Here is a 115,343-nt window from a genome sequence, read left to right as displayed (position 1 = left end):
AATTTCAAGCGAAAGTAGCTCATTTGGTAGAGCACGACCTTGCCAAGGTCGGGGTGGCCGGTTCGAGCCCGGTCTTTCGCTCTGATTATTCCCTACACTCCCTGGTGGTGGAATTGGTAGACACGCGGGACTTAAAATCCCGTTCGCAGCAATGCGAGTGACGGTTCAACTCCGTTCCGGGGAACAAGAAAAGGCATCGATGAAAATCGGTGCCTTTTTTGTTTGTAATAGAATCACTATATTCAATTCATTAAATATCTGACTTTATTTAACCATTCTTTGCATCACGGCTGTTTTGGAGGAATTTCATCTTCGTTGCCTCTAAATATTCTTTTAAGATATAGTGCATTAAAAACACCCTTCATTATAGTCAACATTACCTCTTCATTATGGTGACGCTGCCGATCCTATGCCTAGGACCCGCTATGTACCTATAGTAGCCCTGCAGCAAAGGTGGACTTGAGGTGGACTTGATGCGGGGATGACTTCCGGATTTAAAAAGATAGACGGTGACCCAAACCGGCCATAGCAGGGCTTCTTCAATACCAGGCGCTAGCTGCGACTATTCAAAGGCTCTTTTTACAGTGAAGCACGGTTGCAGTAACCCTATATATCCTGGAATAGCATAAGGAATTACTAATTTCTCCCCCTAATTAAATGAATATCTCCCCCTCCTCCCAATCAGATTCACACGATATTCACAGCGTAAACCCAAATGATATCTACGCGTAGTATCCTATTATTCACGTTAAAAATTCCGTTTTATGAAAACTAGTATGAAAATCTTATTCGCCCTGGCCAGCCCCATCCTCCTATCCTGCCAGAAACAAGCGGCTCCAGGTCAACTCAATGCCGCCAAAAAGGAGGCATTGGTAAAAACACAATCGGCCGCTATAGCAGCAGAGACATGGGAAACGGTGCTGGACAACAGTTCTTTTGACAGTTACACCGCATTTGAAAGCGCCTGGAATTACCTGTATCCCTGGGGCTCAGACCATAACGGCACCGCACGTATGTATGGTAGTACTTCCGATCATAATCACATTTACCTGAATAGCGGCACGCTTACGATCAAAGCAGCCCGTATCAACTGGAATGAAGGCAACAGCTCCAGCGATCCTTATCTTCCTATTCGTTATCACAGCGGTGCGGTGCATGCTAAAGCACAGGTACTGATAAATGATCAGTTTCCTAACTGGGAAGTAAAAGGTGATTTCCAGGCGCCCTCGGTAGGTGGCTCCTGGCCAGCATTCTGGCTAACTGCGGTAAACAGCTGGCCTCCCGAAAGTGATATCCTTGAGTTCAAAGGCAATGCTACCAACTGGCAGAATACCTTCAGAACCCCTCAAGATGTTTCCAGCATCTTAACGAATGTTTCCTCCCCCGGCAACTGGCACAACTATCGCGTCTGGATTACGAAAGTAAGTGCTACCGATGTGAACATTCACTATTACATCGATGGTAACTGGACAGGTATGCACGTTGCGAACTTTGTTGGTAAACCCATGTATATCATCATTAACCTGCAGATGGAAGGCTCCAGTGGCGGTAATGGTCCTGCCGGAGATACCTATTACAGCGCTAAAAATATTTATGTAGGCCGTACGAGGGCCTGGTAAAAAAGGCACAAACAGAAGAGGCATCGTTTTCAAACGATACCTCTTCTGTTTCTCAGCGGCTAATTATTTCGATCTCCCTCTGCGCATCGGCTTTTCACCCGCATTCATCTCTTTCTTCTCCTCCTCATTATCGGAGCGTACTTTTCCAAACTTCCAGCCGATGGATACGGAGAAAGAACGGTTATAATACCATGATGCGGTATTGCTGCTGAAGGAAGGTGCGATAGCAGTACTACGCTGTATAAATGTATGCTGGAAAGGATTATTGATACTTAATGCGATGCTTACTTTCTTATTATAACATTCTTTAAGGGCTGAAAAGTGATAAGTATAATTTGCTGAAGTGCTGCCCTGCAGCGTTACATATCCATTACTGTAATCACCGGAAAATTGAATGGTAAAATCTTTTGGCAACTCATAGGAACTGTTTATGCTTACTGCATAAAGATTGGCTTCATTTCCCATATTAAGTACTTTGCTTTTATACCACACGTGGTAAAATTCAGCATCACCAGACAGCGTCCAAGCACTATTTATCTGGAAGCTGGAATAGATGTTGCCTCCTAAGCGCTTATTAGAAGCTATGTTTTGCGGAGCCGTTCGTGATACGCCCAGGCTGTCCACCGTTCTCAGCGACTCAATAGCATTGCTGTTGGTCTGGAAATAGATACTTGAATTCACACTTAAGCCTGATGGCGCATTATAATTATGTGCCAGTTCAAACATCCGGTTCACTTCAGGTTTTAACTCCGGGTTACCGGCGCTCAGGTTGCGGGGATCACTCGCATTGATGTAGGGATTTAGGTCCCAGATAAACGGTCTTCGGATTCGTTCGGTAAAGCTCAGCTTCCAGTCGTGGATCTCGTTGATTTTTTTGTTGATCATGATGCTGGAAACAACGTTATTAAACTCGCTTCTGAAAGAGGGTTGTGTACTTCTGAAATCGCCACCCTGCCGGGTATTTTCGTAACGTGTACCTAATCTGAATGCCCAGTTTTTCGTGGTTTTAATACTGAGGTTCAGATAAGCGGCGGCGATATCCTGAAAATAAGACATCGCATTGGCGCGATCTGGGTCTTCCTCCAGCTGTTCACTTCCCGGCGTATGCCGGTTGTTAAAAACAGTGAAGCTACTGCTGGAACTATTTTTACTATAGCGCCCCCCCATCTCCAGCAGGTTCCTGCCAGCATGATCCAGTGGCTGCGCATAATCTGCCTGGAGACTAAAATCCCTGCTGTGCCCCGTATTGGGACTTTGTTCCCGAAAATAAGTCTTGCCGGCAAGACTGGACTGATCTGTCAGATAATTTGAATACTCACCAGATAGGCTATACTGGCTTATCAACTGAAGTTCCTGCCCGGGATGTTTAAATTTTTTCTGATAATTCAATGAAAATTCGGTGAAGTTGATTTTCGTGTCCTGACGGCTGATCTGGTTATACTCACTGACGCCCTGCTTGTCCCTGTATGAATTATACCCCTCACTTGCCATAGGCCATTTAGCTTTCCAATGGGATATACTGACGCCCATTTTCTGCGAGGAATCCAAACGGTATTCTATTGCCAGTTCTCCAAAGCCGCCCCTGTCTTTTTGTGTTTCATCATTTCTCTGGAACAGGCTTCCAATGGGCACACCACCCGACAATCCGGCTCTATTCAACTCAGCAACAGTACGTGATTTTTCCAGGCTCCCCTCCAGGTTAAGGTTAATACTAAATTTACCCCTGTTCATATTCCCGTTACCGTTAACAGAATGCGCCAGGTTTCCGGCACTTAAGTCGATGCTTCCACCAGTGCCTTTCATTTTCTTCTTAGTGGTAATATTAATCACACCAGCGGCTCCTTCGGCTTCATATTTTGCGGAAGGTGAAGTGATCACTTCCACAGATTCAATGGAGCTGGCAGGTATCATCTTTAGTGCCTCCTTCAGGTTCCTTGCAAGTATCCCCGATGGAACACCATTTAACAATACTTTGATGTTTCCATTCCCTCTCAGCTTTACCTCACCATCAGCGCTGATAGTGATCATGGGCGCTTTACGCAGTACATCAGCAGCGGAGCCGGATTTGTTGCTGATATCCAATGCAGCATTATAAATCAGCTTATCTCCCCTGCTCTGTATCAGTGGCTTCTTTCCGTTTACGATTACCTCATTGAGTACGCCTGTTTTCGCCACTAAACCAATAAGCCCGAAATTTACAGGACCAGCAGCCGGAGAAATTTTTGAAGACCAGGCATGATACCCCATATAAGAAATGTGCAACATCAGGTCGGTGCTTTCGGGTACTTTCAATAAGAAACTACCGTTCGTACCAGTTAAAACAGATTGTACGGCCCTGTTATCCGTTTTTGTTACCACCACCGTGGCGAGTTCTATGGGAGCTTTTGTAGACGAGTCTACCAATATCCCCCTGATGATGATTGTTTTCAAATCAGTCTGCCCATAGGTGTTCTTTATAATGAGCAGCAGTATAGGTAAGCATATGATCCGGAAGATTTTAAATATTGACATCTCAGCTAATAAATTGGATGAATAAACGATCCGCAAATAAAGGCCGGCAGGGCGTCGTATTAAAATTTAAATGAGCATCTGCTATGATTAAATGACCAAATACGTTGGTCATCGGATTTATTCAAAATGAGCAAATCTGCTGATGAACATCGTTCGTCATTAATTCTTGCCCACCGCACAGAAAAGTTGTTTCTTTAACGGTCTTAAATGAAATAGTGATGAACGTTGTTGAAAAAGATAGGTGGTACCATAAGAATACCTTCATCGAAATGGTATTTTTCCTATCCATGTATGTATTAACCATGTTGCATGAAATGATGCGGATAGATAGCTTGCTTGCCTTTAGCCAGGGGCTGGTCTTCTTCCTGATCCTCTATGCCCAGGCACAATTTCACCGCTTTTTTATATTCCCGTTGTTCCTGGAAAAGAAGTATCTACGGTATGCGCTGTTAAGTATGCTTTCCACACTATTGGGCGCCGTCATCCTGTTTTTGCCCGATTATTACTGGATAGACCCTGAATACTATCAGAATGGTGATAATGTTCTGGCGATCGTTGACAATTTTGCGTTGTGTATTATCAGCACTATGACTATCATGTCTTTTTTCCTGATCCGTCAGTATTCTATGGAATTGAAAAAGAGAAATGATGCCCAGTTGTTGCTTAGTGAGGTGAATATTAAGTTCCTTCATGCACAGATGAATCCTCACTTTTTTTTCAACACCTTCAATAATTTGTATGGGGTGAGTCTTACTGAACCCCAACGCGTTCCGGAGCTGATTCTTAAGTTATCTAACCTGATGCGTTACCAGCTGGAAAACGGAAAGAAAACCAACGTCAGCATATGTGAGGAAATCAATTTTATTGACAACTACATCATCATGGAAAAAGAGCGGATTGGCAAACGATGCGAGATATCTTTCGAAGTCCCTACCCTACCTGAATCTATGTGTCAGTGCCAGATTGCGCCAATGATTCTTATCACGTTAGTTGAAAACGCTTTTAAGCATAGTCTTACGATCGTAAACAAATGGTTTGTGCGTATTAATATAGAAGTGGTTAACACTACTTTAAAGATGCGTATTGTAAATTCCATTGCGGATGAATCGCTCAAAAGCTACTCATCAGGTATTGGCTTGCAGAATATCATTGAGCGAATGGAATTGCTATATAAAGGACGATATCATTTTGAAACTGCTTCCACTCCACAGGAATATCAAACCACCCTCACGCTGAAATTAAATACTTACTGAGATGACCAAACCACTAAACTGTATCGTCATAGACGATGAAGAGGGCGCACACCTGGTATTGGGGCATTACCTGAAATCCTTTAGCAGTCTACATCTCAGTGCATCTTTCTATAATGCTATTGAGGCGATGGAATATATCCATGAAAAACCCGTTGACCTGGTGTTCCTTGATATCAATATGCCCGGCGTATCAGGAATGGACATGCTGGAAGCGATGTCTGATCCACCACTGGTAGTACTTACCACAGCTTACAGCGAATATGCCCTGCAGAGTTACAAATACCAGGTGGTAGATTACCTGGTTAAACCCTTTGATCTGCCACAGTTCACGGCGGCTATCCACAAGGTATTTAAGCGCTACAGACCAGCTTCTCCTGTGCGGCAGGAAACATCTGCGGAAATCCTTCCGGCTCCGTTTCTAATGTTGAAAGTTGATGGTGAGGTGATCAAAGTGCAGATGAGCAGCATTACACATGTACAAAGCTGGGGCAATTATGTAAAAGTTCATACCCCTGAACAGGTTTATTTAAGCCCGGTTACTACTACTGAAATTGAACAGAAGCTGGAAAAGATGGGATTTAAACGTATTCATAAGTCATATATCATTGCCTTGAACCACATTCAAAAGGTTACCTATGGGGAACTTCACCTGGACAACGGCATCATCTTACCGATTGGTAATACTTACCGCAGGGATTTGATGGAATATTTCCGGTAGCTGATCAGTTAAAACTATTTCTGAATTCCAAAGGCGAAAGGCTGGTCTTCATTTTAAATAGTTTGCTGAACGACTGTGAATGTTCAAAGCCTAACTCATAAGCGATTTCACTTACAGACAAGTCCGTAGTCGATAACTTCTCTTTAGCTTTTTCAATCAGCTTTTCATGTATATGTTGCTGGGTACTCTGACCTGTTAAGGTTTTAAGCAATCCGCTTAAATAACCGGGAGATACGTTTAATGTTTCGGCCACATAGGTTACCGTAGGCAATCCTTTTTTTATTAAATCATCGCTGTTAAACCAGGCTGTCAGTATATCTTCCAGCCTATCCAGGATTTTATGGTTACTTATTTTCCTGGTCAAAAACTGGCGATGGTAAAATCGTTCTGCATAAGTAAGCAATACTTCCAGTTGTGCAATAATAAGATCCTGGCTAAATTTGTCGATGTTAGCCCGGTACTCCTGTTCGATATTTTGCAGGATGCCCACCAGCGTTGCTTCTTCTTTTTCGGAAAGAAACAAGGCTTCATGCACGGAGTAATCAAAGTATTCGTATTCCTTTATTTTCTTTGCCAGCGGGGTATTCCAGAGGAAGTCGGGATGGATGTATAGTATCCATCCCGAATGTTTCAATTCTTCTTCTACTTTGTTGATTTCAATGCTAAAAACCTGGCCTGGTGCAACAAAGGTCATAATGCCTTCATCAAAATCATATGCCTGCTGTCCGTATTTCATTTTTCCATTGAAATTTCTTTTCAATGCAATGCAATAAAAATCCAATAGCAGATTGAATGGTTCATTGTGGTTCAACTGTTTGATTGATTCGACGTTGATCACACTGATCAGCGGATGTTCCGGCTTGGGGAGATCCCTGAAGTCGTGAAATTCGCTGATTGTCTTAAACCGGTGTGGTGCAGTGCTGGCCATATCGCAAATTTATCACTTTTGATTAAAGGCTACCGCAAATTCCTTTGCAAAATCCGTCATCTTTACCTTCCCCATCACCGCTGGTTTGTTGCGGTCATAATCTTCTGCCAACAAGCCGCTATGAAGACTTCCGTACATTTCAACCAAACCCGCCACAATACGTGGTTGCATGCCTATCGCTTCCAGGCCGTTTTTCGTTTCTTCATCGGAAATCACTACCCATTTTAAATCCGGCTTCCCGATGGCTGCGCCTAAGATGCCGGCTACTTCGTTTCCTGTAAGGTCTTCACTGGCCACATAGCGCACCTTTCTACCGGTAAATGGTGTTTCGAGTTCCTCTGCTACGGCAGCCGCAATATCGATAGGAGAAACCCATGGCACTTTGTTGTCTCCGCCATAATTCGCCGAGATAACGCCTGTGTTTTTTATCATATCTACATAGCCATACAGATTATAGTAGAAAGATGTAGGGCGCATATGCGTAATGGCAACATCTAGCGATAATCCGTTAAGGAGATGCTCTACATCATGAGCACCGATCAATATCCCTGATTTCTTCTCTAAATGGGCGCCAATGGTGCTAAGATTAACGATTCTTTTTACACCTGATGTTTCAATAGCCCTGGCATAGTTATGACCAAGTCCCCGGTAATACGACAGCAGGTCAAAACTATGATCGAAGTAACTGACTGGCGGAACCATACTATACACCGCATCGGCCCCTGTAAAAGTGGTGGTAAGGAAATCAACATCTTCCAGTGAACCAATGGCGGCGGTTGCTCCTAATGATTCAATTTCTTTTTGCTTTTCGGACTTGCTGCTGATAACCGTAATTGCATGTCCTTTTTGTACTAACGCTACAGTGAGCGGTTTGCTGATATGTCCTAATGAACCTGTTACTATAATTTTCATTTTCGTGTTTGTTTATGTTGCAAAGTTCTGCCGCAAAAAACAAACACGTGTAGCCGGATCTGCGCTTGTTGTAGTCGAATATGAGGTATCTATCCCAAAACCGATGCACCACATCAGCAACTATACAAAATGCGTCTCTAAAAACTACTAGCGGCTTCTAAAAAATGGTTCAAACATGCTATCTATCTGAAACCAGGTTAACCCTGCGTCCTTCAGGCGTGTGGCCTGCTCCGCAGCCAGCTTCCTACCATCCGCCTTGTCAAACGCCCAGGCATTGACAACGCCTATAGCTAAAATGTTATTATCTTTTGCCCATGCAGCATCAGCGGCTGAGATATCTCCTGAAAACAAGTAATAGTTAGTGGCAGCGTAACCTGGTTGCTTCATATTTGCCTCCAACTGTTGCCGGGTGCAACTCAACTTGATTTTCCCGGTAAAAAAAGAAGTGGATTCATCTGTTCCGATCATCAGTGCATGATCGTAGAGATCATACTTTTTAAGCAAAAATATCATCTTATCAAAAGCATCAGGATTATATCCCGGAATTTTGAGATCAATCATGATCTGCAAATGCCCCTGGGCCTGTTTCAACACTTCCTCCAACGGCATGATGCGATACCCGTTTTTATTCTTTAAAGCAAATAACTCTCTCCAGGTAAGTGCCGACAAGGGTTTATCTATGCCAAAAGTTCGTTTAAGATTGGCATCATGATGGGTCACCAGGATACCATCGCTGGTCAGTCGTACGTCAATCTCTATCATATCATACCCACGCCTGATAGCCTCCTGCAGCGCCTCCATGCTGTTTTCTCCACGCAGACTATCTACCACACCACCACGATGTGCGATCAGTTTATATCCCTGACTGTAGCCTGAAAAGCTCAGCAAGAGCATTGTAAACAAAAATATAGCTCCTTTAAAATTCATCATAATGTTTGTAATTTACCTGGTGGATAACCAGATAAAAATAAGATCTTTAAAGTTTAAGGTTCATTATCAATTTGTAATTTTTTGTTATAAAAAGTGACTCTTCTTCTCCTTCATTAAAAAATAAAACATATGCCTCATTTTGTAATAGAATTATCAAAAAACATTTTAGAACAGCAGCCGGCGGATGTAATCATGGATACTGTTTACGATGCGGCCGTATCTACCGGATTGTTTGCAGAGAATGATGTCAAGGTGCGGATTAACTGTTATGAACATTATAAATTAGGAGAAGGCAAGCATAGTTTCCTGCACATTTTCGCGAGCATTATGGGAGGCCGGACCACTGAGCAAAAAGCAGCTCTTTCCAAAGTAGTCATACAAAAATTAGCGCCGCTATTCACAGATATTTCCTTCCTGTCGATGAACGTCAGTGACTTTGACCCTGCTACCTATTGTAACAAGTCGTTGATCCATCCACTCAATACGGATGGGAACCGGCACTTCTAAAAAGATTTTACGGTAAAAAAATATAGCCCGCAAGGTTAATACACCTGCGGGCTATATGATAGTATGGCTGTTTGTACGGCTGGCTAGAATATGAAACGCAAGCCCAACTGTGTTTGCCAGCGGCTTAACAAGTCCGGACTGGCAATAAAGGTTTCTTTCTGAGAAGGATCGAACTGGTAAGTGGGCACTCCGTTGGTAACGTTTGTCACAGAAATCGGCTGAAAATATCCTGAGTTGGAGGCATATTTCCGTACGCCCCATTTACTGTTGATCAGGTTACCGAGGTTAACTACATCCAGGCTGATTTGCACCGTCCGGATTTTTTCTCCGCTTTTAAAATAGAAGTCCTGTAGTACCCGCATATCCACCTGGCTGAACCAGGGACTTACCCCTGCATATTTTTCTGTGTACATTCCTCTCCTGCCCCGGAGGTAGTGGTCTTGTTCGATGAATGATTTGTATGCTGCTTTCTGGGCTGCTGCATTCTGCACCACACCATTTACGTCTGTAAGGGGCGCAAACTGCATCTTGTCGATCTCGCTGTTTTTAGGTACATACAACAGGTCGTTGCTGCTGGTACCGTCATTGTTCATATCTCCTCCATATACATAGGCAAAGCGATTACCACTGCTCCAGTTACCGAAAAGGGATATGGTGGTTCCATACTTGCCTTTTCCATAATTGAATTTCTTGCTGGCGGCCACTACGAAGCGATGGGTATTTCCGTAGAGGGAAGGTGTATTTCTTGCTTCGTTGGCATTGTTGAGAATGGGATTTCTGTCAAATGCATCACCACTGATCTCTGCAGAAATGGAGCTTGCATCGCGCGATACCAGGTAATTATAGGCGCCGTATAAAAACAGGTTATTTGTAAATGTCTTTTGCACGGTGAAGCTGGTATTGAACTGGTCTCCTGTTTTCGTATTGGTGAAAACATATGCGTTGACAGCGCCTTTGTCGGTGTCTTTGTAAACACTCCGGGTATCACCGATACCGCTGTTCAGCGATCCGGTAGGTGTACCCAGTTTGTAGTTTCTTACCATCATGGCGTTCACATCTTTCGAGTAGGCTACATCAACGCTGAAAATGGTTCCCCGTCCGGCCCTGATATCGGCGCCGATATTGGTACGCCAGATCTGCGGCCATTTGAAATCGCGGTCAGTAGCACAATAAAATCCGGAAGTAGGATTACCGATCTGGTTACCTATCCATACAAATGGGAAACGACCGGTAAAGAGTCCGGAACCACCTCTGAGCTGTAAACTTTTATCTGCCTTGACGTCCCAGTTGAAACCTATCCTCGGAGAGAATAAAGGTTTGGAAGAAGGCAGCCGGGTATTATCCAGTTGTTTGCCTTGCCCGTTTTTAACCGGTTCGCCGTGTTCATCGAAGAGCACCAGGTCATCATTATTGGGGATGGTGGGAGAAGTCTTTTTTCCATCAGGTGACTGGAAGGAGGAATTCATATACAGCGGAATATCCATCCGGAGGCCGAAGGTCACGCGAAGGTTATCAGTGGCTTTCCATTCATCCTGCAGGTAGGTAGATAGCTGTGCCACAGTGATATAATACCAGTTCCATTTATCAGCCGCTCCTGCCGCTCTGGCACCTGTCACATCAACATCCAGCGGGTATGCACCAAAAACATATTTGCCGCTCACCGGCACGCTGTCTTTGAATACCTGGATATCTGCATCACTGAAGAGGGTGGCACCGTAGCCGGTCAGGTTAAACGAGTTCCCGAATTTGAAAGACTCATAAGATCCTCCCACAGTAATAGTATGTTTGGGAAGGATGATGTTGAAGTTGTCCGTTACCTGGAAGGCGTCCTGATTCAGCCGGTTGTTGATAGAAAATGGCTCATGCCCTGCCACAATGTACATGGTACCATACTTGGTGATATTCAGTACCGGAAAAGGCTCCGAGAAGGGTGTTCTTTTATCCTTGAAAGTAGTGTACACGGCTCTTAGCTTATTGGCATAACGGTTGCCGAAGCTGGATTTCAATTCCGCGCCGAAAGACTGCAGCTTATTTTCAATCTCATAGCCCGAATTCCTGAACTGCAAGGTTTGGTAATCGGGGCCACGGTCGCGGATGGCATTGGGATGGGCAGGCTTTTCTTTCGTTGCCTGCAAGCCATTGTAGGTAAATGACAGGCTGTGATTTTCATTGATCACCCAGTCAAGTTTTGCCAGCCACTTGTAATTCTTTTGCTTCAGATTAAAACCCTGGTAAGGACCGGTTTCATAGCCGAACTTAGTCCGCAGAATATTGCTTACATCTTCCAGGTCTGATTGCAATACGCGGGAAGTGTTATTGTTGTCGCCGTTAGTGGCAGTACGCGCCACATAACTGCTGGCCGCATCTTCCCTTTGTTCCGTTTCAAAATTGGCGAAATAGAAAAGTTTGTTTTTGACGATAGCGCCTCCCACTGCAAAACCTGCCTGCAACTGGGTCAGATCAGGAACGGCGATTTTATTACCATCTACTTTTTTTCCGGTCATGCCCTGGTTGCGATAAAAACCGTAAACGGTACCACCGAAAGTATTGGTACCTGACTTGGTAACGGTATTAACACCGGCGCCGGTAAATCCCGCCTGGGTAACATCATAAGGCGCCAGGTTCACCTGTATCTGGTCGATGGCATCCAGGGAAATAGGCTGTGCACCCGTTTGTCCGCCAGGTGTAGGCGCATCCAATCCGAATGGATTATTGAATACGGCACCATCGAGTGAATAGTTGTTGTATTGCCCGTTACGTCCGGCGAAGGAAGTTCCGTTGATGGTGGACGAAGCGGAGGGCGTCAGTCGCGTGAAATCATCCGCGGAGCGGGAAATAGTCGGCAACTGCCGTAATTGGCGTGAACTGATATTGGAAGAAGCACCTGTGCGCTGGTTGTCGAAAATTTTCGACTGCCCGGTAACGGTGATCCCCGACAAACTACCTGTGCTGACGTCCAGTTGTATGTCTACCGCCCGGTTCTGTCCCAGCTCAAGGAAAATATTATCCTCTGACTTTTCCGCATACCCCACGAAAGTCACCGACACCTTGTAAGGCCCCCCAACGCGAAGATTGGGTACCTGGAACGAACCATTGTTTTGGGTAATAATAATTTTAGTGATGCCGGCTTCCCGAAATTCGATTTTTACGGTGGCGCCGGCGAGTGGCTTGCCTTCCCTGCTTTGGATAGTACCGCTCAGCGTGGCAGTGGTAACCTGGGCGTTAGCAAATACACTTGTGAGCAAACAGAATAAGGTCAGGCATCCAATAAGGACTGGATTTCTCATAGCAGCAGTTGATTTTGGTTGGCTATGAATATATCATTTTTTTTGTTGGTTTTGGGGAGAAATTTTGGGCAAGAGTAGTTGTGGGGAGGATGGAGGGGTTATTTTGCAGATTGTTCTTTGTCCTGATCATTTTGGGTAATGAGAAACGGGGCTAAATCTTTCGATTCAACCCCGTTTATTATTACAAATGCTTCTCTGTTTTCCAATTATTTTTTTGCAGCATTTAAGCTCGCGATAATTGCTCTAAAACTCTCCAGACCAGCTTCCAGGTTCTCAATGATATCTTCCGCTAATTCATCTGGATCTGGTAAATTGTCCAAGTCCGCCAGGGACTTATCTTTTAGCCATGTGATATCCAGGCTGGTTTTATCTCTGGCTATAATTTCTTCATAAGAAAACTTACGCCACCTACCCTCTGGATTGGATTCACTAAAGGTTTCCTTTCTCTTATGCCGGTTTTGAGGATTGTAGCAGGTGATAAAATCCCTCAGATCCTCTAGCTTGAGCGGATTCTTTTTTAACGTATGGTGGACATTGGTTCTGTAATCATACACCCATACTTCTTTTGTGTGTGCTTCCCTGCTGGCGGCTTTACCATCAAAGAACAATACATTGGCCTTTACACCATTGGCATAAAAAATACCTGTTGGCAAGCGTAGTATAGTATGCAGCTCAGTCGTTTCCAATAATCTCTTCCTGATGGTCTCGCCTGCACCACCTTCGAACAACACATTATCCGGCAATACGACAGCAGCGAGGCCTGTTGTTTTCAGCATGGATTTAATATGCTGTACAAAGTTCAACTGCTTATTGCTGGTAGTTACCCAGAAGTCCTGACGATTATAAGTAAGATCTTCTTTTTCCTGTTCGCCGTCCTCATTGGTAAATGTCATACTGCTTTTCTTCCCAAAAGGAGGATTAGCAAGAATATAATCATAGCGGGTTTCCGATGCGGCAATCAATGAATCATTTGGAGAAATCATTATTTGTTCGCTATCAATGTCGCCTATGTTGTGCAGGAACAGGTTCATTAATGCTAACCGCCTGGTGCTTGCCACAATTTCGTTTCCGAAGAAGGTATTATATTTCAGGAATTGTTTCTGTCCTTTATCCAATGATAAGTTATCCGTCATCCAGTCATAAGCTGCCAGGAAAAACCCTCCTGTTCCGCAAGCCGGATCCGCGATGGTTTTCATTGGTTCCGGGCGAAGACATTCTACCATGGCTTTAATCAACGGCCTCGGGGTGAAATATTGTCCCGCGCCACTCTTTGTATCTTCTGCGTTCTTTTCCAGCAGGCCTTCATAAATATCTCCTTTATCCTTCACTCCCATCAATACCCATTGCTCTGCATTTATCAGCGCAATAAGCTTGTAGAGTTTTGCAGGATCAGTTATTTTATTCTGGCTTTTGGTAAAGATTTGCCCAAGGATACCTTTTTCTTTTGCCAGTTCACGCAATAGATGATTATAGTGAACTTCCAGGTCATCACCGGTTTTGTTGGTTAATGTTTTCCAATTGTACTTGGCCGGGATAGGCATTACCCTGTTATGCGGAGGCTGGGTGTACTCATCTGCCATTTTCAGGAATAGCAGGTAGGTTAGTTGCTCCAGGTAGTCGCCATAGCCTACGCCATCATCACGAAGGGTATTGCAGAAGGCCCATACTTTACTTACTATGCTGGAAGTATTGACGGACTTGTTCTCTATTACTACATTATTTTCTTGTATTGTTGCTGATTTTTTTGCCATGAATTTCTCGTTAAACTAATTTTCCTTCGAATGCTTTTTTGAGAATGGATTGTTTAAGTGACTCTGCCTGTTGCAGGCTATTAGAGATGGTTTCTTCAAGCTTATCGGCTACACTGAGGCGGGATTCGATCGCCTGGACAATAAGATGTTGATGATCTGGGCTCGGCACATCAATTCTTAGTTCTCGCATTTTCTGAATTCCGAATGCAGGCTGGGAAGTTGCTTTCATTCCCGAGGTAAAGGCCTTTTGAATCAAGCTTGATTGAAAGAAATAATATAAATATGTAGCATTAACTTGCCTTGGTTGTATCAAAACAATATTAGCTGACAAAGTATAATCTTGTGGCAAAACGATCCTGACAGGGTTACCTATTGTTCCAATTTTCCCAATAACAAAATCACCCGCTTCTAAAGTATATCTCTCCAAGTGTTCTAATAACACATTCTTTGAAACTCTCCTTGCATTAGTAAAATCAATTTTATCCAACGCTGAATCAAAATCCTTGATACTTACAAAAGGAATCCCATCCAGAGATACTGGAGGAGTTCTATGACTTGGTTGGGGATCTATTGCATTTGCGATATCTCCTAGCCTTACGTTTATCCAATTACCTTTCTTTTTTGTCAACTGTCCCTTAAATGCCCATTTCAAAACACTTTGTCGATAAACTTTTAATTGTTGCTGAGCGATACGTAGGCTTTCAACACCTTTATCCAACTCACTGAAGAGTTCTTCAATTTTGGAGACAATGGCTTGTTGAATGGGTTTAGGAGGAAGTAACAAATCATAGTTCCAAAGAATATTCGGATCAACATGTGGAATACCAACACCTTTTGCTCTTGTATTTAAATCAAGAAATTTTGATTGAAGAAAATAGAATGCATAATTATTCTCTATATCTTTAAAACTCAATTTTACCAATGTACTACCTACTGCACCTTTAACTCCCTTCCCGACATAACCGGATCGAGAGCCATCCCAAACCATAAGAAAATCTTTATCATCGCACAAAATACACCCCATACCATCTGTATATTCCTCAATAATATTTTTCTCAAATGCCTTTATGTTTACGTATGGTATTGAGTTCTGACTCGTCTTTTCACTGGAAAGAGATTTAGGTTTCTTTCCTTTCACAGAAGTTACATATTCTCCAACTTTAACCGATATCCAACCTTCGGGGAATTCTCCAGTATTTTCACCCTTATACATTCTCAATTTCATAAATACTATTTAATCAATAGTGCATTACACAAAAGTCTATCTATTGCATCAAAATTTCGCTACGCCGCCAACACCTCATTCAACTCCCCAATAATCTCATCCGTCTTTTCCCCAAACAACTGCCACATCTTGCCCAGTCCACCATTCCTATTAAATGGATCCAGTTCAAAATCCTCTTTATCCAGGTGAAAGCTGGCCGCCACATAATCCTTTATCATACGTAACCACTTCATTTGTTCTTCAGTAAACTTGGTAGTGGTACCCGCCTGTTTCTGAAACACCCAGGTCTGGAAGTTTTTATCTACCACTTTATCGTATCCGATAAGGGAAGTATCAATACCACTTACTTTGCGGATCAGACTCACCAGCGCCATTAACTCATTTTTAGGCTCTCCGTTGGTTTGCTTTAATTGTTCGAACGCGCGCCATACGTGGAGGGGAGCTAATAAGGGCTGCTCGGTGGTCAGTTTCTCGCTAAGATCTTTAATCATCTGATAGGTCAGTTCCCTGCGGCGATAAGGCTGATCATAAAAAATTTCCAAAGCTGTAATCTCCTCCTTATGTGCCTCTATCCAGGAGGTAAAATTACTAATCGTTAATTCTGCCGCCTTATCCTGGTCTTTTACCCAACCTATTTGCGTGACCTCATCCTGGTTAATATGATCGATCACCTGATCATATTTTTTACGAACATCCACAATATAATTCCGAAGATCAGGATTATTAAAGATGGCCACCGCTTCTTCAATAGCCTGCTGTTTGGCTTCTTCAATGGCGGCATCAATCTTTGCAGGAGCGGCACCCAACAGCTTTTCGTTTGTACGTTCCTCAATACCGTAGATCATATCCGGATCATAAGCATTCAGCAACTTCCTTACCACCTGGTTAATCGTCTGGCCATTTGCCTGGGCCGCGAAGGTAGCTTTTTCTTTATCATTAATCTGCTTTTCCAACCTGAGCAGGCGGTTAGCAAGCGTTGTCAGCATATCCTCACTGGTGTTACCCATCGCAATATTTTGCAACACGTCTTTCAAACTCACACCTGGGTTCTTTTCCAGGGGGCGGCTATCCGTTTTCTGTGAGAGCTCCACACCAATGGCATCAATGATCACAAAATGATCTTTGGTATATCTGGCAGAGGGAGTGCCTGTGGCTTTCAATTGCTCCAAAGAACAGGTGCGCGTACCACGGCCTTTCATTTGCTCGTAATAACTCCGGCTTTTAACATCCCTCATAAATACCAATACTTCCAACGGACGGATATCAGTACCGGTGGCAATCATATCTACAGTAACCGCAATACGTGGATCGTAGCCATTGCGGAACTGAGCAAGCACATCTTTCGGATCCTCCTCGCTGCGATAAGTTATTTTCTTACAGAATTTATTCCCTTCTGCAAATTCTTCCCGCACAATTTCAATGATATCTTCTGCGTGAGAGTCTGACTTAGCGAAGATCAACGTCTTCGGCACTTCAAATTTACTCTCTTTATCGTATCTGTCTGGAAATATGGTAGGCAGGCGCTCTTTCATTGCACGGACAATAGTTCGGATAGTGCTGGGGTTCACAATATCCCGATCCAATTGCTTGCCACTATATTCAATATCTTCATCCACTGCTTCCCAGAATTTCTTCCGGGTTAATCGTTCCCGTTTATCTACACTTTCACCTATCTCGATCTTGCTGCCTTGTTTCGTGATTTTTGTCTGTATGGTAAATACATTATAAGGTACCAACACACCATCTATTACCGCCCTTTCATACCCATAATCGCTCACCAGGTTTTGTTTGAAGTAGCCGAATGTCCTGTTATCCGGCGTGGCTGTTAACCCTACCTGGAACACATCAAAGTAATCAAGTACCTGTTTCCAAAGATTATAAATACTGCGATGGCACTCGTCAATAACAATGAAGTCAAAAAATTCGGGGGGTATTTTCTCACTGTAAACAACTGGTAATGGCTCTTTGGGCTGAAACCTTTCATTGGGATTCTGTTCTTCCGCATTTTCATCCAGTTCTGTACCTTTCAGAATGGAGTACATCCGTTGAATGGTACTAATATACACCTGGTTATCCGAAGGGATAAAGCTACTTCTCAACCTGGTTAACCCATATAGCTCCGTAAACTTCCGGTTATCATCATTGGGTACATAGGACATAAATTCCTGCTCTGCCTGTTCACCAAGGTTTTTTGTATCAACAAGGAACAAGATACGTTTAGCCTTCGCATACTTCAACAAGCGGTAAACGAAGGTGATCGCGGTGAACGTCTTCCCTGAGCCGGTAGCCATTTGTATCAGGGCTTTGGGACGGGCGTCTTTGAAAGATTTTTCCAGGTTATTGATAGCTGTGATCTGACAATCCCGCAACCCATCGGTCAATAGTACAGGTAGATCGTGCAAGCGGGTTCTTAAGGATTTATCCATCCTGAGCCATTCTGCAAAAGTTTCCGGTCGATGAAAACTAAACACAGATCTTGAGCGTGGCTTTAGGTCACGGTGGTCGGTAAACTTGGTTACCTCGCCGGTGCTTTCGTATACAAAGGGAAGAGGATCGTTTTGACAGTACTTTAATTTCGCTTTGGCGTAGCCCTCACTCTGATCTTCATGTATTGACATGTGCACGCCTTCTTCGGCCCGTTTGGCTTCAATGATACCAACCGGCTTCTTGTTCACGAAAAGTACATAGTCCGCAGGACCAACATCAGTTTGATATTCACGAACGGCAATGCCTATGCCTTCACTCAGATTGATGCGTGATTTATTTTGAATGATCCATCCACTTCTAACCAGTTCAGAATCAATCCGTTCTCGGGCTAATTGTTCAGGGTTCAGGTTCAATTTGGGAAAAGTTAATCTACAAAATAAAGAAAATTCTCCAAATGAAAATACAAGAGCCAATAAACTGGTCTACTTGTAAAGGGAAAACAGGTATAACGAACAACGTAAAAAAGACCTAATTATCCTTTTCACTAAGATTATCTTCCATTATCTTTTCAATAGGTATATTCTGCTCTTTACAATACTTTTCAGTATCCGTTTCACTTGTAAAAAAGCCATCGCAAAAGCTTACCAATTCTTTTTCTAGTGCCTCAACGTACCGTTCACTCGCAGTAAGTAACTTCTCTGTTTGCTCTATAAATCGCTCAAAATCCGGATTAATCCGGCAAAGCTTATCAATGGTAATAAAGTCCAGGTCTTTATATCTTGCGGGAAACAGTACTTCACTTTCAAAGGGGTTAGCTTTTAAAAGAATAATGCCGATTCCAAAAGACTGGTTCAGTCTTTTAATTTCATCCAGGAGAATATCGTTAATCTGAAATGCAACCAGGTATCCAAAGTTGGCCCAGCTTGAATTAGATACGGCCTGAAAAAAACATTTCTTCAGCTCATAGTCCGATTTTATCTCTTTTTTCAACTCGTAGGCTGTTAACTCAAAAGTTCCTAAACGATTAATGGCCTTAAAAAAAGCCTGGCTGGTCTTTGTATGCAAATTCAAAAAACGAATGCCAACCATATCAGGGTGGATCCATTTCTGGTGGCTGTCTTTTGAATTTGATTGCTCGTGAAAAATAGTTTTTGACTTTATACCAATCCCATTAAGATAGCTACTTAGCAGCTTGTGCAGGCTTCTCTCCTCAAAGCGTCTATAATAAGTTGCCTGGTCTTCGGCGATCATCTTATGTTTACCACCTTTATCATCTTCAGCATTTTCTATTGCCTCCAGGGCATCTATGCTAATTTCTGATTCATGTTTAGTTAGAAAATAACTAAAAGAACCTCCTTTTAGCGGTATTCTCTTTACCCTTGAGTCACGATTCCGGATAAAATTACCTAGTAACGCAGATACTGTTTGAGGAGGTGTTTTGGCATCTTTAAAATCATAATACTTTGCAGCAACTATATGATTATAGATCTGTAAGTATTTGGCAGGTACTTTGATTTCATCAAGGCTTTGTATGATCGCATCATTCAATGTCATAATGGTTATTTATAGGAAATAGTAATAGTACTTTACTCAATATATGATTTTCTTATTTTATCTCTTTAGGAGTTTTCATTTAACTTTATTATCAAAAAACTAATTTACAAAAAGTATCCATTCCCTACTCCAATTCGCAACATTCATAGCCGTGATACATTATCAGCTCGATAATTTGATGGCATTTCAGCTTATACGAAACAATCCTCAGCACACAGTCTACATCATCCAGGTCTACGTTCCAACGCTCAATGCACTTGTTGGCATCCAGTATTGGCTGTAGCTTCCTTTTATCTGATGCATGCCTTATGTTGGTTTTAAAAATTAGTATGTGATCAATATTCTCCATGGTCTATTTAATTCTGTAGGTGATCATCGCTTTTCCGTAAGCCATATTATCGATGGAAAAATTCCGGATGGTATCGTGGTTAGCGTTAAATAGTTTGTAGCTATTAAACAGTCCTACGCCACCCTGTAGCTGTACCCAGAAATTCTTATATATACGTTGGTTAAATTGCAGGCCGGCATGGATGGATGAAAACTGTGCGTAATCAATTTGCTTGCCCTGGTAGTCAGTATAGTCCTTTAAATTGTATTTGGTCCAGTCTATGGAACCGGCGATACCCACCTGTGTGTTTTTTGAAACATTATACACCACATTTAATCTCGGCCAATAAAACTGGCCTACCCATTTGCCGTTATTGCTTTTATAGTCTATGGATACACCTGGTGTAATTAAGAATTGCTGAAAGGAATACATGGCATGTATGCCAAGACCGATTTCCAGATTCTGGTGTTTTCCAAACTTTTTGGATACTCCGTAAATCCCGTCCAGGATTAAGTCCTGCGATGAAAGGCCACTTTTGAAATCAGTTGCCACCGTTGGGATGATGATGCCTAAAAGCGACCATCTTGCAGCGATAGGGTGTTTGACAATGACCACCGCTTTGATTTCATGAATTTTATCCAGCTGATAAATATTTTGCGAAGCTTCTTTATCAACAGTAAAATCCATTAGGCGGTAATTAATATTAGAGAGGATCAATGTCTTACCAAAATGCAGGGGTGGTATCGGCAGCCAGGCGTCATAGGTATTGTATTTAAACTTATTCGTCCTGAAGCCACTTTCTGTGGGCAGGTCGTTAAATTTTGTTTCGGCATGCGTGGTCACTGCAATACCTGCAACGTCCTTCATCAACTGCGAATAAGCATTGTTTGAAAATAAGATGCTCAATATAAAAAGACGTGTTAGCTGTTTCATGTTTTCCTTTTGAATTGTATTTGATATCACAAAGGTGGCATGAAAGCAGGCCTTCTTTCTAGAACAGAATCTACTTTTCCCCGGACGAATTTTGCATGAGTGAAGCTCTGTATTCAGAAGGTGTTAACCTGGTTACTTTTTTAAAAAGACGGCCAAAATAGCTGGGATCATCGTAGTTCAATTCAAATGCTACGGAGGAAATACACCTGGTAAAGTCTTGCAACAACAGCTGGCTCTGGGAGATACTGACTTTATTGATCCATTCTTTAGGCGCAGTACCCATTGTTTGCTGGATACAGCGATTTAAGTAATTGACAGACACCGACAGTTTATCTACATAAAAGGAAACGGATTTATGTTCAATATGATATTTATACACTAATTCCTTAAAAGTAAATGCTACTTCACTGCTCCGGTTGATGGTTTGATGATGCGTTTTATTTGCAGCAATAATTTTTATTAACGCCGCCTGAAACAAGGAGTAACTAATGTCGAGGTCTGGCTTTTCGCTATACATTTCATTTGACAGTAGTCCGAAGAGTGGTGTCAGCCATTGACTGGTGGCGGCTGATAATCTGATTACAGCATCTGCCGAAAAAAGGTGGATGGATTTCTCCTTCGATAAAAGATGGTGGAGGATACTATCTTCAAATATGATAATATGGCCTGCGGCATCTTCACTTACCTCTTTTAGAGCCGTCATGTTCCCCTGCTTTACCAACAGGATGTCGTGCTTACTGATAGACTTTATTGCTGCATCTACCTGCTGCTTTGCATGCCCGTTAGTCAGGTGAACAATAAAGTTATAGTCTGGTCGGTGAAGAGGCGTCGGTATTTGAATAAAACGAGCCGTTTCCTGTATATCATAAATTTGAATAGGGATTCGGGATGATTTAAACGCAGGCGGTACTGCCGACATATATTGACGTTCAAAATCAATAGCCTTAACGATGTTGATTTTCTTGCTCCCGTTACTCATAGATGGCATTGTGCTTTGATGTATAGGATAAGACACCCTATCCTGTCTTTACCCCTACGTCTGACAGATACCGAAAAACATTTGCGTAACTCAAAAGTTACTTATATATTTGAGTAACCTTAAAGTTACATATCAAACCGACTTCCGAAAAAAGGAAATGAAAAAAACAAAGTTATGAACATAGGCATTATCGGCGCAGGCGCTATAGGCAGCTGTCTGGCATCAAAACTGGTGAAACTGGGACATACCGTTTCGATCGCTAACTCCCGGGGGCCGGCATCCTTAAAACAGCTGGCGGAGGAGCTTGGAGCAGAAGCCGTCACAGTAGAAGAAGCAACTAAAAACAAGCAGGTAATCATTGTGACCATTCCGCAAAAAGCTGTAGCGGATCTGCCTCCCAACCTGTTTAAACAGCTTGCAGATGATGTAGTGGTCATTGACACAGGGAATTACTACCCAAGTCTCCGCGATGGTGCTATACCTGCACTTGAGCAGCATGGTATAGATAGCTTATGGGTGCAGGAGCTATTAGGCATTCCGGTGGTAAAAGTATTTAACTCCATTGTGGTGGAAAGCCTGACAGATCTGGCCAAACCCAAAGGTGACAAGCACCGCATCGCCTTAGCGGTTTCAGGTGATAGTACTACCGCAAAGGAAGTAGTATTTGCCCTGGTAGATGCATTGGGTTTTGATCCTTTTGACGTGGGTGATATTGCGCAATCATGGAAGCAGCAGCCTGGCTCCTCTATTTATTGCAGGGACTTACCGCTGGAAGAATTAAAAAGAAGGCTGGATGCGATGGAAACATCATCATCCGATATGCTGCATATGATCCTCGCAAAACGGACTACCGATGAAGTACTCATGAGGACAGACTATCCGGCTTACCTGAAAAGTCTGCAGCAATAAATTCGCCGCTAAAATCATTTCATTCACCGACAAATCCCCCTCTACTCACCTTCCTCCTGTTGTTGTAGCACATGGGTACTGATAGCTTTGCATCATAAACTCCTTGCTATGATCAACAATACCAAATCGCTGCATGTACTTATTATTGGTGGCGGTGTAGCCGGCCTTGCGCTGGCATTATTTCTGAAAAAGGCAGGCATTACCTGCACCATCTACGAAGCATACGCTTACAAAGGGGAGGCTGGTAGTGGATTAAACATTGCCCCTAACGGCATGAATGTACTGGCGGCACTGGGCCTGGCAGACGAACTGGCTGCCCGTGGAGCTATCACACTGGAGCATTGCTTCAGAAGTGAAAACGGGAAAGTGCTGGCACGCATTCCTTATGGAGATATCAACAAATATGGTCAGCCTGGCGTGAGCATGTCACGCGCTACTTTATATGAGGTGTTGACCAATGAAATCAACAAATCAGGTATTGAGATAAAATACAATAAGCGTCTACTCTCCATCAATGAATATAGCATCGGCGTAAAGGCTAACTTCGAAGACGGTGACAGCGATAGCGGGGATATCCTGATTGGTGCAGATGGCATTCGTTCTATAACACGCAGGCATATTTTGCCACAGGGCCCGGAACCGTCCTTTGTGGGCGTAGTGGGTGTAGGTGGTTTCGTAAAACTGGAAAAGGTGCCTGAACTCACACAACAGGACCTGAGCAGTCTGAACTATACCTTCGGCGCCAAAGGCTTTTTCGGTTATTGTGCAGTAGATCAGGGCCATGCCATGTGGTGGTCTAATCTGCATGCGAACCAACCCATGAGTGAGGCCGCACTGAGAGATACTTCCATGGATAAACTGCAACAGGAAATGCTCGCCATCTACAAAGATTTCCATGGCCCTGCCGCCGCATTGATTACGCATACTGAGCGTCCATTAAGACAAAACATCAGCGATATACAATCCCTGCCTACCTGGCACAAAGGCCGCGTATTACTCATCGGCGATGCTGCGCATGCCGTTAGTCCCAACGCGGGGCAAGGTGCATCCATGGCGTTGGAAGACGCCATGTACCTCGCTAAACTACTCCGGGATGGAAAGGACGATTATGTTAAAGTATTTACTCAATTTGAAGGCGATCGCAAAGGCCGTGTTGAAAAAATTGTGGCAGAAGGAAGGAAACGCGGTGTTGGCAAGCAGGAAGTGAGTCCGTTCCAGGCGAGGATACGGAATACGATGATGAGTATTTTTCTTAAGCTGTTTGGGATTAAAGGGATTGACTGGGTGTATAGATATAAGATTGATTGGGAGTAATGAAATGTCGTTCTACAATACCTCCAACAGGCCGGATTTAATTAAGAGTAAAAGCATAACAATTAACGCTAGATATGAAAGAAAACATTCTTTATAATATTTCCCTTTTATTAGTAAAAATAATAGCACTAAAAAAGCAGCTACAGTTAAGGCAATATAGTATCTTAACTGTAAGGTGATCATCAGATAGGAAATATCAGACATCTCTATGCTTCCTTTATAACCAGTACTTGTTACTTTCAGATAGACATCTTGTATATAAGGTTGTAGAAAAAACAAGATTAGTTGGTTTACTACGAATACTCCAACGGCGCATATCAGTAATATAGTGTAGAATGCCCTAAGGTGGATGCTCATTAGTGAAGTGGCTTTTGACGGCCGGGAATAGGTATCTGACATGAAAGTAAAAATATTGATTGAAATAATACCAGGGATAAAAAACTGATCACAATATTAGGTTTTTTCCTGCATCCCTCAACAACACAAAGGGCCTACCTTCCGGTAAGCCCTTTCATTTTATACATTAATGACACATCATGTCTATTCCTTCTTTCACGTAACCAATAGCTGCCCCCTCAGGCATTCCTGCAGCATTCAACGGTAATTGCGCCACGGAAACCCCAGCAGACCGCGATATTCATCGATATTCAGGTAGTTGCCGGGTACATAACGTTGATATAACCCATACTTAATTCCAGTCCTGACCACCTTGCCGTTGGTGCGGAATACCTGCCAGTGATAAGAAGCGGCTACACTATTGGGCACACCTGGTGTGACCGACCGTACACTATTTAATCTTCTTTGCGTGTTCACTACTATATAACGAATACAGTCGATGGTAGCCGCTCCGCTTCCATTGAACAGCAGTATGTTTTTATTCTGCGAGTCGCTCACTTCTATCCAGTGAAGAGGTCCCTTCACACTATCCATGGGTAGCAGGTACAAATAATAAAAAGTGGACGGCCCTTCATCCGGAGCAGAGGTACCACCTGCCGTATATTCTTCTCTGCCCGTCACATAATATTGCTTCGTCTCAGGACGGGAAAAATCAAATGCAAAGTTAATACCCGCCAGGAAGGGAAGTATATAAAAGGCCATCGTGAGCATTAACGACTGCTCATTATTGATGGTATTGCCTCCTTTGATGATTTCACTGATCAGCAGGAACGCCAGCGCAACCGGTAGTACAAGGGCCAGTAAAAAGGCCGGGAAGGAGGAAGTATACACAGAAAATATGTGGGGTACTGTAAAAATGTACACGATAAACATCGCTCCGCAGAGTATTACCCGCGCCGTATTTCCTTTCGGGAAACTACCAGATAAGGCATTTTCCATAGTAGTACCGGTGGCTTTATGCAGTACATACCTCAATAAAGGGATACAAAATATAACGATGAGCAGGTAGCGGAATGTAACTGACACAGGATCGGTAAAAAGCAGCCACACGCCCAGCAGCAGGCGGGTAATCACAGAAAATATAATCTGGCTGAATACAGTAAKAATGGTTTGCATCGGGTTTTTCAACAGCGTTGGGTTATATGGCTGAAAATATACGAATATTTAGGTGCAACCGCAACTCCAGGCTATTGAAGCCGGGCTACATATGCGGATTTTATGGGACTGTCAGATAACCCAAACAAATATATGTTTATATTTTTGCTGAAATTAACTCAAATTGCAAGCTTATCCAGCGCATTAAACATTGAAAGCAACTATCGAAAAAACGGAAGAACAAAAGCTGAAGAGAGGCTTACAAAACAGGCATATCCAGCTGATAGCCCTTGGCGGGGCCATAGGCACCGGCTTATTCCTGGGAATAGGTCCGGCGGCAGTATTGGCCGGTCCATCTGTTATTTTAGGCTATGCATTTGCAGGCGTCATCGCTTTTTTTATTATGCGGCAGCTGGGCGAAATGGTGGTAGAAGAGCCGGTATCCGGCAGTTTTAGTCATTTTGCCTATAAATACTGGGGCACCTTCGCCGGCTTTGCCTCCGGGTGGAATTACTGGGTATTGTATATCCTGGTGGCCATGTCTGAGCTGACAGCGATTGGCATGTATGTTCATTTCTGGTGGCCGGAGATTCCTTTGTGGTGTTCCAGTCTGTTCTTCTTCATTGCTATTAATGCACTCAATCTCAGTTCTGTTAAAGTGTATGGAGAAGCAGAATTCTGGTTTTCTATAGTAAAAGTCGTTGCCATTATTGCGATGATTGTTTTTGGTACTTATTTGCTGGTCAGCGGCAGTGCCGGCACACAAGCCAGTATACAAAACCTCTGGAACGATGGCGGATTTTTCCCCAAAGGCTTGCTGAACAGCGATGGGAAAGGCGGCTTCCAGGGTTTATTTGCGGCCATTGCCATGATCATGTTTTCTTTCGGAGGACTGGAGCTCATTGGGATTACGGCCGCAGAGGCAGACCAGCCGGAGAAAACCATACCGAAAGCCACCAACCAGGTAATATACCGGATCCTGATTTTTTATGTAGGGGCCCTCATCATACTATTTGCGTTATCTCCCTGGAGAAGTATTACCACTGCAACCAGTCCTTTTGTAATGGTTTTTGAAAGCTTAAAGGGATTTCAGTTCACACTTTTGGGCAAAACAATTTATTTCACCAGCCTGATTGCGAATGTATTGAACCTGATTGTGCTGACAGCTGCGCTTTCTGTTTACAACAGTTGTGTATATAGTAACAGCAGGATGCTGTATGGTTTGGCCGACCAGGGAAATGCGCCGGCATTCTTATCAAAGCTGAACAAAAACCATGTGCCGGTAAAAGCGATTCTGGTATCCGGATTGTTTGCGGCAATTTGTATTGTGGTAAATAAACTGATACCGGAGAAAGCGCTGGAGATATTGATGTCGCTGGTGGTATCGTGTTTGATTATCAACTGGCTGATGATAACAGTCGTGCATTTTAAATTCAAAAACAGTAAAAAGGCGGCACAGATAAAAACGAAATTTCCTTCTTTTTTATACCCGGTGTCAAATTACATATGTCTGGTATTCCTGGTGGGGATACTCGTACTGATGTGGATTACAGGCATGATAGTGCCAGTGGCGCTGATCCCGGTGTGGGTAGTATTTTTGTACTTGTGTTTTTTGCTGGTAAAAAGAAAGAAGGCACAATAAGATTAATGGGTAGCCCACACTTCGCTGTGGACTACCCGCTATCAAACTATTGCGGCCAATCTTTATACGGTGTAATCGTTAAATTGGCATTATAATATTTCTTCTCTCCAGTCACTTCCTCCCCTACCCATTCAGGTATTTCAAATGCCTCTTCTTCACTTTCCAATTCAATTTCCGCTACTATCAATCCGGCATTATCTTCCAGGAATTCATCCACTTCCCATATTTTATCCTTGTATGTTATCTTATACCTGATCTTCGATAATACTGCGGCGGCGAAATTATCTAATAATTCACCGGCTTCGGACAATGGGATTTCATACTCATACTCTGATCTTGTGGCGCCTACGGTAATACCTTTTATGGTGATAAAACCCTTGGTAGGTGTAACCCTTACACGAATGGTTTTTTGAGGATCAGTGAGCAGATATCCCTGCCGGTAAAGCTCTCCGGCCGGCTTCTCTACCTGCTGCCATTTTTCATGATCCAGCAGATATTTTCTTTCTATTTCTTTTCCCATGATATAAAGATATAAACAAATCTCTTCCTGTTTTCACAGGTCTTACCTGATCATGTAAGAGAGAAAGCCTTTCAACATATCCCGGTATATTGAAAGGCTTTCTCCGTTTTATAATTCAGTTAATTTACTCCGCCTTCAGGCTCTCTACCGGGTTCACCAGCGCGGCCTTTATAGATTGAAAACTTACTGTCACCAATGCAATCAACATCGCCATCATCCCTGCCAGCACAAATATCCACCAGGAAATGGGGGCGCTGTAAGCAAATCCCTGCAACCATTTATGCATGCAATACCAGGCAATAGGGGATGCCAGCACGGCAGCGATGAAAACATACCGGAGAAAATCTTTGCTCAGTAAAGCGGCTATATTGCTTACGCTGGCGCCCATTACTTTCCGGATGCCGATTTCTTTGGTACGCTGACGGGCAGTAAATGCAGCCAGTCCGAATAAACCCAGACAGGAAATAATAATGGCAATGGCCATAGCAGTATTCATCAGCCCTTCCATCTGCCTTTCTTTTTCATAAAATTTGCTGATCGTATCATCGAAGAAACGATAGTCAAATTTCTCGTTGGGATATACGCTGGCAAATGCTTTTTCAATACCAGACAATGTTTGTTTCAGCTGATCCGGCGTGGTACCTGCCAGGGACAATTTTATATTTAAAGATCGGCAGATCTGCGTGGACGAAACAAGGAAGGTAGGTTTGATCGGATCATGCAACGACAGCACGTGAAAATCCGCTAATACGCCTACAATTGGTATAATCTTATCATAGGGTTTATCACTGATGCCGGATTTCACCAATTTACCGATGGCATCTTCCGGACGCTGAAATCCCAATGCCCTGGCACAGGTTTCATTGATGAGTACTTCCCGGATAGTATCCGAAGTATACAAATTTCTGCCCGCCAGCAATTTCAACTGGTAAAGCGGTACAAATTTATCGTCTGCCAGTTCCAACTGACAATCCACCTCTGCATTGTCTTTACTCATCGATTTAAGATTGGTACCCCAATGCCCCTGAGCTACAGGTGTTCCCTCACTTAAGCTAACCATAGTCACCTGCGGCAGCGCACTTATTTTTTCCGCCAGCACACCGGGCTGTGTCTTGGGATAACTATCGTTTGTAGGGATGGTAATAATCTCGTCTTTCTTAAAGCCCAGATCTTTGTTTAACATATAGCGCATCTGGTTATTCATCACCAGTGACCCGATAATAAATACCAGGGAAACGGTAAACTGAAATACCACCAGACCTACGCGCAGCGATCCCTTTTGGTTGCCTTTCTGTCCGGCGGCACCTTTCAGGCTTAATGCTGGATGGAAAGATGACAACACCTTTGCAGGATACAAACCAGATAGCAAGGTGGTAACCAGGGTAATCAGCAATAAGAATACGATGGTGGGCCAGCTGAACAAATGCAGCGCAACCCCGTTGGGCATGAAAGCACTGAATAATGTCAGCAAGGGTTTCACGGCAAACAACGAGAAAATCACCGCGATGGCCGTCAGGATAAATGTTTCTGTCAGGAAATAGAATACCAGGCTACGACGATTACTCCCCAGCACTTTCCGGATACCTACTTCTTTGGATCTTGCCACAGATTGCGCGGTAGCAAGATTAATAAAATTGATGGCTGCTATGATCAATATAAAGGCCGCTATGCCCATCAAACCATACAAGGTAGGCAAATGCACCTGCCTGGTAAAATCATCTTTATAATCAGTATTAAAATGAATATCGGATAAGGGTTGTAAGCGGAGCAACTTACTTCCTCCGGGCCCGGTTTGTATATGTTCCTTCCCAAAGGTCGCCAGCTGCTTGTTTACCTGCGCAGTGTCAGTACCCGCATTCAATTTCACAAATAGCTGTGTACCGCCAAACATGCCCCATTGGTCGAAACCGAACATATTTTTTAACGGCGTATTTTTAGCAGTAGCGTAAGAAATGAAATCTGAAAATATCAGGTCACTGTTCTGCGGCAAATCCGCCACAATACCACTCACCGTGAGCGGTATAGAATCATTATAGTTCACCGTTCTCCCGATATACTGATCGGGGGACAACTCGCCAAAGTATTTAGCAGCTTTACCGGCAGTCAATACTACGGTAGATGGCTCCCGGAATGCCGTGGCTGGTTTGCCGGCCAGCCAGGTATATGGAAATATCCGGAAGTATTCTGGATAAGTAATCACTACATCGGGCTTTCCTTCGCCACGCTGAGGTGCTTCAAACTTTTTGATTTCTCCATTCTCACCTTTAACAGCCGCTTTAACCCGGATAGGATGTATGCCTGCCAGCGACTCAACACCGGAAAACTGACCGGCTAATGCGTCAGGAGCAGGATCCGGCACTGAAGCCATTTTATGAAACCCTTTTTCCATAGATCCCAGCTCTGCTACCACCCGATAGATATTTTCTTTACCCGGATGAAAGTTATCATAGCCTAACTCAAAGTGTACGCTGAGAAATATCACCAGACAGGCACTAATCCCCAGTGCAAGACCTGCAATATTAATAATGGCATATACGCGGTTCCGGAGCAAATTTCTCCAGGCGATTTTGATATAGTTTCTGAACATAACAGCAAGGTGAGGTTAGCTGCTAAAGATCAAAAATATGCCAATCACAAGAGCGCTGATAATGTTGGAGTTAGAATTTTATTTTCCAGGAAAAATGTCCGGTTATGACAGGGGCGTGTTCATAAACGGACACGGGTGGCGGGAGCACCACCCGTGTCTATTCACTTATTGGGCTTTAAAAGTTTCCATGATCGGATAGTGATCGGACAAGGTATCTGTTACCGCATCTTTAATGATGCGTGCACTCTTAAAACTGGCTTTCATTTTAGCCGATAATAATACCTGGTCAATTTTAATCTGATCACTGACAGTAGTTCCCGGAAAGACTTTAGTAGGATAGCTCGCATCAAAAGGCTGATGCAATAAAGAAAAGCTATCATAAAAACCATGATGCAGAAACGAACGAACCACGGCATAGTCTATTTCATGCTGTACATTTAAATTCCGCAACACACTGTTTTTGGTTTCTGCAGCGTACATGCTGTCGCGCACACCGGAAGTGGTGTAGAATAAACTATCAACAGGAGAAAAAGCATTGAAATCGCCGAGCACAATCACCTTTTCGGATAACTTATTTTTAGTCTGCAAAGTCTGTAAAATCCCCTTGGCTTCTTCCAGTCTTTTAGCACTGCTGAAAGGAGAAAAATGCACCACAAAAAAACTGATCCCTTTTATCTCCGCATACAGACATCCATGATGCATGCCTTCTATTTGTTTATATACATTGGTAATAGGATAGCGGGAAGAAATACCCACCGGGTATCCACTCTCCTTCACAATCACCGCGTAGGGATGTCCCCAGCTTTTAGCCAGTTCCGCAAAGGAAGTCTGAGTAAAATTATTCAACTCCTGGAAGGCGATCACATCTGCCTGCTGCTGTTTAGCCCAGGCAACAAAACTATTTCTCCGCGGTGTTTCACTTTCAAATCCGTTCCACACATTATAGGTGATCACGGTAAAACGTGCTGGCTTCGCAGGTTTAAAAGAAGTGTGCAAAAAGAATAATGTACTAAACGTCAGTAAGCGTGCGATGTATTTCAATGGTCAAAAATTAAGTACTGAAATTATGATTTTCCTAATTTCCGGTCAGAAATAAAAGGAACGATGGGATAAATGTATTCATCCATATTTACCCCCAGCTTTTCGGGAGACGATCCTACAAAAACTGTTTTCCTGCCCTGAATGGTAATTGTTCCTTTGGTGTATATTTCAATCATGGCCCAGATAGGATCTTTATAAGGCACCGTATATTTTATGTTGGGATGCGCTTTATCTACCTCTGCGGAGTAACGCATTTCCTGGTGATCATCACCTAACCATTGATAGGAAGCACTGTTAATCTGTACGTAGTGAATATCATTGATACAATTGTAATAATCCTGGTGATGATGTCCGCTCAACACAAGGATTACTTTTTGTTTGCCGGCCTTTTTGTTAGCTGTTTCCAGCGTATAACGCAATAGCGTGCCGTTTTCAAGTCCGCCGGCATCATTGTCCAATCCCTGGTGGCAACATACGATTGTTGGCAGACTGGTATTATCCAGGTCTTTTTTCAGCCATGCTAACTGCACCGGGGAAATAAATCGTGCATAGCCGGGAGGACGGGACTTACTTTCGTTATGCTCGTTACCATCCAGTACAATAAAATGGAAACCGTTGGCATCAAAAGAATAATATTTCGCGGGTGCTTTCCAGAATTCCACGACCTGTTCACGGGTGAATCCGCCATCGGTGTCGTGATTACCTATTACGTGATAACGGGGACCTTTAAAGCGGTTCCAGATATCCATCAGCGGGGCATTTTCTTTTTTAGGAACACAAAGGTCTCCCATCTGAATAATGAAATCAGGTGCTTTGGTATTCATCTCTTCAATAAAAGCAGATAAACGCTGGGGAGCATCATGCATAATATCATGATGCAGGTCAGCAATCACCCCAAACCGGATCTTTGCCTTGTTGGCTGATACTTCCGGGAAACGCGCAAATACAAAAGTGCCGCTTGCGAGACTGGCTTTTGCCAGAAATTCTTTTCTGTCCATCATTATTTAATTTTAAGCCTGGTTATTTTTCATCTTTCGTATAGTCAAAAACTGTCATCACGGCCGCATGATCTGATGGGAACATAACCGGATGATAATCGATAACACGGGATATGATTGGTTGCAGGCTGCCTCCTTTATAGTAAATAAAATCAATCCGGTCTCTCATGCCGTACTTCGTGGAAGAAGTGGCGGCCCTTGGTGACCAGGTTAATCCCGGATCAAGCAGCGGATCAATGTGGAGTTGCCGGTAGCTGTCTGTGAATCCCGCATTCATCATGGCTTTACTTTCCGGCCATTCAACCGCGAGGTTATAATGAATAGCGCTGGTAGCCGGCGTCCAGTCCAGGTGCGATCCGATATTAAAATCGCCGGACATGACAACAGGCACCTGTGCAGTATTTTTAAGCAGCGGTTGAATCAGCGCAAGAATGCTGGTCATCTCTGCCTGCCTGGTAGCTGATTCATCTTCGATTAAAGCCGCAGCAGCCTTATGCTTGTTTACCACACTATCTCCATAATCAGGGAGGTAGTGCAGCCAGGTATCAAAAAATAAGAGTTCCCTATCCGGGCTTATTTTCAACTTTACACCACCAAAGTTGGATGGCTTGTCTGCAATAATAGTAGTAGTAATCGGAAACCTGCTCATGATAGAGAGATTGGAACTGATGAGATAGAAATAATATCCCAGCGAATCTGCAATCACTTCTCCTGATCCATATGTTTCTATTAACCCTACCATATCTGCATTGGTAGATTTGATCGTTTCTATGAGCCGCTGCAGTCCTACATACTGCCCGTATCGATGGCCGCCATGCCATATATTCCAGGATAACACTTTTAGTTGTTTGGGCTCCAATGGTTTATTGCCAGCGGGTTCCGGGAAATAATTTACATACAACTGGTGTACCGCTTCCGGCGTGATGACCTGATTCCATATTTTTACGTCATCAATAAATCCATTAAAAGCATCCCACTGGGCGTTGGAACCATATTCCCATTTTTCATCTGATCCACCTACAACAGTGGCCTGTTCACTTTCAAAACTGCCGGCACCCGGCGTATTATAAATCGCCACATTTTCGCCATCCAGGTACATCCATACCTCCCGCTTTGTGCGGTTTACGGTAAAGGCAATCTGGTGCCACTTCCCATCATTAATTTTTTGTCGTTGGGCAGTAGGTTTATAATCATAGCGGTTTTTACCATCCTGTAAGATGAATGCCCAGGCACCGTTTTCCTGTGAATAGATCTGCCAGCCGGCGGTATTAAAGTCGCCCGACTTTTTATTTCCCATGAGTGGAGTCCCCATTAATGCACCGGGCAATGTTTTTACCCAGATCTGAACAGAGAAGGAACTTTTTTCATTAAAGGAAGGCAGTGCTGCTTTATCCAATTTTACAGGTCGTCTTAAAATGGCATTCGCAGAAAGATCCAGCGCATATCCACTTAATCCGGCTGAAAACTGCGGCTGCTGCATATCAACGGTATATACCGCTTCTGCTGCCGGTGTGATCACTTCTTTAAAATTGTTCTTGTCAAAATCCAGGGCATATACCGGCGACTGTGCTACAACAGTATTCCTACATATCGCGGCCATTATCAGTAATAACCACACTTTTCTATTTTTCATACAATATGCTTTTAACGCCCGATGACACCTGGTATTACTTCTCCTACCGGGTGTTGCTGACTGGTAAAATTAAAGCCCAGCAAGTCCGCCAATGTTTTCGCAAACTGATCCTGGTAAATTTGTTGTGCTGCTTTTACTTCGCCGAGTACTGGTGTATCCGGTCCCATCACCAGCAACCAGGTATCATTTGCATGTGGAATAGAGGAGCCATGGCTGGTCCATTGATGGTCGTCTCCACGGCCATGATCCGGTACGATAATGAAAGTCGTATTATTTTTGTAGAAGCCATCCTGTTGTAACCGCTCCCAGAGATGTCCGATCATCGCATCAATGTTGTGAATAGCTTCCAGGTAAGCGTCGTACTTTCCTTCGTGTCCATATTCATCCGTATCTGCCAGATCCAGGTATACTACTCTGGGGTGATGTGCTAAAATATATGCTTGTGCTAACGCGTAGGTATTGGCATCCAGGCGCTCTCCGTCTCCCCATATTTTAGGGGCATAGTGTTGTGTTTCAGTGGCCAGTTGCTCGGCCTCAGACAGGTTACTTCCCTGCAGATTATCAAAGGGAATATTCACCAGCATACCATTCCTGTTTCTATTCACAATCCTGCCCACTGCATCCCAGGAAGCGAAAGTGACTACCTTGCCATTGAATCCTTTTTGTTTGTTAATAAACTCCAACACATTTTCATTGGGATTATCAGGATGGTCATTGGTGGTAATCGCCGGATCTGCGTACCCGGTAATGCTTTCAGACCGGCCCGGGTAAGAAATCCATGCTTTGTTACGTACGTTCACATTGTTGCCAAGATCCCGGTTGCCGTATAACTGGCCATGCTGCTCCATATAGTTCCATACAAAAGGCATCAGCATTCTTCTTCTTTCTTTGACGTCTTCTACCCAGTAACGTTTGAGATTATCTGCAGCGCTCGCGGAATTATATTTTTTATTGGTAAGCAGTGCCTGCTCGGCGCCTCTGAAAAGTTCTTTCCAGCGGTAACCATCTACCGAAATATAAATGATGTTTTTAGTACGGGTCTTTTGCTGGGCCACAGTTGTGATCCCGATCAGCAGCGCTAACAGGGATAGTAATGATTTCATTTTCATTGTTCAGTATTTAAATAAATATATCTATCAGGATCTGTCTTTATCTCAACCGCTTTTCTTCAGCGATCTTGCCATAGCGCATCTTTCCAGCCACTCCGGACTAAAAGGATCTACGGCACCAAAACGGTTTATATCAAAGCTGCTGAAATCATATGGATTGGGATGCCCTGCAGCCATTTCAGCAAATGCCCGTCCTACGCCGCCGGAAACGGCGATGCCGGCGCCTACGCATCCGGTGGCCAGTAATAGATTATCCACATTTTCTGGTTTCCCCATGCTCAGGTTATTATCCGGCGTATACCCGGAAAACCCTGCTACATAATGTTGGAGTCCTGTTTCATAAATGCCGGGGAAAAACCTGGCCAGTCTTTCTATCACTTCCATCAGGTCGTGCATTCCTTTGTCCGGGCTGAAAGGGAAACCGTGAATGTCGGCAGGTATTTCTTCCGGTGAAACACTAAATGATTTCTTCTCCCTGATACCAAACAACAGGGACTCTCCTTCCGGCCGTGCATACGCCTGTGCATCGGGCAGCAACACAATGGGTGATCCTGGCGGAAAAATCGGTTTCTTTTCTGTAATCCAGTACTGACTTCTCACCGGCGCCATTGGCAAACCTATGCCTGCCTGCGCAGCAAACACCGGCGCCCAGGCACCTGCAGCCACCACCACCATATCTGCCGTGATGATGCCTTCATTGGTGCGCACACCTGCAGCTACCTTTCCTTCCATCAACAACGTATCTACCGTTATGCCCTGCCTGAATATGGCGCCCTGTATTTTTGCACAGCGGGCATAAAAAGTACCCAACAGGTAAGGATCGCAATAAGCTTCTCCGGGGATATACCCAATCTTTGCCGCCTCGGCAGTGTTCACCCATGGCGCCCGCTTCCGCGCGTCTTCCTGCGAAATATACATGGCAGGCTCATTAAATTCAGTTGCAACAGCCATCAAGGCAGCCAGGTCATTTACACTGCTCTCTTCCGCCGCAACATGCAGCACACCCACCGTTTTTACATCCATACTTTCCTGTAGCTGCTTTTCCATAGCGGCTACTGCATCGTACGTTTCCAGGGACAGTGGTATAAATGCTTTCCGGGGGCGGATCCTTGTCATTAAGGCAGCAGCACGACTGGTAGCGGCATTACACAATTCGTTACGTTCCAGCACTATGATTTTTTTCCCGGGATTATTACGGGTGTAATAATAAGCGATGGCGCAACCAAATATGCCGCCGCCTATTACCACTACATCTGCCTTTTCAGCTTTCATCTTAATACTTTTACGGTTGGAAGATTAGTATATATTACAGGCAAAGCGTCAGCAGCAGCAGCGTTTTTTTTATAAAACACTACTGCTGCTGACTCATAAATAATTTTTCAAAACGTATATGAATGTCGACAGATAAATTCATTGTTCACTGTACTTCTGCTGAGTAATATTAAAATAAAAAATTCAGATTTTGTTTATTTATACTAAACTTTTTAAAAAAATTCAGGAGAAGATAACAGCAGAGGGCAAAAGACACCCGGAATAGCTATGCTGCCGTACACATCACCTCATATTATAGATGCAGGTTATTTAAATAAAACAATGTTCATCTTTTCATGATTATGATGCTAAAAAACAAGTTAACATCTACTAAACTATTTATTTCTGATCATCGCGCCTACTTTTCTTAATGTGGTTACATCAATTGCCCGTAATCTTCCATTTCTGTCGGGTCCTACATCCAGCGCGAAATAGTTGCCATATTGCAATGCCCCTTTATAATCTTCATAGATCTTATCTGCGGTGAGACAAATACTATCATTGTCCGGGTTAGTATAAAACCATCGCTGTGCTTTTCCAAAAATAGGGTAAGTAAATTCTGCTTTTTTAAATCCTTTATGCACCACTTTGTTATTAGGTCCTCCACCTGCAGGATTATCTAATGGTCCAGGCTTTCCCATTTCGCCTAACCTGATATCTCCGGCTACTTCCCCATTATTAAATCCTACCAGGCAATTGGGCTGGAACTTCTTTATCCATGCAGCAGTGGCCTCGTGACTCAATCCCCCGTCCGACTGTGCATGGTCTAACCAGAAATAAGCAATGGGGCCATATTCTGTGCATAGTTCCTTTAACTGTGCTTTTTTCATTTCACTATTTTTGCCCATATCCCAGTATTTCTCCGGGGATACAAAATCAGTTGGTTTGATATCCTTTGGAATCCAGGTCCAGTCAGCTTCAGAAAAATAAAGGGCCAGTTTAAGGTTATACTTTTTACAGGATTGCTTCAAAGCAGCCAGCACATCTTGTTTCAGCGGACTTTTTGTTACCTTCCAGTCCGTCGTTTTAGTATCCCACAAACAAAATCCGTCATGGTGTTTGGTAAGAAATAAGATATAGTCCATCCCGGCATCCCTGGCTACCTGGCACCATTGGTCCGTATCCGCACTGGTAGGATGAAAAAATGCCACATTGTCAATTCCGCGTGTCCATTCCTCATCGGAAAAAGTACTGAGTGACCAGCAGATAAACATGCCAAAGTGAAGGTTAGCCGGTTTGGCCGGACGTTGCTGTGCGTTGCTGTTTAGCATCGTCAGTAATAGGAATGCGCATAAAATACGCTGAAAGAAATTTCTCAACATCTGCTTTTATTTTATTGGTAAACGTCTGTTTCTGCTTTATACTGGCAAACATGCAGGTCCCAGTGGCGTAAAGGTTTTGTAGGTTAGCATAAATTCCTGGTGACCTAACCATTCGGAACAGGTAGGTGTACCGGCAGCTACCTGCCTGATACGATCAAATATTTCAGCGCCCACCGTATCTATGGAGGCTTCGCCTAACAGAATAGCGCCGGCGTTAATATCCATGTCTTCAGTCATCCGTTGATAGGTTTCAGGATTGGCGCATATTTTTATGACAGGAGCAATCGCAGATCCTACTACAGATCCCCGTCCTGTTGTAAACAGGATCATATGGCATCCGGAGGCAATCATCTCCACTATTTCTACGGTATCGTTGATATTGGGAAAACCAAATTTCGGTTCACCGTCAGGCACCACATCCATCAGGTACAGGCCGGGCTTCGAAGGTCTGTCACCGGGTTTAATCAAGCCACTGATTAGTGCATCACCGCTTTTACAATAGGCCCCCATCGATTTTTCCTCAATGGTCGTCAATCCTCCATCTGCATTACCAGGAGCAAAGCTGCCATGGCCCATTAACGAATAATAGCGTGCTGCCTTTTCCACGGCTACCCGTAATTCCTTTGCTAATGCTGGTGTAGCAGCCCGGCTGCTCATGATATCTTCAAGTCCTAGCATCTCTCCTGTTTCCTCAAATATGGCTGTTCCCTGCTGCGCCAGTAACAGGTCGAATGCCCTGCCTACTGCGGGGTTAGCGGTAATACCACTGGTGGCATCGCTACCACCACATACGGTACCTACCATCAGCTCCTGCACAGACATAGGTGTGCGGGGAACCTGCGCGATCAATTCCAGGGCGGTATTGACCCACGCCACACCGTTTTCGATGGTCCGTCTTGTACCACCTTCTTCCTGGATAATCATCAGGGAAACAGGTCTGCCGGATGCGGCTATATTTTCTTCCAGCTTAGTACGATTAAAACTTTCGCATCCCAGTGACACCAGCAAAACGCCTCCTACATTGGGATGTGTACACAGGGCGTTCATGATACGATCGGCATAGGCATTCGGATAACAGCCTGCAAAGCCGATGAGCTGCACTGGCTTTTCTTTCAGCCGCAGGGTAATTTCCCGTGCCACATGGTGTGCACATTCTACCAGGTACACTACCAGGATATGATTGCGTATTCCCTTTCTGCCATCTTCTCTCAAATACCCCTGCCATTGCATAGCTGTATTTTTTTAATATGAATGATTGTGTACACTGTTTGTTATAAAGTATAAGTAGGGAGGTAATCACTTTTCAGGTTATGAAGATGTACATGTTCTCCCTTTGCTATCGCTGCGGTAGCGGTACCTATCGGCACACCATACTTAATGATTTTTTCCATGGCTGCAATAGCCCGTGCTGCTATTTTATGTCCGATCGCAATGTGCTGGCTAAAAAAAATTTCCTCGCCATTAAATGATACGACTTCGCCCGCACAGATACTGGCTGTCACAATCATTACATTATCTGCCGGATGAATTTTAATCAGTTTTTGCATCACTCAAAATTTTCTAAATTGCAAATATGCATCTACAGGATCTGTTCCGGAGAGGATGGCTTTTCTTACCAGGTTCTCCGTTTGCATCATCGTTTCTGTTTCCATGATAACGGGCATTACTATTTGCTGAGGAATAAGAATAATGCCATCTCTGTCTGCCAGTATATAATCACCGGTTTGCACCGTCACATTGCCCATCATAATGGGTCCTCCCAATTCTGTGGTGCACCAGGCGGCTGCCACGTCTCTGGGTGTAAAATAACGGCAATATACCGGGAACCCAATACTTTCAATAAAAGCGCTGTCCCGACACCCACCATCTACAATATATCCCCGTACTCCCTTTCGCAACAGTGTTTCGGCGGACAATTCCCCCATATGAGCCATGGTACTGTCATTCGGCTGACACACCAGTACATGTCCTGCCGGAGATTGCGATAACATTTCGCACCATTTTAACAGGGAAGTGTGGTGATCAAGGTCCGGATCTGCTCTGCCCGCGATGGTAAAAACACGTCCGGCAATGCGGTGCTGCAGGTTCATAGGACGGATGCCACCGGGGAGTAGCTGATCCGGCCATCCCATGTTACGCAGTACGTCATAAACAGCTCCGGTATAACATTGTTCCAGTCTTTGTGCATAGTTGTCCACAACAAGCATTATATTTTTTTGTAAAAATAGGCTTCTCCTTCAGTGGCTACCATGCAAAAGATAGTTACTTTCATGTATTATCTTACTATATTGTTAAACATCATGAATACCGTTAATTACTGGCAGGGACTGGGCAGAAAGCTCATACGGGTACCCGCAGAAGTGCGCCGGTCAAGAATTTCCAACAATCAACTACTCAATCAGCTTTATATTACTGACCTTGGATTTTACCCAACGGCACAATCACATTATACATTACGCCCTAAAGGTTGCCCGGAAAGTATCATCATTATCTGCGCCAAAGGAAAAGGAAGTTATGAAACACAAGATGGTCATTATCAGGTACAACCCGGTCAGTTTTTTCTGTTGCCACCAGGACAACGACATCAATATGCCGCTGATGTGGACGAACCGTGGAGTATATACTGGATAAGATTTACCGGTAAAAACAGTCTTGCTTTCAATGCGCAAAATGCTGTTAAAAAATGTTATAAGCCCATGTACCTGAAAGACCTGCCGGGTATAGAAGACTTATTCACCAAGATTTACGGCGCACTGGAAAATGGATATAGTCAACACTTGCTCTCTTATGCGAATATGGTATTTCAACACCTGCTGGGAGAGCTTATTTACAGGGTACAGGATAATAAAAAAACCACCAATAACATGGTGGATGACGTGATTCTTTTCATGAGAAATCACATTACACAACAGTTATCCCTGGAGGAACTGGCTGTACAGTTTAAATATTCTCCTTCCCGGTTTTCCAATATTTTCAAAACCGCTACGGGGTATTCTCCGATGGCATATTTTATTCAGCTAAAAATTCAGCAGAGTTGTCAATTGCTGGAATTAACCAATCTGAAAATTTATGCTATCGCACAGCAATGCGGGTACGAGGATCCTTTTCACTTTTCAAAACTGTTCAAAAAAATCATGCACCTGTCACCGGAACAGTACCGGTCTGTACAAAAAGGATAATGCAGGATGGTCTAACTGTAAGGAATTCGGCCAAAGCCTGCTATTGGCGTAAGGGTAAGAAGTTCGGAAAAACGGGTATCTTGTACACACGAATAATGCTATGGGAAAAATCGTTCTAACAGATCGCACAAAGGGTTTAATCAGTATTGTTGTGGTGATGCTCATATGGGGCAGTTCTTTTTCCATCACCAAAACGGTGGTGATGGAGGTACGTCCTTTTGTATTTGCAACGCTACGTCACCTGATGGCCTGTGCGGTGTTATTACCATTTTATCTTCGTCAGCGGAGAAAAGTAAAACAGCGGCTGCCTTATAAAAAGCTGGTCTTAATGGGGCTGGCGGGCATTACCATCTACTACGGTTTCTTTAATTCTGCCATGGTATATATTCCTGCTTCTATGGGGGCGCTGGTAGAGGGTTTGATCCCGGTAGCCATTGCCATACCGGCTGCCATTATTTTAAAAGAGCATCTCGCACCGAAAAGTATTGCCGGTATTATACTCTGTGTAACCGGGGTAATACTGGTGGGCTTTGTGGGCGCGCCGAAAGGCGCTCCCCATGCGTTGCTGGGCAGTGCACTGATGTTGCTGGCAGTTTGTTGCTGGAGCGGATATACGCTTTTATCCAGGAGTATTAAGGAGACAGATACTTTATTGGCCACCTCCGTGAGTACGTTCATCGGCACTGCTTTACTATTGCCGGTGGCTGCGGTGGATATATATTACCATGGCATGCCGGAGATATCCGGCAGGGCCTGGGCGGGCATGGCGTATCTGGCGATATTTGCCTCTGCGCTGGCTTACTTCCTGTATAACCGGGCACTGGAAAGTTTACCTGCTGCGCAGGTAGGCAACTTCCTGAATTTAAATCCGGTGATCGGCGCGGTGATTGCCATGATATTTTTGAAGGACACATTTACCGGCTGGCAAATAGCTGGTGGTGTGCTGGTACTGGCGGGCATCTGGCTCAGCTCTAAACGGGTCAGCAATAAACAATGACACCACGGTGCCAACCCGTATCTTTTTTGTTTAAATTTATGCAGCGGCCACCTATAATATGCTGTAGCATCATGAACGATATTGATAATGATACCAAACGACTTTCCCGTTTAACGGCCATCCTGACCCAGCTGCAAACCAAGCGGCTGATTACGTCCACAGAACTGGCTGCAAAGTTTGGTGTCAGCGTACGTACCATTTACAGAGATATCAAAGCACTGGAGAAATCAGGCGTGCCTGTTTTAACGGAAGAAGGAAAAGGATACACGATCATGGAAGGCTACCACCTGCCACCAGTGATGTTTTCCGAAAGCGAAGCCAACGCACTGATCACCGCCGAACAACTGGTACTGACTAATAAAGACGCCTCCCTGGTAAAAGAATACAGGAATGCTATCAACAAGATAAGATCTGTATTGCGACACAGCACCAAAGACAAAGCAGACCTACTGTCCAACCGGGTGTTGTTCAGCCAGAATTCTGATGACATCAGAACCAGCAATAACTTATCTATATTACAGTTAGCCCTCACCAATTTTAATCTCATCACCATAGAATATCTTTCCGGAGACACGCAACAGGTAACGAAAAGAATGGTAGAGCCCTTCGCGTTACTAAGTACCCAGGGCAACTGGTTGCTGGTAGCCTGGTGTCGTTTGCGAAAAGATTACCGGAATTTCCGTTTAGACAGGATGTTGCAGGTACATACCCACGCGGAGCACTTCGAGCCGCATAAATTAACCCTGATGGAGTATTTTGCCCTTTCTCAAAAAAAAGTTTCACACCCCTGACATAGGGTTGTCACGAGGTCGGAATACTTTTGTATCAACAAATAAATATTAACCTTAAAACAAAACAGCAACATGGCACATCCACACACTTTACACGGCATTGCAACAATTAGTCTTTTCGCTGCTGATCACGAAGCAGCAAAAAAGTGGTACAGCGAATTGCTGGGCATCGCTCCTTATTTTGAAGTGCCCGGATATGCAGAATTCCGTATCGGTGATTATGAACATGAGCTGGGCCTGATTGACAGCAGCTATGCGCCTAAAGGAGCTACCCTCGGTGGTCCTGGCGGTGCCATTGTATACTGGCATGTGGAAGATGTAGCTGGTACCCTGGCTAAACTGTTGTCTATGGGCGCCACCGAACTGGAAGGTATTACTGAACGCGGCCATGATTTTGTAACCGCCTCTGTAGTGGATCCATTTGGCAATATACTGGGTGTGATGTTTAACCCACACTACCTGGATATCCTGGCCGCACGTACTAAAGCGCAAGCGGAGAAATAGCTACTCCACCGTTTGCTCATAGGGAAGTATTACTTTAAAGGCCGCGCCTTCATCCAGCACCGCAATGGCATCAATACTGCCATGATGATTCATCACAATTTTCTTACACAGTGCCAGACCAATACCGGTACCCGAGTAATCATCCTTGCTATGCAGACGCTGAAATATTTTAAAGATTTTTTCCGCATGCTCCTGTCTGAATCCGATACCGTTGTCTTTAAAAGTAATCAGGCAGTATCGTTTCCCGGCCACCAGTTCGGGGTATGCGGAAATTTCCGTTTCGTTTGCCTGCGTGGCGTTGACAGTAATATGCGGCGGCACTCCTGCCCTGCTAAACTTCAGTGAGTTACTCACCAGGTTGGAAAACAACTGATTCAGCTGCACTGAAATCCCTTCTATGACCGGCAGTGGATCATGGGTAATCATAGCAGCTTTTTCTTCTATCAGCAATTCAAAATCAGTGCGGATATTATCAAATACTTTTTCCAGGTCTACCGCTTCGAAAAGTTCCCTGGAAGCGGAGAGTTTGGAGAAATTCAGCACATCGTGAATCAGCCGCGCCATGCGTGCCGCAGACACTTCTATCTTATCGATCAATCTTTTTGAATGTTGATCAGGATCGGAAATCATGCCTGCGAAAGTGCGCACTTTACGTAACGGCTCCTGCAAATCATGTGAGGCGATATAAGCAAATTGTTCCAGTTCCTGGTTAGTCTGACGCAGCTGATGATTGGCCGTTGCCAGCTCATGTGTACGCGCTGCCACCTGTCGTTCCAGCTGCTGCGAAAACTCCATCATGGTTTTTTCTGCATCGCGGAATCCCTGGATGTTTACGGCGGTACCAATAAAGCCCAGGAATACCTGCTTTTCTATTTTGGGCACGCCCTTGAACAAAAACCAATTGTATTTCCCGGTAGCCCCTTCGCGGATTCTGCATTCCACACTGAACGGTTCGGGATGCTTTTTCTGTTGCTCATAAATCGCAGCCACAGTAGGGATGTCGTCCGGATGCGTCACTTCGTTCCAGATATTTGATAAGCGCAGTTGTTGAATATCGGCACCTACATATTTCAGCAATTCCTTATTGGCATATTGCATATAGGCGTCCGTGTTAGTGATCCACACGAACATAGGTGCTTCTTCTGTCAGCTGACGAAACAGGACTTCACTTTCCCGGATGGTTTCCTGTGCCTGTTTCATGGCGTGGATATCTGTGGCGGTGCCAAACCACTGCACCACGTCTCCGTTAATATTTCTTTCTGCAATCGCCCTGCTGAGGTGCCAGCGGTAGTCTCCGTTCTTCATCAGTACCCGATGCTCCATAGAATACGGAGCAACTCCTTCTACCGCCTTACGCCAGGCAACGGCGGTTGCTTCCTGGTCGTCCGGATGTAGCAACATTTCCCATTGATAGCCATTTTCCGTAGCAGAGATCAGTTTGTATTCCTTCAATCTTGAATTGTAATAAAACACCTTCCCCTCCGTATCGGCTATCCATACCAGTTGTGGCATGGCATCTGCCAGCAGTTTAAAGCGTTTGTTACTTTCTTCCAGGGCATCTACACGTTGCTTCTGATCCGTGATATCGAGTGCAGCACCGAGCAGGCGTACCGGTTTCCCATCTTCGAAATATACCCTGCCTTTTACCCGTACCCAGTGAATACGTTTATCCTGATGGATCACCCTCACTTCGTACAACAACTCACCGGATTTCATAGCCGCTTCATAGGCGGCCATCCTGATGGGCAGATCTTCCCAATACACCGAATAAATGTAATCATTGTGTGTGGGATCTTCCACCACGCCAAATATTTCATTCATCCGCGGAGAACCAATAATGGTATTGGTTTTCAGGTTCACATCATAGCTACCCAGCTCAGATACCTCCATCGCCAGGCGGGAGCGTTCTTCTGCATCTTCTATTTTAAGGCGTGGTTCGGTCAGATTACTCACATCATGCGCCACAGCAATAATGCCAGTGACACTGCCATCTGCACCACGCAGCGGTTCCCATACGAAGTTGAGATAGAACCGTTGTAAGCCGCCATCCCGCGGTAAATACACAACCCGTTCGGTAGCGATATAATGTTCTCCGCTCTCAAATACATTTTGCAGCAGCCCTTCCAGTCCCTGGTTACGAATTTCCGGCAATCCGTCAAATATGGATTTTCCCAGTACTTCTTCCGGCGTTTTACCCCAGAGTTCCATCATGTGCCTGTTCGCAATTTCCACGATGAAGGTGGGGCCTTTAAAGACGCACATGGCCACTGGCGCATTTAGTACCAGCGTACGGAAATTGCTTTCACTTTCCTTCAATGCCTGCTGTGCAATCACTTCTTTGGTAATATCCTGTAGCGTGCCATTAAAACGAAACACTTCTCCGTTGTCATGAAAAAAAGCTTTCCCCATAGCCCGCACGATTCTGGGCTTTTGCGTCTGCGGATGTATGATATGATAGGTGATATCGTAATCTCCGCCGGAAGCGGGATCCAAAGCATGTTGTATGGCAGCTGTAACGTTGGGCCGGTCTGCCTCCGCTATCACCGACATGGCCAGTTCCAGCGGAATTTCTGCATGGTCCGGTAGTCCAAACCATTCCTTCAGGCGGCTGTTACCACGAAATTTATTGGTGACAGGGTCCAGGTCCCAGGCACCCAGTCCTGCCGCATCCATGGCAAACTGTAACTGGTTTTTTGTTTCTTCAAGAGTGATCAGCTGATTTACCTTTTCGGTGGTTTCATTACAGATCACCAGCACGCCGGCGATCTCTCCGTATTCATCGCAGACCGGGCTGTAACTGTACGTCCAGTAAACATCTTCCAGCTGCCCGTTCCTGTAAATTGGAATGAGCCGGTCTTCATTCCAGGTAGAACCACCGCCAGACAACACCTGCTGAATCTGCGGTTCTATCACCTCCCATATCTCTGCCCATATCTCCTGAGCCGGTTGCCCCAGCGCTCCGGGATGTTTGCCATTATTTCCCAAACTGGGCCGGTACGCGTCATTATAAAAACAGGTGAGTTCAGTTCCCCACCATAAGAACATGGGGAAACGCGAATTTAATATAATACTAAGTGTGGTACGTAAACTTTGTGGCCATGTCTCCGGATGACCAAGACAGGTATTTTCCCAGGGGTAGGTTCGGGTTAAAGCGCCCATTTCTCCTCCACCTGCCAGAAATTGCAATCCCGATTTATTTACAGTATCCATATTCCAGTTAAATGTAAATAAAAACGCTGATTTATAAACCGGCGCTACCGTAAAAGCTTTATCTGCCGCATCTCGGCGGGGCATTACACAATAGGTTCCGGATCAATATGTACGCGGATAATATCTGTTATTTCCAGTTTTAATGCCCGTTCCAGATCATACATGATAGTATGGGTATGGGCCAGTGAAGTATGACCCGGTAAGAAGATGATCAGTGTTACCACTAATCCTTCATTCGTTAGTAACACCTCATCTATTTTCACGTGAGGCCAGGTATCTAAATTAGCTAATGCCTGTCTTACTTTCTCAAAGGCGTCCGCCTGACGGATAGCCTCTCTTGGCATTTCGTTTCTTGGTTCAATATGCACCGTTACTTTTACCGGTAATAGAAACTCCTGTATCAGTGCTGTTTCCAGCAACTCCGATTTGGTATGTGCTTCCTGTAAGGTGAGGTCATCTGCTACTTCGAGGTCCAGCTCTATCCTCATTTCATCACCCACCTGGTAAAGATTCAGGTTATGGATACGGAGGTCCAGCCGTGCAGCTACCGACCTTACAGTAATACTGTATGGCTCATCGTTGGTATGAATAGGTTCCGCATGTACAATCACTACTGCGGTACCGTTTAGCTCTTCTTTGATGGCATGTTCAATGGTTTCTGTGAGCTCATGCGCTTTTTCAAAAGTCAGACTTCTCAATGTACCTACCACCGCTTCCACGTATGGTTTGTTACCCACAAAGCGGGTCCTGATGGTTACTGCACCGGGCACCACGCCGGGTATTTTTTCTACCAGCTCCTGTAACCGGGGCATCAGGTCTTCCGGCACATCATCCATCAGTGAACGGATGGCTTCCGAACCGATGCTCCACACCGATTTAAACGCAATAGCCACTACACCCAGTGCCGCAAATGCATCGGCACGTTCCACCAGCCACACGGGCAGTGGCAGGTATTTAGCCAAAAAGATGAATAATAAGCCTACCAGTACTGATACCGATCCCAGCATATCATTTCCAAAATGCTCGGCATCAGATGCGAGCGCCTGGCTTTGATAGTGACGGGCAGCTTTTTTCAACGTTCTAACCCGCATAAAATCCACCACAATACTGATGATGATAATGACGAATGACCAGATACTTACTTCCGGCGCACCGGGCTCCCAAAAAATTTTCACCACCGCATGATAGCCGATAATCAGCGCGGTAGCGCCTAATAATGTCATCCCTGCCAATGCGCCCAATGACTCAGCCCTCTCATGTCCGTAGGGATGGTTGGCATCCGGAGGAAGAGCCGCGACACGTACGGCCAAAAAGGTGACCAACGTAGATAAAAGATCCAACAGAGAGTGTATACCTTCTGCGATCAGGCCAAGACTGCCCGTTAATATGCCGACTATAAATTTAACCACCGCGAGACCTCCGCTGGCAATAATTGAGATAGTAGTAATCTTACTTTTGCTTTGTACGTTACCTGCTTCCGGTACTACTATATTTGCCATAGTGCTGATTAAAAAAACGAATGTTTGTATCAATAGCCTGGCATACCAAACAGATACGCCAGGCGGATTATCTTCTTCTTATCCTTCCTCTCCTCCGTTCTTCATCTTCATCAACAACATATATGCATTCCTGGTAACCACTTCTTTATTACCAATATTACTTTTTATTTCTGTAAAGCCCCCGTTACTGGTGCCTGTTTCTACCGGCGTCATTATAAATTTATCATTTCCTGCTGATACAAAAATATAATGTTTATTCTCCCATTTCACTACGGCATCATCTGGTACCGCCGTCACGTTGGCATTTTGCAACTCAATTTCGGCATTCATGAACATACCGGGCAATAAACGCCTGTCATATTTTTCAAAGTGGCAATGCACTTCACCAGAGCGGTTTTCATCCACATTCCTCGTGATGAGATGAATGGTGGCGGTATACTGTTCTCCTGCTTTGCTGTTGGTGTAACACTTTACCCGCTGACCAGGCGCCAGACTTGCTAAATCTTTTTCAAAAACTGTCAGGCTCAGGTGCAGATCTGCCGGGTTGATCAACTCAAACAATACGTCTGTTGGATTTACATATTTGCCTGTGTTGACATTTACTTTGGTCACATATCCGCTGATAGGAGCATAGATGGCAACGCTCCTGGTGATAGCATCTTCCGTTAATTTATCTGTGTTGATATTAATCAATTGCAACTTTTGTTTCAACGCACTTACCATAATTTTCTGGCTTTCAAATTCACTTCTTACCTGCTGAAAAACTTTATCGCTATTTGCTTTCGATTCATTCAGTTCTTTCTGCCGGTTAAAATCTGCTTCCAGGTAGCGCAGTTTACTTTTTGCCATCAGGTAATCCTGTTGCAACTGTATGTATTGTGGATCTTCCAGCACTGCCAGCACCTGCCCTTTGGCCACCTGCATACCTGGCAACAGCTGCATGCTTTTTAAATAGCCACCCAACGGCATACTTACGGACACAATATTCTGGGGTGGTACATCTACCACGCCATTTACCCGCATAATGGTATGCATGTCTCTGTTGGTGGCTGGCTTTATTTCTATGCCCGCTGTTTTTATCTGCTCCGGGGTCAGTTGTACCTCATTACTCACGGGGGGTGTTACTTCTTTGCCTGGTGTGGCTTTCTGCTCCGGCTTATTTTCTTTGCAGGCCAATAAAAAAACGCCCAGGCTATATATGATGAAGGTGATCTTTTTCATGCTATTGAATTTAATATTTTAATGAAGCGCACTTAATTTTTCCATAGTGAAGACGGCATTATTCAGTTCTTCAACCACCGTAAAATAGTTGCCCCGTATTTCCAGGGCCTGGTTGATGAGCATCACCCATTCCAGGTAACCTATTTCACCGGCAACCATTCGTTTATTGGCGCCAGCAATAATCAGGGAGGCATTATTTAATAAAATAGTATGGGTGCCGAAAAGTTGCAAGCGGTTAGCATACACATATTCCGCATTCGTCAGTTCCGACTGCAGTTGTTGCCGGGTAGCATCCAGTTCCTGTTGCTGTTGCTGTATAAAAATGCCGGAAGCGCGGATGCGCGAACGTTGTGCACTACCAAACAACGGAATACCAACACCTGCACTCACTGATGAAAAACGATCACCACCACCAAAATACTTTTCTTCACTTCCGATGCGCTGATAGCCGATGATGCTGGTATTATTATATCCCAGGTTCAGCGTAGGCAGCAGGCGGCTTTTCTCCAGTTTATTTTCCTGCATACTCCGTTCCAGTAATTGCTGCTTCATGGCAATAGCCGGCGTACGGTCAACAGCACCTGAATCCGGCATTTCGTCCATATGGAAACGGTAAACAGGATCAGACTCCGCAGGTATAATTACTTCGGAAGTATTCAATAACACCTTTAACTGGTTATGCAATATGGCTTCATCTGTTTGTAATACACTTAGCTGGTTAGAGATCTGTAAACGCTGATTTTCCGTGGTGGATTTCTCCAGCGCATCTACATCTCCTGCTTTAAATCTTAAATTAACTTTCTCCAGGAATGTGCGGTAGATGCTATCGGCTTCCAGGAGTAACTGCTTCTTTTGCTGCAGTACCAATAAAGCATAGAATGCTTGTCGCACCGATGCTTTCAGCTCGTATTCCTGCTGACGGGTATTGATTTTACTCAACGCAATATTCGTATTATTGATACTCCGCTGATGTTTGTATACCGTGGGAAATTGTATTCCCTGGGAGATGGTAAACCGGTTATCGTTGGCCACACTGTTCAGCTTACCGTATTCTATCCCTACATTGGTTTTATCCATGTCCAGGTTGCTTTTTTTCAACGACTGGTAAAATTGTTCGCCCAGTTTGGCAGACTGTATATGGAGGTTATTTTTCAATGCCAGGTCCACGGCTTCCTGTACAGTTAATCGTTGTTGTGCATGAGTAGTGGCAGGCATTGCAAAGATCAGCAACGCTATTCCGGCCACTACCGCTTTACCGGGTCTAAAATATTTAAACCCTTTTTCAAAAAGGATATAAAATACCGGCAGTACAAATAATGTAAGCATGGTTGAAATAATTAAGCCTCCAATCACTACGGTTGCCAATGGTTTTTGTACTTCTGCACCTGCACCGTTACTTACGGCCATAGGAATAAAGCCCAGCGAGGGTACGAGTGCCGTCATCAGTACTGCGCGCAATTTTGATTTGGTACCGTGAATCACCACTCTTTTCACATCGTGCCAGCCTTCTTTTTTCAGGCGGTTAAATTCTGATACCAGCAGGATACCATTCAGCACTGCTACTCCAAACAGCGCGATGAACCCAACACCGGCGGAAATGCTGAATGGCATGTCTCTGATCCACAGTGCCAGGATGCCTCCAATAGCGGACAATGGGATGGCGGTATAAATCAGCAGTCCTTGTTTAACGGAATTGAAAGCAAAGTATAACAACATAAAAATCATCAGCAGGGCAATAGGCACCACCAGTGATAATCGCTCTTTGGCAGCGGTGAGGTTTTCAAACGCACCTCCGTATACGATGTAATAGGCAGGAGGTAATTTCAGGTGTGCGGCTACCTTCTGCTGTAGTTCAGTTACAATTGTCTGCACATCTCTGCCGGTCACGTTGAAGCCAACAATAATCCTTCTGCGGGTATCTTCGCGTTGTACCTGGTTGGGGCCCTCTATTTCTTCTACAGTAGCTACCTGGTCCAGCGGCACCTGTATGCCCTGACGGGTAGGTATCAACAGGTGTTGTACATCGGCTAAATCCCGGCGGGATTCATCTGCCAGTCGCACCACCATATCGAAACGTTTTTCACCCTCGTATACCAGCCCGGCTGTTTGCCCGGCGAATGCAGTATTTACCACACGGTTAATATCACTCACATTCAGACCGTATTTGGCCATGGCGTCGCGGTTATAGTTGATCACCACCTGTGGCATACCGGTAACGGTTTCCACATAGAGATTGATGGCGCCGTCCACTGTTTTAATGATCTCTCCCAGCTTATTGGCATATAGTGCCAGTGAGTCAAGATCTTCTCCGAATATTTTACACACCACATCCTGACGGGCGCCGGTCATGAGTTCATTGAAGCGCATTTGCACGGGAAACTGAAAGCCTGCACTTACACCTGGCACTACGGCCAGTTCCTTGCTCATCTTTTCCGATAGCTCATCAAAGCTGTGTGCAGAAGTCCATTCTTTTTTATCTTTCAAAATCACCATCATATCACTGGCTTCCAGCGGCATCGGATCAGTGGGAATTTCCGCACTACCTATTTTGGTAACCACTTTTTCTACTTCAGGGAATTTCTTCAACAAAATGGCGGCAGTTTGCTGGGTAGCGTGGATAGTGGTATTCAGGTTGCTTCCGGTAAGCAAACGGGTTTCTACTGCAAAATCGCCTTCTTCCAGTTCAGGAATAAACTCGCCTCCCATCCGACCCAGTATAACTATGGAGATAGCAAACAATACCAATGTACCGGCGATAATGGCTTTCGGGAATTTCATCATCCTTGTTAACGCAGGCTGATAGCGCCTTTCCAGCCATTCCATCATACGGTCTGCCAGCGAAGGTTTATGACTGATCTTTTTGCTCAGGAAGAGTGCACTCATCATAGGCACATAGGTAACAGACAGCAGGAAAGCACCCAGGATGGCAAAGGCCACGGTAAAGGCCATGGGCTTAAACATTTTTCCTTCAATGCCCTGCAATGATAAAATCGGGATGTATACAATCAGTATAATGATCTGGCTGAATACGGCGGATTTAATCATAGTACCGGTAGATGCATTTACTTCCGCATCCATGGTGGCCTGATCTACTACCCCCAGCTTTCTGAATTGTTTGGAGTGGGTAAATCGGTGTAGGATGGCCTCTACCACAATCACGGTGCCATCTACAATCAGTCCGAAGTCGATAGCTCCCAGACTCATCAGGTTACCTCCAATGCCAAATTTGTTCATCAGGATAATGGCGAACAACATCGACAGCGGGATGACGGAAGAAACAATTAACCCGGCACGCAGATTACCCAGAAAAAACACCAGTACAAACACTACTATCAATGCACCTTCTACCAGGTTTGTTTCTACTGTTTTAATGGCGTTGTTCACCATTTTTGTGCGGTCCAGGAAAGGTTCAATGACCACGCCTTCCGGCAGGGATTTTTGAATAATCGCTACTTTTTCCTTCACTCTTTTTATCACTGCTGAAGAGTTTTCTCCTTTCAGCATCATCACTACTGCGCCGGCTACTTCTCCTTTGTCGTTGAAACACATAGCGCCATAGCGGGTGGCCGCGCCCAATTGTACGGTGGCTACATCACGTATGAGCACCGGCATACCATTGTCCAGTGTTTTCACCACTATTTTTTCGATATCATCTATACCTTTGGTGAGGCCTTCACTGCGGATATATAAAACAGTAGGGCCTTTTTCGATATAGGCGCCACCTGTGTTCTGGTTATTTTTTTCCAGGGCATCAAATACATCTGCAATAGAAATATTGTTGGCTTTGAGTTGCCCCGGCTTCACCGCAATTTCATACTGTTTGAGCTGCCCCCCAAAGCTGCTCACATCGGCCACGCCCGGGGTTCCCAGCAGCTGCCGGCGTACTACCCAGTCCTGCAGGGTGCGTAGTTCCATGGGGCCGTATTTGCCTTCATAACCGGGCAGAGGGCGTACCACGTATTGATAAATTTCTCCCAGCCCGGTGGTAACCGGCGCCATCACAGGGGACCCTACGCCGGAAGGAATTTCCTGCTGCACCTGTTGCAGTCGCTCACTGATCTGTTGCCGCGCCCAGTAAACATCTGTTTCGTCCGTAAAAACGATGGTGACCAGCGATAGCCCAAAGCGGGAAAAACTCCGGATCTGTTTCAGACCAGGAATATTACTACAGGATTGTTCTATGGGAAAGGTAATCAGTCGTTCTACATCCGGTGCTCCCAGCGAGGGAGATACGGTAATTACCTGTACCTGGTTATCTGTAATGTCCGGTACCGCATCAATGGGCAGCCGGGTGACCTCAAAAGTTCCCCAGCCAATCAGTGCCAGTACGAATAGCCCTATAACCAGCTTGTTCTTTACAGAAAAGCTAATGATCTTATTTAGCATGTCCTTTTTCGTTAATTCAAATAGAAATAAAATGCGCACTTCCACCTGTTAGTGACAGGTGGCGCTCAAATAATAACCCTAAAAAACTTATACTTTGGGAGGACGGAAAGGCGAAGTGAGCGCTGGTTCAGGCAGATAGTTGTCCTTCAGTGCAGGGTAATGGATCGTTATTTCACGATAGGTTTGTTGTTTTACAGCCATCGCTTTTGCGAGTGGAATAAAGGAATGATGCAGGGTATGAATATCCACTGTTTTGTAGGGTAATTGCATGTCCCTTTCATCATCATTATCGTTGTCATCCTGTCCCCAGTAGTGCATACATAAAAATCCCATCACACTCAGCTCGCTGTTTCGTGCATGGTGCTCCTGGTAATGCACTACAAGTGCGGGCAATTTGAGCAGCTGGTCGAAAGCAGTATGATGAAGTATGAAAATGAGAAATAATATGTAGACTCCTCTTTTTTTCACTACGGCAAAGATAAATATTCTGTCTACAAGGGCCGATTATTTTTGATGAATGAAAGGAAAGTTTCCAGACTGCGTAAAATGATTTCCCGATCCGAGGTCTTCCCTTTAAAATAAAGGCACACCTTCGCCCCACTATCTTCTCTTACCGGGTCTTCACCCCTGCTGTGTTTCACTGAAGAGTAACCCACGCATCACGTTGTCAACATTATTACCGAGGAACGATGAAACGTATTGCAGCACAAATCTTTGTCCTGTTTTCCCTTTCCTTCCATGCACCTGGTCAGGATTCGGTTACTTCCCGCAAAGAACTGATGGGAATCACCATTACGGCACCAAAGGCATCTCCGCAAATGCCAGCAGACAAAGTCAACTACTGGTCTGGACGTATGAGCGGCAAAGAAATAGAAAATAAAAGAATTGAATCCATGGAGTGGAAGCAGTAAAACAGCCAGCTTACTGGCAGGACTATACGAAAAGGGACTATAGGCGAATAACCTTATCCCCCTTTATAAAGCGGGTATCTTTTATCGCCCCCGTGCCGTTAAACCGGTATTGAAGTCCTACTATATCTGTAGCCGCATGCGGGAAAGTAAGTGCATATGCGGTTTGCCCGTTCACGATAAACTGCATATGTTTATCTTTTGCCTCCACCTTCAGTGTCACCCACTGATCGAGATCACACCCGAATTTAGAAAGATCAGCATCTTTGCTCTGCGCACCGGCGCCTGCGGCATACAAGGCAAGGTCGCCTACACAACCTCTGGCACATAAAGGAATAATGATCACATCATTCTTACAAAGGATCAGTATTTCTACCCGCTGACAGGCAGCAGTACCCTGGTGAAAATCACTTTTCAATGTAGTTTCAAAAATAAACTGATCGCTTTTGATACCACCCAGATCCTGTACGTTAAAAAAACGCAATGGTGGTGGTACCGGCTGTAATGCAATATGGTATTGAGACAACAGCCTTTCATCCACAGTAACCTCCCCATTCTTTTCCACCTCTTCGTTTTTGAAATATAACGGTACCGCCTCTTCGTTTTCTATCATGGCCAGCCAGCCATTGGAGTCTATGAGCAGGTCATGCTCTTTTACAATTTGTTTACCTACCATCAACTTAGCCCTGAAATAACCGGGGGCATAATAAATAGCGGAATACGTTTTTTCCTGCCGGGGCACTGCGACCTTTCTCCTGATATCCCACGACTGCGCAATGAATACTGAGTCGGTAGCGGCAGTGGCCTCATAATTAAAGATGACGGAGTTGGGGACGCCGGTCATCCTGATTTTATTACTGCTAAATGAATACGCTGCAGGGTTAACGGGAGATCCGGGTTTACCATTTGAGATCAATAACAGATAGATGACTGCTGCCAGTGGCAATAGCCCCAATAACCAGTAAGCCCAGTTCCTGGAAGGTTTGGTGTGGTCAGCCACCCCTTCGGGAGATAAAGTTGTCGTTGATCCTGCGTGCCACTGAGGTATTGGTACCGTTGCTGCCGTTTGCGCAGTCATATCCTGCCGGGATGCCGTTGTTTCCCCATGCTCCAGGGGCACCTGCTTTTTAAAGTCCCGCCAATCACTATACCCGGCAAATTTTGCCAGTGTATTCAACGTGGTGACAGTAGGAATATTTGTGTATTTCAGTTTTCCCCAAAGGCGTTTCAAGGTGGTAATGCTCAACGTTACCCCGGTGGCGTCGGCGATGGCCCCACTTAATTTTTCGAAATCATAACTCGTCCATTCGCTGCTTGCTCCCCAGTTTAACCGGGTCTCCACCAGCGCCAGGCACTTTCTTATGTAATTTATTTCAAAACTGTTATTCATTACCTGTTAATGTATTGTCAACTTGCACAAACTTGCACAAACTTGACGGCTCCTTGAATAGCCTTTAAAATAGTGATCATTCATCTTTGCCGGATATCCATTCAAAATAAAAAACGTCATGACAAAAACAGCCATTGGTCTATTATTCCTGCTGCTGCCGGTATGCACAAATGCACAACAAAAGAAAACGGAGATCTCCGTGCCTATGCAGGCAGCAAACTGGGATTTCAAGCCAGGCACGGTAGAATTTCTCACCTACAAATCCGTACCGGCCATGAAGATATTAAACAGCGCTGATTCCGCCGTGTTAAAAAACCTGGATTTTAAAGATGGGACTATTGAATATGATATGGAGCCGGTAGATCCGCGCTTTGCCTCCATTCATTTCCGGCGTGCCAGCCGGGACGAAAATGAATGTTTCTATTTCCGTACTGCTGGTTCGGGCAGTGAGTATGCCATACAATATGCCCCTTTCATCGGCGGCATTAATCTATGGGACATGCTGTATCACTATCAGAACATCGCCTGGTTTGAAAAAGACAAATGGAATCATGTAAAGTTGGTGGTATCCGGCAAACAACTGCGTGTATACGTAAACGATACCCTACATCCTGCACTGGAAGTCCCACAACTGGAAGGCAACACCTGGCATGGGGCACTCTCCTTTGATGGACAGATGATCATTGCCAACCTGGTAGTGAAACCGGATCAAACGGATGGCCTTTCTCCTCAGGAAGGGGTAGACATCACCAGCAACGATGCCCGCTACCTCCGCAAATGGCAGGTAAGCCCGGTAATCAGGATGCCGGAAAAAATTGATTTCAGCCTGGCGTTTTTTCCGGACAAGGAAACACCCTGGGAAACTATTCACGCAGAAAGAAGGGGGCTGATTAACCTGACCCGTAAATTCGGCGGCACCGAAAAACGCGCCCGCCGGCTGGTATGGCTGAAAACAACCATTCAATCTACCACAGAACAAAATCTGAAATTAAACCTGGGGTTCAGTGATGAGGTATGGGTATTTTTAAACGGCAAATATGTGTATGTAGATAAAAACCTATACGGCGCCCCGCTGATGAAGCAACCGGATGGTCGTTGTACTGTAGAAAACAGTTCCTTTAACCTCCCGCTCGTAAAAGGCAATAACGAAATACTGGTAGCGGTAGCGAATGATTTTTACGGCTGGGGGATCGTAGCACAACTGGATAAATTAACAGAAGTAGTGATAGAGAGATAATAACCAGTTATAAACAGCAGATGATATCCTGAACTATCATCTGCTGTTTAGTTGCATTCATGGGATAACTGGTATTTCAGGATTATTTTCAATTGATTATCATAAATTGATCTAAATATCCTGAACGGCCCATGAGAAAAACCATCACAGATGATGAATTAACCGGCAGCATCCGGCAAATGAAATACAGCACCACCGATTCCGCCGGCACTGATTATGGCTATGAACTATCTCATTATGACGCACAAGGCAACTTGCGGAAATGGGAGGTGTATAATGAACAGCATGAACCTGTTAAAAACATCGTGTATGATTTTGATGACAAAGGCGTGTTGCTCGAAGAAACATTAATGCAAAACGATGGCACCATTGTTTATAAAAACACCTTTTATGGCAACAGCCAATACAAAGAAACATTCGGGTACTATGGTGAGGATATTTATAAAACCGTATATGATGAAGCTGGTAATGTAACGACCCAATTCGAAAATGACGTTGCTGTGAAAATAGAAGAAGATCCTTATAATGAGCAATGGGAAACAAAAAAGGTCACTGATACAGATGGCAGCCTCGTGGAGCTGGTGTATTACCACTCCTTCGGTCAATTGTATGACATCACTAAAAGAAAATACAATAAACAGCAGCAGGTGCTTTCAGAGTTTACCTATGACTCCGAAGATGCACTGGCGGCAGATAAACCACACACCACCAAAATTAATGAATACAATGAGCATCATCACCTGACCATGTATACGCATGATCATGTCGATGGAACGGGTGGCGTTCACGGTACCACGTTCCGATATGTGTTCCAATATGACGATCAGCAGAACTGGATCCGGAAAGTGGAAATCATGAATAACAAAATAACCGGTTACGAGGACCTTATACAATTTATCCGGAAGCGGGAAATTGAATATCTTTCCTTATCAATACTTTAATATGCTCTCCAACCGTCACCTGATTTTTATGGAAGTAGCTCACCAGAAAAGCTTTTCCAAAGCCAGCCAGGCGCTGTTTATTTCGCAGCCTGCGGTGAGTACTCATATCAAAGGACTGGAAGAACAGTATAAGACCAAGCTATTTGAAAGAAAGGGATTGCAGATAGAGCTGACAGAAGCCGGACAATTGCTGTATAGCCGGTTGCTAACGGTCAGGCATATACAACAGGAAACGGAGTTTGACATATCTGTGATCCACGACCAGCAGCAAGCCACTGGCATGCTGAACCTGGGTGCCAGCACTACCGCCGCTTTATATATTCTCCCTAAAGTGATGTCGGCCTTTCACCGGGAATACCCGCTGGTGGACATTTCTTTATTAAACAGGAACAGTGAGATTGTATTGCAGGCATTGCTCGACAAAGAAATTAACATTGGCGTAACAGAAGAAAAGGGACAACTCAGTAACATTACCTATCAGCCTTTTCTGAAAGACCAGATCGTAGCGGTATGCAGTCGTAATAACCCGCTGGCAAAGAAAAAGAACTATGCAGTGAAAGACATCCTGTCTATGCCGGTGGCTATCCGGGAACGAGGCAGCGGTACACTGGAAGCGATCAAAACCGGGTTACAGAAAAGTAAAATCCGGTTGAATGACCTGAAAATAAAAGTACGGCTGGGTGGTACGGAAGCATTGAAAAATTTCCTGCTGGAGTCCGGTTGCGTAGGATTTTTATCTACCCGTTCTATTGTAAAGGAGCTACAGCATGGAGAATTGACCATTCTCAACTTCGAAGGACTGCGAATAGAGCGCAGTTTTTACTTCATTCAGCGCAAAGGAGAAACCAGCGACCTGAACAAAAGATTCATCAAAATGGCCAAAATCATTTATAATTATTAATTATAGGTCATAATATTTTCCTATAGCCAGGATTATAGGTATAAGCATACATTTGAACCGTACAAAATATAGTTTTATATGAATATGCTTTTTTATTATGACGAGTTATACAAAGCTGCTGTAGAAAGAATCAACAAGATTGTAGACATTTCTGTACAGCAAAAAAACGGATTAATTTCCCGGCTAAAAAGCCAGGCTCCTTTCTTATCAACCACTACTGAAGATATAGATCTCGTTGCCCAAAGAATGATGAACTCATTAGGTTCCGTTTTATGTCCGGATGCCGCAGCCGATTTTGCCGGCGGCAGCAAACTCCTGGAAATGGAGATGTTATATAACGGAGAATAAAAGGAAAGAAGCATATACTTCTTTCCTTTTACACCAATTTATTTTACGATACATTTCTGTCAACATACCAGCAGTAACCTTAGACCTCCAGCGGAGGAAAAGGTGCTGCCATGGCACGTTCGAAAGGTAATACCGGCAGTCCGGCTGCCACCCGTACCGGGAAGTCGGGGTTAGCCAATGCCGCCTTGCCAAGTGAAATAAAATCAGTGTGCCCTTCCTGCAACGCTCTCCCAGCTACAGCCAGATCTTCTAATCCGCCATTGGCGATAACAGGGCGCTGCACCATTCGTTTAGCCATTCCCGTGAGTGATTCATTGTTGTCATATACCCCCAGCTTCTCCCAGGTGCTGCCCTCGCCCGAAATATGTACATAGTCAGGGGCCACTTTAATCACTTCTTCCAGAATAGCGGCAGCAGTAACGGCGCCATCCGGCCAGCGGTAATGATCGTCATTCACCTTGCCTTCCGACAAGCGTAAGCCTACCATAAAATCAGCCGGCACCACTTTCCGGATGGCCGCCAGGATTTCTGCGATGATGCGAAAGCGGTTCGGAATAGTGCCGCCATATTCATCTTCCCGAAGGTTGGTATAAGCAGTTAAAAACTGATCCGGCAAATAACCGTTGGCCGCATGCACTTCAACGCCATGAAATCCGGCAGCCACCGCATTTTTAGCGGCACTGGCATAACCTTCCACCGCAATGCGTATATCCGTTGCCGTCATAGCAGCCGGAATTGGAAACGGTCCTTCTCCCCCGCCATAAGAACGGAGTTTTGTGCCAAGCGGTGTCACTACCGAAGGCGCCTGTGTGTGCGTTAAATGCTGGGATAATGCACCGGCATGCATCAGTTGGGCGATGAATAAGCTTCCATGTGCTTTTACTTTCGTTGCCAGCTCCCGCCACCCTGCTATTTGTGCAGGTGTTACTATGCCCGGCTGATGTGGATAAGCCTGGCTGGCAACCGTATCTGTATAAAGACCTTCAGTAATAATGATACCAAAACTACCCGCAGCAAATTTTTCATAATAGGCATGCATCGCTACAGTGGGGACTCCTTGTAAGGTGGCGCTGGCACGGCTCATCGGGGCTACTACCGCCCTGTTTTTCACAAATTGATTGGCCAGTTCAAAAGAAGCTAAAATCGGATGTGTTGTCATTGTCTGTTTATTTAAGGCAAAGTTGAGGACTTGCCGGTCCACAGAAAATGACATATGGTAATAAAAAGCTACTCCCCCTTCGCCATCTTATGGCGTAAACGGCTCAGCGATTCCTTTGTAATCCCCAGATAAGCAGCTACCTGGTGCTGGGGCAGCCTTGTTTCCAGGAAAGGATAGCGGCTGACGAACTCCTGGTACCTTTCCAAAGCAGGCTTTTGTAAAAATAAGATCCTGCGCTGCAACGCCGCAGAAGAGCGCTGGGAAATAATATGATAATACTGCGCTACGGCAGGAATGTCCTGAAACAACTGATACAACTGCTGCTTATTGATCTGCAGGATTTCCCCGCTTTCCAGCACATCGATATTAAACAGGGATGGTTTCTCATGGAGCAAGCTATCCAGATCCGTCATCCACCAGCCTTCCACACTGAATTGCAATACGTTCTCCTTTCCGGCAGTATCTATTTCATATTGCCGGCAGCAACCTTTGAGCACAAAAAATTCGTGCCGGCATATTTCACCTTCCCGCAGTAAGTATTGATGGCGGCTCGTTTTCACCGATTCGAAATACGTTGGGATGCGCAGGATATCATCAGCCGTGAGTGGTACGTGTTTGCCGATGCTGTCAGTGAGTAATTTCATCTTCAGAAAAAATATTAGTCGTTAGCCTACCGTGAATGTTTTAGGATAGTCCGCAGGAGGATCCACCTGGAAATACTCCTCTTCCTGACCAGGACCAGCGGCATAAAATTTATTCAACGCAGTAATCAGCGATAACAGATCAGGTGCAATCACATCACGATCATTGTCTGCATGCCAGAACTCAATCAGCTGTCCGGGTTGATCCGTAAACAACCCTGCGGCATCATAACAAATATAATCACCACCACCATTATGAAACAAGGGAAACCAGTCCTTATGCCACCAGTTCTCAATTTCAAAATCATAGCCTATCATGGAAGTGTTATCCGCAGCGGTATCCAGCGCTTCTTCCAATGGTATAAACATGGAGTTGTTTACAAATGCTTCGGTGAAATTTTGATCCTGCCCGTTTCTCCACAGGTATAACTGTTGCACGGGTTCCGGGATCACCACCTTATATTTTTCTTCCAGTGCCCTGATGTCGGCAATGGTCAGTGGATTTTTCAGTTTCGCAAACAATCCGGGACGCTGCGTGCGCAAGTGCGCTGTTAACAAATCCAATTCGTGTTGCATAGATGTATTTTAATCTGGTAAGTGAATCCAAATATACACCAAATAGCTGTTAGCTTTTAGCTGTTAGCAGTTAGATTATAGCGATTAGATTGTGGAGATTAGATTGTGGAGATTAGATTGTGGAGATTAGATTGTGGAGATTAGATTATAGCGATTGGTTTGTAGCGATTGACCATTAGTAAAAACGAAGCCGCTCCAATGGTTAATGGAACGGCTTCTTCGTGAATATGAATAAATTAAGAGGTTTATTTTCCCGGACAAATATCTTTCTTCAGCTCTTGTCCATCCGTCATACCGCGGGTATTAAACTCCATCACTTCATGGCGATGATTCGGATAAGTAATACGGATTTCATAGTCGGTGTCTTTTTCCAGGGTGAGGTTAATCTCACGTCCGGGTGAACCTATGAAGCACCAGCCGATACCGCGTTGTTTGTTGTAAATATAAATACAGGCCCCATCCAGCGGCGGACAAACCGTACCTATCAATGGAATTACAAGGGCTACAGGTACTTTTGTCAGCGTGTATGTTTCGGGAGAAGTAATACTGTAAATATCATCGCTTCCTTTACCGCCCGGACGATTTGAAGAAAGGTAAGTATTGCCGTTATTGCCAGCTACAAAATAAAAATCATCAGCAGATGAATTGGTAGGATAGCGGAGATTTTCTGGTGTGCTCCATTGTGTTTTACTACCGGTGGCATGAAAAATATCAAAGCCGCCCATACCTGTCCAGCCTTTGCTGCAAAAATACAAACTGCCATCAGGGGCAATGGTGGGGAATTCTTCTTCTTCAGGACTGTTAATGGCCGGGCCACAATTTACGGGTGTGCCCCATTTTCCGTCTCCCTGCTTTTCACTATACCAGATATCCGTTGCGCCTACGCCACCCGGCATATCGGCCGCAAAATACAGTATACTGCCATCGTTGCTCAGGGCTGCATGTCCAAGAGAATACTGATCCGGTTTGTTGTAGGGAAATGGTACGGGCTTTCCCCATTTTCCATTTTTATCTTTTTCTGCCGCAAACAATTCCAGCCGGCGATATCCGTACTTCACACGTTTTTCCTTTACGCCAGGAATACGGCGGTCAGGATACGTCATGGTCACATATGCGGTGTGATAGTCTTTATCGAAAGTAGCAGGTCCTACATGGTAACGGGACCAGTTAAACGAAGGCGAAAAATCTTTGATATACACATTACCGTAGTTCGCGGTATCTCCTACATACAAACCATAATAATCCCTGTTGGTACGGCCGTATTTATTCCGGTTAAAGTGGCTCCCATTCTCCAGTTGATTACGGTATAAAGTATCCGATGTAAACACCACACCACCGGGATAATAAGTAGCGCCCCAGTCGGATCTGGAAGTATTCAGTCTTTCTACGTTCCGGATAAAAACAGGGGTAGGCGATTGTATCCACCCGGGAGCGGCATCACAGCCGGCGATACGGTTCTTCACTTTTTCCTGTTGCGGACCGGTTTGCGCATACTGTGTATATGCTGCTTTGGCTTCCGGATATTTCCCTAAGCTTTTCAACATATCGCCATAGTACAGGCGTGCATCAGTGGAGGCATCGGAGCGGGCCAGCAGTTTGGTATACCAGTCGGCCGATGCAGCATACCTATTCATTTGCCGGTAGGAATCAGCGAGTCTTTCCAGCACCACGGTCGATGTTTTTTCTTTCTGCTTTGCCGCTATCCGCTCATATAGTGAAGCCGCTTTTGCGTAGTCGTATTTGGCGTAATAGATGGCAGCCTGTTTATCCAACGACAATTGTTCCTGTGCCGATGAGAGTTGTACTGATACCAGGAGTAAAATTATTCCAACATATTTTTTCATAGTATGTATTTAAAAGGATACCCTTGCAATAATTAAAAATACCGTGGACTGGTTACCCTGGCTTTTTTACCCGGGAATAAAAATCCGATGGATATTTCATGTGACCCACTCTGGAAAGAGGCCATTTTGCTGATGGTAAGATCATAAGCATATCCTATTCTGAATTGATTATTTATATTGAACTGTACCAGTATGCTGGCGGCATCCAATTGTTCCAGGTCACTTTCCAGTGCCGGCTTACTCCATAATTTCACACCGGTTCTGTAGGAACCACCCACCCATAGCCGGTCGGCCAGCAGGAACAAAGCGTTCAGGTCTACATTGGTAGGTCCTTTAAAATCTTCTTTAATGAGAATAGAAGGCTTGAACTTTACAGCATCTGATAAATCAAACATCATCCCTGCATTCACATACAAATGCTGTGTTTTACGGATCGTTTTATACTGATAGCCTTTCCAGTAATACCTGGATGCATCAGTATACAACGAGAAAAGATCCATCACCGAAGCACCCACATAAAACTTAGAGGTAAAATAGTAGATCCCGAAGCGCGCATCCGGAATCCAGGTAGACGCCCTGCCCAATGGGATGGTAGGGTCATTATCATCATTGTATAATAAGGCCGTACCATCAATCGAATACTGGGTAACGCCGGCGCCTACTCCCAAACATAATCTTTTATCCCCATCTTCATTCAATGGAATCCGGTAGGAATACATACCATAAATAGAGGTCGCATCCTGTGGCCCCAGTTTATCATACATCACCTGCATCCCTAATCCCACGCGGTTATCCCGGGAGGCATTAAGGGCGCCATCTATAGATACGCCGCCGGTTTGCGGCCCTCCCGGAAAGTTCACCCATTGCTTACGGTATATGGCGTTTGCAAACAGATCTTCCTTATAACCTGCGTAAGCAGGGTTTACACTCAACATATTAAAAACATATTGACTAAACTGTAAGTTTTGCTGTGCCTTTGTCAGCGCCGGTTTTAGTAGTAGTCCGGATAACGTTAACAGTAGCAATAACTTTGATGTCGCGCTTATGCTCATACTAAATTCCTTTAAGATGTCAGTAAGTGATGATTATCGCAGCAATTCAATCCAGCCCTTGTAATCTCTCTCTCCCTGCGCTGTACGCAATTTCAATATATAGTAGTAGGTACCTTCATTCAGTCCGTTACCATTCCACTTGTTATCATAGTTCTTATTCTGGTATACCTGGTTACCCCAACGATTGTAAATAAGGAGTGTTGATCCCGGATAACGATCTAATCCCGGTATTACAAACTTGTCGTTCTTACCATCTTCATTCGGTGTCACTATATTCGGGATGAAGATATCATCGCCATTCACCGGTTGTGTAATGGTAGCCGTGTTATCTGAAAGGTCCACATCTGTTTCGTTACCTGCAATCGTGGCGGTGTTAGTCATGTTGCCGCCGCTGATCAGTTTAGCCGTAAACGTGAGTGTTTCCTGGCTACCGGAAGCCATGTCCGGCAACTCCCAGGTGATGGTCTTCGTAATCGGATCAAAGGTGGCCAGGCCCTTGCTGGTGGTAATCGTTAATGGCCGACCAATCATACTTTGCAACAAGTCTTTCACTACCACTCCGGTAGCCGGATCTGGTCCGTTGTTGATAGCTGTAACAACAAACTGCAGCACCTGATTCACACTCAATGGTTCAGGTGTATTTTGTTTTTTCAGCACTTTCAGGTTAGCATACCTGTCAGTATTTATAATTACGGTAGATGTATCCGGCGTACTTACATCCGGCGGACCGGTAATGATAACGGTGTTTTGTACTTTACCGGCTGCCTTGATGGTCACCTGGTAGCTCCAGCTAACGGTTTCGCCACCGTTGAGTGCACCGATATTCCATTCGAGTATACGTTGCGTGTTGTTGAAGATGACGCTACCTTTTGGTGGCGCATTGTATACCGGATCACTCACCAGGCTCGCTGCTGGCAGCTGATCGGTGGTGATCACCGGATTTACGGTGGCGGTGCCGGAGTTGGTGGCAGTAATCGTATACGTAATTTGCTTTCCTACGCTATACGGGCCGGTTGCAGGTGATACCGTTTTCACTACTTTCAGCGCCGACTTCGCCTGTACTGTGGTGACTACGGTACTGCTGGTATTATTACTGCTGTCTGCATCCGGTAATCCTGCAGGTGTATTCACTACAGCCACATTACTTAAGGTACCTGGTGCGGCAGCGGTGCCGGTGATCTGTAATACTACCTGTGCACCTGTTGGGAAGGTTCCTAATACGGCACTGGCAGTATTACCGGTAATACTGGTTTGAATATTGGCAGCGCCACCGGTACTTTGTTGTACGCTGATCGCTGTTTGCGTTAATCCGGCCGGCAATACATCATTCACGGTAGCTCCGTTTGCGTCTAAAGGTCCGACATTATCCACGGTGAGTACATACGTAACTTTTCCACCTTCAAATATGGTGGCAGGACCAGTCTTACCAATCTTCAGATCTGTATTTTTAACTACCGGAATAATAACAATAGAAGTATCCGGATTAGTTACATCCGGCGGACCGGTAATGACAACGCTGTTCTGAATATTACCGGCAGCTTTAATGGTCACCTGGTAACTCCAGCTAACGGTTTCGCCGCCGTTGAGCGCTCCGATATTCCATTCGAGTATACGTTGCGTTGCATCAAAGTTGATACTACCTTTCGGTGGTGCGGCGTATACCGGATCACTCACCAGGCTCGCTGCAGGCAGTTTATCGGTGGTGACCACCGGATTCACTGCAGCCGTACCAGTGTTGGTAGCGGTAATCGTATAAGTAATCTGTTGTCCTATCTTATACGGACCAGTGGCTGGTGATATCGTCTTCACTACTTTCAGATCAGATTTAGCCAGCACATTGGTGACTACGGTACTGCTGGTATTATTGCTGCTGTCAGCATCCGGTAATCCCGCCGGTGTATTCACTACAGCTACATTACTTAATGTGCCTGGTGACGCGGCGGTACCAGTGATTTGCAATATTACCTGTGCACCCGTTGGGAAAGTACCTAATACCGCATTCGCAGTATTGCCTGTAATGCTGGTTTGTATGTTGGCAGCGCCACCGGTAGCTTGTTGTACGCTGATCGCTGTTTGTGTTAATCCGGGAGGTAATACATCCTTCACTGTAGCACCGTCTGCATCTAAAGGACCATCATTATCCATGGTCAGTACATAGGTTACTTTACCGCCTTCATATATCGTGGCAGGACCTGTTTTGGTAATCTTCAGATCAGTGTTTTTCACTGCCGGAATAATAATGATGGATGTATCCGGATTACTTACATCCGGTGGTCCGGTAATGATAGCCGTGTTTTGAATATTACCGGCTCCTTTAATGGTCACCTGGTAACTCCAGCTAACGGTTTCTCCACCGTTGAGTAAACCAATATTCCATTGCAGGATGCGTTGCGTTGCATCATAGTTGATGGTACCTTTTGGCGGTGCGGCGTATACCGGATCACTCACCAGGCTCGCTGCCGGCAACTGATCGGTGGTGACCACCGGATTCACCGCAGCAGTACCTGCATTAGTGGCGGTGATGGTATACGTGATTTGTTGTCCTACTTTATATGGACCAGTAGCCGGTGAAATGCTCTTCACTACTTTCAGATCAGATTTAGCCAGCACGTTGGTGACTACGGTGCTGCTGGTGTTATTGCTGCTATCTGTATCCGGTATGCCGGCAGGCGTATTTACTACGGCTACATTACTTAGTGTACCTGGTGCTGCCGCGATGCCGGTGATCTGCAATACTACCTGTGCGCCCGTAGGGAAAGTACCCAATACCGCATTGGCCGTATTACCGGTAATACTGGTTTGTATGTTAGCAGCGCCACCGGTACTTTGTTGTACGCTGATCGCTGTCTGTGTTAATCCTGTCGGCAATACATCGTTGACAGTAGCACCGTTCGCATCGGAAGGACCATCGTTATTAACGGTCAACAGATAGGTTACCGTACTACCTTCATATACCTCCGAAGGACCGGTTTTATCTATTCTCAGATCTGCGGCGCTGGCTATTGTGCTCACTACCGGTGGTGATGGAATATCTTTTCCACCTTCGTTATTCAGGATCGCATGCGCTACGTTGGTCACGTTGCCTGCCGGTGCACTTTGCGCCACGGTACCTTTTACCACAATGGTAATACCACTGGTATCAATAGCGGGTATGTCGGCAGTGATTTTCACGTTGTTACCGCTGCCGGTGGCACCAGCCGTAATCACGGTGGTGCGTACCGGTGTAGCTGTCCAGGTAACATTGGTCAGCACTGATGGAATGATATCGGTGATATCTACGTTGGTGGCCTTGCTTGGACCAGGGTTAGTAACGTTGATCACATAAGTAGCATCTTCTCCTCTGACCATCACAGCAGGACCAGTTTTATTGATAGTAAGGCGGGAGATCACATTGATCACTGTGCTTACCATAGATTGATCGGATGCTGCTCCTGCTTCTGAAGGAGTCACCGTGGCCACATTCACCAGGGTACCGGTGGCTGCCGGCAGCACCCTGCCGGTAACAGTAATCACAATAGTATTAGCATTACCTGCAGCGATGTTTCCGTTCAGCAAAATATTATTGCCGGTGCCGGAAGTCGCACCATTGATCACTGCCATGCCATTGGTCACTGCCTGCCATTGTACGCCGGTAATGTTAGTTGGTACGGTATCCGTAACGGCCAGGTTCACCGCATTACTCTTCCCGTTGTTTCCTACTGTAATGGTGTAGCTGATATTCTGACCAGCAACTACATTAGCAGGACCGGTTTTTTCGATGATCAGTACCGGACTTGCCGTTACTACCGTTTGTATCAGGTCGGAAGAATCGGGCAATACACCGGGTTCTTTCGGTGTGATGATCGCGATATTTTTCAGGGTATCTCTGAAAGCAGGATCCACGGTTCCCGTAACGTTTACGGTGATGCTGTTACCTGTTCCCGGCGGAATAGTAGCCAGGAGATCGATGAGATTACCGCTACCATTGGCGGCACCATTAATAACGGCTTTACCTGCCGCCGTGGCGGTCCATGCCACCTGTGTGACAGCAGTTGGAACCGCATCATGTATATCTGCATTGACGGCGATACTGGGTCCGTCATTGGTAGCAACGATGGTGTAGCTGATATTTTCGCCGGACTGTAACGCAGTCGGACCGCTCTTCGTGATCTTCAGCGTTGGCTGCAGGGAGACGATGGTTTGTACTTCGCTGGTATCAGGTGTATTGCCTGCTTCAGCTGGTGTGACAATGCCCCTGTTGATAATAGTGCCGGCAAAAGACGAATCTACTTTTCCCTGTACTGCTATCAGTAAAGAAGATGCTGCGTTCATATTGGCGGTCACCAGTACATTATTGCCGGTGCCGGTATTGCCTGATATAACAGTGGCTACGCCGGTGATGCTTTGTACGTTCCATTGTACCTGGCTGATAAATGCAGGTACCGCATCGGTGATCTGTGTGTTGGTTGCATTACTGATACCATTGTTGCTTACCTGCAACAGGTAGTGAATGGTTTCACCCGCATGCAAGGTTGTAGGGCCGCTCTTGGTGATTGCCAGCATCGGATGTTTTTCCACTGGCGTAATCACTGGTGGTGTTACTATCGGCGGATCGATCGGATCCGGCGGTGTAACGGTTGCTGTATTTGTGAGCGTGCCGCTGGCATCCGGTGACAGTGTACCCGTTACCGTGATGGTCACCACCGCATTACCGGTAGGTGGTATATCGGCGTTGACAGCTACAAACCGGCCACTTCCTGTGGCCCCACTATTCACAGCAGCACCGTTAGTGGTTTGAGTAATCCATGTTGGTTGCAGAATGCGGGCATCGATAGTATCGGTTACTGCCATATTGCGGGCATATCCCGGGCCTGTATTTGCCAGTGTGATCACATATGTTACTTTATCGCCGGCGGTAATCGTAGCCGGACCATCCTTATGGATGCTGATACCGGTTTGCCGGGTCACCAATGTTCTGACAGAGTCGCTCACAGCAGGGATGCCGGTGCCGGTTACATCTACGGTATTGAGGATGCTGCCTGCAAAATCATTATCCAGTGTACCCGTTACCGTGATGGTGACATTATTACCGGTGCCTCCGGGGATGTTAGCGGTGGTGCTGATGTTATTGCCGGTACCGGAGAATGGTCCGGTAATAGCGGCGCCTCCGCTCACAGCTGCCTGCCAGCTGGTGCCGGTTACCTGCACCGGTACGAGGTCGGTGATATTAAGACCAATTGCATCGGAAGGTCCGCTGTTGGTGACGATGATATTATACGTAATAGCGTTTCCGCCGATGGCCTGTTTTGGTCCGTTCTTATGTACCTGCACACCGGTAGCTACACCTACAGTGGTGGTAACGCTGCTGGTGTTATTGGATGGATCATAATCTGTTACTCCGGTAACGGCTACGTTGGCCGTGTTGGTAATACTGCCGGCAGTAGTGGTACCACTTACGATACCATTAATGGTGATCGTAATAAAATTAGCGGCACCCGGACCGAGTTTGGCTGGCAGATTAATATTGCCGCTGCTGTCTATTCTCGCGCTATCCAGTATGGAAGCATCGCCGGTGGCAATGGCAGTCCAGGTAACGCTGGTAATAGCTGTTGGCAGCACATCTGTGATCAGCATGTTATCTGCCCGTTGCGGGCCTGCGTTGTAGATATGAAGAGTATAAGTAATCGGTTCACCTGCTAATACCTGCTGAGGGCCCGTCTTCACAATGCTCACATCTGTAGAGCGGTCCACCGAGGTAGTCACAGAACTTTCTTTATGACTGCCAGCAGTCACGGAGGCGGTGTTGGTTATGGTGGTGCCTGAAGTGTTATTCACTATGCCTCGGATCACGATCACAATACTGTTATTGCCCACCGGAATATCGGCGGTAGTATGCACGTTATTGGTGTTGCCGGATACTGCGCCGGTAACGGTAGCCGCACCGGTGGCTGTGGCGGTCCAGGAAGCAACAGTTACCGCAGCAGGCACGATATCATCGATCTGTGCATTGGTAATGTTGCCGGCACCACCGTTGGTCACTTCCACGCGATATACGATGGAATCGCCTACATGCGTAATAGCTGGTCCGCTCTTGGCAATTCTTACTACCGGATCATTGTCTACAATAGTGGATACGCTGCTGGTATTATCCGCCAGGTTAGGATCTACTATTGTGCTACCCGGAGGGAAGGCTACGGTGGCGGTATTGGTAATGGTGGTACCGTTAGCTACCGCCGGACTTAGTATGCCCGTTACCGTTATCAGCAGGGTGCTGGTATCAGCAGGAATATCTGCCGTGAGACTTACATTGCCCGTACCAGATGCCGGTGTAATATTTTGCACGTTGCCGGTGCTGCTGGTCGTCCAGGCAGGTGTAAGCAACTGCACCGGTAACAGGTCAGTCACCTGTAACCCAATAGCGTTGGATGGTCCCTGATTCCGGATACGGAGTACGTACTGCATTTGCTGACCGGCAGCCTGATTAGCCGGACCACTCTTGACAATACTCAGGTTAGCCCTACGGGAAACTGTGGTCAGCACGGTAGCGGTATCTCCTGCCGGCTTTGTGGATGGATCATTCAGCGCGATAGCTGTATTGGTAATGGTAGCACCGGTAAACGCCGGATCTACCTGACCATTTACTGTAATGCGGATCGCTCCCACCGGCGTAGCTGGTAAATTAGCCACTAATTGAATGTTGCCGGTACCAGTATTGCCACTGGTGATCACCGCACCGTTCACTGGGATGGCAGTCCAGGTAGCATTAATAATACCTGGCGGTATTACATCTTTAATCGTCACATTCGCAGCGCTGGAAGGCCCGTTATTAGTCACTTCCACATTATACTGAATCGGGTTGCCTGCATAGGTAGTAGTGGGTCCGGATTTACGCACCTCTAATGATGCCTTTCTGCCCACAGTAGTTGTTGCCTGTGAAGTTACCGGAGGTACTCCTGGTTCTGCGGCCGCAGCAGTAGCCACATTCACGATCTGTCCAATGAAATCGTCTTTGATAGCGCCGGTAATAATAATATTAATATAGTTCGCTTCTCCCACCGGAATATTGGCAGTAAGTCTCAACAGGTTACCTGCCCCTGTGGCACCAGCGGTGATCACCGCGCCGCCGGCTGCAGTAGCAGTCCATGTCGGGTTGAGTATGGTGGCAGGAATGGTATCTGTGATAACAGCGCCAAAAGCATCGCTGGGGCCTATATTGATAACCTTCACCCCGTAAACAATCGCCGCTCCGGCATCCGCAGTGGAAGGCCCTATTTTGCTGATAAGTAATCCGGATTTTTGTTTAATAACGGTTACGACTGTATCAGAATTTACCGGTGCAATACCAGGTTCCGATGGAGCAGCCACCGCAAAGTTTTGTATACTTCCTGCTGGTGTGGAAGAAGGAATAGTAGCGGTAACGGTAATATTAATGACACCTGTTTTAGCAGGAATATTTGCGCCAATGGATAATGTATTGCCGGTACCGGTGGCACCATTGCTGATGGTAGCACCACCTGTAGCAGTAGCCGTCCACGTAGTATTGCGCAGTAATGCCGGCAACTGATCTGTGATGAGGGTATTCAATGCGTTGGACGGCCCCAGGTTGGTTACCTGCATGGTATAAGTAATGTTATTCCCCGCATTGGCGGTTGCTGGTCCGGCCTTGGTAATCTTTACATTTGGTTGCTTTCTTACAGTCGTCACCACCTCGTTGGAAGCACCCGGCGTAGCGCCTGCCTCTGAAGGCTGGAATACGGCTCCATTCCGGAAGGTGCCACTGAAAGATGGATCCACAATACCTTTTACGGTAATGATGATGCCATTATTTCCACCACCATCAATATTCACGTCCATGTCCAGGTCGTTGCCTGTGCCGGTACCTGCTCTGATAATAGTGGCGTTGCCAATGGTAACAGTGCTCCAGGTGACCTGTTGTATTTCTGCCGGAATCTGATCGTCGATGGTCAGATTTTTCGCATCTGATACACCTACGTTATTCACCACAATATTATACACGATTTCATCGCCTGCATTCAAGGTGGCAGGTCCGGATTTGCTGATCGTCAGTGATGGCAATCTTCTTACCCTTACCGTTTTGGTAGCACTCACCGGCGGTACGTTTTCCGAAGGCGTAGCTGTGGCGGTATTGGTAATGACTCCGTCCAATGATGGATCTGTTTTGCCTTTCACGATGATGGTCAGCATATTACCACTACCGGCAGGAATCGATCCGGTGAGGCTGATATTGTTACCTGTTCCGGAGCTGGCGCTGCTGATAGATGCAGTACCGGCTGCAGTAGCACTCCACTGCACCCCGGTTAATGCGGCAGGCACCACATCGGTGATGACGAGATTTTGCGCATTAGCAGTACTCAGATTGGTTACCTGGATGGTGTAGGTGAGACTGTCTCCCGCCAACACCAGATCCACGGCTGTTTTGGTAATGGCCAGTTTAGGCAGCCGGTTCACGGTGGTAATTTTCACGGCAGAATCGGCCGTACCTGTTCCGGGAGCCGGTGTTACCACCGCCTTATTATTTATTTGTCCGGAGAAGGCGGGATCGATAGTGCCTTTCACCGTGATGGTAATATTGTTGTTGCCGCCGGCACCGATGTCGCCGGTGAATGAAATATTATTTCCCGTACCTCCCTGGGTACCGCTCACACTTGCATTGCCATTAGCGACCACTGTCCAGATAACTCCCTGCACAGAAGCAGGCACCACATCGGTGATCACTGCATTATAGGCATTGCTGGGTCCATTATTAACCGCTTTGATAATATAGGTAATACTGGTACCTGCACTGGCGGTATCAGGACCACTTTTGGTGATAGACAATGTAGATTGCTGATCTACTGTAGTGACTACTTCATTGGAAGTAACCGGTGGTATATTCTGCTCAATAGGTATTACCTGCGCGATGTTCCTGATCGGATTATTTGTAGCTGGTAAGATGGTGCCGGTAATGATGATTCTGATCACGGATCCGGCATTCACGTCTGCTGTTACTTCTACCTTATTGACATTACCGATGGCGCCCGATTTGATCACGGCCGTTCCGCTTAATACGGTGGCATTCCAGCTCACATTATATAATGCGGAGGGTACCGCATCCCTGATTTCTGTGTTGGTAGAATTGGAAGGGCCTTCGTTTTTCACATCTACGGTATAGCTGATCTGTTCACCGGCAATACCGGTAGCAGGGCCATTCTTCGTAATATCAAACTTTATCTGTTTCTGCACAGTGGCCACATCCACATCCGTTATCGGTGGTATGCCTGGTTCTGCTGGTGTAGCGGTTACCCGGTTGAGGATAGTGCCCGCAAAGTCAGGGTTGATGGTACCTGTAACGTGAACGACAATACGATTTGTAGCACCTACCGGCACGTTTCCGGTCAAGCGGATAATGTTGCCGGAACCGGAAGTTCCTGCAGTGATGACAGCGGAACCATTGGCGGTGCTGGTCCAGGTAACATTCTGCACGGCGGCAGGTACGGTATCTGTCAAAACAGTACCAACAGCATTACTGGGACCATTATTAAATAAGGTGAGTACATAATCAATCTTCTCTCCTGCAATCGCAATAACAGGGCTGGTCCTGGCCTTATCCACCAGCAATCCGGGGGAACTGGTAATCAGCGTACTGGTTTCGTTGGAGGCTATCGGATCTACGGTACCTTCTGACGCGGTTACTACCGCCACATTCGGAATGGTGCCGGTGGCAGCTGCATCCACGGTGCCGGTTACATCGATATATACTTTACCAGTATCTCCACCTGGCATATTGGCCACCACTTGAATCGGACTGCCAGTACCAGTAGCGCCGGCAGTGATCACTACCCCACCGGTAGATCTGGCCGTCCAGCTCACATTGGTGAGCTTAGGAGAAATAGCGTCTGTAATAGTGGCGCCCACGGCATCACCCAGCCCTGTATTTTCCACCGCGATATTAAAATGGATCACCTCACCGGCAATAGCCATAGCAGGCGCTCTTTTTACGGCGGAGAAATAAGGACGACGTATAACCGGTATCGTTACAGTGCTGTTGATGCCACCCGGATCCGCGATATCAGGAGATGTGGCATTGGCAGTATTGGTAAGATCTCCTTCAAAAGAAGATTTAATATTTCCTTCAATGGTAATGACCACCGAATTATTGGCAGGAATACTGGCAGTAAGATTAATCTGCGTATTGGTAGAAGTGTTCGTTAATATTTGCGCAGTACCCGTAGTGGTATACGCAATATTCGTTACCACAAAATCAGCCGGGATAACATCTTTTACCGTTACACTGGCGGCATCACTTGGTCCTGCATTCAACACTTCTATATGATATATCAGGTCCTGACCTGCCAGGTAAGGACCGAAGTTCGATACAATTTTATTGATCTGAATGTCTGCCTGATGGGTATAGGTAATGACTACCTGGTCCGTACTTGGCGGGCAATTTCCGTTGGTGATCGTCCAGGCCAGCGTAGCGGTACTATTTTCCGCAATCGTCACGATCGTATGCGGATCTGCGGGGTTGGCAATAGTGGAGGTGCCGCTGACTACTGTCCATACACCGGTACCCACCACCGGGGTATTTGCGGTCATGGTAAATACTCCTGAATTGTACTGTATTTTGTCGGCGCCTGCATTAGCAACAGTAGGCGATGCGTGAATGATCACCTCTACAGTACTACTGGTAGGCAAACAGGTACCGTTGCCGATTCTCCACCTGAACACATAGGTGCCGGGCACCAGGCTGCTTACGGCAGTAACGGGGTTATGGATATCTGCGAAAACAGCGGCTTCGGGTCCGTTTACCTGCGACCAGGTACCAATACCGCTGGTGGCCACGTTACCTGCCATGGTGGTGGTAGTAACAGCACACAATTCCTGGTTGGGACCTGCCACTGCCACGGTGGAAGCGGCATCTATTGTTAATGTAAAAGGATAGGTAACGGAGGTACAGTTCACCGCACTATTGGTGAACGTAATCGTAAAGTGGTAAGTGCCCGCAGCAACATTTCCCGGGATGGGGATGCTCAGCGGTGTTCCAGACAGCGTTCCATTGGTGATGGCTGCAAAACCGGGCATATCGCTGCTGCTCACACTGTATTTATCCGGACTGCCGGAAGTAATAGTATACGGCAGGGAAAACACCATGGCTCCCACGCACACATTAGCTACTGTTCCCAGCGTAGCGGTGATGGCTGGGTTTACTGTTACCAGGAATGCCCTGGACACACCATCCCCCTGACATCCACTTACGGTGGCGGTTACACGATAATAACGGGATGCCGTGAGGGCGCCCGTATTTAATGTGGCCGTAGTCTGACCAGCCACTACTGTCCAGCCGGTACTGCCGTCCGCACTGGTTTCCCATGTATAGGTAAACCCGGTACTGGGGGTACCTGTTCCTGCTTTGGGGGTAACTACTGCTGTGAGTTGCGTAGCGGTATTATTACAAATAGGTTGCTGGCCGGTAATGGCCACGGTATAATCTATTACTTTTAATTCTATAGGGTTGGATACCACCCGGCAGTTGAGATTATTAATTTCTGCACTGCCACCAGCTGCCACTACCCGGTATTCAAATCCGGCCTGCACGTTGGTCACAGGGAAGGTATGCTGATTGCTGCTGCCATTATTTAAAACGCCGCCTTCATTGGCCCAGTCAGTTGTACCCAGTGGTCTTTTCTGTAACTGGAAAAAATAATTGGAATAACTGCCGGCAGGTAAACTTACATCCAGGCTGGAATTACCTCCGGCACAAACCGCACCAGTGGCTTGTGTAAAGGTGATAGGAGGACCGCAGGCAGCAAAAGCGATATCGTCCAGCGCCAGGTCATTACCATTACTATTAGGTGTATTACTGAAGATCCTTAATATCACTGCGCTGGTGGTAGCCGGCATCTGAAACACACCTGCCTGTCTTACCCAGGTACCCGGACTCTGATAAGGAACCGTTCCGGTAGACACAGAAGCGATGGCCGCTCCGTTTGGATTATTGGCATCCAGGATATCAAACCGCAAACTGGGCTGGGATACGCCGTTCTGGGGGTTAATGTTCATGATCCAGGCAGAAAACTCGAAAGTAGTACCCGCGCATAAACCGGTGATGGTTCTCTGGTAAAACTGACCTGGGCGGGCTTCCGCATCTACTACCATACAATAACCCGTACCATCTGTGGAGGTATGATCCGGGCGATCTACGAAATAAATATTGTTGTATCCCCGGGTGGTATTACTGATGGTATATTGTCCGGGATAAGGGCCCGTGGGGCGGTTTCCGGTACCAGGACTATAATAAGTGTAAGTAGTAAGGCCTGAAGGCAATGGCCCTCCCAGCGTGGGTTTGGCCGCTGACGGCGCCTGACCAAAGGTTTCCCTGAACACCGGATCACCCAATGAACCGGTACACTGTTGCGCACTTGCGGGAATAGCAAACAACGAAAAAACCAAAATACTCCACACTAACATTATCTGACATCTGTTCTTTTGCATAAAGCGAGCTATCTGCAACCGATGTTTTGGAGTACATAGAGACATGGTAGACTTATTGATCATAAGGATCCGTATTTGGAGGATATAGTCAGGCAAAACCAACACTCATGAGTTAAACACTATCCGGGGATATCAACCAGCATTCTTTGACAATCAAGACAAAAGGGGGTTCCATACGTGTCAGACTACACGTTGTTACCATAGATTTTGCGCTACGAAAAATTATTATATATCAATCGGAATCAGTGCGTACTGTCACCATCTACATACATCTATCTTCCGCAACAGTACCATTCAGGGATAATCAACAATAAAAAGAGCAGAAAGTTTAGTAATTCTTTCAATTAACAGTAACGTATCAACTGAGGGGGGGCTTTCAAAATAAACCAGTGGCTACATCAGGAATCCTATCTACCTGAAACAGGTATAAAAAAATTACGAATTACGGATTTGTGGGGAGATAAACAGCGGACAACCCGTGTTAGAACATCTACCTGCAAATCCGTAATTCGTAATTCTTTCTGTATACTTTATCGTGTAATAATTCCCAGTTCTGCCACCATTACTCCATTGCCATTATTAATATGCAATGCAGAAAACTTAAAATATCTTGCTTTCAGCGGATGATCGAGGATCACCAGTTGTTGTACCGGGTTGGCCTCTATATTATGAAAATCGCCTGCCCTTGCCTTTTCCCAGTCGCGGCCATTCTGGCTCACATAAAAAGCATATTTGCCAATCAGGCCTTCATCCTTTCTATCCTGCCGCGGTAAATAGGTAAAGGCTTTAATAAGATGTGCTTCGCCCATATCTATGGCTACATCTACCGGAATTTTTCCGGAGAGTTCCGGCGTTAATGTATTCCAGTTTGTGCTTTCATCTTCATCCACTACATTGTCGGCCTGGCTGTCCGCCGGCGCCTCTATCACTTTCCATCCTTTTTTGCCAATACCGTAGATCGCAGTTTTAATGTCTCCCATTAAAACTTTGCTGCCACTTCTGGCTTTGATCGTACCGCCATCAGCGAAGAGAAAAGGTTGTTTGTATACCGGAGATTGCAATGTTGGATTGCTACCATCCACGGTGTAGTAAACAGGATCGGCAGACTGTACACCAACGATGCTTACCATACCTGACTTTTCTCTTTTAATGATTGGCGCTTTGATGTGAACAGGTTCTTTATACAATCCCACATCACTCAGTGCAATACTAACTGGAGCGTATACACGTACTCGTACTTTAGCAGCCGTCACATTTTTATCCAGGCGTATTAACCGGTTAGCTCCAATGCTGGTAGCGGATGCAATGGCTTTCCATGCGCCGTTATCCATAATATCGATACCTACAGAATCAATACGCTGACCCAGTTTAATATTTTCCCGGAGACGGATCACATTAAATGTTTTGTTGCCGTGCAGGTCCAGTGTTAAGTCGGCCGTAGTCACGGCATCGTCTGTAGCCCAGTAAGAATAACGATCGGCATCCAGTAACAGCTGCGGACCGAATTTCGCGGCATTATTGCCCCGGATGTTACTTGCTTTCAGCGTAGCACCTTTTGCGAAGTTTACAGCAAAAGTTTTGCGGAGCAGTTCACCAAAACCTTTTAAGGAAGCCACATCGATATCATTCAGCAAGCCTCTCTGGTCGGGCGACAAGCCCAGATCCAGTGAAGCGCCGTGGCCAACACTTTCATAGTAGAGGTCCAGCAACTGGGAAGAAGTGAAGACCTGTGCATTTTGCGATTCATGATAAAACCATCCTGGCCTGATGGCCACATCACATTCTGCCGGGATCCAGTATTTGCCATTGCGGGTACCTGTTGTACCCAATTCTGATTTCACAAAGCCGTTAGCGGGTCGCTTTCCTTCCTCAGGCGCTTCGGGCGTATAGGTAGCCCAGCAGGTGGTGCCGGCATGTCCGTCTTCATTACCTACCCAACGGGAACCGGGGCCCACATCACCGAAAATAACGGCATCGGGTTGCATGGTGCGGGTAATGTTCCAGGTAGAATCCCAGTCGTAATAGGTGCTGCGGTCAATATTGCGGGTTTCATTGGCGCCGCCGTAATATCCGCTGCCGCCATTAGCACCATCATGCCAGGAGGTGAACAAGGGACCATAGTTGCTATATAGTTCCTTCAGTTGTCTGCGGTAAATATCCAGGTATTCCGGCTTGCCGTATGCAGCGTTATTTCTATCCCAGGGAGAGCAGTAAAGACCCAGTTTCAAGCCAAGTTGCGCACAGGCCAACTGGTATTCTCTGATGATATCTCCTTTACCATTTTTCCATTTGCTTTGGGAGATATTATGGGTAGTGGTTTTGGTAGGCCACAGGCATAACCCGTCATGGTGTTTGGCTACTACAACAATACCTTTGAATCCACCGGCTTTGGCGGCGCCCACAATTTGCCTGGCATCAAACTGTACAGGATTCACCAGGTTGGGATCTTCATCACCATAACCCCATTCGTGGTCCAGGTAGGTATTAGCGCCGAAATGGATCAGGCAATACATTTCCATTTCATGCCATTTCAGTTGGGCAGCGGTAGGCAACACACCATAAGGCTTTGGCGCCGACTGGCTGAAAAGGTTAGTGGACAATGCCAGCAATCCTAAAAAAATACAGGTTCTTTTCATTCAAAAAAATGTTTTAAAAGTTGGACGGTTTCCCGCTGGCGGCGTCTGTTATGGCGCAACCAACAAGATTAGTCGTTATACAAAGTATTAGCCTGTATTGATGTCATCTGGTCAGGCGAAACCAGGAAAAAAATTGGCTATAGAAGAGCTCAAAAAAAGATATTGATATGAAAAATCACGAAAACACGCTATTTGCTATACCCCAATAGTTTGGGTAAAATGATTTGTCAACAGTCAGAAACTGTATAGAAAAATCTGCTATAAAATCATCGTAATGGACCCCTACCTGTAATGATTGCCCATTTTTTATCAGCTCGCAGGCATCATTTAAAACACTCCCCAACAGGTCTAATGATAAGCCAAAACATATAATTTCGGGATGATTAAATTTTTGATAAAGGCCGATGGTATAAGCGAATCCCGGCAGGAAACCATCTGGTTTCACCTGTATAATGTAGCAGCCGTATTGTTCCATGTTACGCTGAATTTTTTCCTGTGGAATAGGATCGTGATCACAGTGGTCCACGTTCAATGGATTATTTTTAAATTAATAAAATGTTACCTCTCCAGTATACTTATCCACATACCTGATACATCCCCCACCCTACCAACGCCGCCAGCAGCGTATTCAAAAAATTCACCGCATCATTTCCTATATAACGCTGACGCTCCAACGTAGCACCCAGCAAAGAATCTACCAGGTTACCCACCACACCTGCTATTAACACTACCAATATACGGCTATCCATTCCGAAGAAAGCACCGTATATCAACGCAATCAACAAGGCACCTGCGGCGCCCAGCAGCGTGCCTTCCAAACTGATAACGCCATCCAGTCCTTTGGGTTCCTTTTTAAAACTGAGGATATTATAAAAGTTACGACCGTACACCATGCCCAGTTCGGACGACAGTGTATCTGCGGTAGCCGAAGCCAGACTGGCCGCCAGCATAAGTATAAAGACCGTAGCATATGCCGGGTACAGCAGGGCCAGCAGGCCCATGATAGCCGCCACGCCACCGTTGGCAAATACCTGCGCGGCGGTACGTTGCCGGGGATGAGGATCCTCAGCAACAGCTTTCAGTTGTTTTTTATGAGAAGTGGCTTTTACACCGAGGATAAAAAAGGTGCCCAGCAATGCGAGGCCGCCATAGCCCGCGCCCAGGGCTGTCAACAGACCGACCAGGGCAGCCATGCCTGCTGCCGGTATGGTGAGTTTGCCGGCTTTAACACAAATGACGGCGACAGCGATGATCCCCATCACCACACCTAACAGTTCGAATGAAAAGGATAGTTGCATATTGAAGCGCAAAACTATACAAATATCTCATTCCTGTTTTTTAAATATAGGGGGCTGCTTTTTCTTTTACCCATTCATGCTGCAGGGCCCAGCTATTCCAAACGGATTTGGCCCATTTACGGATAGCGGCGTAGAGGTCTTCGTTGGTGTTTGCCCGTAGTACTTCCTGCACGGTAATGGCGGCGGCCTGTCCCGGAGGCGATATCGGTTCCCAGTGTTGTTTGGGGATGATGCTGTGTACATGTTGCACCTGGCGGCCGGTATATTGCAGTTCCAGTGCCAGATATAGCCCTATCAGGGCGTAAGCGGTGGTCATACCTTTGGCCACGCCGCCGGCGTGCTGGGCACTATACGCATCTACTGACAGCTGGTGGTGGAAGTCCGGATGTTCAAGGGCAAACGTACGGGCAGAAAGCTGATTGAAGAGGTCCAGGCATTCACCGGATGCATTATAGCGGTCGGAAGGGGCCAGTTGTTCATCTGCAAGATGCAGATGACAACCGGGGCAAATGATTTTATTTGCTGTCATAGCTGCTGAGTTAGTGCTGGTGTAAAACTTAAATTTAACGATTTTTACACCAGCACGAACGTTATTCCTGTACTAGACGAATCATGGTACTTAACTCGGTAATCAGGGCATCATCATTCCCTAAAAACCCACCTGAGCGGAAACGGATGTTCCCCTTGAAGCGAATTATTCTATACCGTAATCATTCGCTTCAATAGCTTTTTTGCTTACTGCCTTCAGCTTTTTGCTTACTTAACGTACCAATCTCTCAATCTCACGTCAATTCCTTTATTACCTGCATCTACCAGGCTTTTGAATTTATTCACATCACTAAAACCATCTTTACCACGGTAGTGATAAGGATATACTATTTTAGGTGCGAAAGCCAGTACTGCATCGGCAGCTTCCGGAACGTCCATCGTATAAGGCAGATTCATACATACAAAAGCAATATCGATATTTTTCAGGCTACGCATTTCCGGAATGCCCTGGGTATCGCCGGAGATATAGATATTCTTTTTGCCGTAGTTCAGTACATATCCATTACCTCTGCCTTTGGTATGCATGGCAGTAGCACTTTCCGGGATGTTATACATTGGAATAGCGGCTACACCAATACCGGACAATGATTTTTTATCACCGTTTTTCAGCACAATCACCTGAGCTTTATCCGCAGCGGACATTTTATCTGCCACCACCTGCGGTACAATGATGATCGTTTTCGCTGTTTTCACCGTTGCAATAGAAGCTGCGTCAAAGTGGTCGCCATGTATATCGGTAACCAGGATAATATCCGGCGCTGTCAGCCCGGTATACTTGTCCGCACCACCGGTCGGATCCACGTAGATAGTTGTTTTACCAGCCTGTAACACGAAACTGGCATGCTCAATGGGCTGAATGGTCAGCTGGCCATTGGCAGCGGGAATAACGTCTGGCTTCACCCGTTGTGCAGACACCATAGCAGCCGCAAAAAGGAAGCATAAGGAAAGAAAACTGATTTTCATAAAAAGTTGATTGTAGTTACTAAAGATACCCCGTTTATCCTTCTTTTTTAATAAAATGCTACATTCGTTGCTACTGTAAACGCATTTATATCGATGAGATCAGGGCTTACTATTCTTCTACTAATCTTCCTGGCTGGCCGCACATGTGCCCAATCTGACAGTAGTGCTACCGTTACTCCGGACAGCGCCGTTACCACCATCCGATCTGCTGATACGCTCATACGGTACCGTATCAACGGAGCTTACCTGGGCAGTATCTGGCAGGACCTGAAGTATACCGTAGCCAGGCCTGCGCACTGGGAGAAACGGGATTATATCCGGCTGGGCGTTGTTGGCGGTGTTGCCGGTATCCTGCTCGCAGGTGATTATGGTGTAAAACAGTTTTTTGTACACCACCAATCCAATTTCGTGACCAGCGTTACCGATCAGATAGAACCTTTCGGCAACGCGTACTCCCCCTACCTGGTAGCCGGCATGTATGTAGCCGGTGTGATCACCCACGATCGTAACCTGGAACATGGGAGCCTGATGGCAGCCAAATCGCTGATCATCTCCACCGTCATCTATGCTACTATCAAAAGCGTTATAAGAAGAGGCCGTCCTACTTACTACGATTCCCCCTTCGGCTTTGAGCCGCCCTTCACCAATGATAAACAACATACTTCTTTCCCTTCCGGGCATAGTCTTACGGTAATGACAGTAGCTACTGCCATGGCGGAACTATATGGAAAAGATCATCCCTGGGTACCCTGGGTCGCCTACGGCATTGCAGGACTCACCGGCGCCACCAGGCTATATGAAAACCGGCACTGGAGCAGTGATGTATGGGTAGGCCTGGCATTGGGGCATTTTGTAACCAAAAGCATTTTCAGACATCAACGGGAACTGGAACACAAAAAAGCCATGAAGCTATTAGCGGTGAGCTTATAATATTTAAAAAGAGGAATGGAGTGGCGATGGCAAAACCTGTATCACCTGGCGACTGGTGGCCATCACAAGAGAGGCATGGGAAAAGATCAAGAATCACCAGCGTGGGGAAAAATAAAGCGTTTACAGGGGCCGTTACTGGCTATTCTTACCGGCCCCTGTACATTCACTATTTAAGCTGACGCATATCTGCAAAAAACGCCACATTTCCACTCATATCTACCTTGTATGCGGCTGGTCTTCCTTTTTTATCAATCAACTCTATGAAATAATTATCCGCATCATCAAACTGCATCCCATAAAGGATCATATCTGTTTCATTGTCTTCGTTATCGTCAAAGAAAATAACTGGTGCCTGTTCATAATTCGAAAAATGTTTCCTGATTTCTTTTTGTCCGGCCGCCGGCAAATCATTGAACGACGCATGTGAAGTAGTCCCCACCAGCTGTGCATCGTTATCATAGTAGGCAGACATTTCCACCCCTTTTGCATTAACAAAAGTAGCTTTATCGAAATACGCTTCTCTTGTCCAGCTAACGTCCGTTACATTACCGAAGTCCACGGCAAACTGCTGCTGGGAGAACGAACTGATATCCTTTCCTTTCAATGCTTTTAACGTAACTTTTTGTGCATGACGCTCCTTACGCATTTCTTTATGACTGACTGCGGGGCCGCTGGTTTGCGCGTAAAGGGAACACGCTGCGATAGAGAAAGCAATTAACATGATTACCTTTTTCATGATGGCAAAATTTAAATGTTAACAAATAAACAATGCAGCACGAAGGGTTAAGTGGTATCATGATAACAACACGATATCGGCCTGGTTCAAAACGTTATGTTAAAAAATTATGTGTCCTGAGATGGCAGGGTATAAACAAACGCAAACGTATCCGGAGCTACTGCCTTTACCTGCAGGCTACCGTTCATTTTAGTCATAAAATCTCCACCCGTCACCAGCATCAGTTTATCTTCCGGTTGTGGCAGATCCAATAAACACAGCAGTGCCGGGGTAACAGTAACGGGGTGGCCTTCCATCCAAACAATTGTTTCTCCATCCTGTTGTTCTGCTTTGATCCGGATGGTACCTCCATGACCGGTAAGGGCTATGATTTGTCGCAGCAGGGTACGATGTACAAACTGCAGCATATCAGGATCGGCAGCTACTGCCGTTGCTAATGGAACGTGTATGTCGATGCTGAGTCCTTTATTATCCACATCGGCCTGCATGCTATCTGTTACTTTCGGAAGCATCTCTGTGATGTCACAGGCCACAGGATGAAACACGAAGTCAGAAAACTGCGATTTTATCCACCGCAGGATGCCGTCAAAATTATCCAGGGTGACGCGGGAATCCTGCTCTACCCGCACAATACTGTCCAACAGCGCCTTACGATCATGTGTACCGCGTTGCCATAACGCCGCAGTTTCGATGATATCTTTTATGGGGGTCCGAAAGTCCTGTGCTATCAATGATAACAACCGGTTCTTAAAATCATCCCCTGCCTGTAATCGTGTATTCTTTTCCGTGATACCGGCATTCAATGTCGCCAGGGCTACGGCATACTGACGGGAAGCATAATAGGATAAACAGTAAATAGCTGTAAAAATAAGTAATAGTATCAGCAGGGATAATAAAAATATCAGCAACCACCGATGGCTGGTTCTCTGCAAATCACTTTGTATAATGGCTTGTTGCTGCAGCTGGTTGGTAATTTGCAGTTCCTGCATTTGCTGTTCTTTCAGGAAATAACTGATATAGTCTACCACAGGAAGTTTACCTGCTTCCGATTGTTCGAATGTGGCCAACTGTCGGATCGATGCCCCATAAAGTGCCATTCTTCTCCAGTCCTTCTGGGGTAAATAATGAGCGTATAAATTGGGTACCTCGTCCATGATGGCTTCATTATCGCCTATTTCTTTTGCCAGCAGGAAAATTTTTTCCGCATATGCAATCGAATCTACTTTATATCCTTGTTGCATAACATCACCTTTTAAATGATCATACGCAGTAAGGGATTCATCCGGCAATCCTTTTTTATATGCTTCCTCTGCGAGTTCATTGATCCGTTTTTCCGTTTGTGCGAAAGGTCTATTTTTTATCGTGGTCATGGTTTCAAACAACCTGGCCTCGTACCATTCCATACCATATGGATTTTTAGCAGCAATGCTGCGTAACTCTTTCAACGCCCATTTAACAGAATCGCTTTTCGCCGGATTTCCCCAGTAGTATTCAAGGTAATTAATCAGGTTCACGGCATACTCATCCGGTTTAAGAAACCGTTTGCACAGTAGTAATGACTGCTGTTCGTATTCCTGCGCTTTACCAAGGTTCCCTTCAGCCCTGTAAGCGAGTGCGAGGTTACTGAAATCGGTGCCGATGCTTCCGGAATCACGCAGTGCTTCATCTACCTGTAATGCCTTGTAATTATAAATGATGGCCAGTTTCGTATTTCGCTTTCTTGTATAAAACAAGGCAAAGTTTGTATACGCAAAAGATTGTCCTTTTTCATCATGCCGGCGCAGGGATATTTCCAGCGCCTGGGTGACATACCAGAAACAGCTATCCAGGTTGTTCCGGTGGTGGTAAAAGGCCAGATTATTCAATGTTTGTACATACTCACTGCTGTCTTTTGCCCGGTGCAGTTTTTCATGCAACCTCCTAAAGTTATCCGTTTGGGCAAGCGTTGTTTGCCAGCTGGCAAAAGCAGCTATGCTATATAACAGATATTTTAAGCCTTGTGGTATCATTCTTTATTGCAATTGAGGAGGTTTTACCAGGAGCAACGTATAAGAAAGCAAGGCTCCTCCTTCGGAGAGATTGCCGGCTTTTATTTCTCCATTCATCTTATAAATAAAGTCACGGCAAATGATCAACGCCAGTCCTGCACCCTGCTGCTCACCTGTGTGTCTCTGGTTACTATATTCAAACAGGTATGGCAAAATATCTTCCGGTATACCAGGCCCCTGGTCTGCCACCGATAAGGTCATATGGTCCATGTCTGTGTTGCTGCTGATACGTAGTATTCCTTTCACCGGAGAAAACCTGACAGCATTATGAATGAAGTTACGATGCACGAACTGTAACATCTCCCGGTTTGCCCAAACAGCTGCGGTATCAGGAATGCTGATGTCAATCTGCAACTGTTTACCACGGATAAGACTTTCCATATATTGAATTACTTCGGGGATCATGTCTGCCGGTTTACAGGCTTCCGGCGTATACACAAACCCGGAGGACTGAGAGCTGATCCAGGCCAGTATATTATCAAAGATCTGCAGGGTATATCCGGCAGTACGTTCCACCTCTATCATCCACCCGGTGGCTTCTTCTGTGGTTAACACTTCTTCTTTCAGAAAAACGGCGATATTAATGATGTTGCTCAGCGGGGCTCTGAAATCATGTGCCACCACAGACACCAGCTTATTTTTGAAATCGTCATGTTCCTGCAGTAGCTTATTTTTCGCCTGCATTTCCTGGTTCTTTGCAGCGAGGAAACCGGCATTTCTTTTCATCTTTTTATATGCCCGGAAAAAGTACCAGCCTGTGAGTGTAGCCAGCACCAGTAATATGGAAAGAAATCCTGCCAGGTACAGTCGTCCCCTGGTTTCCAGTTGCTGTTTATATAACAATTTCTCCTGGATAGCACGTTTCAGTTGTAAGGAATGTATATCATGTTGCTGGGTATAAAAGGAGAGATAATCCATTTCACCATCAGATTTAATGGCGGTTCTTTTCTCCAGGATGTCCAGCAGTATGCCACTGTAGTGTGCAGCGCTATCAGGTTTACCGGCTTTTGTGTACCAATCAAATAACTGGATAACATAAGGCAGCATGCTGACCTGATAACCTCCTCTTTCAGATAAGGTAACCATCTGTGAGAGATATTGAATGGAATCGGCCTGGTGGCTGGCGGCCCTGGCAGTAGCCATCAGGTGGCAGGCATTCATGCCGGTATAGTTGTAACCATTCCCTGAAGCAAAGGCAATCAATGACGACAAATTGGTTTCAGCGGCAGCGGTATCCTTCTTCCGGAGCAAATCTTTTATGTCCAGTAAGTCCAGCTGAAGAAGGGCTGGCTGATCAGCGTGCCGGGTGAAGATATTACGGGCGGTTGTTACTGCCCAGCGAACGGAATCCGCCTTTTGTGGATCGTTCCTGTTTACGCTGGCATAATGCATTAATGCCAGCGCATACACACTGTCATTCCCGAAGCGATGTCCTATCGCCATCGCTCTGCCGGCGTAATCCACTGCAGATGGGTGCTGACCTGACTGCTGATAATATGCACTGATACAAACATATATCTGGCCTATTCCGATGCTATCGTTCAATTTTTCATAGGCCTGCAAAGCATCCATGTAATAACGAATAGACAAATAGTGGTTATTATTCTCCCCATAATAGTTACCGAGCGTCTGCCATGCATCTGCCTTCCCTTTTGTATAATCCAGCCGGGTAGCAATTTCCCTGGCCTGCCTGGCGTAGAAAAATGTAGTATCCAGCTTTTTTTGTTGCGCTAAAATTGCCTGATGATTCAACTTATCCACATAACGCATACTGTCCACCGATATATCCCGGGCATGCAGTAAACCTGCATAACATAGAAAGCAGATCAATCCGAAACCTCTCCACACGGCCTTCATCGGTTTGATTGCCTGAATGATCATAAATACCTGCGTGTTTGGTGAACAATGACTATCACTATTATTAGTGAGCAGCATGAATGGTATGCTTAAACGGTTTATTCCCCGGAGAGCCCGTTGGATATGTTTTTCAATAGTATGTTGAAAGATAATAGTGTATAATCCGATAATGTTTTTATTTTTCTTAATATCCTGTGATTAACGTTCGCTTAACGTCAATTGCTCCTGAATATAAGAAATATTATTCAGATATGAGATCCTCCCTTGGGGGCTCAATGGAATTGTTTGGCAATTCCTCCCCACTGTTTTATCTTCCCGCAAACTTTCCGATATCATGAAAAGAATTGTAGCCATCCTTGTTTTAATAGCCGCCTGTAATAGCAGCTTTGCACAGGAAGCAGAGGTGTACCAGGAACCCAGTAAAGAAACCGTTGCCTACCAGGAATACCGTGAAAAAATAACCAGGCCGCCATATGGGCTGGAGAAGGTATTAATGATGATAAAAAAAATAGAGGGCAACGATGAAAACATGGTGCTCAAGCAGAAAGACTACCTGACATTATCCCTACGGGAGAAGTTTACCTATCATATGATTAACGCGGAATCGTATAGCCAGAACTGCGATGCCATGCCACCCGTGATGGATGCTGAGAAAAAAATCTTTGCGCAGCTCCCGGATGCATTCGGTGAATATAGCTGGAGTGAGCGTCAACTGAATTTTCTCCATGCCAACCGCGACTCCGTGATGGCGTTGATGATCGAATCTATTGGCAGAAGCAACCGTGTAGGCGTGAATTATAAAAAAGCTATTATTGAAATCAATGGCAGGGAAATGATTCCTTTGCTGATCAACACTTATAACAGGGATCATAAAGACAAAGACATTCTTACCCTGTTAATGATCCTGATGAAAAACAATGAGTACACACCTTTCCTGACTTCTGCTTCCTATAAAAAATTATATGCAGACGGAGACAGCAGCTATCATGCTTTTCTCAATTTCAACACCGCCAATGAAGAGCTGATCATACAGCGGGCCAACAATTTTTATAATGCACTTCCTAAAAAAGGTTAGTAGTGTACTCCTGCTGCTGATCAGCGTTCATGCTGGGCTGGCGCAGGACAAATGCGGCTATGTGCTGGTGCCCAAAGGGCACTATTGGATCGGCAAAAAACAACATACGCTGAATCCGCGGCGGCAGCTGAACACTGACTCTTTTTATATCGCCGCCTGCGAAACCACCAACCGGCAATTTGCCGCATTTGTGGCGGCTACCGGCTATATAACAGATGCAGAGCAACGGCATGATGCCCTCGTGTTTGTTCCGGGGCTGCGGGAATTTGAGTGGCATAACGACAGCACCGCTTTCTGGCGTTTCCCCAATGGCATTAGTATTGGTGGTATTGAAAATAAAATGGATCACCCGGTCACCACCATCAGTTATAAAGATGCCCTGGCCTATTGCGAATGGGCCGGGGTAAGACTGCCTACCCTGGAGGAATGGGAAATAGCTTCCCGCGCAGGCACTGCCACCGATTATTTTTTCGGCGCCACCAATGCCCAGATCGGCCGCTACGCCAATATCTGGCATGGACAAGACCATTTGCAGGCCGACAGTTCAGACGGTTATATGTATACCTCACCCACCGGCAGCTTTCAGCCAAATGCGTGGGGACTGTATGATATGTATGGTAATGTATTTGAATTCTGTTCCGGTAAGGTACTCCCCAATGAAAGTCCTACCGTAGCACATGCCCGTGGCGGCTCCTGGTGGTGCAGTAAGGCAGCCTGTTCTTTTTTCAATTCTGCCGATATTGGCCGGGTGAATAAGCGGGCGTCATTCAGCAACCAGGGATTCAGGGTAGTGAAAAAAAGTGCAGTACAATAGCTGTACTTTCCCAACAGTCGGGGATACTATCTCTCACGCTCAGGCCTGTACGCGGGCGGTAACATCGGAAAAGTATTGGGCATAACGCCTACGGGAATACGTTGTTGTGCAACGGTAGCCATTGACAACAGCAACCTGTCAGCATGGCCATTGATCGGTGAATCATTATCTTTTATTGCTGTGAAGAAATTTTACGTGGATTATTTCCCGGCATGTTTCCGTAAGATACATTTTCCGGGGAAAGACCGGCTGTTCACATTTTTTTTTGCTCAAAAGAACAAAATACAACGTTGGGAGTTTATATAAAAGAAATGTCCGTCATGAAAAAGGTATTTCTCCTGCTATTACTAAGCCCGCTGTCCATGGTGGCTCAAAAGCAGCTCCTGATCAACAATGTACAGTTATTCAACGGCAAGGAAAACAAAACGGAAAATGTGAATGTGCTGGTCACGGATCGTTTAATCACTAAAATCTCCCGGGAGCCTATTCCTACCAATAAAAGCATGTTCGTAACGATCATTGACGGGCGACATAAGTTTCTCATGCCGGGTATGATAGATGCGCACTGGCATGCGTTTATGTGTGCCAATACCATGATGGATATGATGATGGGGGAACAGAGCTTCCTTTTTATCCGCGCCGCCAAAGAATCAGAGCGTACGTTGCTGAGGGGATTCACGTCCGTCCGGGATCTGGCCGGTCCTGTATTCGGGATTAAAAGAGCCATTGATATGGGCATACAACCTGGCCCCAGGATTTATCCGAGTGGGGCTATGATTTCTCAGACTTCTGGTCATGGTGACTTTAACCTCATCAGTGACCCTCCGCGGATGTCATCCAATACTGTTGCCCGCCCGGAAGCATTGGGAGTGGGCATCATTGCAGATGGCTACCAGGAAGTATTGGTGGCTACCCGCGAACAACTAAAACACGGGGCTACGCAGATAAAGCTGGCAGCAGGTGGCGGTGTGGCGTCATCTTATGATCCACTGGAGGCTACGCAATATTCTGTGGAAGAAATGAAAGCTGCAGTGCAGGCGGCCGGTGATTTCGGCACCTATGTAACCGTACATGTATATACTACGGAAGGCGTAAAACGGGCGGTAGCTGCCGGTGTAAAATGTATTGATCATGGACACCTCATGGATGAAGAATGTGTAAAAATGCTGGCTGACAAAGGTATCTGGCTGAGCATGCAACCATTCGACGGACAAACAAATACTTATAGCGATCCTCAACAGGCAGCCGACAGCAAGAAAGTCGGGGAAGGCACTGCCAATGTATACCAATGGGCGAAAAAATATAAGGTAAAACTGGCCTGGGGAACAGATCTCCTCTTTAATCCTGCCGGTACTAAAAACCAGAACGCCAATATTATCAAGCTGAAATCCTGGTTTAGCAATTTTGAAATCCTGAAGATGATCACCTATGATAATGCACAACTGCTGGCCCTTTCCGGCGCCAGGAATCCATATCCCGGCAAACTGGGTGTGCTGGAAGAAGGCGCTTATGCAGACATGTTGCTCGTAGATGGAGACCCCTTACAAAATATTGAACTGTTGGGAGATCCGGAAAAAAATCTGCTACTCGTCATTAAAGACGGTACCGTCTTTAAAAACATACTACCCACACCGTAACATCAAAATAAAAACCAGATCATCGCCACTGCTGCTGCCGTCATTAAAATAAGCGTCAGCGCACCCAACAAATTCGAAAACTTAGAGTTTGTGAATTCCCTCATGATCTTTTTATTGTTGCCGATGTGCATGATCATGGCAATCATGACCGGAGCCGTTAAACCATAAGCTATGGCCGTGTACAGCAATGCCTTAATAGGACTCACATCCAGAAAATCGAGCGACAACCCCACAATCAGCGAAACGATGATGGAAATATAGAATGGCTTCGCCTGTGAAAATTTCTTGTCCAGTCCGGCCTGCCAGCCCAATGTTTCTGCCAGCATATACGATTGCGAACCTGCCAGCACTGGTATGGCCAGTAAGCCCGTGCCCAGTACCCCCGTGGCAAAAATGAGATAAGTCAGTTTCCCTGCCAGTGGCTGCAGCGCCTTCGCGGCCTGATCTACTGTATCTATTTGTGTTACCCCGGCAGGAAACAATACACTACCGGTAGTGAGGATAATAAAAAACATCACGATATTGGAAAACAACATACCGGTGTTCACATCTGTCTTCATATCACTTAATACTGCTTTATCCACCACAATACCTTTGGTGCTATGTGCCATATCTTCTGCCTCCATAGTCGTTTGCCAGAAAAAAAGATAAGGCGAAATAGTGGTGCCTAAAATAGCCACGATAATGGAGAAAAAATCTTTATTATACCCGATAGTGGGAATGAAGGTATTCCTCGCCACGGCCCCCCAATCCTGCTTTATCATAAAAGGCACAATGATATACAACAGCAGCGACATACAAAGCCACTTCAATATCCTGGCAATCTTCTGATAGGAGTACCGGATGATTACATACATCATGATAGCCGTAACGGCTACACAAAAAACGGATACCGGTATAGCCGGAAAGATCATATGACATACCGCCCCCATGCCCTGAATATCGGCGCCCAGATTAAGCGTAATGGCCGGAAAGCTGAACAACAACATGATATATAATACCGGCCGGGGATAGTATTTTTTTAACGTCACTGTTAATCCCTGGCAGGTCACCAATCCTATGCGGGCACACATGCCCTGCACACCGGCCATTAATGGGAAAGTCAACAGGGATGTCCACAGCGTGGTTAATCCAAACTGTGCCCCTGCCTGCGAATAAGTAGCTATGCCGGAAGGGTCATCATCGCTGGCACCTGTGATTAATCCGGGGCCTAATTTCTTAAAGAAAACGGCGAGCTTATTTTCGGATGCAGATGTAGGCATGAATTATCGGAATTAATGGGTAGACAGTAAGTTAAACCAAAATTTGCAGAATCGGTGAAGCCTCAAACAGTGAAAAACCGGTTCATCCGGGCATCATAAAAAGGGTGTACCGAATGAATCGATACACCCCGGTTTATATCCGTCCGTTCCCCTCAGAACGTATGCATATACTCTTTATAGCGATTGTATAAATGTCCGGCCTGCAGGTAAGCCGACTGCGGACTCATGAAATGTGAGAACTCAAACGTGATGGCTTTATCGTAACCGGCACGGCGTGCTGCTTCCAGCTTCAGGCGAAGTTTCTCAAATTTAATCGGCAGAAATTTAATCGGCATATCCCTGTCAAAACTTTCGGCATTGGTCCAGCATTGCAGGCCATAACGATCGGCCATCATTTTGTTGACCCGGAAAAAGTCTTCCAGTTCATTGTAATCGATATGCCCATCCTGGAAAGCTACCGCATCTACGGCGCCACGGATGCCATCAAATATTTCACTCCACTCCTTTTCATGTTCCTCCAAGGATACCGAATCTGCTTTGGTTAGCTGACCAGCAGCTGCCATCACCGCTTTTTTACCATCTATCCAGGGAGAGATGAGGGTAGGCAGTCCGTTGCTCACTGCCTTACATTGTAGGCCCAGTGTGCGGAAAGCGGTGGCCGCTCCTTTTGTTTTACGGCTGATTTCCATAGACAGGTACCAGCCTTTAAAACTTTTATGATGGCCATAGGTTTTCCATACTTCTTCTATCACAAAACGGTTGCTGTCTGTTTCATATTGCATATCGCCGGTATCCCAGTATTTGCCGCTGTCGTACAGCCCGAAATAAAACTGCATATCCAGTTCATCGGCCAGCTCCAGGTACATTTTCACCAGGTCTACCGGTGGCTCATAACAACCAAATTCCTGGATGAGGTACCTGGAAGGATAAGTAATAAACTTGCGGTAACCGCTGCGGATCAGGATCACCGTATCTATCCCGATGGCCTTCATGTGTTCAAAGTCCCTGCGCCATTCTTCCCGGCCCCAGTTCTGATGCGGGATATCATGGCTGATTTCATCTATAAACGTTCCTGTAATTTTCATTATAATAACTTTTTACGCTGCAATATCCCCTTCCATACCTGGTAGCCGGCACCGGTTAAATGCAAACCATCGTTGGTATAAGCGCTGCTTAATTTACCAACATTATCGCACATTTCATTGTACAAATTTACGTAGGTGCATCCCCGTTGTGCCGACAGTATTTCCAGCTGCTGATTTACCGACTGTATATGAGCTTCCTGATGCTGGTGGCGGGCAAATTCTGTAAACGCATCATTCGTAGGCAATATGCTCTGCACATATAGTTTTGTTGCGGGAGATGCCAGCCGAATACGGCGAATGATCTGCGTATAGTTCGCCAGAATAACACTGTCCGGCACTCCCTCTGCGATATCATTGATCCCGATCATCAGAAATATGCGGGCAGGTTTCCTGTCCGTTACTTCGGATAACCGGTTTAAGATACCGGCAGTTTTATCGCCGCTGATACCCCGGTTTTTAATCTTAGGATTTTTCAACAGCTCGGACCATTCTGCGATGTCCGTAATACTATCTCCCAGAAAAATTACTTCACCGGCATCGGTATCCGGAATCCCCATAAACTGGGTCACCTTTTGCCGGTAATAGGAGCTGCCATAGGTACTGTCGTACTGAGCGGCCACGGAAACAGGCCATAGCAACATGCCTGCGGCCAATGCATATTTTTTCATCCTGCTATACTTTTTCCGGGATCAACGGAACGGGTGTTTTGTAAGGTACATTTTCACCGGCAGTAATATCCAGGCGATCGTACCAGGTAAATTTAAGGATGACCATACAGGCCAGCCATACACCCATTGCCAGGAATCCTTTTTCAAAATAGCCAAATACAAAACAAATGGGCATAATCACCATGCTCATCTGCCAGCAAATGCCTACCAGTATATTTAAGAGATCCCATTTAAATTGTTGATTCGGTATAAACGAAGGATCGGCCATTTTTGCCCAGCGCGCTACCGGCTTCCACCAACCCCATGGACGGGTGTTTACATAAAAGCCGGTAAGCACCTGCTGGTTGGCAGCCGGTGTCAGCAGGCAACCCAGTACACTACCGGTCATAGAAAATACCAGGATGATAAAGAACGAAATCAAGGTACCAATACCGCTGCCGAAAAGATCGGCATATTGCGGGAAATAAGCCGTTGCCAACAAGTCCATCAGTTTAGGCACAAACGTGGCGGAGATAAGTCCTACCAACATACCGGAGAAATAGCCGTAGCCGTTGAACCGCCACCAGATCCACTTCAATACGTTGGCCGCTGCGTAACCGCCGTAAAGGGCAGAAGAAATCCACAACGTGAGCGAACTGAGTGAGTTGGCAAACAATCCAAAAATACAGCCGGTAAGGATCACCGCTATGGAAGTAATATAACTCCACTTCACATAATGCCCCGGTGCTTCGTTGGGTCTGAAATATTTTTTATAGAAATCGTTCACCAGGTAAGCCGGCGCCGCATTTACAAAGGCCGAAAAAGTGCTCATGAACGAAGCCAGTAATCCAGCCAGCACCACGCCTCTCACCCCTGCGGGCAAATAACCACCCACTACCCGGCTGAGAATAATTTCAAAATCAGGTTTTGCCTGTCCCTGTAATACTGGCATTAAATAGTTGATGCCTATCAGGGTTAATGCACTCACCATCATGAACAGCGGAATGTATAATACCAGGTTGGTAAAGCCGGTAAGCATGGCAGCCTCCTTTGGCTTTTTGGCACTGAGGATACGTTGCATGTCAAACCCTGGCACAGGACCAGCGAGACTCGAAAATATGCCTTTGGCAATCATCATCATCACCAATGCACCAAACCAGGTAAAACCATCTTCTGCTACTTTCTGATTGGCCTGCGGGAAAGTGGTGGTCCAGTTGACATCCAGTTTCCAGGTGGGCCAGAAATTACTCCAGCCTTCCGGCACTCTTTTATGCAGCGCTGTATAGTTCACATCGTGCACGGCGTAAGTTACCACCAGCACACAGCTCACCAGCAGGATACCATATTGCAGTACCTCTGTGGCTACCACGCTGTACATGCCACCTTTTACGGTATATAAAGTGGTTAATGCCACAATTATAACCGCATAGGTTTGCTGACTTGTGAGCAGCGGATTAGTGAGGTCCCAGGGCAAAATGCTGCCGCTGAATTTGCCGATGCCTACAAATACATACCCGATAAATCCGATCACGCTCACAATAGCAAACAGCACCACAATAATATGTGCCAGCCTGCCGCCGCGGTCATCGCCAAAACGTTTGATGATCCAGTCGGCCCCTGTCATAGCGTTGCTTCGCCGGATCCACACCGCCAGGAATACCATCACAAAAATCTGGTTCCAGATAGGCCACAACCAGGGCAGCCACGCGGCTTTGAAGCCATATACAAATAAGAGCGCCACATAAAAAGCTGTGCCGCTTACATCAAACATGCCACTACTATTGCTGAATCCCAGCCAGTACCATTTGATATTATTATCTCCCAGGAAATACGACTGGATATTTTTGGAAGCTTTCTTCGATATCCAGAATCCGAGTCCCACAATAATGGCCAGATAAAGAAAGATGATCACAATGTCTATTGTCGCCAGATTCATGATGTACTATTAATAAATGAATTAAATTAATCGTTGTTGCTGCAGCACATTTACCCATTTCAGGTATCCTTCACCAGACAGATGTAAACCATCATAAGTATAACGGGCATCCAGCTGTCCACTGCCATCCAGCAGGGCATCGTATACATTCACAAAATGAATGTGCATGCCTGCTGCCATTTCACGGATACCGGCATTCAGTGTTTTTATCTGCTCATTGGTACCGGTATAATACTGCCGGCCTATCAGCTGATTGTTGATCGGGAATACACTCTGCACATAAATGCGGGTAGCCGGTGACTGTGTTTGTACAGCAGCAATAATGCGGCGATACGTTTGTACAATCGCTGCTGCGGGCATCTGCTTATTGATATCGTTGGTGCCGACCAGTATAAATAAGCGGGCCGGCCGATGCCGGATCACCTCATCTACCCTGGCCAGCAGGCCATTGGTATTGTCGCCCGCAATGCCCCTGTTCAGGATGTTGGCTTTGCCCAGGAACTCTGACCAGTCGCCCCACTGCGTAATACTGTCTCCAAAAAAAATCACAGGCTTCTTCGCCACCGGTAACTGCTTGAAATAGGCCGTCCGGCTGTCATACAAATAATTATGATAGCTGGAATCCTGTGCCAACAGCTGCGACATCGCACATATTAGCAGCATAGGTAAGATGGTTGATATCTTCTTCATATAATTTATGTTTTCCAATACCACTGCCGGTGGCTACACCACGCGGCAATAGCAGCTACTATTCCGGTAAATAAAAAGCCCCTTACTACACCCAGCCAGACCGATTGTCCCATACTTTCAAAAAGAGACAGCCCACCCGTCAGATGCAGCAATGGCAATAACAAGAGGTTGCCCGCTACGTACGCCACCATGGGATTACGGCCGGTCAGCGACAGGCCATGAATGATGACATTTCCTGCCTTACTGTACTGTAATGAATAAAAAATGATTAGTACCAGGAATGCAAGACCGGTAGTAACAAAGTAATAGCTAAACGTGGCCGGATCTTTCTTAATGCCTCCTTCAAATGACTCAAAGCATAGGCCAAGGACAACAAGATAAGCACCTGCTTTTAAAAAAAGAGGCAACCCGGGAAATTGTTGCGCAGTTGTTTTTTTTAATGCCGCGTAACAGCCGCACAAACCAATGATGGTAGCAAAAATATTAATGGTGGTATGTCTGCTAAATAACAAACAAACATTACACACCAACACCGCCGCTGCGCACCAGGCAGCCAGTCGCAGGTATTTTATATCCTGCTTCCCCGGCGTTTCCCCGATACCGCCGTATTGCAACATCCAATCGCCCGCCAGCGTACCCGGCAGCAGGATAAACAAATACTTTAAAAAACCAGGCTGATACATCCAGGGCCATGGCGACCATGACAACAACGTATGACACCAGTTACCCGGTTGCGTACCACTCAGGTAAATCCCCATCAGCAGAGGAAGTAAAGCGATACGCAGTAACGGGTTATTTTTTGTAAAATACCACCACAAAGTGCCTGCAAGGGATACATTGGCCAGGATCAGTATAATGATGTCACTATTGTATAATGAAAACCCGCTGCCGCTTTCAAACGGCAAAGTATATAGCAGCACAACAGTAATCCCGAGCGCGATTCCTTTCAACACCTGCCACCACAGCGTTTTCGATGCCGGCGCATAAAACAGTACAAACAGTAATGCGAAAGCCAGCAACGGCAATATATATTCCAGCAAGCCTGGTTGCCGGCTCAAACCCGCCACCGTCATCTGCCGCGTAAACAGCGCAAAAAATACCAGGAGGATATATCGTTTCACCGTCATTTCTAAAATGTCCGGGAAGCCGGTGCCATCCTTTATTTTCCTTTTCAGGGAGAAGGGAATCGCCGCACCCATACTGAATAAAAAGAAAGGGAACACGAGGTCTACCCAACTGATACCCGGCAATGCAGGCATAAAGGCATGTGTGGGCGGTGGCTCCTGCGCATGATACATCCATGCCGGCAGTATGCCAAAGGCGATACTACCGGCTAATACCATGGCAAAAATGGCCAGTCCCCTCAATGCATCCAGACTTTGATTACGCTGTTTCATATGCTTACGGCTGTAACCCTGCTTTTACTTCATCCCACAATGGTTGCTGTAATTTGTTATACTGCGGTGCATACAGGTGCACCAGGTCAAAAATCATCACACCGGATGTTTGAGACAAAATCATTTTAATGGCTCTCCGGATATCTGACTTACTTTTCCAGTTGGTGTTACCCGCATCAATGCTGCCTACCAGCGGCACCTTGCCCTGGGTAACATATCGACCACCTCTCAGTGATCCTTCCAGGCTCCACCAGTTGTACGTTAAATTAGCCGTAGCCGGATCATCTGCCAGCAACAACTGTGAAAAATAGTTTCCCGTCATCAGCAGCCCCAGCTCTTCTGCATAGCCATAATCTTTTGTTTGCGGATACGCCCAGTCCATGCGGATCTTTTGATCATTAAACGGATCGTATTGCTGACTGGCCCAGTTTACACCTACCGGGTAGTAATCGCCATACCAGCCACCTACATAAGAACCGAACAAGGCATCTGCACGGGCACCCTTCACTGCAGCATGTGCTTTTTTCACAAAGTTGTAGATCACGCTCATGCGATAAGCCAGCCAGCGCTTGTAGTACTTACCGGTCACCGCTGGCATCGTTTGACCACTTTCTGTTTTCCAGGAGCTTACAATATCTGCCGGGAAGTTGAGGAAATTGGCATTCTGATCATTGAACACATCCTTCAGGTATTGTACAAACTGTGTTTTACTGTAGTCTGAAAAATCCGCATCGATGTTCGCATAGCGGCCATAGTCGAGGATCACGCCATCCACTGCATATTTAGTAACAATCTCTTTCAGGATATTGATAATACGATCCTGTACTTCCGGGTAAGCAGGATTTACGAATCCATTTCTGCCTGTTTCAGTGATAGGTACGCGTTTGCCACTTACATCGCATACGATAGACTGGTACTTATTTTTAAAGGTAGCGTCTTCATATACCGCACCTGTTTTATTATCATAGTCACCTTCCACAAACGTCATCACAGAGGCATATACCTTCAGCTTTCTTTCCTTTGCAGTTTTCACCATAAAGTCGAGGTAGTCCACATTCGGCGGCAGTGATTTGCCATTATGGCTGGTTACCTTGCTGGTATAGGCACTTTGGAAGACGGTATGGCCGGAGGACTCTTTTACATCTACCACCAAAGCAGTGATGCCGATTTGCTGTAAGGTGTCGAGGGTTTTGCGGATAGCTGCCGTATCATTAAAACGACCATAGGTGCCGAATACATTTGCATTCAGGTCTATCCACACAATCGCTTCTTTTTTACCGGTGGGGATAGCAATAGTATCAACACCATCACCCGGATCTACCGGCGGGGCATCATTATTTTTTTTGCATCCTGCAGCTAGTATCAGCAGGCATAATGCAGACAGTATTCTTGATTTTATCATGACGAATTATTTTAAAACGCGGGCAACCGGCAATGATCACCGGTTACCCGTGCAAGGATCATTAATAAGTAGTCAGTTCATATCCCACAATGCCCACGTTGGTCAGCACCATGTAGATGTAGGCACTGCTGCGGTCCGCAGAAAAGGTCACACACAGATCACCTGTACCGTTGCCATTATCTGCCGCTCCGTTGATCACTTCAGAGTTGAAAACATTAAAGGCGCCATAGGCCGGATTGTTGGGCGACATGCTGACCGCTGCAGGATCCGTCACATCGAATAACGCGATGTTACCACCATTCAAACTCCAGGAAGTGTATTTCAGGATAGCGAAATAGTTAGCGCCGTTGAACCGGAAATACAGGGAAGGAGCATGGAAGATGTTACCCGCAGCATCGTCATTGAAAGCAGCTGTACGCACATTGGTACCACCATTGACCATGGCTATTTCACTGCCGTAGTTAAGGAAGTAAGTACCACTGAATGATACCGCCGTAGGTACGGCATCGGCCAGGTAGCCAAAGCTGCCGGAGCCGGAAGCATAGGTAGAAATGATCGGCGCGGCATTTACATCCGGGGCGTTGGCCGCATTCACTATTTTACCATCGCGGATGCGCCATTTATATACATCATTGGTGAGTGATGCAGTAGCATAAATCACGGCGTCTTTATTGAGATCTCCGTATATGCGTACCCGTCTGCCCAAACCACCCCATGCAATGGTGTTGGTCCATTCCAGGATTTTTTCCGGTGCTGCATCGGTGGCACTTTGCCAGCGGTATAACTGGAACTTGTCACCACTTGCCGCGAAAGTAGCGCCCAGCAAAGCACCGGTACTATCGTTCTGCATCTGGAAAGAATAATAATTGCCCGCAGGTAACGGCATATCCCGTACGTAGTTGCCGGTAGTGCGATTGAACAGGCGTAGCTTGGATGGATTGGTATTGCTGACAATCACCAGGAGATCCCCACTTACCGCCATACTGGTTTCGGTGTAGTTGGTACTGATACCGCCGCCACCGGAAGCAGCGCCCAGCTTAATAAATAACTTACGCGTGATGCCTATGCCATACGGTTTCTTCACCGGCGCCATTACTTTCAGCGTGTATTGTTTCACCAGCCCGTCTATACTCTTTACCGTGAAAGGCTTATCTGTGGATAGGTCCAGCGTAGTGCCGGCAGCAACAGAAGTAGTAGAATGACTATTTACAGCTACCGTTACTTTTACTTTGCTCACATCGGTGCCAGGGATAATGTAAAAAATAACATCGTTATCTTTTACCACGGCGTCCATTGTTGTTGCTGCCCCATCCAGTAAATAGTTAATGGTAGCGCCTTTCACACTTACATCGCCTACTTTTCTGGCTACCACTACTACCGATCTTTTAACGCCGGTACCGCCTTTAATTTCCAGCTTTACCGGTTTGGACAAATCTATGGGTGTACCTAAAGCCGGTGTGATCACCGCATCCAGAGGAATATTGGCGCGGAGTACCAATTTGGTAATATCGGTTTCGTTATCCGATTCTACCGGATAAAAATAAGGAACATCAATATAAGCCGTGTCTTTGGCGGCACTGTAAACAGGATCAAAGCGGGCGTCTTTTACACCGGGTAATCCTACCCAGATATCCTGCAGATTATTATCTTCCTTTGGGAAGATAGGCTCTGGCTGCCGGCAACCGGCAAAGGCAATGCCTAACCCCAGTATGATAAATATATTGCGCATGTATAAGCTCATTTATGGTGATGCATAGTTGTTACCAACCCTGAATTTGTTTCATAGCAGGATTCTTGATGATCTCGTCCTGCGTGATAGGCATGTAATAGAAGGCAGTAGGAAAATAACGGTTTTCCTTATCGCAGTCTACTTCTGTATAATCAAAACCGTTGGCATTCGCGGTTACTTTATGACCATGGAAACGCACATTGTTTAACACGATATGCGCTTTACGCCAGCGGCGCAGGTCCCAGTAACGGTGTCCTTCAAAGGCCAGTTCCACTTTGCGTTCGTGCTCAATGGCGGTCATCATGGCTTCCGGCGTAGCAGCCGCTGTACCTGGCAAATGTACCCTGCCACGTACTTTATCCAGCGATATTTTCGCTTCGGGAATGCGGTTCAGTTTTGTGAGTGCTTCTGCATGAATGAGCAATATTTCTGCATATCGCATTTCTATCCATGGCTGGTTACTGCCCTGCACGAGGATGTCCTTATTAGTTTCATCAAGCATTTTGCGCACGTAATAACCGGTCACTGTTTTACGTGGATCGGTGGCGACTTTAAAATCGATGTAGCCTTCTTTTTCATCATCCGGTGTAGTGTTGATGGTTCTGCCTTTCCAGGGAGCGCCATTGTATAAGATGGTAGCGTAGAAGCGTGGCTCACGGTTGGTGTAGGGATTGGCGGCCATATCTGCTTCAGACCAGGAAAATTTCCGGCCATCTGCCATTTCATATTCATTCACCAGTTCTGCGGTAGGTACGCCGGTAACACCGCCACCGTCTACATCTGCAGGCGGACAAAAAAAGTAGTCCAACTGATGGGTAACGCCGGGGCGTTGATAGTAAAGCGCAAATATGGCTTCCTTGCTGTTGGCGTTGGTAAACAATTTACCGTAATCTGCCTCCAGGTCGTAGATACCAGATGTAATCACGGCTGCTGCCGCATCTGCTGCATGCTGGTAGTATTCCGTTTTTTTGGAAGCAGGTACGCCGGTGAGTGCATCTTTGTTGAATTGTTTGTTGTCGTACTCCGCTACAGAAGCAGCGTATAGCCATGCCCGTGCCAGCAATCCATAAGCAGCGCCCTGGGTGGCCCGTCCTTTTTGTGCGGCTGGTCGTTCTTTAGGCAGATGCTCTGCGGCAAAGCGGAGGTCACTGGCAATAAAATTCCATACCTCGTCTTCGCTGCTGCGGGCCATGCTTTTATCGGCAGGCAGTTTATCCAGGATGATCACGCTGCCATTGATGCGGGCCAGCCAGAAATAAGAGTAGGCGCGGATATAGCGTGCTTCTGCTTCGTACTGTACTTTTTGTTCTGCTGTAATTTTCGCATACAACTGCATCCCGTTCAGGAATTCGTTGATACGGCGAATGTTAGTGTAAGCCGCATCCCAGAAGGAAATACCCGGAGCGGTGGCATTCACCTGCCCCGGATTATAAGCCAACTTGTTCACTGTTCCGTTGCCGGTAGTATTGGAGGTATATTTTTCGAGATCTGTAAGTGCATCAGTCGCATTGCTGTAGCCGATAGGAAACTGACCGAAAGAAAATGTTTTGAACTGATCGTACATGCCGTACATGTAGAGGTCTACGCTACTGGCATTTTTCCAGATTGCGGCATCGGTATAGCGGTCGCCGGGTATACCATCCAGCTTACAGGCCTGCATCCCCGTTGCCATTATCAACAACAGCAGCAAAGCCTTTCTTATATTTGAACAAAATGTTGTCATAAGTAATTTCTTTTCCGTTTAGAAAGTAAGGTTAGCGCCGAAAGACATCATCTGCTGCTGTGGATAAAACCCGTTGTTGACATTCGGTAATTCCGGATCCATGTACTTCAGGTGATCCAGTGTAATGAGGTTGAATCCTGCCAGGTAGAAGCGGCATTTTTCAATGTTCAGCTGCTTCAACACAGACATGGGTACGGTCACGCCTATCTGTGCGGATTTCAACCGTACATAGGCGCCGTTCTTTACCCACTGCGAATTGGCCCAACCATTGTGATTCGGGAAACCTGCTCTGTCGGCCGTTAAACGGGGATAGCTCGCATTGGGATTGTCTGGTGTCCAGGCTTGTTCCACCAGGTAATAAGGACTGTTGCCGGCGCCATAAAACGGACGGGTAAAAGGTGTATTATCATTTACACCATAAGTACCGGAAGAACCTTCATACTCTCCACCCAGGGATACATCCACAAGAGAAGCACCCTGTATCAGTGCAGAAAAATCAAAGATGCCATAACGCAGCTCCAGGTTCAGGCCATACATGATTTGTGGCGTGTTACTACGACCCATGTAGGTGATATCGTCTGTGGTGATCTTACCATCTCCATTGACGTCTTTATACTTGATAAAGCCGGGAGCAGCGCCACCACTGGGAGAAGTAGCCCAGTTGTTCACTTCGTCCCAGTTCTGGAACAAGCCTTCTGAGATAAAGCCTTTCTTTTCACCGATACTTCTGCCCGGTGTTCTTTGCCATGCCGGCCAGCCATCGGGATCATTTTTTACCAGGATCTTATTACGGGACCAGTTGAAATTACCGGTAATGCCGTAATCCAGTTTGCTGTTTACTTTATGACGATGTGTAATCTGCAGGTCGAGTCCACGTACATTGGCCATTCCGCGGTTAACTACCTGGTAGTAGTAGCCACCCATAGAGGGAGGAAATAAATTGCCCTGTACATCAAGAATATCCTTAGTGATTTTGTAGAAGTAATCAGCGGTCACGGACCATGCACCGTTAAACAGACTTACATCCGCACCTACGTTGGTGGTGTAAGCGTTTTCCCATTTGAGGTTTACGTTGGGGATACTGCCGGAATAAATACCGGATACCGATTTATCTCCGATCACCACCACGGGCTTGTCTGACAGTGAAAAAGTCTGCAGGTACTGATAGTTACCAAACCCTCTGTCGTTACCGGTTTTACCGTAAGATCCTCTCAGTTTCAGGAAATCTACTTTCTCTTTCAAACCTGCAAAAAAATGTTCTTCGCTCATCACCCATCCTGCGGAAACAGCGGGGAAAAAGCCCCAGCGATTATAGGTAGGAAAGTATACAGAACCATCGTAGCGGGATACCAGTTCCAGCAGGTAGCGGTTTTTGTAGGCGTAGTTGAGTCGCGTTACCAGCCCGGAACGCGCACTGGTGCCGCTGTTTCCGGTAGGTTGTACAATGTATTTATTGTCCTGGTCACGGAAATCAATTTCTTTCAGTTCTGTTAATGCCAGGTTGCTGCCACCGGCAGAAAAGCTGTTGTTGTCCGTCTGCGAATATTCATATAAAGCCAGTGCTTTAATACTATGATTACCGATTTCGGTGCTATAGTTAATGCTTGGCTGGAAAGTCTGTCGTGCGTTATTTCCCTGCGATTGGCGCACGGTATTTACATTGATACCGGGCGGCAGGGAAGAATTCCAGTAGAAGCCACCGCTGCTTTGTTCCCTTACCATAAGGGTATAGGGCGCTGTCCAGCTTTTGAATTCCTGGAAAGATTTATCGTAGGCGGTCATCAGTTTCAGGTCCAGTCCTTTTACATAAGGTACATGCATCGTGAAAGTCATGGCGCCCTGGAAGGTGCTGGTAACGTAGCGTTGCCAACCGGATTGATCGATCACTGCCATCGGATTTACGATACCGGAGTTGGAGCGTGTAGCCGTTGGCGTGCCATCGATGGTGGCGGGAATATTTGGCAGTGCTCTTACTGCCTGGTAGAAGGGGTTCATGTATTCGCCATCATCTGCCGGGATACCGGTGCTGTTGCGTGTTTCCTGGCGAGCGCCAAGATCAAAGGCCACAGAAAATGTTTTACTGATGGTGGCATCTACGTTTGTTCTTACGTTGAACCTTTTATAATCAGATCCTTTTACTACGCCTTCCTGGTTAAGATAGCTGACGTTGGAAAAATAGCGGACCTTTTCGGTACCACCTTTCAGGCTAACGCTGTGATGTTGTGACATTGTTTTTCTGCCGGTGAGCATGCCGGTCCAGTCGGTGTTACCGAGGTAAGGATTTTTGTTGGTGCCATTACGCAGTGCGGCGATTTGTGCATCAGAGTAGGTGTAAGGAATAGGATCACCACCAGTAGCAGTGAGATAATCATTATCCATCTGCTCTCCCTTTTTGAACCAGTACATATAATCAGGACCGTTCAGGAATTTAGGAAAGCGGGTGAAAGCGGTGCGGGTAAATTCGCCGTCGTAGGATACTATGGGTTTACCGGCAGCACCTCTTTTGGTGGTGACGAGAATCACGCCGTTGGCTCCCTGCACCCCGTAGGTAGCTGCTGCTGCCGCATCTTTCAGGAGGGTGATGGTTTCCACTTCTGCCGGATCGAGATTACCGAAAGAACGTTGCACCCCATCTACAATCACCATGGGTGCATTGTTGTTGTAAGTACTTTGTCCGCGGATGAGCAGGGTGGCGTCATCAAAACCGGGGCGGCCGGAAGTTTGGGTAGCGACCAATCCCGGGAGACGACCTGCCAGCGCATTGGTGAGATTCATAGCCGGTACTTTTTTCAATTCCGCTGAAGATATCTGCGCCACGCTGCCGGTGAGGGAAGCTTTCTTTTGTGTGCCATAACCTACTACCATTACCTCATTCAGCTCTTTTGCATTTTCTTTCAGGATTGCATTGAAGGGCTGACCAGGCGTAACGGTGATGGTGATGGCAGAAAAGCCGGTCATGGATACCTGCAGCGTGAGTGGTGTGTTGCCGGTTGCAGGCAGACTAAAGCTACCGTCTGCATTAGACACCATTCCATTTTTGGTACCTTTTACCAGGATGGTAGCACCTGGAAGTGCATTCCCTTTTTCATCCCTGATGGTACCTTTTACAGTTTGCTGTTGCGCTACCGCCAACAGCTGCTGCATGATCAGGGCGATCATCAGCAGAGAGGTGCGCCACATCAGCACATTTAGATTTGGTTTGCGTTTACTCATAACTTTCAATTTACAGGAAGGATAAAAAATAAGCTATTAGCTTTTAGCGGTTAGCTTTTAGATTTTAACGAATGGATTTTAGCGGTTTTCTTTTAGCGTATCTAAAACCTATCCGCTAAAATCCATTCGTTAAAATCTAAAAGCTAACCGCTAATAGCTAAAAGCTAAAAGTGGTATATACCTGGTACAGGGCGCGGGGTACGTGGAAGCAGCCTTTCCATTTACCGCCTTTGAGAGGCAGTAAAATTTCGCCTTGCCGGTTCAGATATCCGAACCATTCTCCATGTTCCGGATCGCGGAAATGTTTCCAGGTATAGTCGTGTACTTTTTTAAACCAGGCGGCGCAGCGTTGGTCGCCGGTATAGGCATAGCCTTTGGCTAAAGCGATGAGTGCTTCTACGTGCACCCACCATAATTTCTGGTCCCATTCCAATTGTTGCGGAGGATGACCAAGGATATCCTTAAAATAAAGGATGCCGCCGAATTCCTTGTCCCATCCGTATTCCAGGGTATTGAGCATAATATCACAGGCTTTGCGCAGCAGAGTGGGATTATTCACTCTTTTGGCGAGGTCCATGATAAACCACATGGCTTCAATACCATGACCGGGATTGACGAGGCGGCCCTCGAAGCTGTCGGAGAAAGTACCGTTGGCATATACATTTTCCACGATCAGTTTTTTATCCGGCTGATAGAATACCTCCATTACTTCGTGGAGGACGGTGGGAATAAATTCAGCTACGCGGTTGGCGCCAAGCAGGTGTTCCATTTCGAGCGACAGGTTACAGAGTATCATCGGTAAGCTGAAGCCTTTGAGGGGGCGGGTGCCGGGGTATGCCTTATTATAGATGCCTTTCCAGTTATCCTGCCGGTGGAGGATATTTTCGAAAGTGGTAATGGCGATTTCCTTAAAACGATCGCTGGGAGCAGCTTTGTCGAGTGCGGCAAATCCCATGGCGGCGAAACAGTCGCTGAAGATATTATAGGCCTGTACTAATGGTTTACCTTGTTCATTGAGGGAGAAGTACCAGTTGCCTTTTTCATCGCGACCATATTTCTCCATGAATGCGGCGCCGTGTAAGGCCATGTCGAGCCATTCCTGGCGGGGGGCTATTTTATTGAACATATGGCTGAAGCACCATACTTCCCTGCCCTGCAGCCACATAAATTTATCGGTATCGAATATACTGCCGTCTCTGTTCAGGCAGGTATAAAATCCGCCGTGCTTTTCGTCTTTGCTGAAGTTGACCCAGAAGKGCAAGATGTTATCGAGTAGTTCTTCTTTATACAAACCGGCATAGTATGTTCTATTCAATTCGCTTGTTGTGTCTCCCCATCCTTGTTGCTGATCGGCTACTTTTGGTTGCATTCTTTTTAAATTATTTTATTTACAGAGGACAATTTATTATTATTTTAATTACAAAGCAATACTTCGTAAATATTTTTATTATTAAATCGAATTTCACGACAACTTGGTTAACTTTATTAATTATATACTACTTTTAAAGAAAATATCACATTTATTGCATGACAACCCAGGAAAGCATATTTGAAATCTTTTCAGAAGAGAACTTAGCCGGCGTAGCTTATAAGAATAAATCCCTCAAGAGATCCATCATTGACCATCTTGATCAGTCGGGCAACAGTACCATCACTGATCTGACCATCGCCCTGAACATCAGTGTTCCCAAAACCACCAGTCTTATTAATGAACTGATGACAGATGGCATCGTAAAGGACTACGGCAAGGACGACTCCAAAGGAGGGCGCCGGGCCAGCATGTATGGACTGGTAGCGGAATGCGGGTTCTTCATCGGGGTGGATATCAAGAACTTTTATGTAAACCTGGGACTGCTGGACTTCAAGAAAGAACTGGTCACCTCAGAGATGCATATCCCTTTTACCCTGGCCAATACCCCCGAATCATTTAAAGACCTGATCACCATTATCCTCCATTTTGTAGATAATGTATCGGTAGATAAGAAAAAGATCTTCGCCGCCTGTCTCAATCTCTCCGGACGTATCAACAGCGAGAAAGGCTATAGCTACAGCTATTTCCATTTTAACGAAGAACCACTCAGCCAGATCGTGGAACATGCGATTGGCATCAAAACCTTTGTGGAAAACGATTCCAGGGCCATGGCCTATGGGGAGTTTTACAACGGCACCGTGCACGATGAAAAGAATGTATTATTTCTGAACCTGGACTATGGCATCGGTTTGGGTATTATGATAGATGGAAAGATTTATCGTGGTAAATCCGGCTTCAGTGGCGAGTTTGGGCATATCCCTATCTTCTCCAATGAAATCATTTGCCATTGCGGCAAGAAGGGGTGTCTGGAAACAGAAGCCTCCGGACAGGCGCTGATCCGCATGTTCCAGGAAAGGATTGAGCAGGGACATACCTCTTCCTTACTCAGAGATAAAAAGATGCCGGAGAACCTGCGCGTATCGGACATCATACAGGCTACACTCCACGAAGATACACTGTGTATAGAGCTCATCGCGGAACTGGGCGAAAAAATAGGCAGGGGCATCTCCGTACTCATCAACCTGTTCAACCCCGAACTGGTGATCATAGGCGGCATCCTGGCCGATACCAGCGACTATATCCGGCTGCCGATCCGTAGTGCACTCAATAAATATTCTTTAAGCCTGGTAAATAATGATACCCAGTTAAGAATGTCTAAACTGCATGAAAAGGCCGGTATCATTGGCGGTTGCCTGATTGCCAGGCATAACCTGCTTGCTTTTAATAAATAATTACATCAACGGTGATTATTTTTTAAAATATTTTATTAAGTTTGTTTCGATTAATAATAATATTAACTATTCATCGAACAAACCACGCATGTTTAAAACGAGTATATCCGCCAACGGAAAAAGGGTACTGTTAGTAAGTTATGCCATCGCAACGGGCTGCTTCGCCCAGGCACAGGGTATTTCCACCGCATTGAACCAGGTCATTAAAAACACCCCGCAGGGACATGCCCTGCAGGTACCCGGCCTGCTCAGCGAGCAGCTCCCGTTATTAAACTACCAGAAAATAGTGCTGCCGGGTCCGCAATTCCTCATTTCTGATGACCCGGAATATATTCGTGTACCCGAGGGCGTAGCCCTGAGAGAACCGGTGCAACCCGGATCTGTAAGACTATACCTCTATAATGTAAACGGTGTACAGGAGCCACAAAAAATGGAGCGCAAAATAGCCGCGGTAATAAAAAATACCGGGAGCCAACCTATGCATATCCGTATGTTGAAATACTCCTCACAAAAACCAACGACTAACTACTTCTTCGCAGGTAAACAGGGACTGGCAGATTTTTTTGCATCCACCCCTGAAACCTTTGCCCGTGAAATAAAACCCGGCGCCGCTATTTGCCTGGATCCCAAACAGGATAAGGCTGTAGTGAAATACGATGAACTGGTCCATGGCTTCTACGAATTTGTGATTGACCAACCCGGAGAAATCAGCATTGTACAAACCGATCTGAAAACACCCGCTGCTGTGGCTGCCGCCCGCGTGAAAACAACGTTAAGCACCAAACAATATGCAGGTGCGGGTCGCGGCACCTATGGCATCTGCAACTACCGCATCATCGCAAAAGATACGCTGGATACTAAAAATGGCCTGGCACAAATACTGGTAGCAGATGGTGAAAAAGATCCCTGGGTAATCGGCAAAGAAGCCACTACCGGGGAACTGAAAAGCCTGGATGGCAACTATGGCATTCTCTATAATATAGAACTGTCGTGGAAAAGCAGCGACGGTAAAGCCCTGGCGCTGATGACCTGGAACCCTCGTGGTGATAATGGCCAGTGGTGTGGTGGCATGGCCAATACCATGGTGGTTAGTGGTGGCAAATTCAAAGAAGGGATTATACAGTTACCGAACAATCAACTGGTGACCACCAAAGCGCCGGAAGCAATCCTGGTGCAAATCTTTACCCCACCTGCAGATGGCAGTGTACAAAAAATTCATTTTACATATTCTCCTCCGGGTGCTTCCTGTTTACCTACACCGCTCGTGCTGGTTCCGGTAGACCTGAAATAATTGTCACTATTCACAATAGCAAGGCGCCCTTCATAGGGCGCCTTTTTTATTTTTTCATAATGATACTGCATCCGGATACGGTACTGTTTTCTTCGTGTCTTTATAAACAGGTAACTGTCCACCGCGTTGTTTCAATTGTTGGGTGAGCAGCTTTGCCAGCTCTCTGGTTTTATCCGGGTAGCGGGCAGACACGTCATTGGCTTCATAGATATCTGCCTGCAGGTCGTATAGTTCCAGTCGCTGGTACTTCTCAAAATAAATCAGCTTCCACTTGCCCTGGCGAATGGCGGTGCACCAGGAATTATCAGTACCTAGGTTACCACCGGTCCAGTCGTTGGGGTAATTCCAGATCAACGCACGGCGGTCATCCCGCAGTTCCGGTTGTTTCAGGTATGGCACAATGCTTCGCCCGTCGAGGGTTTGCACGGTCTTATACTTTTTCACACCGGCCCATTCCAGGATGGTAGGATAAAAATCTTCCATGATCATATACTGTGTATTCACGGTACCTGGTTGTGTAACGCCATTCCAGCGTACAATCATCGGTTCTCTGACGCCCCCTTCATACAGGGACCCCTTACCACCCCGCAACGGGTAGTTCTGGGTGTTGTCATTGCCTTGTCTGGGTGGATGTGAAAAGCCTCCGTTATCAGACATAAAGACAATGATGGTATTTTCCGTGAGATGATGTTGATCCAGGTAATCCATCAGTTCCCCGAGACTCTGGTCCATTCCTTCCACCAGCGCCGCATAAGCGGCCTCCGGTTTAGGTAGTCCCATATCGAGGTAGCGTTGAATGAAGCGGTCATCTACGTTGTAAGGCAAGTGTACCGCGTAATGTGCCATGTATAAAAAGAAGGGCTGCTTTTTTAACTGTGCAGTATCCATGGCCAACATAGCTTCCTGGGTGAGGTCTTCTGTCAGGAAAGATTTCTTCTTCCGGTATTTCTCCAGGTTCGGCATTTCTGCCTGCAGGATGAAGCGGCCCGGTACACGGCCAAAGTCATCTTCCGCCAGGTACGATGCGGGATGGCCGGCAGCGCTGCCGCCTACATTTTTTACAAAGCCCAGGTTCAGCGGATCGGCACCAATGGTTTGGTACGCCCCGAAATGCGCTTTACCACATTGAATGGTATAGTAGCCATGGTCCTTCAACACCTGGGGTAACGGGGTAGCATATACGCTTTTTTCCTGGTTGGGCAAAGGGGAGATGCCATTTACATTCCAGTCCGGAATATCCAGCAGACTGTCTTTCCCATCCACAGCCTTGTTTTTCATGGAGGTCCAGTTAGTCACCCGGTGCCTTGCTACGTTCATACCGGTGAGGAAGCTTACCCGGGAGGGCGTGCAAACGGACGCGGCATAGGCGTTGGTAAATTTAGTACCTGCTTTGCAAAGGCGTTCCATATTGGGTGTACGGAATTTCCGGTTAGCAGGTGTAATGCTGTCCCAGAAAGGAACGGAGGTATCCTGCCAGCCCATGTCATCTACCAGGAAGAAGATGATGTTGGGTGACTTTTGCGTTTGGCTTTGTACGGAGAAGTGTATGCTGAAGAGCAAACAACCACAGAGATATAACTTTTTCATTGTTTTATATGTTCATTGTACTATCTTCTAAATGTATAAAATCTTTCCACATGATAATTAACCATTTGGATCACCTGGTATTAACTGTAAAAAATATTGACACTACCTGTAAGTTTTATGAAAAGATATTAGGCATGGAAGTGATCACGTTTGGTGATGCGCGAAAAGCCTTGCGGTTTGGGCATCAGAAAATCAATCTGCATGAAAAAGGAAAAGAGATAGATCCTAAAGCAACATCGCCTACGATGGGATCTGCAGATCTTTGTTTCATTGCAGATACTGCAGTGGAAGAAATATTACAAGAGCTACTTGATAACAATATAAAAATACTGGAAGGCGGAATAGTAGCAAGGACGGGGGCTACAGGCAATATCCGTTCTGTTTACTTTCGTGATCCTGATGGGAACCTATTAGAGGTGAGTAACTATGATGTTAAATAAAAGAGAAAGTTTAATATTGTTTTTCTGCTTAAAACAATATATTTTTATGTCGTTAATGAAAAAATAACCTGTTGTGTTGCCTGATTATCACCAGTAACAACCAGAACCTGGGAACAACAAAATTATATTACTGTACTTTTTGCTTGTAGAAATATTGGTTTTTTCATTTTTTGCTTATAAAAATTTTTTGCTTTTAGAGATTAAATTTTGCTTGAGAATCTATTTAATCCACAGAAATCTGACAAAATGTAAACCAAAGGACTATTGTTATATACCCGCCACTGCGTGTGTTTTATAATTATATTTTCCAGAAAAAATTACATAAAATAACCGGTTAATTTTCCGGCAGGGGAATACTATGTTTGTAATGTAGCCAACTTACAACCTGGTCCGTACAAATCACACTAAACTGTTTAGCTGATTTATCTTCTCATGCGCTGCAATGCCGTTTTTTAATCATTATTGGTCATCGAAAAATGACCAAACGATATGTTCATGTCTAAACCAAAATGAAATATGATAGCGACCTGTATCTATGTCTGTTGTATTCAATTAGCTGGAGATTCATTTAATTAACATTACCAACGGAAGAGACACGGCGTCCCAATTTTTTTTACATAACAAACCCAATTTAAACCGTATGAAAAAAGGTTTACTACTATGGCTGTTGCTAGCCATCGGTATGGTGCATGCTTTTGCCCAAACCCGAACAATTAAAGGTAAAGTAACGGATGCCCAGGATGGCGCTCCGTTACCTGGTGTATCTGTAAGCATTAAAGGCTCCAAGGTAGGAGCAGTATCTACTATTGATGGAACATTTTCCATACAGGTAGATGCTGCAGCCTCATTGATCTTTTCTTTTGTAGGCTATGAAGCAAAAGAAGAAAAAGTGGGCACCCGCCAGGCGATCAACGTTACCTTGAACGCCAGCAACAAAGTGCTGAACGAAGTAATAGTAACCGGATACGGCGAATTAAAAAGAAAAGATGTGACATCTTCTGTAACAGCAGTATCTGGTGCGCTCATTAACGACCGCCCAAGTACCAGCTTTGACCAGGCTTTATCAGGAAGAGCAGCTGGTGTGAACATCACCACTGGTTCCGGTGTGCTGGGTGATGGCGTAAATATCAGGATCCGTGGTGTGAACTCTATCAGCAACAGTAATCAGCCATTGATTATTATGGATGGTATTCCGATGAATACCAATACTAACTTAAACGTATTCAACAGTGGTAACGGTACCCGTTACAACCCGTTGGCTGATATCAATCCGAATGATATTGAATCAGTAGACGTACTGAAAGATGCGGCCGCTACTGCCTTATATGGCTCCAGAGCTGCTGCAGGGGTTATCGTCATTACTACCAAAAGAGGTAAAGCCGGTGCTATCTCTGTTAACTACAATGGTTATGTAGGCTGGTCCCAAGCCGCCAGGTTGCCTAAAGTACTGAATGGTGATGATTTCAACATTATTCAGAATGAAAAAGCTGCCAACTCAACACCTGCAGGCAGAACCCCGGTTCCTATTGCAAAAGATATCGACATCAACGGCGATGGCAAACCAGACAGAACTGACTGGATGAAAGTAGCATTTCAGACAGGTATCATACAAAGCCACCAGTTATCACTTTCCGGCGGAACCGACAAAGCGAGATTTTATGCTTCCGGTGAATATTCCGATCAGAAAGGTGTGGTTATAACCAACCGTTTACGCAGAGGTGGTATGCGTATGAACCTGGATGTAACGCCTAAAAAATGGCTGAAATCAGGTATCTCTCTGTACGCTTCCAAATCAATGAATAACGGGGTATTATCTGATACCTACCTGGCCGGTGCTACCACTTCCGCTTATTCTGCCATGCCTAACGTTCCGGCGTATGATAAGAATGGTGATTTTTACATAAAAGGCAACGGGGATCTGGGAGATGGCGCCAATACCATTACTACCGCTAACAGGCTTAACCGTTTCTTCAATCCACTTTCCAGCGTGTACTATGGTAGAAATGATAATACCTCTACCCGTGTTTTATCTTCTGCCTATGTAGAAGTAGAACCTATTCCTGGCTTAAAAGTAACTTCCCGTTTCAGCGTGGATTTCATCCAGAACTTTGAAGATCAGTACAGTGGCCCTAAACAGGCTGGTAATGGTATTAGTTTGAATGGACTGGTACAGGAAAACCTGTTAAGACAAAACCAATGGAACTGGTCTAACTATGCTACCTATACGAAGAGTTTCAATAATATCCATTTCATCAATGCAATGGTAGGTATCGAATCTCAGTTCTCACAAAGGAAAGTACTGTATACCGGACAGGGTAACCTGGCAGATTCTTATTTTAAAGAAATCTATGATGGTTTATATGCTGGTACCGACAACAGTTTTACCGGTGGTAATAATGTTGCCAACGCCTTTGATTCTTACTTTGGTAAGATCGGCTATAACTATGGTTCCAAATATTATTTCGATGCAACACTGAGAGCAGATGCTTACTCAGACTTTGGTCCTAACAACCGCCGTGGTTATTTCCCTGGTGCTTCCGTTGGATGGAGAATATCAGAAGAAGGTTTCTTTAAAGATAACATCTCCTTTATCAGCGACATGAAACTGCGCGCCAGCTATGGTATCGTAGGTAACTCCAAC

Annotated in this window: 80 protein-coding genes and 2 tRNA genes (1 of these 82 only partly in view); 27 read left to right on the top strand and 55 right to left on the bottom strand. The window is 45.7% G+C overall.

Features of this window, described 5'->3' with window-relative positions; translation table 11 throughout:
- The first annotated feature begins 8 nt into the window (after positions 1-8).
- The 3 genes from AC1DCV_RS27345 to AC1DCV_RS27335 all read left to right on the top strand — a co-directional run bounded on the left by AC1DCV_RS27345 (position 9) and on the right by AC1DCV_RS27335 (position 1,619).
- A tRNA-Gly gene (locus tag AC1DCV_RS27345) sits at positions 9-81 on the top strand.
- A 17-nt stretch (positions 82-98) separates the two neighbouring features.
- Positions 99-184, top strand: a tRNA-Leu gene (locus AC1DCV_RS27340).
- A gap of 580 nt (positions 185-764) precedes the next feature.
- Positions 765-1,619 carry a glycoside hydrolase family 16 protein gene (locus AC1DCV_RS27335; protein WP_477026163.1) on the top strand — a complete coding sequence of 285 codons (855 nt, stop codon included), beginning with the start codon at positions 765-767 and terminating at the stop codon, positions 1,617-1,619.
- Between the two features lie 63 nt (positions 1,620-1,682).
- Here the strand turns inward: AC1DCV_RS27335 and AC1DCV_RS27330 are convergent, their stop codons facing one another.
- On the bottom strand, positions 1,683-4,130 hold the full coding sequence (locus tag AC1DCV_RS27330; protein WP_477026162.1) for a TonB-dependent receptor: 2,448 nt from the start codon (positions 4,128-4,130) through the stop codon (positions 1,683-1,685).
- Between the two features lie 218 nt (positions 4,131-4,348).
- Between AC1DCV_RS27330 and AC1DCV_RS27325 the strand changes: the two genes are divergently transcribed.
- On the top strand, positions 4,349-5,383 hold the full coding sequence (locus tag AC1DCV_RS27325) for a sensor histidine kinase (RefSeq protein WP_477026161.1): 1,035 nt from the start codon (positions 4,349-4,351) through the stop codon (positions 5,381-5,383).
- Between the two features lies 1 nt (position 5,384).
- Complete coding sequence (locus AC1DCV_RS27320; protein WP_477026160.1) at positions 5,385-6,101, top strand: LytR/AlgR family response regulator transcription factor; 717 nt, start codon at positions 5,385-5,387, stop codon at positions 6,099-6,101.
- A gap of 4 nt (positions 6,102-6,105) precedes the next feature.
- Here AC1DCV_RS27320 and AC1DCV_RS27315 read toward each other — a convergent pair whose 3' ends face one another.
- From AC1DCV_RS27315 to AC1DCV_RS27305, 3 genes are all read right to left on the bottom strand, one after another.
- Positions 6,106-7,029, bottom strand: coding sequence for a helix-turn-helix domain-containing protein (locus tag AC1DCV_RS27315; RefSeq protein ID WP_477026159.1), 924 nt, complete (start codon positions 7,027-7,029; stop codon positions 6,106-6,108).
- 12 nt (positions 7,030-7,041) lie between these two features.
- A complete protein-coding gene (locus tag AC1DCV_RS27310; protein ID WP_477026158.1) occupies positions 7,042-7,941 on the bottom strand; it encodes an NmrA family NAD(P)-binding protein in 900 nt (299 codons plus the stop codon).
- 147 nt (positions 7,942-8,088) lie between these two features.
- Entirely contained in the window at positions 8,089-8,871 is a 783-nt protein-coding gene (locus AC1DCV_RS27305; RefSeq protein ID WP_477026157.1) for a glycerophosphodiester phosphodiesterase, read from the bottom strand.
- A gap of 129 nt (positions 8,872-9,000) precedes the next feature.
- Here AC1DCV_RS27305 and AC1DCV_RS27300 point away from each other — a divergent pair, with 129 nt between their 5' ends.
- Positions 9,001-9,378 carry a 5-carboxymethyl-2-hydroxymuconate Delta-isomerase gene (locus tag AC1DCV_RS27300; RefSeq protein ID WP_477026156.1) on the top strand — a complete coding sequence of 126 codons (378 nt, stop codon included), beginning with the start codon at positions 9,001-9,003 and terminating at the stop codon, positions 9,376-9,378.
- Between the two features lie 83 nt (positions 9,379-9,461).
- Here AC1DCV_RS27300 and AC1DCV_RS27295 read toward each other — a convergent pair whose 3' ends face one another.
- The 7 genes from AC1DCV_RS27295 to AC1DCV_RS27265 all read right to left on the bottom strand — a co-directional run bounded on the left by AC1DCV_RS27295 (position 9,462) and on the right by AC1DCV_RS27265 (position 21,862).
- Positions 9,462-12,665: a TonB-dependent receptor gene (locus AC1DCV_RS27295; RefSeq protein WP_477026155.1), complete on the bottom strand. Its 3,204-nt coding sequence runs from the start codon at positions 12,663-12,665 to the stop codon at positions 9,462-9,464.
- Positions 12,666-12,871: 206 nt separating this feature from the next.
- Complete coding sequence (locus AC1DCV_RS27290; RefSeq protein ID WP_477026154.1) at positions 12,872-14,416, bottom strand: class I SAM-dependent DNA methyltransferase; 1,545 nt, start codon at positions 14,414-14,416, stop codon at positions 12,872-12,874.
- Positions 14,417-14,426: 10 nt separating this feature from the next.
- Positions 14,427-15,641: a restriction endonuclease subunit S gene (locus tag AC1DCV_RS27285; protein WP_477026153.1), complete on the bottom strand. Its 1,215-nt coding sequence runs from the start codon at positions 15,639-15,641 to the stop codon at positions 14,427-14,429.
- A 59-nt stretch (positions 15,642-15,700) separates the two neighbouring features.
- Positions 15,701-18,481 carry a type I restriction endonuclease subunit R gene (locus AC1DCV_RS27280; protein ID WP_477026152.1) on the bottom strand — a complete coding sequence of 927 codons (2,781 nt, stop codon included), beginning with the start codon at positions 18,479-18,481 and terminating at the stop codon, positions 15,701-15,703.
- A gap of 115 nt (positions 18,482-18,596) precedes the next feature.
- The gene (locus AC1DCV_RS27275; RefSeq protein ID WP_477026151.1) at positions 18,597-19,622 is read right to left on the bottom strand and encodes a hypothetical protein; all 1,026 of its coding nucleotides are present in this window, start codon (positions 19,620-19,622) and stop codon (positions 18,597-18,599) included.
- A 352-nt stretch (positions 19,623-19,974) separates the two neighbouring features.
- Entirely contained in the window at positions 19,975-20,883 is a 909-nt protein-coding gene (locus tag AC1DCV_RS27270) for a DUF6268 family outer membrane beta-barrel protein (RefSeq protein WP_477026150.1), read from the bottom strand.
- Positions 20,884-20,953: 70 nt separating this feature from the next.
- A complete protein-coding gene (locus AC1DCV_RS27265) occupies positions 20,954-21,862 on the bottom strand; it encodes a helix-turn-helix domain-containing protein (protein WP_477026149.1) in 909 nt (302 codons plus the stop codon).
- A 129-nt stretch (positions 21,863-21,991) separates the two neighbouring features.
- Between AC1DCV_RS27265 and AC1DCV_RS27260 the strand changes: the two genes are divergently transcribed.
- Both AC1DCV_RS27260 and AC1DCV_RS27255 read left to right on the top strand, forming a co-directional pair.
- Complete coding sequence (locus AC1DCV_RS27260; RefSeq protein WP_477026282.1) at positions 21,992-22,771, top strand: NADPH-dependent F420 reductase; 780 nt, start codon at positions 21,992-21,994, stop codon at positions 22,769-22,771.
- 108 nt (positions 22,772-22,879) lie between these two features.
- Positions 22,880-24,085, top strand: coding sequence for an FAD-dependent oxidoreductase (locus AC1DCV_RS27255; protein ID WP_477026148.1), 1,206 nt, complete (start codon positions 22,880-22,882; stop codon positions 24,083-24,085).
- A 594-nt stretch (positions 24,086-24,679) separates the two neighbouring features.
- On the opposite strand, the gene AC1DCV_RS27250 is transcribed toward AC1DCV_RS27255, so the two are convergent.
- Positions 24,680-25,597: a hypothetical protein gene (locus AC1DCV_RS27250; RefSeq protein ID WP_477026147.1), complete on the bottom strand. Its 918-nt coding sequence runs from the start codon at positions 25,595-25,597 to the stop codon at positions 24,680-24,682.
- Between the two features lie 190 nt (positions 25,598-25,787).
- Between AC1DCV_RS27250 and AC1DCV_RS27245 the strand changes: the two genes are divergently transcribed.
- Positions 25,788-27,218, top strand: coding sequence for an amino acid permease (locus AC1DCV_RS27245; protein WP_477026146.1), 1,431 nt, complete (start codon positions 25,788-25,790; stop codon positions 27,216-27,218).
- Positions 27,219-27,264: 46 nt separating this feature from the next.
- Here AC1DCV_RS27245 and AC1DCV_RS27240 read toward each other — a convergent pair whose 3' ends face one another.
- The 11 genes from AC1DCV_RS27240 to AC1DCV_RS27190 all read right to left on the bottom strand — a co-directional run bounded on the left by AC1DCV_RS27240 (position 27,265) and on the right by AC1DCV_RS27190 (position 39,946).
- Positions 27,265-27,738 (bottom strand): CYTH domain-containing protein, encoded by a 474-nt coding sequence (locus AC1DCV_RS27240; protein WP_477026145.1) that lies wholly within the window; start codon positions 27,736-27,738, stop codon positions 27,265-27,267.
- Between the two features lie 124 nt (positions 27,739-27,862).
- Complete coding sequence (locus AC1DCV_RS27235; RefSeq protein ID WP_477026144.1) at positions 27,863-30,325, bottom strand: ABC transporter permease; 2,463 nt, start codon at positions 30,323-30,325, stop codon at positions 27,863-27,865.
- 165 nt (positions 30,326-30,490) lie between these two features.
- Complete coding sequence (locus tag AC1DCV_RS27230) at positions 30,491-31,366, bottom strand: endonuclease/exonuclease/phosphatase family protein (RefSeq protein WP_477026143.1); 876 nt, start codon at positions 31,364-31,366, stop codon at positions 30,491-30,493.
- Positions 31,367-31,389: 23 nt separating this feature from the next.
- A complete protein-coding gene (locus tag AC1DCV_RS27225; RefSeq protein ID WP_477026142.1) occupies positions 31,390-32,367 on the bottom strand; it encodes a metallophosphoesterase family protein in 978 nt (325 codons plus the stop codon).
- A gap of 19 nt (positions 32,368-32,386) precedes the next feature.
- Entirely contained in the window at positions 32,387-33,997 is a 1,611-nt protein-coding gene (locus tag AC1DCV_RS27220; RefSeq protein ID WP_477026141.1) for a LamG-like jellyroll fold domain-containing protein, read from the bottom strand.
- Between the two features lie 11 nt (positions 33,998-34,008).
- Positions 34,009-35,106 carry an alkaline phosphatase family protein gene (locus tag AC1DCV_RS27215; protein ID WP_477026140.1) on the bottom strand — a complete coding sequence of 366 codons (1,098 nt, stop codon included), beginning with the start codon at positions 35,104-35,106 and terminating at the stop codon, positions 34,009-34,011.
- 45 nt (positions 35,107-35,151) lie between these two features.
- Entirely contained in the window at positions 35,152-36,378 is a 1,227-nt protein-coding gene (locus AC1DCV_RS27210) for an NAD(P)/FAD-dependent oxidoreductase (RefSeq protein WP_477026139.1), read from the bottom strand.
- Between the two features lie 374 nt (positions 36,379-36,752).
- Positions 36,753-37,739, bottom strand: a complete 987-nt coding sequence (locus tag AC1DCV_RS27205; protein ID WP_477026138.1) for an alpha-L-fucosidase — start codon at positions 37,737-37,739, stop codon at positions 36,753-36,755.
- Positions 37,740-37,775: 36 nt separating this feature from the next.
- The gene (locus AC1DCV_RS27200; RefSeq protein WP_477026137.1) at positions 37,776-38,969 is read right to left on the bottom strand and encodes a UxaA family hydrolase; all 1,194 of its coding nucleotides are present in this window, start codon (positions 38,967-38,969) and stop codon (positions 37,776-37,778) included.
- Positions 38,970-39,010: 41 nt separating this feature from the next.
- Positions 39,011-39,286 (bottom strand): UxaA family hydrolase, encoded by a 276-nt coding sequence (locus tag AC1DCV_RS27195; RefSeq protein ID WP_477026136.1) that lies wholly within the window; start codon positions 39,284-39,286, stop codon positions 39,011-39,013.
- 3 nt (positions 39,287-39,289) lie between these two features.
- Positions 39,290-39,946, bottom strand: coding sequence for an RraA family protein (locus AC1DCV_RS27190; protein ID WP_477026135.1), 657 nt, complete (start codon positions 39,944-39,946; stop codon positions 39,290-39,292).
- A 42-nt stretch (positions 39,947-39,988) separates the two neighbouring features.
- On the opposite strand from AC1DCV_RS27190, the gene AC1DCV_RS27185 reads away from it, so the two are divergent.
- The 4 genes from AC1DCV_RS27185 (at position 39,989) to AC1DCV_RS27170 (ending at position 43,210) form a co-directional block, all read left to right on the top strand.
- Entirely contained in the window at positions 39,989-40,918 is a 930-nt protein-coding gene (locus tag AC1DCV_RS27185) for an AraC family transcriptional regulator (RefSeq protein ID WP_477026134.1), read from the top strand.
- 100 nt (positions 40,919-41,018) lie between these two features.
- Positions 41,019-41,915, top strand: coding sequence for a DMT family transporter (locus AC1DCV_RS27180; RefSeq protein ID WP_477026133.1), 897 nt, complete (start codon positions 41,019-41,021; stop codon positions 41,913-41,915).
- Positions 41,916-41,986: 71 nt separating this feature from the next.
- On the top strand, positions 41,987-42,706 hold the full coding sequence (locus AC1DCV_RS27175) for a helix-turn-helix transcriptional regulator (protein ID WP_477026132.1): 720 nt from the start codon (positions 41,987-41,989) through the stop codon (positions 42,704-42,706).
- Positions 42,707-42,778: 72 nt separating this feature from the next.
- Positions 42,779-43,210, top strand: a complete 432-nt coding sequence (locus AC1DCV_RS27170; RefSeq protein ID WP_477026131.1) for a VOC family protein — start codon at positions 42,779-42,781, stop codon at positions 43,208-43,210.
- On the opposite strand, the gene AC1DCV_RS27165 is transcribed toward AC1DCV_RS27170, so the two are convergent.
- The 5 genes from AC1DCV_RS27165 to AC1DCV_RS27145 form a co-directional block, all read right to left on the bottom strand.
- The gene (locus AC1DCV_RS27165; RefSeq protein ID WP_477026130.1) at positions 43,211-46,504 is read right to left on the bottom strand and encodes a PAS domain S-box protein; all 3,294 of its coding nucleotides are present in this window, start codon (positions 46,502-46,504) and stop codon (positions 43,211-43,213) included. It abuts the gene before it with no gap.
- Entirely contained in the window at positions 46,504-47,919 is a 1,416-nt protein-coding gene (locus AC1DCV_RS27160) for a cation diffusion facilitator family transporter (RefSeq protein ID WP_477026129.1), read from the bottom strand. Before AC1DCV_RS27160 ends, AC1DCV_RS27165 begins: the two co-directional genes overlap by 1 nt.
- Before the next feature lie 78 nt (positions 47,920-47,997).
- The gene (locus tag AC1DCV_RS27155) at positions 47,998-49,140 is read right to left on the bottom strand and encodes an efflux RND transporter periplasmic adaptor subunit (RefSeq protein ID WP_477026128.1); all 1,143 of its coding nucleotides are present in this window, start codon (positions 49,138-49,140) and stop codon (positions 47,998-48,000) included.
- A gap of 18 nt (positions 49,141-49,158) precedes the next feature.
- On the bottom strand, positions 49,159-53,526 hold the full coding sequence (locus AC1DCV_RS27150; RefSeq protein ID WP_477026127.1) for a CusA/CzcA family heavy metal efflux RND transporter: 4,368 nt from the start codon (positions 53,524-53,526) through the stop codon (positions 49,159-49,161).
- An 87-nt stretch (positions 53,527-53,613) separates the two neighbouring features.
- Complete coding sequence (locus tag AC1DCV_RS27145) at positions 53,614-53,994, bottom strand: hypothetical protein (RefSeq protein ID WP_477026126.1); 381 nt, start codon at positions 53,992-53,994, stop codon at positions 53,614-53,616.
- A 221-nt stretch (positions 53,995-54,215) separates the two neighbouring features.
- Here AC1DCV_RS27145 and AC1DCV_RS27140 point away from each other — a divergent pair, with 221 nt between their 5' ends.
- A complete protein-coding gene (locus AC1DCV_RS27140; protein ID WP_477026125.1) occupies positions 54,216-54,437 on the top strand; it encodes a hypothetical protein in 222 nt (73 codons plus the stop codon).
- Between the two features lie 37 nt (positions 54,438-54,474).
- On the opposite strand, the gene AC1DCV_RS27135 is transcribed toward AC1DCV_RS27140, so the two are convergent.
- The gene (locus tag AC1DCV_RS27135) at positions 54,475-55,824 is read right to left on the bottom strand and encodes a hypothetical protein (protein ID WP_477026124.1); all 1,350 of its coding nucleotides are present in this window, start codon (positions 55,822-55,824) and stop codon (positions 54,475-54,477) included.
- A gap of 118 nt (positions 55,825-55,942) precedes the next feature.
- Between AC1DCV_RS27135 and AC1DCV_RS27130 the strand changes: the two genes are divergently transcribed.
- The 4 genes from AC1DCV_RS27130 to AC1DCV_RS27115 all read left to right on the top strand — a co-directional run bounded on the left by AC1DCV_RS27130 (position 55,943) and on the right by AC1DCV_RS27115 (position 59,251).
- Positions 55,943-57,061 carry a hypothetical protein gene (locus AC1DCV_RS27130; protein ID WP_477026123.1) on the top strand — a complete coding sequence of 373 codons (1,119 nt, stop codon included), beginning with the start codon at positions 55,943-55,945 and terminating at the stop codon, positions 57,059-57,061.
- A gap of 131 nt (positions 57,062-57,192) precedes the next feature.
- Complete coding sequence (locus tag AC1DCV_RS27125) at positions 57,193-58,002, top strand: hypothetical protein (protein WP_477026122.1); 810 nt, start codon at positions 57,193-57,195, stop codon at positions 58,000-58,002.
- 1 nt (position 58,003) lies between these two features.
- Positions 58,004-58,903, top strand: coding sequence for a LysR substrate-binding domain-containing protein (locus AC1DCV_RS27120; RefSeq protein WP_477026121.1), 900 nt, complete (start codon positions 58,004-58,006; stop codon positions 58,901-58,903).
- A 78-nt stretch (positions 58,904-58,981) separates the two neighbouring features.
- On the top strand, positions 58,982-59,251 hold the full coding sequence (locus tag AC1DCV_RS27115) for a hypothetical protein (RefSeq protein WP_441571897.1): 270 nt from the start codon (positions 58,982-58,984) through the stop codon (positions 59,249-59,251).
- Positions 59,252-59,330: 79 nt separating this feature from the next.
- On the opposite strand, the gene AC1DCV_RS27110 is transcribed toward AC1DCV_RS27115, so the two are convergent.
- The 11 genes from AC1DCV_RS27110 to AC1DCV_RS27060 form a co-directional block, all read right to left on the bottom strand.
- Entirely contained in the window at positions 59,331-60,410 is a 1,080-nt protein-coding gene (locus AC1DCV_RS27110; RefSeq protein ID WP_477026120.1) for an oxidoreductase, read from the bottom strand.
- 68 nt (positions 60,411-60,478) lie between these two features.
- Positions 60,479-61,054 carry a Crp/Fnr family transcriptional regulator gene (locus AC1DCV_RS27105; RefSeq protein WP_477026119.1) on the bottom strand — a complete coding sequence of 192 codons (576 nt, stop codon included), beginning with the start codon at positions 61,052-61,054 and terminating at the stop codon, positions 60,479-60,481.
- Between the two features lie 21 nt (positions 61,055-61,075).
- A complete protein-coding gene (locus AC1DCV_RS27100; protein ID WP_477026118.1) occupies positions 61,076-61,627 on the bottom strand; it encodes an SMI1/KNR4 family protein in 552 nt (183 codons plus the stop codon).
- Between the two features lie 245 nt (positions 61,628-61,872).
- The gene (locus tag AC1DCV_RS27095; RefSeq protein WP_477026117.1) at positions 61,873-63,471 is read right to left on the bottom strand and encodes a hypothetical protein; all 1,599 of its coding nucleotides are present in this window, start codon (positions 63,469-63,471) and stop codon (positions 61,873-61,875) included.
- A gap of 32 nt (positions 63,472-63,503) precedes the next feature.
- Entirely contained in the window at positions 63,504-64,523 is a 1,020-nt protein-coding gene (locus AC1DCV_RS27090; RefSeq protein WP_477026116.1) for a PorP/SprF family type IX secretion system membrane protein, read from the bottom strand.
- A 33-nt stretch (positions 64,524-64,556) separates the two neighbouring features.
- Positions 64,557-76,994, bottom strand: a complete 12,438-nt coding sequence (locus tag AC1DCV_RS27085; protein ID WP_477026115.1) for a DUF7927 domain-containing protein — start codon at positions 76,992-76,994, stop codon at positions 64,557-64,559.
- Between the two features lie 530 nt (positions 76,995-77,524).
- Positions 77,525-79,630 carry an alpha-L-fucosidase gene (locus AC1DCV_RS27080; protein WP_477026114.1) on the bottom strand — a complete coding sequence of 702 codons (2,106 nt, stop codon included), beginning with the start codon at positions 79,628-79,630 and terminating at the stop codon, positions 77,525-77,527.
- A 175-nt stretch (positions 79,631-79,805) separates the two neighbouring features.
- A complete protein-coding gene (locus AC1DCV_RS27075; RefSeq protein WP_477026281.1) occupies positions 79,806-80,105 on the bottom strand; it encodes a DUF4262 domain-containing protein in 300 nt (99 codons plus the stop codon).
- A gap of 100 nt (positions 80,106-80,205) precedes the next feature.
- Positions 80,206-80,928, bottom strand: coding sequence for a DUF92 domain-containing protein (locus tag AC1DCV_RS27070; RefSeq protein ID WP_477026113.1), 723 nt, complete (start codon positions 80,926-80,928; stop codon positions 80,206-80,208).
- Positions 80,929-80,968: 40 nt separating this feature from the next.
- Positions 80,969-81,457, bottom strand: coding sequence for a DUF5946 family protein (locus AC1DCV_RS27065; RefSeq protein WP_477026112.1), 489 nt, complete (start codon positions 81,455-81,457; stop codon positions 80,969-80,971).
- Between the two features lie 227 nt (positions 81,458-81,684).
- Positions 81,685-82,440: an MBL fold metallo-hydrolase gene (locus tag AC1DCV_RS27060; RefSeq protein ID WP_477026111.1), complete on the bottom strand. Its 756-nt coding sequence runs from the start codon at positions 82,438-82,440 to the stop codon at positions 81,685-81,687.
- Positions 82,441-82,533: 93 nt separating this feature from the next.
- Here AC1DCV_RS27060 and AC1DCV_RS27055 point away from each other — a divergent pair, with 93 nt between their 5' ends.
- Both AC1DCV_RS27055 and AC1DCV_RS27050 read left to right on the top strand, forming a co-directional pair.
- Positions 82,534-83,370 carry a phosphatase PAP2 family protein gene (locus tag AC1DCV_RS27055; RefSeq protein ID WP_477026110.1) on the top strand — a complete coding sequence of 279 codons (837 nt, stop codon included), beginning with the start codon at positions 82,534-82,536 and terminating at the stop codon, positions 83,368-83,370.
- Positions 83,371-83,385: 15 nt separating this feature from the next.
- Positions 83,386-83,544, top strand: a complete 159-nt coding sequence (locus tag AC1DCV_RS27050; RefSeq protein ID WP_477026109.1) for a hypothetical protein — start codon at positions 83,386-83,388, stop codon at positions 83,542-83,544.
- Here AC1DCV_RS27050 and AC1DCV_RS27045 read toward each other — a convergent pair.
- The 3 genes from AC1DCV_RS27045 to AC1DCV_RS27035 form a co-directional block, all read right to left on the bottom strand.
- Entirely contained in the window at positions 83,537-84,106 is a 570-nt protein-coding gene (locus AC1DCV_RS27045) for a hypothetical protein (RefSeq protein ID WP_477026108.1), read from the bottom strand. The two genes, AC1DCV_RS27050 and AC1DCV_RS27045, sit on opposite strands and share 8 nt — an antisense overlap.
- A gap of 107 nt (positions 84,107-84,213) precedes the next feature.
- On the bottom strand, positions 84,214-86,115 hold the full coding sequence (locus tag AC1DCV_RS27040) for an ATP-binding protein (RefSeq protein WP_477026107.1): 1,902 nt from the start codon (positions 86,113-86,115) through the stop codon (positions 84,214-84,216).
- A gap of 3 nt (positions 86,116-86,118) precedes the next feature.
- Positions 86,119-88,035 (bottom strand): ATP-binding protein, encoded by a 1,917-nt coding sequence (locus tag AC1DCV_RS27035; protein WP_477026106.1) that lies wholly within the window; start codon positions 88,033-88,035, stop codon positions 86,119-86,121.
- Positions 88,036-88,345: 310 nt separating this feature from the next.
- Between AC1DCV_RS27035 and AC1DCV_RS27030 the strand changes: the two genes are divergently transcribed.
- The 3 genes from AC1DCV_RS27030 to AC1DCV_RS27020 all read left to right on the top strand — a co-directional run bounded on the left by AC1DCV_RS27030 (position 88,346) and on the right by AC1DCV_RS27020 (position 91,537).
- On the top strand, positions 88,346-89,086 hold the full coding sequence (locus tag AC1DCV_RS27030; protein WP_477026105.1) for a hypothetical protein: 741 nt from the start codon (positions 88,346-88,348) through the stop codon (positions 89,084-89,086).
- Positions 89,064-89,900 (top strand): formylglycine-generating enzyme family protein, encoded by an 837-nt coding sequence (locus AC1DCV_RS27025; protein WP_477026104.1) that lies wholly within the window; start codon positions 89,064-89,066, stop codon positions 89,898-89,900. Before AC1DCV_RS27030 ends, AC1DCV_RS27025 begins: the two co-directional genes overlap by 23 nt.
- A gap of 320 nt (positions 89,901-90,220) precedes the next feature.
- The gene (locus AC1DCV_RS27020) at positions 90,221-91,537 is read left to right on the top strand and encodes a metal-dependent hydrolase family protein (RefSeq protein ID WP_477026103.1); all 1,317 of its coding nucleotides are present in this window, start codon (positions 90,221-90,223) and stop codon (positions 91,535-91,537) included.
- Between the two features lie 2 nt (positions 91,538-91,539).
- Here the strand turns inward: AC1DCV_RS27020 and AC1DCV_RS27015 are convergent, their stop codons facing one another.
- The 11 genes from AC1DCV_RS27015 to AC1DCV_RS26965 all read right to left on the bottom strand — a co-directional run bounded on the left by AC1DCV_RS27015 (position 91,540) and on the right by AC1DCV_RS26965 (position 107,990).
- Positions 91,540-92,799 carry an NRAMP family divalent metal transporter gene (locus tag AC1DCV_RS27015; protein ID WP_477026102.1) on the bottom strand — a complete coding sequence of 420 codons (1,260 nt, stop codon included), beginning with the start codon at positions 92,797-92,799 and terminating at the stop codon, positions 91,540-91,542.
- Between the two features lie 152 nt (positions 92,800-92,951).
- Positions 92,952-93,884 (bottom strand): DUF4434 domain-containing protein, encoded by a 933-nt coding sequence (locus AC1DCV_RS27010; protein ID WP_477026101.1) that lies wholly within the window; start codon positions 93,882-93,884, stop codon positions 92,952-92,954.
- Complete coding sequence (locus tag AC1DCV_RS27005; protein WP_477026100.1) at positions 93,884-94,552, bottom strand: GDSL-type esterase/lipase family protein; 669 nt, start codon at positions 94,550-94,552, stop codon at positions 93,884-93,886. Before AC1DCV_RS27005 ends, AC1DCV_RS27010 begins: the two co-directional genes overlap by 1 nt.
- Before the next feature lie 4 nt (positions 94,553-94,556).
- Positions 94,557-96,467 carry a sodium:solute symporter family protein gene (locus tag AC1DCV_RS27000; RefSeq protein WP_477026099.1) on the bottom strand — a complete coding sequence of 637 codons (1,911 nt, stop codon included), beginning with the start codon at positions 96,465-96,467 and terminating at the stop codon, positions 94,557-94,559.
- Positions 96,468-96,488: 21 nt separating this feature from the next.
- Entirely contained in the window at positions 96,489-97,157 is a 669-nt protein-coding gene (locus AC1DCV_RS26995; RefSeq protein ID WP_477026098.1) for a GDSL-type esterase/lipase family protein, read from the bottom strand.
- Between the two features lie 5 nt (positions 97,158-97,162).
- On the bottom strand, positions 97,163-98,554 hold the full coding sequence (locus AC1DCV_RS26990) for a DUF5009 domain-containing protein (RefSeq protein ID WP_477026097.1): 1,392 nt from the start codon (positions 98,552-98,554) through the stop codon (positions 97,163-97,165).
- Between the two features lie 4 nt (positions 98,555-98,558).
- Positions 98,559-99,956, bottom strand: a complete 1,398-nt coding sequence (locus AC1DCV_RS26985) for a family 10 glycosylhydrolase (protein WP_477026096.1) — start codon at positions 99,954-99,956, stop codon at positions 98,559-98,561.
- 61 nt (positions 99,957-100,017) lie between these two features.
- Entirely contained in the window at positions 100,018-101,685 is a 1,668-nt protein-coding gene (locus AC1DCV_RS26980) for a DUF5018 domain-containing protein (RefSeq protein WP_477026095.1), read from the bottom strand.
- Positions 101,686-101,716: 31 nt separating this feature from the next.
- Complete coding sequence (locus AC1DCV_RS26975) at positions 101,717-103,408, bottom strand: RagB/SusD family nutrient uptake outer membrane protein (protein WP_477026094.1); 1,692 nt, start codon at positions 103,406-103,408, stop codon at positions 101,717-101,719.
- Between the two features lie 18 nt (positions 103,409-103,426).
- Positions 103,427-106,621, bottom strand: a complete 3,195-nt coding sequence (locus AC1DCV_RS26970; protein WP_477026093.1) for a SusC/RagA family TonB-linked outer membrane protein — start codon at positions 106,619-106,621, stop codon at positions 103,427-103,429.
- A gap of 157 nt (positions 106,622-106,778) precedes the next feature.
- Positions 106,779-107,990 carry a n-acyl-d-glucosamine 2-epimerase gene (locus tag AC1DCV_RS26965; protein ID WP_477026092.1) on the bottom strand — a complete coding sequence of 404 codons (1,212 nt, stop codon included), beginning with the start codon at positions 107,988-107,990 and terminating at the stop codon, positions 106,779-106,781.
- Positions 107,991-108,148: 158 nt separating this feature from the next.
- Here AC1DCV_RS26965 and AC1DCV_RS26960 point away from each other — a divergent pair, with 158 nt between their 5' ends.
- Both AC1DCV_RS26960 and AC1DCV_RS26955 read left to right on the top strand, forming a co-directional pair.
- The gene (locus AC1DCV_RS26960; RefSeq protein WP_477026091.1) at positions 108,149-109,384 is read left to right on the top strand and encodes an ROK family protein; all 1,236 of its coding nucleotides are present in this window, start codon (positions 108,149-108,151) and stop codon (positions 109,382-109,384) included.
- 88 nt (positions 109,385-109,472) lie between these two features.
- Positions 109,473-110,675 (top strand): copper amine oxidase, encoded by a 1,203-nt coding sequence (locus tag AC1DCV_RS26955; RefSeq protein ID WP_477026090.1) that lies wholly within the window; start codon positions 109,473-109,475, stop codon positions 110,673-110,675.
- Between the two features lie 54 nt (positions 110,676-110,729).
- Here the strand turns inward: AC1DCV_RS26955 and AC1DCV_RS26950 are convergent, their stop codons facing one another.
- The gene (locus AC1DCV_RS26950; protein WP_477026089.1) at positions 110,730-112,262 is read right to left on the bottom strand and encodes a sulfatase; all 1,533 of its coding nucleotides are present in this window, start codon (positions 112,260-112,262) and stop codon (positions 110,730-110,732) included.
- A gap of 50 nt (positions 112,263-112,312) precedes the next feature.
- Here AC1DCV_RS26950 and AC1DCV_RS26945 point away from each other — a divergent pair, with 50 nt between their 5' ends.
- Positions 112,313-112,702: a VOC family protein gene (locus tag AC1DCV_RS26945; protein WP_477026088.1), complete on the top strand. Its 390-nt coding sequence runs from the start codon at positions 112,313-112,315 to the stop codon at positions 112,700-112,702.
- Positions 112,703-113,342: 640 nt separating this feature from the next.
- Positions 113,343-115,343 carry the 5' portion of a SusC/RagA family TonB-linked outer membrane protein gene (locus tag AC1DCV_RS26940; RefSeq protein ID WP_477026087.1) on the top strand. It continues 1,146 nt past the right edge of the window, so only the first 2,001 of its 3,147 coding nucleotides appear in the window; the start codon lies at positions 113,343-113,345; its stop codon lies beyond the right edge, outside the window.

This window comes from Chitinophaga sp. 10T418, assembly GCF_056394125.1.
Note: the sequence above shows the minus strand (reverse complement) of the source record. Positions and strands in the feature narration are given on the sequence as shown.

Bases quoted from the DNA above. Each gene is read 5' to 3' on its own strand.
- AC1DCV_RS27335 (WP_477026163.1), top strand. From the start codon at position 765: ATGAAAACTAGTATGAAAATCTTATTCGCCCTGGCCAGCCCCATCCTC.
- AC1DCV_RS27330 (WP_477026162.1), bottom strand. From the start codon at position 4,130: ATGTCAATATTTAAAATCTTCCGGATCATATGCTTACCTATACTGCTG.
- AC1DCV_RS27325 (WP_477026161.1), top strand. From the start codon at position 4,349: ATGAACGTTGTTGAAAAAGATAGGTGGTACCATAAGAATACCTTCATC.
- AC1DCV_RS27320 (WP_477026160.1), top strand. From the start codon at position 5,385: ATGACCAAACCACTAAACTGTATCGTCATAGACGATGAAGAGGGCGCA.
- AC1DCV_RS27315 (WP_477026159.1), bottom strand. From the start codon at position 7,029: ATGGCCAGCACTGCACCACACCGGTTTAAGACAATCAGCGAATTTCAC.
- AC1DCV_RS27310 (WP_477026158.1), bottom strand. From the start codon at position 7,941: ATGAAAATTATAGTAACAGGTTCATTAGGACATATCAGCAAACCGCTC.
- AC1DCV_RS27305 (WP_477026157.1), bottom strand. From the start codon at position 8,871: ATGATGAATTTTAAAGGAGCTATATTTTTGTTTACAATGCTCTTGCTG.
- AC1DCV_RS27300 (WP_477026156.1), top strand. From the start codon at position 9,001: ATGCCTCATTTTGTAATAGAATTATCAAAAAACATTTTAGAACAGCAG.
- AC1DCV_RS27295 (WP_477026155.1), bottom strand. From the start codon at position 12,665: ATGAGAAATCCAGTCCTTATTGGATGCCTGACCTTATTCTGTTTGCTC.
- AC1DCV_RS27290 (WP_477026154.1), bottom strand. From the start codon at position 14,416: ATGGCAAAAAAATCAGCAACAATACAAGAAAATAATGTAGTAATAGAG.
- AC1DCV_RS27285 (WP_477026153.1), bottom strand. From the start codon at position 15,641: ATGAAATTGAGAATGTATAAGGGTGAAAATACTGGAGAATTCCCCGAA.
- AC1DCV_RS27275 (WP_477026151.1), bottom strand. From the start codon at position 19,622: ATGACATTGAATGATGCGATCATACAAAGCCTTGATGAAATCAAAGTA.
- AC1DCV_RS27270 (WP_477026150.1), bottom strand. From the start codon at position 20,883: ATGAAACAGCTAACACGTCTTTTTATATTGAGCATCTTATTTTCAAAC.
- AC1DCV_RS27265 (WP_477026149.1), bottom strand. From the start codon at position 21,862: ATGAGTAACGGGAGCAAGAAAATCAACATCGTTAAGGCTATTGATTTT.
- AC1DCV_RS27255 (WP_477026148.1), top strand. From the start codon at position 22,880: ATGATCAACAATACCAAATCGCTGCATGTACTTATTATTGGTGGCGGT.
- AC1DCV_RS27240 (WP_477026145.1), bottom strand. From the start codon at position 27,738: ATGGGAAAAGAAATAGAAAGAAAATATCTGCTGGATCATGAAAAATGG.
- AC1DCV_RS27235 (WP_477026144.1), bottom strand. From the start codon at position 30,325: ATGTTCAGAAACTATATCAAAATCGCCTGGAGAAATTTGCTCCGGAAC.
- AC1DCV_RS27225 (WP_477026142.1), bottom strand. From the start codon at position 32,367: ATGATGGACAGAAAAGAATTTCTGGCAAAAGCCAGTCTCGCAAGCGGC.
- AC1DCV_RS27220 (WP_477026141.1), bottom strand. From the start codon at position 33,997: ATGAAAAATAGAAAAGTGTGGTTATTACTGATAATGGCCGCGATATGT.
- AC1DCV_RS27215 (WP_477026140.1), bottom strand. From the start codon at position 35,106: ATGAAAATGAAATCATTACTATCCCTGTTAGCGCTGCTGATCGGGATC.
- AC1DCV_RS27210 (WP_477026139.1), bottom strand. From the start codon at position 36,378: ATGAAAGCTGAAAAGGCAGATGTAGTGGTAATAGGCGGCGGCATATTT.
- AC1DCV_RS27205 (WP_477026138.1), bottom strand. From the start codon at position 37,739: ATGTTGAGAAATTTCTTTCAGCGTATTTTATGCGCATTCCTATTACTG.
- AC1DCV_RS27200 (WP_477026137.1), bottom strand. From the start codon at position 38,969: ATGCAATGGCAGGGGTATTTGAGAGAAGATGGCAGAAAGGGAATACGC.
- AC1DCV_RS27195 (WP_477026136.1), bottom strand. From the start codon at position 39,286: ATGCAAAAACTGATTAAAATTCATCCGGCAGATAATGTAATGATTGTG.
- AC1DCV_RS27190 (WP_477026135.1), bottom strand. From the start codon at position 39,946: ATGCTTGTTGTGGACAACTATGCACAAAGACTGGAACAATGTTATACC.
- AC1DCV_RS27185 (WP_477026134.1), top strand. From the start codon at position 39,989: ATGCAAAAGATAGTTACTTTCATGTATTATCTTACTATATTGTTAAAC.
- AC1DCV_RS27180 (WP_477026133.1), top strand. From the start codon at position 41,019: ATGGGAAAAATCGTTCTAACAGATCGCACAAAGGGTTTAATCAGTATT.
- AC1DCV_RS27175 (WP_477026132.1), top strand. From the start codon at position 41,987: ATGAACGATATTGATAATGATACCAAACGACTTTCCCGTTTAACGGCC.
- AC1DCV_RS27170 (WP_477026131.1), top strand. From the start codon at position 42,779: ATGGCACATCCACACACTTTACACGGCATTGCAACAATTAGTCTTTTC.
- AC1DCV_RS27165 (WP_477026130.1), bottom strand. From the start codon at position 46,504: ATGCCCCGCCGAGATGCGGCAGATAAAGCTTTTACGGTAGCGCCGGTT.
- AC1DCV_RS27160 (WP_477026129.1), bottom strand. From the start codon at position 47,919: ATGGCAAATATAGTAGTACCGGAAGCAGGTAACGTACAAAGCAAAAGT.
- AC1DCV_RS27155 (WP_477026128.1), bottom strand. From the start codon at position 49,140: ATGAAAAAGATCACCTTCATCATATATAGCCTGGGCGTTTTTTTATTG.
- AC1DCV_RS27150 (WP_477026127.1), bottom strand. From the start codon at position 53,526: ATGCTAAATAAGATCATTAGCTTTTCTGTAAAGAACAAGCTGGTTATA.
- AC1DCV_RS27140 (WP_477026125.1), top strand. From the start codon at position 54,216: ATGAAACGTATTGCAGCACAAATCTTTGTCCTGTTTTCCCTTTCCTTC.
- AC1DCV_RS27135 (WP_477026124.1), bottom strand. From the start codon at position 55,824: ATGAATAACAGTTTTGAAATAAATTACATAAGAAAGTGCCTGGCGCTG.
- AC1DCV_RS27130 (WP_477026123.1), top strand. From the start codon at position 55,943: ATGACAAAAACAGCCATTGGTCTATTATTCCTGCTGCTGCCGGTATGC.
- AC1DCV_RS27125 (WP_477026122.1), top strand. From the start codon at position 57,193: ATGAGAAAAACCATCACAGATGATGAATTAACCGGCAGCATCCGGCAA.
- AC1DCV_RS27120 (WP_477026121.1), top strand. From the start codon at position 58,004: ATGCTCTCCAACCGTCACCTGATTTTTATGGAAGTAGCTCACCAGAAA.
- AC1DCV_RS27115 (WP_441571897.1), top strand. From the start codon at position 58,982: ATGAATATGCTTTTTTATTATGACGAGTTATACAAAGCTGCTGTAGAA.
- AC1DCV_RS27110 (WP_477026120.1), bottom strand. From the start codon at position 60,410: ATGACAACACATCCGATTTTAGCTTCTTTTGAACTGGCCAATCAATTT.
- AC1DCV_RS27105 (WP_477026119.1), bottom strand. From the start codon at position 61,054: ATGAAATTACTCACTGACAGCATCGGCAAACACGTACCACTCACGGCT.
- AC1DCV_RS27100 (WP_477026118.1), bottom strand. From the start codon at position 61,627: ATGCAACACGAATTGGATTTGTTAACAGCGCACTTGCGCACGCAGCGT.
- AC1DCV_RS27095 (WP_477026117.1), bottom strand. From the start codon at position 63,471: ATGAAAAAATATGTTGGAATAATTTTACTCCTGGTATCAGTACAACTC.
- AC1DCV_RS27090 (WP_477026116.1), bottom strand. From the start codon at position 64,523: ATGAGCATAAGCGCGACATCAAAGTTATTGCTACTGTTAACGTTATCC.
- AC1DCV_RS27085 (WP_477026115.1), bottom strand. From the start codon at position 76,994: ATGCAAAAGAACAGATGTCAGATAATGTTAGTGTGGAGTATTTTGGTT.
- AC1DCV_RS27080 (WP_477026114.1), bottom strand. From the start codon at position 79,630: ATGAAAAGAACCTGTATTTTTTTAGGATTGCTGGCATTGTCCACTAAC.
- AC1DCV_RS27075 (WP_477026281.1), bottom strand. From the start codon at position 80,105: ATGGAACAATACGGCTGCTACATTATACAGGTGAAACCAGATGGTTTC.
- AC1DCV_RS27070 (WP_477026113.1), bottom strand. From the start codon at position 80,928: ATGCAACTATCCTTTTCATTCGAACTGTTAGGTGTGGTGATGGGGATC.
- AC1DCV_RS27065 (WP_477026112.1), bottom strand. From the start codon at position 81,457: ATGACAGCAAATAAAATCATTTGCCCCGGTTGTCATCTGCATCTTGCA.
- AC1DCV_RS27060 (WP_477026111.1), bottom strand. From the start codon at position 82,440: ATGAAAATCAGTTTTCTTTCCTTATGCTTCCTTTTTGCGGCTGCTATG.
- AC1DCV_RS27055 (WP_477026110.1), top strand. From the start codon at position 82,534: ATGAGATCAGGGCTTACTATTCTTCTACTAATCTTCCTGGCTGGCCGC.
- AC1DCV_RS27050 (WP_477026109.1), top strand. From the start codon at position 83,386: ATGGAGTGGCGATGGCAAAACCTGTATCACCTGGCGACTGGTGGCCAT.
- AC1DCV_RS27045 (WP_477026108.1), bottom strand. From the start codon at position 84,106: ATGAAAAAGGTAATCATGTTAATTGCTTTCTCTATCGCAGCGTGTTCC.
- AC1DCV_RS27040 (WP_477026107.1), bottom strand. From the start codon at position 86,115: ATGATACCACAAGGCTTAAAATATCTGTTATATAGCATAGCTGCTTTT.
- AC1DCV_RS27035 (WP_477026106.1), bottom strand. From the start codon at position 88,035: ATGATCATTCAGGCAATCAAACCGATGAAGGCCGTGTGGAGAGGTTTC.
- AC1DCV_RS27030 (WP_477026105.1), top strand. From the start codon at position 88,346: ATGAAAAGAATTGTAGCCATCCTTGTTTTAATAGCCGCCTGTAATAGC.
- AC1DCV_RS27025 (WP_477026104.1), top strand. From the start codon at position 89,064: ATGCACTTCCTAAAAAAGGTTAGTAGTGTACTCCTGCTGCTGATCAGC.
- AC1DCV_RS27020 (WP_477026103.1), top strand. From the start codon at position 90,221: ATGAAAAAGGTATTTCTCCTGCTATTACTAAGCCCGCTGTCCATGGTG.
- AC1DCV_RS27015 (WP_477026102.1), bottom strand. From the start codon at position 92,799: ATGCCTACATCTGCATCCGAAAATAAGCTCGCCGTTTTCTTTAAGAAA.
- AC1DCV_RS27010 (WP_477026101.1), bottom strand. From the start codon at position 93,884: ATGAAAATTACAGGAACGTTTATAGATGAAATCAGCCATGATATCCCG.
- AC1DCV_RS27005 (WP_477026100.1), bottom strand. From the start codon at position 94,552: ATGAAAAAATATGCATTGGCCGCAGGCATGTTGCTATGGCCTGTTTCC.
- AC1DCV_RS27000 (WP_477026099.1), bottom strand. From the start codon at position 96,467: ATGAATCTGGCGACAATAGACATTGTGATCATCTTTCTTTATCTGGCC.
- AC1DCV_RS26995 (WP_477026098.1), bottom strand. From the start codon at position 97,157: ATGAAGAAGATATCAACCATCTTACCTATGCTGCTAATATGTGCGATG.
- AC1DCV_RS26990 (WP_477026097.1), bottom strand. From the start codon at position 98,554: ATGAAACAGCGTAATCAAAGTCTGGATGCATTGAGGGGACTGGCCATT.
- AC1DCV_RS26985 (WP_477026096.1), bottom strand. From the start codon at position 99,956: ATGATAAAATCAAGAATACTGTCTGCATTATGCCTGCTGATACTAGCT.
- AC1DCV_RS26980 (WP_477026095.1), bottom strand. From the start codon at position 101,685: ATGCGCAATATATTTATCATACTGGGGTTAGGCATTGCCTTTGCCGGT.
- AC1DCV_RS26975 (WP_477026094.1), bottom strand. From the start codon at position 103,408: ATGACAACATTTTGTTCAAATATAAGAAAGGCTTTGCTGCTGTTGTTG.
- AC1DCV_RS26970 (WP_477026093.1), bottom strand. From the start codon at position 106,621: ATGAGTAAACGCAAACCAAATCTAAATGTGCTGATGTGGCGCACCTCT.
- AC1DCV_RS26960 (WP_477026091.1), top strand. From the start codon at position 108,149: ATGACAACCCAGGAAAGCATATTTGAAATCTTTTCAGAAGAGAACTTA.
- AC1DCV_RS26955 (WP_477026090.1), top strand. From the start codon at position 109,473: ATGTTTAAAACGAGTATATCCGCCAACGGAAAAAGGGTACTGTTAGTA.
- AC1DCV_RS26950 (WP_477026089.1), bottom strand. From the start codon at position 112,262: ATGAAAAAGTTATATCTCTGTGGTTGTTTGCTCTTCAGCATACACTTC.
- AC1DCV_RS26945 (WP_477026088.1), top strand. From the start codon at position 112,313: ATGATAATTAACCATTTGGATCACCTGGTATTAACTGTAAAAAATATT.